This is a genomic window from Xanthomonas sontii (genome assembly GCF_040529055.1).
GTDB lineage: Bacteria > Pseudomonadota > Gammaproteobacteria > Xanthomonadales > Xanthomonadaceae > Xanthomonas_A > Xanthomonas_A sontii.
In genome coordinates this window covers 169603-281344 of record NZ_CP132342.1, presented here as the reverse complement: position 1 = coordinate 281344, position 111742 = coordinate 169603, and the positions used below count along the sequence as shown (strand labels likewise).

At 68.3% G+C, this 111742-nt stretch carries 105 protein-coding genes (2 of these 105 running past the window's edge); 55 read left to right on the top strand and 50 right to left on the bottom strand.

The features are described 5' to 3' along the window. From aceE to RAB70_RS01245, 4 genes are all read left to right on the top strand, one after another. Positions 1–2640, top strand: the 3' portion of a protein-coding gene (gene aceE, locus RAB70_RS01260; protein ID WP_148827941.1) for a pyruvate dehydrogenase (acetyl-transferring), homodimeric type. It extends 51 nt beyond the left edge of the window; only the last 2640 of its 2691 coding nucleotides appear in the window; the start codon falls outside the window, past its left edge; the stop codon is at positions 2638–2640. An 84-nt stretch (positions 2641–2724) separates the two neighbouring features. After that, positions 2725–4209 (top strand): phospholipase D-like domain-containing protein, encoded by a 1485-nt coding sequence (locus RAB70_RS01255; protein ID WP_170268102.1) that lies wholly within the window; start codon positions 2725–2727, stop codon positions 4207–4209. Between the two features lie 38 nt (positions 4210–4247). Then, positions 4248–5180, top strand: coding sequence for a site-specific DNA-methyltransferase (locus RAB70_RS01250; protein WP_211352193.1), 933 nt, complete (start codon positions 4248–4250; stop codon positions 5178–5180). 817 nt (positions 5181–5997) lie between these two features. Beyond that, positions 5998–6402, top strand: a complete 405-nt coding sequence (locus RAB70_RS01245; protein WP_211352194.1) for a hypothetical protein — start codon at positions 5998–6000, stop codon at positions 6400–6402. Positions 6403–6409: 7 nt separating this feature from the next. Here the strand turns inward: RAB70_RS01245 and RAB70_RS01240 are convergent, their stop codons facing one another. After that, entirely contained in the window at positions 6410–7135 is a 726-nt protein-coding gene (locus RAB70_RS01240) for a hypothetical protein (RefSeq protein ID WP_265530877.1), read from the bottom strand. Positions 7136–7508: 373 nt separating this feature from the next. On the opposite strand from RAB70_RS01240, the gene RAB70_RS01235 reads away from it, so the two are divergent. From RAB70_RS01235 to RAB70_RS01225, 3 genes are all read left to right on the top strand, one after another. Next, complete coding sequence (locus RAB70_RS01235; protein ID WP_148827944.1) at positions 7509–8108, top strand: XAC0095 family protein; 600 nt, start codon at positions 7509–7511, stop codon at positions 8106–8108. A gap of 103 nt (positions 8109–8211) precedes the next feature. Then, positions 8212–8694, top strand: coding sequence for a hypothetical protein (locus tag RAB70_RS01230; protein WP_225851552.1), 483 nt, complete (start codon positions 8212–8214; stop codon positions 8692–8694). Beyond that, entirely contained in the window at positions 8691–10334 is a 1644-nt protein-coding gene (locus RAB70_RS01225; protein ID WP_148827945.1) for an XVIPCD domain-containing protein, read from the top strand. The genes RAB70_RS01230 and RAB70_RS01225 overlap by 4 nt, the downstream gene beginning before the upstream one ends. Positions 10335–10413: 79 nt before the next feature. Here RAB70_RS01225 and RAB70_RS01220 read toward each other — a convergent pair whose 3' ends face one another. Further along, positions 10414–11205: a hypothetical protein gene (locus tag RAB70_RS01220; protein WP_225851553.1), complete on the bottom strand. Its 792-nt coding sequence runs from the start codon at positions 11203–11205 to the stop codon at positions 10414–10416. Positions 11206–11551: 346 nt separating this feature from the next. Between RAB70_RS01220 and RAB70_RS01215 the strand changes: the two genes are divergently transcribed. The 7 genes from RAB70_RS01215 (at position 11552) to RAB70_RS01185 (ending at position 18470) form a co-directional block, all read left to right on the top strand. Continuing rightward, complete coding sequence (locus RAB70_RS01215) at positions 11552–12094, top strand: hypothetical protein (protein WP_223875606.1); 543 nt, start codon at positions 11552–11554, stop codon at positions 12092–12094. A gap of 222 nt (positions 12095–12316) precedes the next feature. Then, positions 12317–14053: a S41 family peptidase gene (locus RAB70_RS01210; RefSeq protein ID WP_170268103.1), complete on the top strand. Its 1737-nt coding sequence runs from the start codon at positions 12317–12319 to the stop codon at positions 14051–14053. After that, on the top strand, positions 14032–14880 hold the full coding sequence (locus tag RAB70_RS01205) for a hypothetical protein (RefSeq protein WP_225851554.1): 849 nt from the start codon (positions 14032–14034) through the stop codon (positions 14878–14880). The genes RAB70_RS01210 and RAB70_RS01205 overlap by 22 nt, the downstream gene beginning before the upstream one ends. Positions 14881–15008: 128 nt before the next feature. Beyond that, complete coding sequence (locus RAB70_RS01200; RefSeq protein WP_225851555.1) at positions 15009–15494, top strand: hypothetical protein; 486 nt, start codon at positions 15009–15011, stop codon at positions 15492–15494. Positions 15495–15609: 115 nt separating this feature from the next. Continuing rightward, a complete protein-coding gene (locus tag RAB70_RS01195) occupies positions 15610–16434 on the top strand; it encodes a hypothetical protein (protein ID WP_148827947.1) in 825 nt (274 codons plus the stop codon). Positions 16435–16620: 186 nt separating this feature from the next. After that, entirely contained in the window at positions 16621–17400 is a 780-nt protein-coding gene (locus RAB70_RS01190; protein WP_017907998.1) for an SPFH domain-containing protein, read from the top strand. A gap of 149 nt (positions 17401–17549) precedes the next feature. Beyond that, complete coding sequence (locus RAB70_RS01185; RefSeq protein ID WP_148827948.1) at positions 17550–18470, top strand: hypothetical protein; 921 nt, start codon at positions 17550–17552, stop codon at positions 18468–18470. A gap of 174 nt (positions 18471–18644) precedes the next feature. On the opposite strand, the gene RAB70_RS01180 is transcribed toward RAB70_RS01185, so the two are convergent. Beyond that, complete coding sequence (locus tag RAB70_RS01180) at positions 18645–19613, bottom strand: alpha/beta hydrolase (protein ID WP_148827949.1); 969 nt, start codon at positions 19611–19613, stop codon at positions 18645–18647. Positions 19614–19726: 113 nt separating this feature from the next. Between RAB70_RS01180 and RAB70_RS01175 the strand changes: the two genes are divergently transcribed. Next, positions 19727–20695, top strand: coding sequence for a polysaccharide deacetylase family protein (locus tag RAB70_RS01175; protein ID WP_148827950.1), 969 nt, complete (start codon positions 19727–19729; stop codon positions 20693–20695). Positions 20696–20809: 114 nt separating this feature from the next. Here the strand turns inward: RAB70_RS01175 and RAB70_RS01170 are convergent, their stop codons facing one another. Then, positions 20810–21355, bottom strand: coding sequence for an RNA 2'-phosphotransferase (locus RAB70_RS01170; RefSeq protein ID WP_211352196.1), 546 nt, complete (start codon positions 21353–21355; stop codon positions 20810–20812). Between the two features lie 320 nt (positions 21356–21675). Between RAB70_RS01170 and RAB70_RS01165 the strand changes: the two genes are divergently transcribed. The 4 genes from RAB70_RS01165 (at position 21676) to RAB70_RS01150 (ending at position 25245) form a co-directional block, all read left to right on the top strand. After that, entirely contained in the window at positions 21676–21879 is a 204-nt protein-coding gene (locus tag RAB70_RS01165) for a hypothetical protein (protein ID WP_010340127.1), read from the top strand. Between the two features lie 214 nt (positions 21880–22093). Then, complete coding sequence (locus RAB70_RS01160; protein WP_148827951.1) at positions 22094–22729, top strand: DUF2076 family protein; 636 nt, start codon at positions 22094–22096, stop codon at positions 22727–22729. Between the two features lie 213 nt (positions 22730–22942). Continuing rightward, a complete protein-coding gene (gene yjjJ / locus RAB70_RS01155; RefSeq protein ID WP_148827952.1) occupies positions 22943–24319 on the top strand; it encodes a type II toxin-antitoxin system HipA family toxin YjjJ in 1377 nt (458 codons plus the stop codon). A 101-nt stretch (positions 24320–24420) separates the two neighbouring features. Continuing rightward, positions 24421–25245, top strand: coding sequence for an alpha/beta fold hydrolase (locus tag RAB70_RS01150; protein WP_148827953.1), 825 nt, complete (start codon positions 24421–24423; stop codon positions 25243–25245). 131 nt (positions 25246–25376) lie between these two features. On the opposite strand, the gene RAB70_RS01145 is transcribed toward RAB70_RS01150, so the two are convergent. After that, positions 25377–26594: a glycoside hydrolase family 30 beta sandwich domain-containing protein gene (locus RAB70_RS01145; RefSeq protein WP_192578910.1), complete on the bottom strand. Its 1218-nt coding sequence runs from the start codon at positions 26592–26594 to the stop codon at positions 25377–25379. A gap of 334 nt (positions 26595–26928) precedes the next feature. Here RAB70_RS01145 and RAB70_RS01140 point away from each other — a divergent pair, with 334 nt between their 5' ends. The 3 genes from RAB70_RS01140 to RAB70_RS01130 all read left to right on the top strand — a co-directional run bounded on the left by RAB70_RS01140 (position 26929) and on the right by RAB70_RS01130 (position 29999). After that, entirely contained in the window at positions 26929–29016 is a 2088-nt protein-coding gene (locus RAB70_RS01140) for a beta-galactosidase (RefSeq protein WP_148827954.1), read from the top strand. Between the two features lie 208 nt (positions 29017–29224). Continuing rightward, positions 29225–29545, top strand: a complete 321-nt coding sequence (locus RAB70_RS01135; RefSeq protein ID WP_148827972.1) for a DUF3817 domain-containing protein — start codon at positions 29225–29227, stop codon at positions 29543–29545. A gap of 121 nt (positions 29546–29666) precedes the next feature. Further along, positions 29667–29999 (top strand): hypothetical protein, encoded by a 333-nt coding sequence (locus RAB70_RS01130; protein WP_225851556.1) that lies wholly within the window; start codon positions 29667–29669, stop codon positions 29997–29999. Positions 30000–30026: 27 nt separating this feature from the next. Here the strand turns inward: RAB70_RS01130 and RAB70_RS01125 are convergent, their stop codons facing one another. Further along, a complete protein-coding gene (locus RAB70_RS01125) occupies positions 30027–31118 on the bottom strand; it encodes a DUF1615 domain-containing protein (RefSeq protein ID WP_148827955.1) in 1092 nt (363 codons plus the stop codon). Between the two features lie 65 nt (positions 31119–31183). After that, complete coding sequence (locus tag RAB70_RS01120) at positions 31184–32017, bottom strand: NAD(P)H-dependent oxidoreductase (protein WP_148827956.1); 834 nt, start codon at positions 32015–32017, stop codon at positions 31184–31186. 84 nt (positions 32018–32101) lie between these two features. On the opposite strand from RAB70_RS01120, the gene RAB70_RS01115 reads away from it, so the two are divergent. After that, positions 32102–32995: a LysR family transcriptional regulator gene (locus RAB70_RS01115; RefSeq protein WP_148827957.1), complete on the top strand. Its 894-nt coding sequence runs from the start codon at positions 32102–32104 to the stop codon at positions 32993–32995. Positions 32996–33014: 19 nt separating this feature from the next. On the opposite strand, the gene RAB70_RS01110 is transcribed toward RAB70_RS01115, so the two are convergent. The 3 genes from RAB70_RS01110 to RAB70_RS01100 form a co-directional block, all read right to left on the bottom strand. Continuing rightward, complete coding sequence (locus tag RAB70_RS01110) at positions 33015–33881, bottom strand: SAM-dependent methyltransferase (RefSeq protein WP_225851557.1); 867 nt, start codon at positions 33879–33881, stop codon at positions 33015–33017. A gap of 218 nt (positions 33882–34099) precedes the next feature. Beyond that, a complete protein-coding gene (locus RAB70_RS01105; RefSeq protein WP_148827959.1) occupies positions 34100–35392 on the bottom strand; it encodes a peptidoglycan-binding protein in 1293 nt (430 codons plus the stop codon). Next, complete coding sequence (locus tag RAB70_RS01100) at positions 35317–36015, bottom strand: hypothetical protein (RefSeq protein WP_225851558.1); 699 nt, start codon at positions 36013–36015, stop codon at positions 35317–35319. The genes RAB70_RS01105 and RAB70_RS01100 overlap by 76 nt, the downstream gene beginning before the upstream one ends. Before the next feature lie 292 nt (positions 36016–36307). On the opposite strand from RAB70_RS01100, the gene RAB70_RS01095 reads away from it, so the two are divergent. From RAB70_RS01095 to RAB70_RS01080, 4 genes are all read left to right on the top strand, one after another. Further along, positions 36308–37183 carry a DMT family transporter gene (locus RAB70_RS01095; RefSeq protein ID WP_026143535.1) on the top strand — a complete coding sequence of 292 codons (876 nt, stop codon included), beginning with the start codon at positions 36308–36310 and terminating at the stop codon, positions 37181–37183. 185 nt (positions 37184–37368) lie between these two features. Then, positions 37369–37725, top strand: a complete 357-nt coding sequence (locus RAB70_RS01090) for a hypothetical protein (protein ID WP_148827960.1) — start codon at positions 37369–37371, stop codon at positions 37723–37725. 137 nt (positions 37726–37862) lie between these two features. Then, the gene (gene cycA / locus RAB70_RS01085; RefSeq protein WP_010340292.1) at positions 37863–39233 is read left to right on the top strand and encodes a D-serine/D-alanine/glycine transporter; all 1371 of its coding nucleotides are present in this window, start codon (positions 37863–37865) and stop codon (positions 39231–39233) included. Positions 39234–39311: 78 nt separating this feature from the next. Continuing rightward, positions 39312–40232, top strand: coding sequence for a CorA family divalent cation transporter (locus RAB70_RS01080; protein WP_148827961.1), 921 nt, complete (start codon positions 39312–39314; stop codon positions 40230–40232). Positions 40233–40262: 30 nt separating this feature from the next. Here RAB70_RS01080 and RAB70_RS01075 read toward each other — a convergent pair whose 3' ends face one another. Next, the gene (locus RAB70_RS01075; protein ID WP_265530876.1) at positions 40263–40622 is read right to left on the bottom strand and encodes a hypothetical protein; all 360 of its coding nucleotides are present in this window, start codon (positions 40620–40622) and stop codon (positions 40263–40265) included. Positions 40623–40924: 302 nt separating this feature from the next. Here RAB70_RS01075 and RAB70_RS01070 point away from each other — a divergent pair, with 302 nt between their 5' ends. Beyond that, the gene (locus RAB70_RS01070) at positions 40925–41824 is read left to right on the top strand and encodes an AraC family transcriptional regulator (RefSeq protein WP_265530875.1); all 900 of its coding nucleotides are present in this window, start codon (positions 40925–40927) and stop codon (positions 41822–41824) included. 394 nt (positions 41825–42218) lie between these two features. Here RAB70_RS01070 and RAB70_RS01065 read toward each other — a convergent pair whose 3' ends face one another. Continuing rightward, positions 42219–42692 carry a DUF4410 domain-containing protein gene (locus RAB70_RS01065; RefSeq protein ID WP_017915737.1) on the bottom strand — a complete coding sequence of 158 codons (474 nt, stop codon included), beginning with the start codon at positions 42690–42692 and terminating at the stop codon, positions 42219–42221. Between the two features lie 83 nt (positions 42693–42775). After that, positions 42776–43561, bottom strand: coding sequence for a transporter substrate-binding domain-containing protein (locus tag RAB70_RS01060; protein ID WP_148829873.1), 786 nt, complete (start codon positions 43559–43561; stop codon positions 42776–42778). A gap of 330 nt (positions 43562–43891) precedes the next feature. Here RAB70_RS01060 and RAB70_RS01055 point away from each other — a divergent pair, with 330 nt between their 5' ends. Further along, positions 43892–44824 carry a hypothetical protein gene (locus RAB70_RS01055; protein ID WP_408068867.1) on the top strand — a complete coding sequence of 311 codons (933 nt, stop codon included), beginning with the start codon at positions 43892–43894 and terminating at the stop codon, positions 44822–44824. Positions 44825–45262: 438 nt separating this feature from the next. Continuing rightward, positions 45263–46036: a lytic transglycosylase domain-containing protein gene (locus RAB70_RS01050; protein ID WP_148829874.1), complete on the top strand. Its 774-nt coding sequence runs from the start codon at positions 45263–45265 to the stop codon at positions 46034–46036. Positions 46037–46109: 73 nt separating this feature from the next. Here the strand turns inward: RAB70_RS01050 and treA are convergent, their stop codons facing one another. The 6 genes from treA to RAB70_RS01020 form a co-directional block, all read right to left on the bottom strand. Beyond that, the gene (gene treA / locus RAB70_RS01045; RefSeq protein WP_148829875.1) at positions 46110–47804 is read right to left on the bottom strand and encodes an alpha,alpha-trehalase TreA; all 1695 of its coding nucleotides are present in this window, start codon (positions 47802–47804) and stop codon (positions 46110–46112) included. Positions 47805–48182: 378 nt separating this feature from the next. Next, positions 48183–49109, bottom strand: coding sequence for a GAF domain-containing protein (locus tag RAB70_RS01040; RefSeq protein WP_017910581.1), 927 nt, complete (start codon positions 49107–49109; stop codon positions 48183–48185). 128 nt (positions 49110–49237) lie between these two features. Next, a complete protein-coding gene (locus RAB70_RS01035) occupies positions 49238–50017 on the bottom strand; it encodes a DUF72 domain-containing protein (protein WP_148829876.1) in 780 nt (259 codons plus the stop codon). Between the two features lie 286 nt (positions 50018–50303). Then, a complete protein-coding gene (locus tag RAB70_RS01030) occupies positions 50304–53195 on the bottom strand; it encodes a pitrilysin family protein (protein ID WP_148829877.1) in 2892 nt (963 codons plus the stop codon). 164 nt (positions 53196–53359) lie between these two features. Continuing rightward, positions 53360–54844 (bottom strand): cellulase family glycosylhydrolase, encoded by a 1485-nt coding sequence (locus RAB70_RS01025; RefSeq protein WP_148829878.1) that lies wholly within the window; start codon positions 54842–54844, stop codon positions 53360–53362. A gap of 254 nt (positions 54845–55098) precedes the next feature. Next, the gene (locus RAB70_RS01020) at positions 55099–56556 is read right to left on the bottom strand and encodes a cellulase family glycosylhydrolase (RefSeq protein WP_153752384.1); all 1458 of its coding nucleotides are present in this window, start codon (positions 56554–56556) and stop codon (positions 55099–55101) included. 542 nt (positions 56557–57098) lie between these two features. Between RAB70_RS01020 and RAB70_RS01015 the strand changes: the two genes are divergently transcribed. From RAB70_RS01015 to RAB70_RS01005, 3 genes are all read left to right on the top strand, one after another. After that, complete coding sequence (locus tag RAB70_RS01015) at positions 57099–57506, top strand: hypothetical protein (protein ID WP_223875724.1); 408 nt, start codon at positions 57099–57101, stop codon at positions 57504–57506. A gap of 267 nt (positions 57507–57773) precedes the next feature. Then, complete coding sequence (locus RAB70_RS01010; RefSeq protein ID WP_148829344.1) at positions 57774–59447, top strand: M28 family metallopeptidase; 1674 nt, start codon at positions 57774–57776, stop codon at positions 59445–59447. Positions 59448–59524: 77 nt separating this feature from the next. Continuing rightward, positions 59525–59992 (top strand): hypothetical protein, encoded by a 468-nt coding sequence (locus tag RAB70_RS01005; RefSeq protein ID WP_148829343.1) that lies wholly within the window; start codon positions 59525–59527, stop codon positions 59990–59992. Positions 59993–60005: 13 nt separating this feature from the next. Here RAB70_RS01005 and RAB70_RS01000 read toward each other — a convergent pair whose 3' ends face one another. Further along, on the bottom strand, positions 60006–61598 hold the full coding sequence (locus RAB70_RS01000) for an APC family permease (protein WP_017908520.1): 1593 nt from the start codon (positions 61596–61598) through the stop codon (positions 60006–60008). A 269-nt stretch (positions 61599–61867) separates the two neighbouring features. On the opposite strand from RAB70_RS01000, the gene RAB70_RS00995 reads away from it, so the two are divergent. The 6 genes from RAB70_RS00995 (at position 61868) to RAB70_RS00970 (ending at position 65612) form a co-directional block, all read left to right on the top strand. Then, positions 61868–62290 (top strand): hypothetical protein, encoded by a 423-nt coding sequence (locus tag RAB70_RS00995; protein ID WP_148829342.1) that lies wholly within the window; start codon positions 61868–61870, stop codon positions 62288–62290. A 10-nt stretch (positions 62291–62300) separates the two neighbouring features. Next, positions 62301–62750, top strand: coding sequence for a type II 3-dehydroquinate dehydratase (locus RAB70_RS00990; RefSeq protein WP_017908518.1), 450 nt, complete (start codon positions 62301–62303; stop codon positions 62748–62750). Further along, on the top strand, positions 62731–62949 hold the full coding sequence (locus RAB70_RS00985) for a hypothetical protein (protein WP_017908517.1): 219 nt from the start codon (positions 62731–62733) through the stop codon (positions 62947–62949). The genes RAB70_RS00990 and RAB70_RS00985 overlap by 20 nt, the downstream gene beginning before the upstream one ends. A gap of 168 nt (positions 62950–63117) precedes the next feature. Next, complete coding sequence (locus RAB70_RS00980; RefSeq protein ID WP_148829341.1) at positions 63118–64413, top strand: sensor histidine kinase; 1296 nt, start codon at positions 63118–63120, stop codon at positions 64411–64413. Beyond that, entirely contained in the window at positions 64406–65173 is a 768-nt protein-coding gene (locus RAB70_RS00975) for a LytTR family DNA-binding domain-containing protein (protein ID WP_148829340.1), read from the top strand. The genes RAB70_RS00980 and RAB70_RS00975 overlap by 8 nt, the downstream gene beginning before the upstream one ends. A 43-nt stretch (positions 65174–65216) precedes the next feature. Next, entirely contained in the window at positions 65217–65612 is a 396-nt protein-coding gene (locus RAB70_RS00970) for a hypothetical protein (protein WP_148829339.1), read from the top strand. A gap of 590 nt (positions 65613–66202) precedes the next feature. Here RAB70_RS00970 and RAB70_RS00965 read toward each other — a convergent pair. The 3 genes from RAB70_RS00965 to RAB70_RS00955 form a co-directional block, all read right to left on the bottom strand. After that, complete coding sequence (locus tag RAB70_RS00965) at positions 66203–67225, bottom strand: IS5 family transposase (RefSeq protein WP_148829423.1); 1023 nt, start codon at positions 67223–67225, stop codon at positions 66203–66205. Between the two features lie 148 nt (positions 67226–67373). Continuing rightward, a complete protein-coding gene (locus tag RAB70_RS00960) occupies positions 67374–69491 on the bottom strand; it encodes a TonB-dependent siderophore receptor (protein ID WP_148828040.1) in 2118 nt (705 codons plus the stop codon). A gap of 309 nt (positions 69492–69800) precedes the next feature. Next, entirely contained in the window at positions 69801–70418 is a 618-nt protein-coding gene (locus tag RAB70_RS00955; protein WP_026143828.1) for a hypothetical protein, read from the bottom strand. Between the two features lie 174 nt (positions 70419–70592). On the opposite strand from RAB70_RS00955, the gene RAB70_RS00950 reads away from it, so the two are divergent. Continuing rightward, on the top strand, positions 70593–71522 hold the full coding sequence (locus RAB70_RS00950; protein WP_148828039.1) for an oxygenase MpaB family protein: 930 nt from the start codon (positions 70593–70595) through the stop codon (positions 71520–71522). A gap of 177 nt (positions 71523–71699) precedes the next feature. Beyond that, entirely contained in the window at positions 71700–74597 is a 2898-nt protein-coding gene (locus tag RAB70_RS00945) for an EAL domain-containing protein (RefSeq protein WP_148828038.1), read from the top strand. On the opposite strand, the gene RAB70_RS00940 is transcribed toward RAB70_RS00945, so the two are convergent. The 12 genes from RAB70_RS00940 to RAB70_RS00885 all read right to left on the bottom strand — a co-directional run bounded on the left by RAB70_RS00940 (position 74587) and on the right by RAB70_RS00885 (position 86084). Then, a complete protein-coding gene (locus tag RAB70_RS00940) occupies positions 74587–75600 on the bottom strand; it encodes a Rieske 2Fe-2S domain-containing protein (RefSeq protein WP_148828037.1) in 1014 nt (337 codons plus the stop codon). The genes RAB70_RS00945 and RAB70_RS00940 overlap by 11 nt on opposite strands. Before the next feature lie 43 nt (positions 75601–75643). Continuing rightward, on the bottom strand, positions 75644–76831 hold the full coding sequence (locus RAB70_RS00935) for a diguanylate cyclase (RefSeq protein ID WP_148828036.1): 1188 nt from the start codon (positions 76829–76831) through the stop codon (positions 75644–75646). A gap of 143 nt (positions 76832–76974) precedes the next feature. Further along, positions 76975–78090, bottom strand: coding sequence for a hypothetical protein (locus tag RAB70_RS00930; RefSeq protein ID WP_148828035.1), 1116 nt, complete (start codon positions 78088–78090; stop codon positions 76975–76977). Further along, the gene (locus RAB70_RS00925; protein ID WP_148828034.1) at positions 78087–79268 is read right to left on the bottom strand and encodes an ATP-grasp domain-containing protein; all 1182 of its coding nucleotides are present in this window, start codon (positions 79266–79268) and stop codon (positions 78087–78089) included. The genes RAB70_RS00930 and RAB70_RS00925 overlap by 4 nt, the downstream gene beginning before the upstream one ends. Continuing rightward, positions 79261–80109, bottom strand: coding sequence for an MBL fold metallo-hydrolase (locus tag RAB70_RS00920; RefSeq protein ID WP_148828033.1), 849 nt, complete (start codon positions 80107–80109; stop codon positions 79261–79263). Before RAB70_RS00920 ends, RAB70_RS00925 begins: the two co-directional genes overlap by 8 nt. Next, the gene (locus tag RAB70_RS00915) at positions 80106–81083 is read right to left on the bottom strand and encodes an NAD(P)-dependent oxidoreductase (protein ID WP_148828032.1); all 978 of its coding nucleotides are present in this window, start codon (positions 81081–81083) and stop codon (positions 80106–80108) included. Before RAB70_RS00915 ends, RAB70_RS00920 begins: the two co-directional genes overlap by 4 nt. A gap of 1 nt (position 81084) precedes the next feature. Further along, positions 81085–82101, bottom strand: coding sequence for a 3-oxoacyl-[acyl-carrier-protein] synthase III C-terminal domain-containing protein (locus RAB70_RS00910; protein WP_148828031.1), 1017 nt, complete (start codon positions 82099–82101; stop codon positions 81085–81087). 109 nt (positions 82102–82210) lie between these two features. Continuing rightward, on the bottom strand, positions 82211–82657 hold the full coding sequence (locus RAB70_RS00905) for a GNAT family N-acetyltransferase (RefSeq protein ID WP_211352246.1): 447 nt from the start codon (positions 82655–82657) through the stop codon (positions 82211–82213). A gap of 86 nt (positions 82658–82743) precedes the next feature. Then, the gene (locus RAB70_RS00900; protein ID WP_148828030.1) at positions 82744–83445 is read right to left on the bottom strand and encodes a glycosyltransferase; all 702 of its coding nucleotides are present in this window, start codon (positions 83443–83445) and stop codon (positions 82744–82746) included. A gap of 64 nt (positions 83446–83509) precedes the next feature. Beyond that, positions 83510–84505 carry an aldo/keto reductase gene (locus RAB70_RS00895; RefSeq protein WP_148828029.1) on the bottom strand — a complete coding sequence of 332 codons (996 nt, stop codon included), beginning with the start codon at positions 84503–84505 and terminating at the stop codon, positions 83510–83512. A 53-nt stretch (positions 84506–84558) separates the two neighbouring features. Further along, positions 84559–84978, bottom strand: coding sequence for a carboxymuconolactone decarboxylase family protein (locus RAB70_RS00890; RefSeq protein WP_148828028.1), 420 nt, complete (start codon positions 84976–84978; stop codon positions 84559–84561). A gap of 38 nt (positions 84979–85016) precedes the next feature. Next, positions 85017–86084 (bottom strand): aldo/keto reductase, encoded by a 1068-nt coding sequence (locus RAB70_RS00885; RefSeq protein ID WP_148828027.1) that lies wholly within the window; start codon positions 86082–86084, stop codon positions 85017–85019. 147 nt (positions 86085–86231) lie between these two features. On the opposite strand from RAB70_RS00885, the gene RAB70_RS00880 reads away from it, so the two are divergent. Then, on the top strand, positions 86232–87143 hold the full coding sequence (locus RAB70_RS00880) for a LysR family transcriptional regulator (RefSeq protein ID WP_148828026.1): 912 nt from the start codon (positions 86232–86234) through the stop codon (positions 87141–87143). A 200-nt stretch (positions 87144–87343) separates the two neighbouring features. Here RAB70_RS00880 and RAB70_RS00875 read toward each other — a convergent pair whose 3' ends face one another. Beyond that, a complete protein-coding gene (locus RAB70_RS00875; protein ID WP_010343649.1) occupies positions 87344–87913 on the bottom strand; it encodes a flavodoxin family protein in 570 nt (189 codons plus the stop codon). A 108-nt stretch (positions 87914–88021) separates the two neighbouring features. Beyond that, positions 88022–88927, bottom strand: a complete 906-nt coding sequence (locus tag RAB70_RS00870; protein WP_017909607.1) for a LysR family transcriptional regulator — start codon at positions 88925–88927, stop codon at positions 88022–88024. A 138-nt stretch (positions 88928–89065) separates the two neighbouring features. Between RAB70_RS00870 and RAB70_RS00865 the strand changes: the two genes are divergently transcribed. The 3 genes from RAB70_RS00865 (at position 89066) to RAB70_RS00855 (ending at position 93040) form a co-directional block, all read left to right on the top strand. Next, positions 89066–89872 (top strand): class III extradiol ring-cleavage dioxygenase, encoded by an 807-nt coding sequence (locus RAB70_RS00865; RefSeq protein ID WP_148828025.1) that lies wholly within the window; start codon positions 89066–89068, stop codon positions 89870–89872. Positions 89873–89966: 94 nt separating this feature from the next. Beyond that, positions 89967–91196, top strand: a complete 1230-nt coding sequence (locus tag RAB70_RS00860) for a putative DNA modification/repair radical SAM protein (RefSeq protein WP_148828024.1) — start codon at positions 89967–89969, stop codon at positions 91194–91196. Positions 91197–91597: 401 nt separating this feature from the next. After that, a complete protein-coding gene (locus RAB70_RS00855) occupies positions 91598–93040 on the top strand; it encodes a UdgX family uracil-DNA binding protein (protein WP_148828022.1) in 1443 nt (480 codons plus the stop codon). Positions 93041–93163: 123 nt separating this feature from the next. On the opposite strand, the gene RAB70_RS00850 is transcribed toward RAB70_RS00855, so the two are convergent. The 3 genes from RAB70_RS00850 to RAB70_RS00840 form a co-directional block, all read right to left on the bottom strand. Then, complete coding sequence (locus RAB70_RS00850) at positions 93164–93754, bottom strand: fasciclin domain-containing protein (RefSeq protein ID WP_017911977.1); 591 nt, start codon at positions 93752–93754, stop codon at positions 93164–93166. Positions 93755–94008: 254 nt separating this feature from the next. Beyond that, on the bottom strand, positions 94009–94626 hold the full coding sequence (locus RAB70_RS00845) for a pentapeptide repeat-containing protein (protein WP_211352249.1): 618 nt from the start codon (positions 94624–94626) through the stop codon (positions 94009–94011). Positions 94627–94874: 248 nt separating this feature from the next. Then, entirely contained in the window at positions 94875–95543 is a 669-nt protein-coding gene (locus RAB70_RS00840) for a class I SAM-dependent methyltransferase (protein WP_017914793.1), read from the bottom strand. Positions 95544–95987: 444 nt separating this feature from the next. Here RAB70_RS00840 and RAB70_RS00835 point away from each other — a divergent pair, with 444 nt between their 5' ends. Further along, entirely contained in the window at positions 95988–96461 is a 474-nt protein-coding gene (locus tag RAB70_RS00835; protein WP_017911980.1) for a hypothetical protein, read from the top strand. A gap of 420 nt (positions 96462–96881) precedes the next feature. Next, entirely contained in the window at positions 96882–98519 is a 1638-nt protein-coding gene (locus RAB70_RS00830; protein WP_148828021.1) for a Na+/H+ antiporter, read from the top strand. Between the two features lie 197 nt (positions 98520–98716). Here RAB70_RS00830 and RAB70_RS00825 read toward each other — a convergent pair whose 3' ends face one another. Further along, entirely contained in the window at positions 98717–99196 is a 480-nt protein-coding gene (locus tag RAB70_RS00825) for an Lrp/AsnC family transcriptional regulator (protein ID WP_148828020.1), read from the bottom strand. Positions 99197–99307: 111 nt separating this feature from the next. Between RAB70_RS00825 and RAB70_RS00820 the strand changes: the two genes are divergently transcribed. The 3 genes from RAB70_RS00820 (at position 99308) to RAB70_RS00810 (ending at position 102105) form a co-directional block, all read left to right on the top strand. Beyond that, the gene (locus RAB70_RS00820; RefSeq protein WP_148828019.1) at positions 99308–100237 is read left to right on the top strand and encodes a DMT family transporter; all 930 of its coding nucleotides are present in this window, start codon (positions 99308–99310) and stop codon (positions 100235–100237) included. 162 nt (positions 100238–100399) lie between these two features. Continuing rightward, on the top strand, positions 100400–101347 hold the full coding sequence (locus tag RAB70_RS00815) for an ABC transporter ATP-binding protein (RefSeq protein ID WP_017914796.1): 948 nt from the start codon (positions 100400–100402) through the stop codon (positions 101345–101347). Continuing rightward, positions 101344–102105 carry an ABC transporter permease gene (locus tag RAB70_RS00810; protein WP_017907655.1) on the top strand — a complete coding sequence of 254 codons (762 nt, stop codon included), beginning with the start codon at positions 101344–101346 and terminating at the stop codon, positions 102103–102105. Before RAB70_RS00815 ends, RAB70_RS00810 begins: the two co-directional genes overlap by 4 nt. A 57-nt stretch (positions 102106–102162) precedes the next feature. Here the strand turns inward: RAB70_RS00810 and RAB70_RS00805 are convergent, their stop codons facing one another. Then, positions 102163–102405, bottom strand: coding sequence for a DUF3297 family protein (locus tag RAB70_RS00805; RefSeq protein WP_010343635.1), 243 nt, complete (start codon positions 102403–102405; stop codon positions 102163–102165). A gap of 149 nt (positions 102406–102554) precedes the next feature. On the opposite strand from RAB70_RS00805, the gene RAB70_RS00800 reads away from it, so the two are divergent. After that, positions 102555–103100, top strand: coding sequence for a hypothetical protein (locus RAB70_RS00800; protein WP_017907656.1), 546 nt, complete (start codon positions 102555–102557; stop codon positions 103098–103100). Positions 103101–103119: 19 nt separating this feature from the next. Here the strand turns inward: RAB70_RS00800 and RAB70_RS00795 are convergent, their stop codons facing one another. The 6 genes from RAB70_RS00795 to msrB form a co-directional block, all read right to left on the bottom strand. Further along, a complete protein-coding gene (locus tag RAB70_RS00795) occupies positions 103120–103404 on the bottom strand; it encodes a DUF4031 domain-containing protein (RefSeq protein WP_017915239.1) in 285 nt (94 codons plus the stop codon). Positions 103405–103412: 8 nt separating this feature from the next. Beyond that, positions 103413–103937: a hypothetical protein gene (locus RAB70_RS00790; RefSeq protein WP_148828018.1), complete on the bottom strand. Its 525-nt coding sequence runs from the start codon at positions 103935–103937 to the stop codon at positions 103413–103415. 127 nt (positions 103938–104064) lie between these two features. Further along, a complete protein-coding gene (gene motB, locus RAB70_RS00785; protein ID WP_148828017.1) occupies positions 104065–105261 on the bottom strand; it encodes a flagellar motor protein MotB in 1197 nt (398 codons plus the stop codon). Positions 105262–105268: 7 nt separating this feature from the next. Then, entirely contained in the window at positions 105269–106123 is an 855-nt protein-coding gene (gene motA, locus RAB70_RS00780; protein ID WP_017908926.1) for a flagellar motor stator protein MotA, read from the bottom strand. A 114-nt stretch (positions 106124–106237) separates the two neighbouring features. Further along, positions 106238–106633: an MliC family protein gene (locus RAB70_RS00775; RefSeq protein ID WP_148828016.1), complete on the bottom strand. Its 396-nt coding sequence runs from the start codon at positions 106631–106633 to the stop codon at positions 106238–106240. Positions 106634–106671: 38 nt separating this feature from the next. Beyond that, a complete protein-coding gene (gene msrB / locus RAB70_RS00770; RefSeq protein WP_148828015.1) occupies positions 106672–107136 on the bottom strand; it encodes a peptide-methionine (R)-S-oxide reductase MsrB in 465 nt (154 codons plus the stop codon). A 138-nt stretch (positions 107137–107274) separates the two neighbouring features. On the opposite strand from msrB, the gene RAB70_RS00765 reads away from it, so the two are divergent. Both RAB70_RS00765 and RAB70_RS00760 read left to right on the top strand, forming a co-directional pair. Next, positions 107275–107721, top strand: coding sequence for a hypothetical protein (locus RAB70_RS00765; RefSeq protein ID WP_148828014.1), 447 nt, complete (start codon positions 107275–107277; stop codon positions 107719–107721). Between the two features lie 119 nt (positions 107722–107840). Then, a complete protein-coding gene (locus tag RAB70_RS00760) occupies positions 107841–108221 on the top strand; it encodes a host attachment protein (protein ID WP_017914941.1) in 381 nt (126 codons plus the stop codon). Positions 108222–108245: 24 nt separating this feature from the next. Here RAB70_RS00760 and RAB70_RS00755 read toward each other — a convergent pair whose 3' ends face one another. Next, the gene (locus tag RAB70_RS00755; RefSeq protein ID WP_017908762.1) at positions 108246–108725 is read right to left on the bottom strand and encodes an Lrp/AsnC ligand binding domain-containing protein; all 480 of its coding nucleotides are present in this window, start codon (positions 108723–108725) and stop codon (positions 108246–108248) included. Between the two features lie 136 nt (positions 108726–108861). Between RAB70_RS00755 and RAB70_RS00750 the strand changes: the two genes are divergently transcribed. Together RAB70_RS00750 and alr are read left to right on the top strand one after the other, a co-directional pair. After that, positions 108862–110169 (top strand): D-amino acid dehydrogenase, encoded by a 1308-nt coding sequence (locus RAB70_RS00750; RefSeq protein ID WP_017908763.1) that lies wholly within the window; start codon positions 108862–108864, stop codon positions 110167–110169. After that, positions 110148–111221 carry an alanine racemase gene (gene alr / locus RAB70_RS00745; RefSeq protein WP_148828013.1) on the top strand — a complete coding sequence of 358 codons (1074 nt, stop codon included), beginning with the start codon at positions 110148–110150 and terminating at the stop codon, positions 111219–111221. The genes RAB70_RS00750 and alr overlap by 22 nt, the downstream gene beginning before the upstream one ends. Positions 111222–111268: 47 nt before the next feature. On the opposite strand, the gene RAB70_RS00740 is transcribed toward alr, so the two are convergent. Further along, a protein-coding gene (locus tag RAB70_RS00740) for a DUF3016 domain-containing protein (protein ID WP_148828012.1) crosses the window boundary here: on the bottom strand, positions 111269–111742 show its 3' portion. 96 nt of this gene lie beyond the right edge of the window; the window shows 474 of its 570 coding nt (coding positions 97–570); the start codon falls outside the window, past its right edge; its stop codon occupies positions 111269–111271.

Sequence of the window (111742 nt, the reverse complement as noted above, 5' to 3'; positions counted from 1 at the left end):
CAGGAGTGGATCGAATCGCTCAAGGCCGTCATCGATGTCGCAGGCCCCGAGCGCGCGCATCAGCTGCTGGAGGACATGGTCGAGCTGACCCGTCGTTCCGGCGCCTACCTGCCGTTCTCGCCGACCACCGAGTACGTCAACACCATCGCCCCCGCCAACGAGGCCAAGAGCCCGGGCGACGCGGCCATCGAGTGGAAGATCCGCTCGATCATCCGCTGGAACGCCATGGCCACCGTGGTCCGCGCCAACCGCAAGCCGGGCGACCTGGGCGGCCACATCGCCTCCTTCGCCTCCAGCGCCACCCTGTACGACGTGGGCTTCAACCACTTCTGGCGCGCGCCCTCGGACAAGCACCCCGGCGACCTGCTGTACATCCAGGGCCACAGCTCCCCCGGCATCTACGCCCGCGCCTTCCTGGAAGGCCGCATCAGCGAAGACCAGCTCAACAACTTCCGCATGGAAGTGGACGGGCAGGGCATCTCCTCCTACCCGCACCCGTGGCTGATGCCGGACTTCTGGCAGACCCCCACCGTGTCGATGGGCCTGGGCCCGCTCAGCGCCATCTACCAGGCGCAGTTCATGAAGTACCTCGAGCACCGCGGCCTGATCGAGAAGTCCGACCGCAAGGTGTGGTGCTTCATCGGCGACGGCGAGAGCGACGAACCCGAGACCCTGGGCGCCATCGCCCTGGCCGGCCGCGAAGGCCTGGACAACCTCATCTTCGTGGTCAACTGCAACCTGCAGCGCCTGGACGGCCCGGTGCGCGGCAACGGCAAGATCATCCAGGAGCTGGAAGGCGTGTTCCGCGGCGGCGGCTGGAACGTCATCAAGCTGCTGTGGGGCGGCTACTGGGACGCCCTGCTGGCCAAGGACACCAACGGCGTCCTCAAGAAGCTGATGATGGAAACCGTCGACGGCGAGTACCAGAACTGCAAGGCCTTCGGCGGCGCCTATACCCGCGCCAACTTCTTCGGCAAGTACCCGGAGACCGCGGCCATGGTCGCCGGCCTGTCCGACGACGACATCTGGCGCCTGAATCGCGGCGGCCACGATCCGCACAAGGTCTACGCCGCCTACCACCAGGCGGTGAACACCAAGGGCATGCCCACCGTGATCCTGGCCAAGACCGTCAAGGGCTACGGCATGGGCTCGGCCGGCGAAGCGCTGAACCCCACCCACCAGACCAAGAAGCTGGACGACGACGCCGTGCGCGCGTTCCGCGACCGCTTCAACATCCCGCTCAGCGACAAGCAGCTGGCCGACGCCGAGCAGGTGCCGTTCTACCACCCCGGCCCGGACTCGCCGGAAGTGCAGTACCTGCAGGAGCGCCGCGCGTCTCTCGGCGGCTACCTGCCGCAGCGCCGCCGCAAGGCCGACCTGTCCATCCCGGCCCCGGGCCTGGACAAGTTCGAGCGCCTGCTCAAGGACAGCGGCGAGCGCACCTACTCCACCACCATGGCCTTCGTGCAGAGCCTCAACATCGCCCTGCGCGACAAGGAACTGGGCCCGCGCATCGTGCCGATCGTGGCCGACGAAGCCCGCACCTTCGGCATGGAAGGCATGTTCCGGCAGATCGGCATCTACGCCCCGTTCGGCCAGAAGTACAAGCCGGTGGACGCCGACCAGCTGATGTTCTACCGCGAGGACCAGTCCGGCCAGGTGCTGCAGCAGGGCATCAGCGAGCCGGGCGCCATCTCCTCGTGGCTGGCCGCCGGCACCAGCTACTCGGTCAGCAACGTGCCGATGCTGCCGTTCTACATCTACTACTCCATGTTCGGCTTCCAGCGCGTGGGCGACATCGCCTGGCAGGCAGCGGACATGCGCACCCGCGGCTTCCTGCTCGGCGGCACCGCCGGCCGCACCACGTTGAACGGTGAAGGCCTGCAGCACGAAGACGGCTTCAGCCAGGTCATCGCCGGCTCCATCCCCAACGTGCGCAGCTACGACCCCACCTTCGGCTACGAAGTCACCGTGGTCATGCAGTACGGCATCCAGCGGATGATGCAGGAGCAGGTGGACGAGTACTACTACATCACCCTGATGAACGAGAACTACGCCCACCCGGAAATGCCGGCGGGCGCGGAAGACGGCATCATCAAGGGCATGTACCTGCTCAAGGACGCCGGCAAGCCCAAGAAGGGCGAACTGCGCGTGCAGCTGCTGGGCTCGGGCACCATCCTGCGCGAAGCCATCGCCGCCGCCGAGCTGCTGGACAAGGACTTCGGCGTCACCGCCGACATCTGGTCCTGCCCCAGCTTCAACGAACTGCGCCGCGACGGCTTCGACGCCGAGCGCTGGAACCGCCTGCACCCGGAAGGCGAACAGCGCAAGCCGTTCGTCACCCAGCTGCTGGAAGGCCGCCAGGGCCCGGCCATCGCCGCAACGGACTACGTGCGCGCCTTCGCCGACCAGATCCGCGCCTTCGTGCCGATGCACTACACCGTGCTGGGCACCGATGGTTTCGGTCGCTCGGATACGCGTGCGAACCTGCGCCGGTTCTTCGAGGTCGATCGGTACTACATCGCGCATGCCGCCATCGCGGCGCTTGCGAAGGATGGGAAGATGACTGGCAAGGATGTGGCTCGGGCGATCAAGCAGTACAAGATTGATCCGGAGAAGGGGAATCCGAACGGAGCCTAATTTGCTGCGGTTGTTGGGCGCGCGATGCCGATTCTACAAGGCATCGCGAGCCCTACCAAAAATAGACTGACACAAGGTAAACGCATGCGTTACATCGACTCAAGTTCCAATCGGTTAGAAGAGTCGGTCGCCTTTTGGATGCAGAGCGCTCTGTCTGAAGGATTAAAGGAATTCCACTGTCAAGCGGGTTACTTTACTCTTGAGGGTGCAGCACTCCTAATTCCGGCACTAAGACAATGCTCGCAGAATGGAGGAAATACTCGGCTGCTTCTGGGGGCAAACCTCGGAGCAACGGTTGCAAGTCATGTCTCCTACCTAGTTGGTATGCTTGATTTGCCGCGGGAGCATGTGTCGCTCGGTGTCGTGACCTTCCATGGCTCACTTTTCCATCCCAAGGTCTACCACGTCACTCGTTTGGATGGAAGTAGAACAGCTTATGTCGGCTCCGCTAATTTAACGGGCCCCGGAATAAGTGGCAAAAATGTCGAGGCTGGTCTAATACTAGACTCGAGGGAGGGGGATGATGGTGGCGTGCTACAAAAAATTTCGAACGATATCGAACGCTGGTTCGTAGATGATTTGCCGGGGCTAAGTAAAATTTCATCTGTGCAAGACGTAGATCAACTTTTGGCATCTGACATCTTAACCCTGCATACGCCCCGGGGTTTTGAGGGTGAAGATCAATTTTCAGGAGCTGTTAGACGTGGGCCTTCACGCAGTTCGATATTTAGACTGCCGCCTGTTTCAGGAAGCTTTTCTATAAGCGCGGAGGCGGTTTCAGATAACAGCGACTCGTCAAAAATTAGATCATCAAGACAATTTTTGCGCGCAACAGAGGCGAGCTTTCATTTTCCACAAGGGGTGCATCTGGGTCATATTTTAATCATCCTTAGTGTATTTTCGAGTGACCGTAGAGAAACTGCATTCGATGATCATTACATTCGACTGAGCGGTTCATTGGGGTCCGGGCGGTTGGCGAGATTTAGACGGCAAATTAAGTACAAAATCCTTGCCGCTATAGAGTTGAAACTTTTGGAGGATATTCGCCAAAAGAGCGAAGAGGAAGAGTATGTCCCCCGGCTGACGGCAATAGGAAGTGAACTTTGGGTTGGCCTTGCACCTAATTTTGATTCTGCTTCTCTCGCTCTTGCTAAAGAGGCCGATGGAACTACTTTTTCCACCACTACCCCAAAGCCAGCATCCTTCTATAACGAGAGCATAAGAAAAGCGTGTGCTGAAAATCGTCGATTAGGGAACATTTGGTTGTCAATCGTTCTTGCCATGCCTGCGGTTCGGTTGATGCTCAAATTTTTAACGGTACATGCTAAAAAAGGTGTTATTGCCAAGTCCGAAATTTACAAAAAATTTTTCTCCTTCCCGCCGGTTGTTGCATTTTGCGATGATATGGGAATTGAGCCTCAGACTGTGGAATCTGCTGCACATCGCCTTCCATTTTTGCTTAACCTTTTGGATAGCTGTGGAATCGTAGTGCAGCAAGCCGCTACTATACGACTTGTAGAAGCTATTGATACTGCGCTGGCTTCTAAAATTAAGGGCGTCTTAAAATAATGGCAAACCGATCGCATTTCAATGGGGGGCACATTGGAATGAATATTTTAAAAAAAAATGGCGGACGTCACTCTTCACTTGATTGTTTATCAGAAGATGCAACTGGCCCTACCCAGCATTTGGCGATGACGGCCGATTGCATGGATACATTGCGTGATATTCCAAGCGCATCTATTCAGTTAATAATATGTGATCCGCCTTACAACATAAATCTGGCCTCCTGGGATAATTACGGTGACTACATGCACTGGGCCTCCCAATGGCTCGCGGAAGCCGAACGAGTACTTGCGCCTTCGGGAAACCTGGTTGTTTTCGGAGGTCTGCAGTACCAAGGTGAGGCGGGATCAGGGGATTTGCTAAATCTTCTGTACTGGATGCGTACGAATAGTCGTATGCAACTTGTGAATCTCATCGTGTGGAACTACTCGAATGGTATGGGTGCGCAGCGTTTCTTTGCTAACAGGCATGAGGAGATTGCGTGGTTTGGCAAAACGTCAAAATACTATTTTGACTTGGACGCTGTTCGTACTAAACTTGATGCGAAAACACTGGAGACCTATAAGCGTGACAAACGACTGAATCCGGACAACTTGGAGAAAGGAATAAATCCAACCAATGTTTGGCGCATTGGGCGCCTCAACGGAAATTCTAAGGAGCGCGTAGGGCATCCGACTCAGAAGCCTAAGGAAATCATTGAGCGTATTGTGCGTTCTTTATCCTATCCTGGATCTACTGTGCTGGATTTCTTTGCGGGTAGTGGTGTGACTGCGCGTGTTGCAATTCAAGAGGGCCGGCACTCGATAACATCAGATACAAGCAAAGAATTTACTAAGTATCTGAAGGCGCATTTAGCGCAAGCAGCCGCGGATGCGCCCCCGGTTCGACCATTTGTGTTGATAGATAAGAAGAACCGGGAGCAGCACCCAGTTTATAAGACAGATAAGCCTGGCGTCGTGGGCTCCAAGGTTTGAAATTAATAATTTGAAGGTTTAAAAGTGAACTCGTCATTGCGTTGCGATATGGTTGCATATGGTTGATCAAGCGTATTCTTGCATGCCGAAGCACGTTCTACTTAAGGTCCGTTCTGAGGACGGCAAGACGCTATCTGAGCACCAAAAGAAAATATATTCCGAAGGGAGTGCCATGTTTGGAAAGATGGGTACTCCTATAGGTCAAAAAATGCTTGGCGAGCTTCAAGCTCAGCTTCGCGCGGGCGTGCCTACATACCTATTTATTGCGCTTCGGAAAGGCTGGAGGGGGGGATTTAGATTTCATCGGGCACTATTGAAGTCGATTTGTGTTGATTTATTGCCCGAGAGGGTTGTGCTTGTTCCGCAGTACTACAGTGAGCAAATAAGTAAAATTAGCACGTGGTTCGAAATTTCCGAAATAGAGGCGATGTCTCATGCTGATTCGGTCAGGTTAATAGTTGCTAGCTCAGGTCGTGAAGCTTTAAGTGTATTGAATAGCACGGCCTCAACATTTTGCGTCTATTTTCGCAATGATGTTGACTAGCGAATCACCTCGGCTTCTGTAACGCTCACACTCGTAAATATGGGGTCAGATTCTGAGGTGTCCCCCGTTTTTCATGAAGGGGGAGCAACAGCAGCCAGAGTGTACTTTCCCATAGTGTACTTTCCTCTACTGTTACTGGCATTCACAGCTCAGTTAATTGCGTACCGGAAGAAGCAACGTGCTCAGTCTCGAAAGTCCGCGCTGCAGCACGCATATGGCGAGGCGGGCGACATCCCCGCGTTGTTGAGGCAACTACAAACGGCTCCCTCATCCGTGGATGGATCAGAGCCGTGGTTCACTTTGTGGAGCGCGCTTGCGCATCAGGGCGACGTCTATTCGGCGTCCTTCGCGGCCGTGCCGCATGTCTTCCATGCGTTGGCGCGGACACCCGACAAGGCGGATCACGGGTACTTCCAGTTTCCCGCCTGGGTCGAGATCTGCCGCGTGAAACGCCAGACCGAGATCCCCGAGGATCTTCGGGCCGCTTACCTGCATTCAATCGCTCAACTCCCCTCCTTGGTCGCGGCTGCGTCCTCTCGCGCCTGGGACCCGGAGTTTCTTGCTTGCGCTCTAGCCGCCGTCGCCGCGGCGAAGGGGCAGCACGCGGTCGCGGAGGCCGTCCTCGAGCTCACGCCTGACGTCGCCGAGGAGTTCATGGAGTGGTTCTTTAAGTGGTGAGGCGTGCTCAACCACTTGCGGCAGTGTCTTGCCGGTTCGCTTCACCAAGCAGTTGCTCGTATGTCTGCACGCGAACGCGCAATCGGATCAGATGCCAGGAAAGCGCGTAAGCGAACAGCAGTAGGAACGCGAGAACGCTCTGCATGATCGTGATCTTGCTCAGGACGCTCCAGTCACCCCAGTGCCAGTCCTTGAACTGCAGATAGAGGGCGAGCAGCACCGGCATGATCCCGAGCTTCTCCATCCCGCCGGTGAATAGGCCCAGGCGTTCATGCATGTTCGTCCGGCGGTCACGCATGAAGGTCTCGCGTTGACGGCGCTGCTCAAGCGGAAACGCGCGTAGCGCCGTGACGATGTTTTGGTACTGAGAGAACTCCTGCTCCATCTGCTCTGCATGCTTGGCATGCGGATGTCTAACGCCAGGCAGCTCACGTTTGATCTGCAAAATGGCGGCTATTGCAAAGCCAACGAGCTCGATGATGAGCCCCGTCGCCGCGCAGACGAGCGCTGCCTTGCCATCCAGCACAGTGCCACACAACATGCCAAACCCTGCGCCCAAGAAGCCAACGATGAAACTCCACCGCTCCATTGGGCCAGCGCGGTTTTGCTCGGTCACTTGCGAGTAGTGGCTCATCACCGCGGCGAGCCAAGGAAAGCTGAGCGCGTTGGCTGCCGCACCGTCTTCGGAATGCTTAGCTGGCGCTGCGGGCACTTCTTCCATTGCGTTAGCCATGTCTCTACCTTCGAGCGTCCAGCTGAGGCTGTCTGCAGCAAGTATTCCGTAGCCACTGACATCGCGCTAGAGCAATCCGATTGCACAATGCATGGTCTACAAATCGCTATTGACACGCCATGGCGCGCAGTAGCACTCTCCTCTTCAAGGAGCGTCGAAACTCCCCACAGAGCGGTACCCACCTCCGAAAAACCGGTGGGTTTTTTGTGCCCGAAGCTCGGGCGCAAGCCGACGCGATGCCTGCGTCGGGAGGGCGGCTAATACAACACCCTTCGGGGAAATACGCCCGCCGGCTCTGTGCGGTTTCGAACCTCCCGACTTCCCGTCCGCCATGCGTGGCGGCCGGACCCCTTCATGGAACGAGGAGGCAACGATGGCGCACGACCGTTTGGACGACGACGACATGCCCGGCTATTTCCTGCCGGAGGACAGCCAGTTCCGGCTGGCGAAGCTGCGCGATCACGTGCGCTTCCTGGTCCGGCTGGCGCAGCCGCGCACGCCGGCCGAGGAGCGCGCCGCCGAACCCAAGGTGGGCATGGGCGAACTGGCGCTCTGCCTGGAGCTGCTGGCCGAGCAAGTGGACCTGGTGCTGGGCGCGCTGTCTTATCCCGCTCAGCGGACCGACACCACGCGCGGCGCCTGGTCCGATGCCACTGCCCAGGCAGCGCCGGACGCCGGCAGCGGCCCATTCCGGGTGACGCAGGAGCAGGTGGACAGGCTCACTCAACTGGCCGAGACCGTCTCTGCCAATGCCCGGATGGTGGCGGCCGGCGATAAGTCCGAGCATACCGGTCAAGCGTCGCACGATGTGGGCAATACGCTCTGCGCTGTAGCGAGCGAAGTGCGCGAACTGCTTCTGCAAATCACGCGCCAGCCGCTGCGCGAACCGGCGCCGAATCGCGTGCGCGAGGCGCCAGCAGTCTATGCGGTGGCCTGGGGTGCGCCGTCTGCGTTAAGCAGACGGCTGAACTGATCGCGGTAGGCATCTATTGTTCCCTTTTTGGTGCGCGGGCCGTGTTGTTGATATCGTCGTACCATCCTTCAGAGTCACGAAGAGCGAATCAAAGGAGTTGCCGATGTTTTACCCGAAAAATTGTCGCCTCCGGTCGCTATGTGTGCTGCTGTTGGCGAGCATGGCGTTGGTCACTTCCTGCTCAAGCGCAGCACCCACGGCCAAAGCTCCCTCGTTTGCCGGCGCATGGGGATATGCAAAAAAATGCGACTCCGGGCACTTTTTGGCCATCACGCTGGAGCAGCGTGGTAACCATGTAACCGGTGATTGGAGCGAAGGTACAAACCTGCGCGGGGGAGGCGGAAAGCTCGAGGGCGAAGTGCGCGAGGCAAAGCTATACGTTCGCTACTGTAGCGACGATGGAGAGGCTGGCTACGCTGTTTGCCCTGCTTTTTCTGGGGTCGAAGACTATTTCGCCCTCGAAAAGGGGGCGCTCGTTCGTTACCAGAAGTCTGGACCCCGCTACGAGCGGGATGTCGCCCTGCATCCCAGTAGCAAAGGGCATCAGGTGCCATTTGATACAAAATGCATGGAGGAAGAGCCATGAGTAGGCTGACGGATCAGGAGCTGCGCGCAACACTCTATTTCGCCGTAGGGGTCACGTCTGAAGGCGGCTATGACGCATACCGACTTGAAGTAGCGGGAGATAATCCGAGAACGCCAAGGCTCGAGCCAGCCGGCAATAGTGGATACACCATCGGTACTATTCAGGTTGACCTGGGCCAACACTATCAACCTGGCGATCCTAATGGTGAGAACGTCCCAAGGGATTTGGTCAACGCTTATCAGGGGTGGGCGGCTATCAATCAGCCGCAGCGTGTACTCAGCGAAGATCAGGTGGCGCAGACCATCGCGGATCTAGGTCGCCAAGGCAGAGCGATCAAGAGGGAATTGGGGCGGCCTCTGGATGCGGAGGTCAAGTCGCGATTGGATGGTTTCCTTTCTTCTGATGAGGGTATCAGCTGGGTACATGAGCAGGATGTTACGCAGATCAACAAGATCATGAGCCGTGCGATTGCGCCCCTTGAGCGAAGCGAGCTCTATCAGAACGCTTCGTTGGACGACCAGGTGAAATTGGCAGCAATGGTTGGAAAAGCTTTCAACCAAAATGAAGCGCTCACCGCGCCTATGATCCGCAATATCGAAAGAAATCAGTACCACTCTGTGGCAGATGTCAGTGGTGCTATCGATGGCTTGAGCCCAAGGCTTTCCGGGCCTCAGGACTACCTTGAAACTGGTCGCGACGGTGCACTCAGAGGTGCCGCTGTCGTCAACGCGCTGCGCAACGCAAATCCAGAAAGTCCTCTCTCTACAGCGTGGGCAAGTGTTTTGTCCGATCCACTTGTCAATCCAACTACCCTCAATGCGGATAGGTTGCATCGGAACTTGCCGCATGAGTATCCGGTCATCAAGAACTTGTTCCTGCATGAAGACCGCGCAGGGCAGTTCATCGGTGCCTTGGATAGAGGCGGGGCGCATCAGTACGGCCCCACGGACCGCGCGCATCCGGAGCGCTTCAATGGGCCGGGCTTCTATGCTGCAGGCAATGATCTGGTCAATTGGAACAAGCATGGGCAGGGCCATGCGTTCTTGAACGGTGAGTGGAGTTCTGTCGCGCGCGAGAATCTGACGCGCGCCCGAAACCACGATGGCACCACCGATCTCAACCTGCAGCAGGGAGGCCAGACGCAACGGCTGCTGCATGTGGATCCTCATGCACCCGAACTCCGGCCTGCTCCGCAGCAACACGGTGGCCGAACTGGCCCCGACAATCCTGCGCACCCTGATCACGCAATGCTCCTGCAAATCAGAGAAGGAGTGCAGCGGCTCGGAAGCCAGGCTGGCGTGGCGTTTGATGAGAACAGCGAGCGCCTGTGCAGGAGCCTTCTCGCCGCATGCAAGGACAACGGAGATCAGTATCCGAGTGTTTCCAGTGCATCGCTCTCCGGCAATGCACTGACAAGGGTGGATCATGTTGTCGCCGGGCCTGAACGCCTTATCGCCGTTCAAGGAGAATTGAACGATCCTGCGCACCTGCGCGCGCATGTGCCAGTGCAGCAGGCGATGCAGACTCCGGTCGAGCAGTCAGATGCCAAGCTGATGGCGGCGAACCAGGCCATCGCTCAGGAGCAAGCGATGACACAGCAGCGCGAGGTGTCCAGAAGCCAGGGGCAGTCACTGGGGTGACCCTTCTAAGGGTAGCCCCGCATCCGTCGCTGTTGATGGCGGATGCGGGGCGACCTCCTTACACCACTCCTTTTGAGGCCTAGCGCTTCATTGCGCCTTTGCGGCACAAGCCGATGTTGGTTCTCGCTGCCCGCACGATGGCCAGGTAGCGGTCCGCCAGCATTGGCATCCATCCTTCCACGGCCGCGTCGTCGTCCTTGGCGGCGTCCTCGGCATAGGTGTCGAGTGTGGCCAGGCATTGCGCATACAGGCCATTCTTGTACTGGGTGATAGCCAGATCGTTGCGAATGGCACCTTCGTCTTCCCATTCCAGCGTCGGCAGGCAATTCGGCACGACTGGCGACAAGGTGGCGAGCGCTGCCTTGTAGTCTTTCGCATCGTAGAGGCGCTTGAAGGTCGTCCGTGTGCGGTCCAGTTCGTCCCGGCCACAGCCATCCTTGACCCGCAGGTAGGGCGCCTCGAAATCCCCGTTGTAGCCGCAGAACGTCTTGCATTCGGCGGGCGTGGCAGCCGCTACGTCAATGCCCTGCGGCGTACTGGCGAACTTCACCTGGCAGGTGGGTTGGCCCTTGTTCCCCTTGGCGACGCCGGTGTGTCCCTCTATCGCGCCATTCAGCTCGCACACGTCTTCCCCCGTGGTGCTTTCCAGGGAGAAGGTCAATGTGCCGTTCTGCTGCTCGATCAGCAGGCGACCCCATCCCTTACCTGTGATGTATTCGCCCGGCGGCAAGGGGCTATCGGCCGCGGTATGCGTGGTAGGGGCGATTGCGGGCTGCAAGCCAGGTTGCTGTGCCAAACAGGTGGCGGTGGCCAGCAGCGCGATTGCAACGCCAGCTAGCCACCCCCTCTTCCCAGGAAACGTCGTTGGCATGTCGGTTCGTCAGCTATGACTTCGATGAGCGCTCTTTAGCCGGCGACGCGATCTTGCGTCAAGCAGGAGCGTGGCGGCGCTGGTCCATCGCCACCGATGGCAGATCATCCCGGTGACGAGTGACATGCGCGGTACGATCGGGGCAGCCAGCAATGCAGCCGGAGGAGCGATTCACTGAGTTGGCGTGCGCTAGGTCGGATTACAAGAAATTTTTAGGAAAACTGCGTCAAGAAACGCCGGCTTCTGCCGCTATGCGTGGCTGTCTGAGAAACCATCGACCCAACAGGGGAATGCTTTGAAAGTACGTAATGGAATTTTGCTGGCACTGCTCGCCAGCGCATATGCGATGCCTGCCTTGTGCCAGGAGCCTGCGCCGCAAGCGGCCTCTGCCGGCGCGCGGATTCGCCTGTTTGGTCAGAATGGTGTTGGCATCGTGTTGTACAAGGATGCCGTGTGCACGGCCAAGTACGGCGAAAAGATCCGCGTATCCGGATCGCTTGGTACTGCGTTCGGTTCCCTGTTTGGCTCGGTGAAGAACGAGGGGATTGGCATCCCGGAGACGCAGAACACAAGGAACCTGCAGGACCGCAAGATGATCGGCTCCAAGCCGTTCTACAAAGAGCTTGCGCTGGACGCAGGGAAGCCCGTTGTCGTGGAAGCCGGCGCCGGTTCGCCTGCGCACTGGAGCCAGGCGACAGGCGTCCACATGGGATGGAACTGCGGCGCCTTGCTGACATCGACGTTCGTTCCGCAGGCGGGCGCCGACTACGAGGTTGCGTTGAACCTCGATTTCCGCAATTCGGTCTGTGTACTGGCGGTCAATCGCGTGAACCCGGATGGACAAGTGACCCCGGTCGAGGTGGCGCCGGCATCCAAGGAGTGCGATTAGGAATCACGCGCTCAATCGTCTGGCGCTGCATGCGCCAGGGGCGCGATGCCGGTAGTGGATCGCTGTTCACCCCCTGGCGAAGAACCAGGCAAAGGGGAGCGCGGCTCATGACAGACTCTTGCCGCGTGGTCGCCGCAGCGGCCCAGCGTCGTCCAGATGCTCGTGCGCGCCAGATGCCCGATACTGCGGCCTGCGATTCAAACACTCGAGCGCGAGGGTGCGATGCGAAGCTACGGATGGGGTGCGCTGTTGTGGTTGCTGCTGTTGCCGTCGGTGGGGGCGGCGGAAACGCCAGCCGATCAGGCCTATGCGCGGGCCACCGCTTTCCGCGACCGGGCCAGTCAGCTCAGCGAGCACGGCGCCAAGAGCACGCGTGATGACCTGCTGCAGGCACGCGATGCCCTGCAGCAGGGCTTGCAGTATCTCGACGATCCGACGGTTGCAGCGCTCGCCGAGGGCAGCAAGACGCTGCGCTTCCGCCGCCTGAACCTGCTAGGCGATCTGGTGCGGGTGCAGGTGTGGCTCGGCGACCGCGACGCGGCGGTGGCGGCGTGGCGCGCCCTGGACGCGATGTCCTGGCATGAGGGGCTGATCGACTTCGTGGTGGACAAGGATCCGGCGACGGCGGCGTTGCTGGACGACCCGCGCCTGGCCGAGGTCCGGCGCCACGAAGCGCTGGCGGTGCGCGATGCCACGGCGCCCTCGATCGCGGTGCCTTACGCCGTGCAGCTGACAGAAGCCCAGCGCGTGGCCGGGTTGTCGCAGGTGTGGATGGCCGCGCGCGAGCGCTTCGTCTGGTTCGACCACGTGCCCGACTTGGACTGGGACCGCCTGTACCTGGAGACGCTGCCACTGGTCCAGCGTGCGGCGGATACCGACGCTTACTACCGCGTGCTGGCGCGCTTCCTGGCGCAGTTGCACGACGGACACACCGGGATCCTGCCGCCCAAGGAGCTGGAGGACCATTGGTATGCCCGTCCCGGGCTGCGGACGGCCTGGCTGGACGGGGAGGTGGTGGTGACCTCGGTCAGTGATGCCGCGCTGCGCCGCCAAGGGGTGGCACGCGGCGACCGCATCCTCGCGATCGACGGCGAGCCGGTGGAGCAGTACGCGCAGCGGGTGGTGCGTCCGCAGCTCAGCAGCTCCACCCCGCAAGACCTGCAACTGCGCATGTATACCTATGCCTTGCTTACTGGCGATGCCGCCACCCCGGTGCGGCTGTCGGTGGAGCACGTCGACGGGCGCCGCAGCGAGGTGCGTGCCGCGCGCAGCGGCTATACCACGCTGAAGGTGCCGGAGGCGCCGCTGCTGCGCATTCGCCGCGATGGCGTGGCGGTGCTGCGTGTGCCGCAGTTGGAGAACGATGCCGGCCTGCAGGCGCTCAAGCAGGCACTGCCGCGCGTGCGTGCCGCGCGCGGACTGATCCTGGACCTGCGCGGCAATGGTGGCGGCAACACGTGGTTCGGCTTGCAGATCCTGCGCTACGTCGCCGCGGCGCCGCTGCCATCGCTGCGCTCTGTCGAGCGCGACAACGGCTCGTCGCTGGCGCAGGCACGCGGGGCCAGGCTGATCGAGTGGCGGCCGGTGCAACAAGAGCCGGTGGCACCCGAACCGAACGCCTATTCCGGCCCGGTGGTGATGCTGGTGGATGCGGGGACGTTCTCCGCCGGCGAGGACACAGCGGCGGTATTCCGGCTGATGCGGCGCGGCCCATTGGTGGGGCAGGCGACCGGCGGGAGCACCGGCCAGCCGTTGCTGCTGGCCCTGCCCGGCGGCGGTTCGGCGCGGATCTGCGTCAAACGCGACAGCTACCCCAACGGCACCGACTTCGTCGGCGTTGGCGTGCTGCCGGACATCGTGGCCGCATCGACCCGCACCGACCTACGCGACGGCAAGGACCCCGTACTCGAACGCGCGGTGGCGGCGCTGAGCCAGCAGTGGCCATCAACGTCGCGCTGATACGGCATGCGCCGCGTGCGGCGCGGTGGCACGTCTGCGCCATCGCACTGGCCACGGCGCTTTTGCTGTTGCCTGCCTGCACCTCGATCGAGGCGCCACCTGCCAACTTGATCGCCAAAGAGGGCGCGCACGCCACGGCGGTGACCAGGATCGGGCCGGTGTTCGTGGTCAGAACCGTGAGCGTGTTGCCTGGTAGCGCACGCGCGGCCGAAAAGTTCGCTGTCACTGACGAGTGTCGCAGCGGAACGCTGCACGTCGCCTTGCGACGACAGGAGAGTGCAGAGCCCTATGCTGCGCCTGCCTGTGTTGCAGTGCTGGCGGCACTTCAGTACGCCGTCGCTGCGTCCGACTTGCCCGACCTGGAATTGAAGCTGACGGTGGATCTGATCAGTCCCGGTCAACAACTCATTGCCCGGACGTCATCGCTGGCAACCACGGCTAGCGCGAGCGCGCGTTATGCATTCGCCCTGGACAAGGAACGCGATCTGGTTGTCGCGAATATCGTCTCCACGACGGCTCACGAAACATTCCACCTGCTGCGGGGCCTCAGTGGCACGACGTCCGAGATGCAGAAGGAAGAGCGCCTGGCTTACACGATGGGTGCATGCGCGCAACTGCAGGCACTGGGATGGGTGAGGAGCGAGGATCTGCCTTCCATTGCGTTTCCGCAGCATGCCGAAGGCATTTCTGACAGTGTCAATGCGTCGAACGCTGCGGGCATTTTGGCGACGAAAGACTTCATGCAATTCATGCGGGATGGGATGGTGACCAAAGACGCACCTGAAGGGCTAGCGATGGCGCACTTCTGCCAGTCGGCCCTGGAGTGAGCCAGAAGCGGCCCTTGGCAGGCCAGTTCAAGCTGACGGAGATGGACAGTGCTCCACGCGCTCGGCTACGTTTTGGTGGGAGGTCAACCAGACCTGCTATTTCACTGGCGCCGGAGCGGGAGGGGGCGATGGCGAAACTAAGCTGTTGGCTGGGGCTGACCGGCTTCTTTTTGGTCGGATGCGCCAACGTCTCTACCAGCGAAGCTGTGGCAGCAGTCTCTGGAGACGCAATCTGTAAGCAAGCCGCCGATTGGGGTAGTGGGGGATCGTTGTCCGCGCAGCAGATCACGCCAACGATCATAGGGAGCGAGGTGGGGGTGACCTATCATTTCGACCTGCGAGGAACAGGCGGCTCGCGATCGCTCGATGCCAGTTGTGGGTCGGGTAGCTACGCTGAGTGCAACTTCACTGCACATCGGCTGGACGACACGGCATACCAGTTCTCCGAGCTCTCTACGTTTGGTCTTTGGCAGGTGCAGGGCCGCCTGTATCTGCTGTATCGCATCGTGTCGCCGAAGAGCGACACAGCGGCCCGCAAGCGCCGGTTGGTGGAGTTGGCCGAGCCGCCTGTGGAGATCTGCAATCAGATCGGCGATTACTCGGACCTGATGTAGATGTCCTGCCGGATCGACAGGTTGCCTATGCGCTCTCTTCCCACTGGATCATCCGGGCCACAGGGTGCTGGGCACCTGCGGCCTCTAGACCACGCACCTCAGGGAATGGCTTTCGATGCGGGTTGACTCGGTCACGAGGTTGCAGCACAACGTGCGCAATTGCAGCCGGGCGCGTCTGCTGGCCCTCCAATGCATCTGGGTGGCACTCATCTGCACGCAAGCGCTGGCGGCGGATGCACCGCGCCTCTCCGTCGAGGGCATGAACAGGCACAGTGCCATCAATGGGATGGGCTTGTTCCTGACACGCTCTCAGGTCGCGACGCAGGGGCTCGCGCAGCCCGTGCACTTCGAAAAACGCATCGTCTGCAGCGATCGCCGCATCAAGGTGGCTTTTGCCAAGGGACTGGAGCGCGCGCCTGAGCGGATCTGCCACATAGCCTCCGAGGCGCTCGCGTTGGTCAGCGCCCAGTCGCACGTGCAGAACATCGCCATCACGTTGCTCGTCGTGCCCAGTCGGGTGGACTACAAGGCGACTTTCTACAGGGTGGGCAGAGGGCCGAAGCTCGTCCTCATCGTGCCGGTGCTGCAGAGCGAAGAGGCGACGCTGGCCAACGTCGCCGATCTGGTGGCGCATGAGGGCTTCCACGTGGGCATGTTCGCCGCTGGCGACGTGCCGTTGGCTGGGGACGAGTACGCCGCCTACCACTACGGGCTGTGCGGGCAACTGGTGGCATTGGGACATCTGGAGCCTGCTGCGCTGCCGGGCTTCGGCATGGCGTCGGACGATCGGCATCTTGTCGATTCATCCGAGAGCGCCGAGCGTGTGCGGACCGAGGTGCTCCAAGCCTTTGGCGATCTTCCCATGACGAGGGAAAGCCCCGCAGGTGAGGCGGTGCTTGCACAGTGCCGCGCGATTGCGCCTGCCAGTTCGAAGCACTGAGCCTGACGTCTTCTGGGCTTCAGCCTGCCGGCGTCAGCCTTGGGCGCAGGACGCGGCGCGAGAGGAGCGGCGCCTGGCTGGCGCCAGCAGACCAGCAGATGCCTTGCACCCCCTAGATACGCTAGCATCGCCCGCACACGACGGCGCGCGGCGCCGTCCTTCAGGGGGACATCGATGAAACATTCCATGCTGGCCGCCGCCGTGGCGGCCTTGCTGTGCGGCTGTACTGTGGTCTCGCCCGATCCGGGGCAGCAGGCGGTGTTGGTGGACAAGCCGCTGCTGTTCGGCAAGGGCGGCATCCGTCTGGACGATGTGCGCGATCCCGGCCGGACCTACACGTGGATGACAACGTCGGCGGTGTACGTGGACACCACGCCGCAGACGGTGCAGGTGGCGTTTGACGACTTTTCGTCCAGCGACAACATCCTGTTGGACTTCTCCACGCAGATCCAATACCGCATCACCGCGCCGGCGCGGCTGCTGTCCGGCTTCGGCCAGGATTGGTTCAAGAACAACGTCGCCAGCCAGTACGCGGCGATCGTGCGCGACCAGGTCAAGCGCTACGACATGACGCGGATGATGAGCGACCCGGACAGTGCACGGAAGATCGACGAGGCGGTGACCGAGAACGTGCGCGCCCTGGTCAAGGAGCAGGGCCTGCCGATCCAGATCCAGAACATCACCCTCGGCCGCGCCCGTCCCAATCCCGACGTGCTGCAGCAGATGAACCTGACCGCGGCGCAGCAGCAGCGGGTCAAGACCCTGGTGGAAGCCACCACCGCCGAGCGCCAGCGCGAGCAGGAGCAGGTGGCGAAGGCCGATGCGGACAACGCCTACCGCAACCGCATGGGCCTGACCCCGGAGCAGTACCTGGCCAGCCAGATCGCCGAGATCAACGCCGAGGCCTGTGCCAAGGCGCAGGCCTGCTACATGGTGCCGTCGGGGACGTCGGTGATCGCCAAGTAGCGCGACGCGGTAGAGGCGGGCCCGGGTGGCCCGCCGTTTGCGGACATCGGTGATGGCATGCGCGTCGCGAATGCGGCGCGCCGGCGGTGGTTGTCGCGGTGCCGCGGGTCTGCCACTGTGACAGCCGTGTCCTGCGAGGAGATCCGCAGATGGAGCCCGCACAATCCCCAGCGTTGCAGTGCCCGCCGTCAACCCGCCTGTTCGCCTTGCTGGCGCGCGAGGCGCGCATCGGGGTGATCTTCCGCCGCGGGCCGAGCAAGCAGGTGCAGCTGATCCACTGGGATCTGCGCGACGACACGTTCGTGCACGGCCAGTGGTTCAAGGGCCGCATCTACGAGCGGCGCTGCGATCTGTCGCCGTCGGGGCGGCTGCTGGTGTACTTCGCCTCCAAGCAGCGCGGCGACTTCGGCACCTGGACCGCGCTGTCGCGGCCGCCGTTCTTCACCGCACTGGCGCTGTGGCCGAAGGGCGACTGCTGGGGCGGCGGCGGGATGTTCGAGGACGAGCGGACCTTGTTGTTGAACCACCGGCCACGCGAGGGGCGGGATCCTTTTCCGATGCCGACCGGATTCCAGTTGCCGCACCATCTGCAGGTGCGGCCGTTCGGCTCGCATTCGGGCGGCGGCGAGGACGAGCTGATCGACGGCGTGTTGCGCGAGCGCGATGGCTGGCAGTTGCGCGATGACGGCGAGGGCGAACGTGGCGGGCTGCGCAGCGGCGCATTGTTCCGCTTCAGCCGCCCGCGCGTGCGCGAGAAGCTCGGCGCCAATGGCTGCCGCCTGCAGTCGCTGCTGTATGCGGTCGGCCAGGACAATCATGCGTGGTATGGCCTGGATCACCGGGTGCTGGACCGCGACGGCACCTTGCTGGTCGATCTGCCGGGCAGCGACTGGGCCGACTGGGATGGCGGCGACCTGGTGTTCGCGCGCGAGGGCAGGCTCTATCGTCTGCGCAAGAGCGACTTTCGCGAAGTGGCGCAGCGGGGTGCCCAGGTATTCCGGTTGCTGCACGATTTCAGCGGCGCGCGGTTCGCGCCACTGGCGCCGACGGCGGATGCGCTGAAGTACTGACCGGCTTTTGTGCGGTGCCTTATGTAAACCTCTGCGAACACGTGCCGGTAAATGGCGTTGCTTTAGAAGACCTTTAACGGCGGCCGGCCGGCACCTGTAGGAGCGGTTTCAGCCGCGACAACGCCATCCGTGGAGATGCAGCATCCGCCCGACCGGCGGCGTGCGCGCCGCGCCTCACTGCCGCGGAACACCCAGCAGAAACTTCAAGCCATGGGTAAGCCCGCGCGGCGCAACGCTCAGGTGATCCTCGTCGTCCAGCACGTCCATCTGCAGGCGCAGCGACCGATAGTGCCGTCCGCGCAAGCTCTGCACCATCTGCTGCGCATCGGTCACCATATCGTAACGCTTGCCGTAGCGACGCTGTTCGTACTCGCCGACATACATGTAGACCTGTGCCGGCAGATCGCGGTGACTGGAAGCGAAGCGGGCCTCCTCCGCGCGCATGGCATGCTCGCCGAACCAGTACGACGGACTGCCCAGGATGTAGCCGGAGAACAGCTCCGGGCAGCTCAGCAGGATCTGCGTACCGAGCAGGCCGCCGTAGGAATGGCCAAGGAACAGGCGCCGCGCTTCATCGGTGCGATAGTGCAGCGCAACGAAAGGGAGCACTTGGTCGCGCAAGTACGCAATGTAGGTGCTGGAACCCCCGTGAGTGGCACCGGCGGCCGCAACATCGCCGGCCTCGGTGGTGGGCGTGTAGTCGCGGCGCCGGCTCGGCATCGGCTCATCGCCGAGTGCATACGACAAGCCGACCAGGATGAAGTCCTCGATAGCCGGACCTTCGCCGTTCAGGCGCCGCGCAATCTGCCGCGTCACGGGAAACGCGTAGTCGGCATCGGTGGCGTACAGCACCGGGTAGCGCCGCTCGGGATGGTCGGCATAGCCGGCAGGCAACGCCACGAACACCTGGTAAGTGCGGCCGGACACGGGATCGGGGACATCCCACACCTGGCTTCCAGCCAGTTCGTACGGCGCACCGCTGCCGCGCTGACCACCGAACTGCGTCGCTACCGTGCGTGCGGGAGGTGGCACCGGTTGCGTGGTGGCCTCCTTCGTTGCAGACGCTGCCGCGGGCGCCTGCGCCGTGTTCGTGCACCCGGCGAGCAGCAGGCACGTCCAGACAAGCCAAAGCGCTTTCCTCATTCCGTCGTTTCCTGATGTTATGTCGCCGCGCGGGTGCGGATCTTGCACATGGTGCCATGTCGGCGGTGGCGACCATCCGTATAGACTGGCGTCCCAACTCTCAGGGACGTTCAATGAAACTGCTTCGCTGCCTGCTGCTGCCAGCCCTGCTGTGCTTCGCCGCATTCGCCCAGGCCCAGGACGACACCCGCCGCATTGCGGTGACCATCGACGACCTGCCGTGGCAGCGCATCGAGCAGACGCCGCCTGCCCAGTTGCCGGCGCTGCATGCGCAGTTGATGGCCTCGCTGCGGCAGGCGCAGGTACCCGTCGTTGGCTTCGTCAACGAAGACAAGCTGGAGCAGGACGGACAGGTGCAGCCGCAACGCGTGGCGATGCTGCGCGACTGGCTGGATGCCGGCTATGCGCTGGGCAACCACACTTACGGCCACGTGAACCTGCATCAGGTCGGCGTGCCGGCGTACGAAGACGCGATCGTGCGTGGCGAGCGCACGTTGCGGCCGTTGCTCGCCGAGCGCGGCCAGCCGCTGCAGTGGTTCCGTCATCCGTACCTCGCGACCGGCCGCAGCGTTGCCGACCGCGAGGCGGTCAACGCGTTCCTGGCAGCGCATGGCTACCGCATCGCGCCGGTCACCGTGGACAGCGGCGAGTGGGTCTGGGCGTTCGCCTACGCGCATGTGCTGGACGAGCCGGCAGGCCCGGCGCGCGACGCCATGCTGCTGCGCCTGCGCAAGGGCTACGTGCCATACATGCTCAACAAGCTGGATTTCTTCGAGTGCGAATCGCAGGCCCTGTTCGGCCGCCGCATCCCACAGGTCTGGCTGATGCACGCGAACGCGCTCAACGCCGCCGCTTTCCCCGAGCTGGTCGCGGCCACGCGCCGCCGCGGCTATGCCTTCATCGGCCTGGAGGAGGCATTGCGCGATCCCGCCTACACCCACGCCGAGGGGTACACCGGCCCTGGCGGGATCAGCTGGCTGCACCGCTGGGCGATGGCCGAGGACAAGCCGAAGGACTTCTATGCCGGCGAACCGGTGGTGCCGCGCTGGGTGTTCGCGCTAGCGGGGGTGGATTCGGAGTAATGCAGGGATCGTCTCGTAACGCCCGCCAAATCGGAGCAAAGGATTATGAGTCCCTGGATGTCGCTGCCCAGTCGCACACGCGGTATGGGTGCCCAAGCGAGATAGCCATAGGAACTAGATTTCCGAGAAAAAGCTGCTCGGAACTGCCTGGGTGAGCCAGACGCCATTGTCCGCCTGAAAGAAGGTAGAGCCCTGCTGGTGCATTCGCAGGGCTTCGACTTTCAGGACAGCCGGCTTGCCATGACGTTGCCCGACCGTGGTCGCGGTCGCGATGTCTTGCGACAGATGCACATGATGCCGTTGGCCCGCACGCAAGCCCTCGGCCAGGATCGCGTCCAGAAACCGTGTGGCGGTGCCGTGGTAGAGGAACTCCGGCGGCACTTTGGCGCCGTACTGGATGGCGACGCTCTCGGTCGAATGGCCCTGTACGGCACGGATGCGCCTGCCATCTTCCGACAGTGCAAAACGTTTTTTGTCGCTGTTGTCCACCACGGCACGAATGAGGTCTGCGTCGAGCGTCCTGCCGCTTTGCACAGCACCTGCGATCAACGCATCGACCTCCGCCCAGCCTTCGCTGTCGAGGGTAATGCCAGCGGCCTGTGGCTCGTGGCGAAGCACAAAGCTGAGGAACTTGCTGATGTCTGTGTGTTGCTTGCTCATACGCATTCCGGTGGGTAAATAATTCCAACCATCGCTCGGCGACGCCGACATTGGCTTCCGCTCAGTTGGCTGGCAATGGTGGAGGTGATGCAGTGTGGGCTCGAGTTGGCGCGGTGCAATCTTACGCGTCGTGGAGTGCGAGGATCGCCAAGCAAGCCGGTGTCTGGCGAGTTTGATGTAATGACGAAGGGGGGAGTACCGCACCTCCGCCGGCAAGATGTTGAACGGCTAAGTGTCGGCACAGCCGACCGCTGGCACCTTCACCCTGCACGCACGCATGGCCGGATCACGATGGCTCCTCTCCGCTCACCCTGACGCCCATGCCCTCGTCCAAGACGCCTCCGTGGAAGAAGCCGAATCCACGCGGTCAACGCAGCCAGCCGCTGTCGCCGTCGCAGAAGGAAGCGGCGAAGCAGCGCGCCGAAGAGAATGGCCGCCCGTATCCGAACCTGGTCGACAACATGTGGGCGGCGCGGCTGCCGCATGCGACGTCCTCCTCCAGTTCGGACATCGACGCGGAATAATCAGGGCGTCTGCGCTTGGAGTGGTGGCGTACCTGGCGCGCGTTGTCGGAAGAATGTCGGAGTTCGCCAGTGCGGCCGCCGGGCTGTTTTTCCCGGCGCGCGTGATTGATGAATGCCGATACACCGGAGCTCGGACGCACCCTTGGCCTGCGCCTGGCCATGCCCATACCGTGCCGTGCCGGCACTGGGCCGGTCATCGCATCCAGGTACGGGTATGACTCCGCAAGAACAGCAGCTTCTCGAAGACTTCCTGGCGCGCCTGCGCAGCGCCGGCGGGGTGGCCAAAGATCCGCAGGCCGACGCGCTGATCCACGCGCGCCTGGCCGATCAACCCGATGCCGCGTATCTGCTGGTGCAGCGCACCTTGCTGCTGGAGCACGCACTGGAGGCGGCCAAGGCGCAGATCGCGCAGTTGCAGCAGGCGGCCACGCCCCCGCCGCCGCCGGCCAGCTTCCTGGGCCAGGGCTTCAATGCGGCGGCGCCGCAGTTGCCGCCTGCGCCCGCCGCCACAGGCGTCGCCGGGGCTGGTGCGCCCGGCTGGCGCGAGCGCTGGTTCGGTGGTGGCGCTGCGGCCGCGGAGCCGACGCCGGCACCGGCCGCCGCGCGTGGCCCCAGCTTCCTCAGCACGGCGGCCACCACGGCGGCCGGCGTGGCCGGCGGCATGTTCCTGTTCGAGGGCGTGGAAAGCCTGCTGGGCAGCCACCACGGCGGCGGCCTGTTCGGCGGCGGTGCGCCGCAGGAGACGGTAGTCGAGAACATCACCAACAACTACTACGACGACACGCCGCAGCAGGACATGGGCCAGGACTTCCAGGACGACGGCGACTTCGGCAACGACAACTGGACGTAGCCTCGTCGCTTGCACTTCTGCCGGATCGGGCAGTCAGGCGAGCGCCTGCAGGGCGCTCGCCTTAGGTTCGGCAGGCTGGCCATCCGTCGCTTCAAGTATCTATTCAAAAAAGCAGTCACCAGTAGACCGATTTCGAGGTAATAGCCAAAGAATCCAGCTTCTTACAAGTCTAGTTATCTTGACTATCTATTCATAAATCTATTCAATCCGGGAATGAGCGAGGCCCGGCTACGCGATCTGATTGCTTTTCTGCGCCATGAGGGGGCAGCGACGGCGCCTGGTATCGCAGCGGCGTTCGGCATTAGCCAGCCGACGGTCTCGCGTCTGCTCAGCGCTGCCGGCGATCAGGTGCTGCGGATCGGCAAGGCGCGCGCCACGCGCTACGCGCTCAGCCGCACGTTGGGCCGGGCAGGCCGCCGCTGGCCCCTGTTCCGTCTGCGTCCTGACGGGCGCGCCGAGACGCTTGGCGATCTCCATGCCATGCACGGCGATGGATTTCTGTTCGTTCCGCAGAACGCGCGACCGGTTCTGGTGCATGGTGAATTCGCCGGTGGCGTGTTTCCAGGGCTGCCGTGGTTCCTGGACGATCAGCGCCCGCAAGGCTTTCTCGGCCGTGCCTTCGCACGGCGCGTCGCCGAAGACATCGGCGCGCCGCAGGATCTGCAGCGCTGGCAGCCTGACGATGTCGTCCTGTCGTTGCTGCGGCATGGCGAAGATCAGCCCGGCGACCTGGTCCTGGGCGAGTTCGCCTTGCAGCGTGCGCAACAGGCCGCCCTGCAGCCGGCTGATGCGCTGGAGAAGGCGCAGCGATCCCAGCATTATCCGCAGCGCGCCGATGCCGTCTTGCGTGGCGAGGCGGTGGGCTCGTCGGCAGGAGGCGAACAACCGAAGTTCACCGCAATCCTGCACACGGAAGGCGGCTACACGGCGGTCATCGTCAAGTTCAGCGAGCGTGCCGGCACGCCGGCCGCGCAGCGTTGGAGCGACCTGCTGCGGTGTGAGCACCTGGCCAGCGACGTCCTGCGTGCGCACGGTATCGCCGCCGCCGAGAGCGAACTCCTCGAGAGCGACGGTCGCGTGTTCCTGCAGTCCACGCGTTTCGACCGCACGCCTGTGCTGGGACGGCGCGGCTTCGTCTCGCTGGCCGCGGTGGATGCGGCCTACTTCGGCCATGGGCGCATCGACTGGTGGTCGTTCGCACCGCAACTGCAGCGCGAAGGCTGGCTGAGCGACGCAGATGCGCAGCGCCTGCGTGTGTGCGGCTGGTTCGGCGCACTGATCGGCAACAACGACATGCATCTGGGCAACGCGGGCCTGATGCTGGGCGATGTCTTGCCGCTTGCCTTGGCACCGATCTACGACATGTTGCCGATGGCGTTCCGACCCGCGGCCAGCGGCGAGGTGGTAGAGCGCGCCTATGTGGTGCCGTTGCCGACACCGGACCAGCGCGACGACTGGCGCGCAGCGGCCGGCATGGCGGTGACGTTCTGGGAGCGCGTCATCGATGACGCGCACATGTCTGCGGCATTTCACAGCATCGCGCGGGATGCGCTGGCGCAGTTGACCCGCGCCCTGCCGCGGATCGGTTGAGCGCCCTCGCGCCGCGTTAAACGCTCGGACACACGGCACTCACGCGGGCCGGACATGCGGCAGTGGAAGCTGCCGCGACTCCCCACCACGAGGTCCTGTCCATGGCTGCCACCAGCACACGTGTCCGTCTGCATGTCGAAGATACCGGCGGTGCCGGTCGTCCGGTGATCCTGATCCATGGCTGGCCGCTGTCGGCCGAGGCGTGGAAGGACCAGGTCGGGCCGCTGCAGCAGGCCGGCTACCGGGTCATCGCCTACGACCGTCGCGGCTTCGGCCGTTCCGAGAAGCCGGCCGACGGCTACGAGTACGACACCCTGGCCGACGACCTGGCCGGCATCATCGAAGACAAGCAACTGCGCGAGGCGGTGCTGGTCGGCTTCTCGATGGGCGGTGGCGAGGTGGCGCGCTACGTGGCGCGGCATGGCACCGAGAAGCTGGCAGCGGTAGTGTTCGCCTCCGCGGTGCCGCCGTACATGCTCAAGACCGACGACAACCCGGAAGGGCCGCTGAGCAAGGAGCAGGCGCAGGAGATGGAGCAGGGGCTGAAGGCCTCGCGCGAGACCTTCTTCGATGACTTCACCCGCGGCTTCTTCAGCGCCCACGGCACGCTGAAGGTCAGCGAGGCGCAGCGCCAGGAGGCGATCGCGCTGTGCCTGCAGAGCGATCAGACCGCGGCGCTGGGCTGCATGGAGGCGTTCGGCACCACCGATTTCCGCGAGGACCTCAAGAAGGTCGACGTGCCGACCCTGGTGCTGCACGGCGATGCCGACGCCACGGTGCCGTACGAAGGCTCGGGCCAGCGCACCCATCGCGCCATCGCCGGCAGCGACGTGGTGTTGCTGAGGGATGCGCCGCATGGCTGCAACACCAGTCATGCCGAGGAGTTCAATCAGGCGCTGCTGGGGTTCCTGGCCAAGCTGGGCTGATCGCTGGCGCGTGTCTCGGTGCCGACGCTCACGGCGTGGCACCGCGACGACGCGGACAGTACTTCCGAAAACGCCCGCGGCAGCGCCGGGCTGCCGCGGGTCGATCCAACAAATTCAAACCATCGCGACGATCACTCGCCGACCAGCGTCGCCACGCTCTGCGGGTCGACATAGACCACGGTCTGGCCCGAAGCGACGCTGTACTTGCCGCCGTAGCCGACGTTGAGGCTGGACGAGGTGCTGTACTTGGTGAACGCGGTGGCGCTGCCGGCGGGCACGTGCACGGTGATCTGCCGATGCTGGGTGCCGGTGTTGACCGCCACCAGGACCAGCTTGCCGTTCGGGGTCTTGTAGGCGCTGACCGCGACATCGCTATACGGCGCGGCGGTGGCGCCGATGCGCACCGAGCCCGGACGCACGAAGCGCGCGTATTGCGACATCACATAACCGCGCTTGCTCACCGTGCCGTTCTCGGCGATCAGCCCATAGCTGCGGCGGATGTACCACCAGAGGTAGCCGCTGTAGTTGGCCAGCATGCTGTTGTGCAGTTCGCTGCCCACGCCGAGCGCGGACGGCCAGGCGTTGCCGTCGGTGTTGTCGGTGTAGTGCTCGGTCATCCACAGCTGCTTGCCCTTGCTGCGCGCCAGCGGGTAGTCCTTGGGTTGCACGCCATACAGGTGCCCGCCGACGATGGACAGGTACTGGGCGGCGCTGCTGTTGAGCACCGGGTCAGTCAGCGCGGTGTTGAAGCCCAGCGACTCGGCGGCGAGCAGCTTGAACTTGCCGAACTTCGCACCCTGCGCGCCGATGAAGTTGAGGAAGTCGGTGCCGTTCCAGTCGCCCGACTCGTAGTCCGGATGCCAGTCCGGCTCGTTCTGCAGCGACAGGGCGTAGATCGGCGCGCCCTTGCTGTCCATGTAGGCGGTGAAATCCAGCAGGTGCTTGGCGTACGCGTCGTAGTACTGCGGCAGCAGCTTGCCGCCGTTGTTGAGGTTGTTGTTGGACTTCATGTAGGCCGGCGCCGACCACGGCGTGGCCAGCAGCACCGGGCCGTGCGCGCGGGCCCGCACCGCCGACGGCACCTGCTGGCTCCAGCCGGAGCTGGATGGATCGATGCGCATGCGCATGATCGACAGGCCGATCTGCCCCGTGTCGCTGCCGAAGGCCAGGTCGACCTGGGCCGGGGTGAGGTCGGCGATCCAGCCGGCGCCGTTCATGCCGCCGAAGCCCTGGATGGTCTGGTGGACCTCGCTCGGGGTCACGGTGACGGTCTGCGCCAGGGCGGTGCCGGCCGAGAGCAGCGTGGCGGCCGCGGCGAGCAAGGTGCCGAGCAAGCGAGGGGTCTTCATGGCGTGTCCAGCGGTTGGGGGAGGCGTGACGCTAGCCAGCGCAGATGACCATTTCAATGTCGCGGTCGTCCAAAGCGTTCAAGTGAGACCGGTGGCGCAACGCGAGCACAACGGTGTCCTCAGTCCACATCGGTGCACGGGTCGCGCTGGATGGCGCGATGCAGCGTTGGCGCATCATGCGTTACGCGGTGAGGTACGGCGCGCGGATTGTGCGCAGTTGCGCGCGCAAACGCCGCAAGATGCACAAGTGCGCGCATGGCAAAACTGCGCACAATGCAGGCGCTGGCACAGCGCAGGGGGCGTGCCGGCGTTTCCTCTTGCGAAGGTCTTGCGCATGCCACTGTTCCGTGTTCCGCAACGCTGCGGCGTTGTCCTGTTCGCTGCGATGCTGTCGATCCTGCTCTGCCTGCCGATGCTGGCGCAGGCGCAGGCCACCCGTTATCGCGACGTTGCGCCGCTGTTGCTGGGCGTGGCCTGGTATCCGGAGCAATGGCCGGAGGCACAGTGGGAGCACGACCTGGCGCTGATGCAGGCGGCGCACGTGCGCGTGGTGCGGATCGGCGAGTTCGCCTGGAGCCGGATGGAGCCGCGCGAGGGGCAGTACGACTTCGACTGGATGGACCGCGCCATCGCCGCGGCCGCGCGGCACGGCATGGTGGTGGTGCTGGGCACGCCGACCGCGGCGCCGCCGGCGTGGTTGACCCAGGCCTACCCGGATACCTTGCGGGTCAGCCAGGACGGCGTGCGCGACGAACACGGCAACCGTCAGCAATTCTCCTTCGCCAGCACCCGCTACCGGCGCTTCGCGCATGCCATCGCCGAGCAGATGGCGCAGCGCTACGGGCACAACCCGCACGTGGTCGGCTGGCAACTGGACAACGAGTACGCGCAGTCCTCGTTCGATCCCGAGGCCAAGGCGCAGTTCCACGCCTGGCTGCAGCGCAAGTACGGCAGCATCGAGGCGCTCAACCAGCGCTGGGCCACCGCCTACTGGAGCCAGACCTACAACGACTTCGCGCAGATCCCGGTGCGCGAGGACGAGGAAAATCCGGCGCTGTTGCTGGAGTGGAAGCGCTTCGTCAGCGACACCTGGGCCGACTATTCGCGCAACCAGATCGACGCGATTCGCCCGCATGCCGATCCGCGCCAGTTCATCACCACCAACACCATGGGCTGGTTCGCCGGTTTCGACGCCTACACCGTGCACGACGTGCTCGACATCGCCGCCTGGGACGACTACGTCGCCGGCGAGCGCTACGACTGGGTGGACAATGCGGCACGCCACGATCTGACCCGCGGCTACAAGCAGCGCAACTACTGGGTGATGGAAACCCAGCCGGGCTTCGTCAACTGGCGCGCGACCAACGTGGCGCTGCGCAAGGGCCAGGTACGCGCGATGGCGTGGCAGGCGGTGGCGCATGGCGCCGATGCAGTCTCGTACTGGCAGTGGCGCGCCGCGCCCAACGGGCAGGAGGAATACCATGGCACCCTGGTCGGTGCCGATGGCACGCCGGTGCCGGTGTATGCGGAGATCCAGCAGGTCGGTGCGGAGTTCGCCAAGGCCGGTCCGGCGCTGGCCGGCACCACGCCGCAGGCGCAGGTGGCGCTGATCAACGACTTCGACAGCCGCTGGGCGATCGGCTTCCAGAAGCACGCGGCCGACTTCGATCCGGTCGTGCAGATGAAGAGCTTCTACCGGCCGCTGCGGCAGCAGGCGCAGGTGGTCGACGTGATCTCGGCGATGGCGCCGTTGGAGCGCTACAAGCTGGTGGTGACGCCGGCGCTGAACGTGCTGACCGAGGCGCAGGCGCAGCGGCTGAAGGCCTATGTCGAACACGGCGGGCATCTGGTGCTGGGGCCGCGCAGCGGCATGAAGAACATCGACAACGGCCTGCATCCGCAGCGCCAGCCCGGTCCGCTGGCGGCGTTGCTCGGTGGGCGCGTGGAGCAGTTCTATGCGCTGGACAAGCCGATCCCGCTGGTCGGTGCGGGCGCCGACGGCAGCGCCAAAATCTGGGCCGAACAGTTGCAGGCTACTGCCGCCGACACCACCGTGCCGCTGCGCTACGGCGCGACCAACGGCTGGCTGGATGGCGCACCGGCGCTGCTGACCCGGCGCGTCGGCAAGGGCCGAATCAGCTATGTCGGTGGCTGGTTCGACGACGCCACGCTGGATCGCCTCACCGGTGACTGGTTGCGCGACGCCGGGGTGCAGGCGCCGCTGGCCGACGTGCCGGAAGATGTGGAAGTGGGCGTGCGCAGCGATGGCGCGCGGCGCATCGTGGTGTTGATCAACCATGGCGCCACCGCGCACACCGTGCGGCTGCCGGCGTCGATGCGCGCGCTGCTGGGGCCGACGCCGAGCGGCGACACAGTGCAGCTGGCGCCCGACGACGTGGCGGTGCTGGAACAGCGTCGCTGACGACTGCGGCGGTGCGCTGCCGCGCATTGCCGGCCGCGCAATGACGGATCGGTGCGGGCTGTGCGCCTGACTGGCGCTTGCGCTGGTGCGGGCCAAGCGCGAACACACGCTCTACAATGCACCTGCCAGCGGGCGTCGCCGCCGCCATCGCGTCGCGGCCTCGTCCCCGTCACTGGAGTTGCGTGTGTCTTTGTCTTCTTCCCGTCCGTTGTCGCCGGTGGGCCGGCTGTTCGCCGCTGCCGCCGTGTTCGAAGGCCTGACCTGGGCCGGCCTGTTGCTCGGCATGCTGCTCAAGTACGGCACCCAGACCACCGAGCTGGGCGTGTGGCTGTTCGGCCGTCTGCATGGCGTGGCGTTCCTGCTGTACGTGGTCGCCAGTTTGCTCGCGGCGCTGCGGTTGCGTTGGCCCTGGTGGGCGTGGGCGTTGAGCCTGCTGGCGGCGCTGCCGCCGCTGGTCACGGTGCCGCTGGAACTGTGGTTCCGCCGGATCGGCCTGCTCGGCGCGCCAGGGCAGCGTGCCGTGGAATAGTGCAGGCGCTGCGGCGCAGGCGAGACATCTTGCCCGTGTGGTGCGCTGCATCGGTGGTGCGTTGTGACTGCATTCTCCGGCAGCGCTCTAGAATGCTGTCCCCAGTGCAGGCGAGGATGCCATGGGAAAACGCAAACGACGACCGCCCCCGCCAATGCCGACACCCACGCGCCTGCAACGGCTGGTCGCGCGTCTGGAACGGCCGGTGTTGATGTTGATGGCGGCGGTCATGGTGGCGGTCGCCGCGATGAAGCTGTACCTGCTGGCTAAAGCGCTGCAGAGCGGCGTGTACATCGGCGTACCGAGAGCCGGGCCGAAACGGATCTATCAGCTGGCGACCGATCCAGGCCACTACTGGTTCTCGATCGCGTGGGACAGCGTGGTCTGCCTCGTGTTGCTGGCGCTGGCCATCGCAATGGGCTGGGCGCTGATGGCGTTACGCAAACCGAAGTAGTGCGCTGCCATCGGCGTGTCGCGGCGATCACCTTGCCAGGCAACGCTGCCAACGCTCGGCCACGCGCTGCGCGAACCAGGCGGTGGTGAGCTTGCGGGTGATCTTCGGGCTTTCCAGGGCGATGCCCGGCAGTACCGCGCGTGGCAGCGGCTTGCCGGCATCGCGGTCTGCCAGGGCGAACACCTGGCGATACAGCGCGCCGTCGGCGAAATCCGCCTCGCTGCCGCGCTGCAGTTCGCGGCGGATCGTGCGCGCGTCCATGCCCAGTTGCGTGCCCAGGCTGCGTGCGGCGCGCTCGGTGGCGCCGGGGGCGTCGAGCTCGGCGCCGGGCGTCAGCAGATCGCCATCGAGGGCGAGCGAGATGCCGCTGGCGCGCGCCAGCGCGGCCTGGAATGCGGCATTGCGGCTGGCGTACCAGCCCGCATTGAAGTCGGCGAAGCGGTACAGCATCGCCGCTTCGTTCGGGTAGCCGAGCAGGTGGCGGGTGCCGAACCAGATGCCACCGCGGCGGCTGAACACCGCGTGGCGCACGCCGTCGCTCAGCGGATACGGATAGCCGTCGGTATGCGCCTGCGCGAAGGCGATGCTCACCTGCATCGGCCCGGCGGTGTGCACCGGGTTGAGATCGCCGAACAGGCGCTGGCCCAGCGGCACGCTGCCGGCGATGTCCTCGAAGATGCTGCTGAGGTCCTGCTCGGTGCGCGCGGCCGCCAGACGTTCGGCATAGCTGCGCCCATCCGGCCCACGCAGTTTGAGCGCCGCATCCAGCGCGAACGCCGGCACATGCACCGCCGCCGCGCGCCGCTGCAGTTCCGCTCGGGCGATCTTGCCCAGCCCCGGCACCGGCGGATTGGTCTGGTAGGTCGATTCCTGTTCGATCACCGCCAGGACCGCACAGATGTTCTCGGCATTGGTGCCCAGACTCTGCGAGGCCAGGGCCACGTAGACGTCGTCGGCCCAGCCGCGGCGATCGGGTACCGTGGCCGGGATACGCCGGGCGATGTCGGCCTTGACCTCGCTGGGCGTGCGCTCGGGCAGGCGTGGCGCCTGCGTGGCGCAGGCGCCGAGCAAGGCGGCGCTGCACACGGCGAGCAGGCGGACGAAGACGGCGGTGGGCATCGGCGCGGCGGCTCCAACGGAGTGGTGGTCGCCTGCATCCTACAGGTGCGATGTCGGCATCGCGCCTACGTCGTCGGCTTCGACGCTGTGCGGTCGGAGGTCGCCGCCGCTTGCGTGTCCGCGTCGAGCACATGGATGCCGAAGCCGCTGCGGCCGGGTGCGAACCCCTCCCGCAGCGTCAGTGCCGGGATCGCGTAGTCGCCTGCGTTCTGCTTGCGGAACGCGATCGGCGTGGTGCTGAACAGTGTGTCCAGCCGTTCGCCCAGCGCCGCGCTGGTCTGCGCGAAACGCGCCGCATCCATGCGTCCGCTGCGGTACACCACGAACGGCGGCAGCACGTCGAACCCGGGGTAATGCAGGATGCCGTGCTGGATGGGGAACAGCAGGTCGTCGATCGGCCCGTTGATGCCGCGCGGTGCGTAGTGCGATTCCCAGCCGCCGGCGGTGACGATCAGCATCGCGCGCTTGCCGGCCAGCGTGCCTTCGCCGTAGCGGTCGCCCCAGTGCGTGTCGGAGTGTTCGCCGACGCCGTAGGCGAAGCCGCAGGCATACACCCGGTCCACCCAGCCCTTGAGGATGGCCGGCATCGAGAACCACCACAGCGGGAACTGCAGCAGCAGCGCATCGGCCCAGCGCAGCTTGTCCTGCTCGGCGGCGATGTCCGCGCACTGACGGCCGCTGGCGAAGGCGCGCTGCGAGTCGCGCGAAGGATCGAAGCGCGCGTCCGCGGCGCCGTCCAGGCTGTCCTGCGCGTCGACGGTGGTTTTCCAGTCCATCGCATACAGGTCCGACACCTGTACGCGATGGCCGGCGGCCTGCAGGCGGTGTACCGCGACCTGCTTGAGGGCGCCATTGAGCGAGGCGGGTTCGGGATGGGCATAGACCAGCAGCACGTTCATGCGGGTTCTCGATGAGGGAAGGTCTCCACGCTAGGCCGCGCTTCGCTATAGTGGAAATGAATTGCCTTGATAGTCGCTATTGCCATGGTTGATTTGCGGCGCCTGGACCTCAATCTGCTGCTGACCCTGGACACGTTGCTCGACACGCACAACGTGACCCGCGCCGCGGCGCGCCTGCATCTGTCGCAGCCCTCGGTCAGCGTGCACCTGGCCAAGTTGCGCGAAGCGCTGGGCGATCCGTTGCTGCTGCCGGGGCCGCGCGGCATGCGCCCCACCGCACGCGCCGACGCGCTGCGCGTCCCGTTGCGCGAGGCCTTGCAGGCACTGCAGCAGGCGGTGGCGCCGGACGCGCCGTTCGATCCGTCGCGCGCGCAGACGCTGTGGCGGGTGGCGGCCAGCGACTACGGCGCCTCCACCGTGCTGCTGCCGGCGATCGCCGCTTTGCGCCGGGTGGCGCCGGGTACAGCGTTGGCGGTGCTGCAGCTGTCGCCGCCGTCGATCGCGCAGCAGGCCGAACAGGGCCAGATCGACCTGGCCCTGCACACCGTCGCCGACGCACCGCCCGGCCTGCGCCGGCGCACGCTGTTCGCCGAACACTACGTGCTGGTCGGTCGGGCCGGCCATCCGCGGTTGCGACGACGGCCGAGTCTGGCGCAGTTCTGCGCGCTCGAACACGTCATCGTCTCGCCCGATGGTGGCGGTTTCAGCGGCGTCACCGATGCCGCGCTGCGCGCGCATGGCCTGCAGCGCCGGGTGGTGCTGTCGGTGCCGCACTTCCAGTTCGTGGTCTCCGCGCTCCAGCGCAGCGACCTGGTGGCGATGCTGCCCGAGCGCCTGGTGCGCGATCAGCCCGGCCTGCGGGTGTGCGCGCCACCGCTGGAACTACCCGGCTACGAGATGGCCATGCTCTGGCACGAGCGCGTGCACCGCGATCCGGCGCACCGCTGGTTGCGCGAGCACATTCTCGCGTCGATCTGATGCGGCGGAGGCGATCGCCTCAGCGGCGCGTGCCCAGGACGCCGTCCAGGGCCAGTTGCGCGGCGAAGCCGGCCTTCTCCAGGCGCCTGGCCACCTCGCGCGGCACGTCGCGCCCGCTGGTGAGTTTGTTCGGGCTGCCGGTGTAGTGGAACAGCCGGCCGCCGCGGCGCAGCACCCGCGCGAGTTGGTCGTAGAAGGTTTGCGCGTAGAGTTCGCCGGCGATGCCGAAGCGTGGCGGGTCGTGCAGGATCGCGTCCATCGACGCGTCGGCGATGCCGCCGATGGCAGCGCCGACATCGCCATGGGTCAGTTGCAGGCGACCATCGCTGGTGGCCGGATCCGGCGACCACGGATTGAGCGTGCGCAGCCACAGCACGTCGGCGTTCTTTTCGAACGAGTGCAGGCGTGCCACGCCGGCCTCCAGCGCGCAGGCGGCGAAATAGCCGAGGCCGCCGCAGGTATCGAGCACCTGCTTGCCGCGCGGTTCCACCAGCGCCACCTTGCGCCGCGCGTCCTCGAACGGCGACAGCTGCGCGCTGGGCAGCATCTTGATGCCATCGATCTCGAAGGTCGGCGCGCCCCACTCGGTCGGCACCAGCTTGATCAGCGCACCGCCGAAGCGCGACACCGCGGCGAAGTCCTCGCCGTCCCAGTAGTACAGCGTGCGGTCCTTGAGCTTGCCCGGATAGGGATAGTCGTGTCCCTGCCACTGCCAGCTTTCAGCGCCAAGCAACGCCTGGCCTTGGCTGCGCTCCAGGTCGAGCGAGCCGGACCAGGTGGCGGCGCCGGCATCGCGCGCGGCGAGCAGCGCGGCGGCGAGCGGACGGGTGAGCAGGGGGCCGGAATAGCGGGTCACGGGGGATCTGCCGGCGGCAGGGCGCGGCATGGGGCTCGGATGCGGGAGCGCATCGTAACCGACGCGGCGCCGAGAGGGGATGACTGCGACGGGCAAGCGCCGCAGTTGCCGTCGCTAAATGCGAAACGCATCGGCAGCATTGCGGCGCCGGACCAAAGCGCTACTCCGGCAGAAGCGCTTTGCTCTCCGGTGCACATCCCACCGGGACCGACGTGCCGCGCGCTGCGCGAGCAACGCGGCAGCTTCGCTCAATGCGCCATGCCACCGCGTGCCTGCGCAGGTTCCTGCTGCGGGGCTGGCTGCTGCAATGCTTGATCGCGCTGTTGATTCTGCGCATCCACCTGGCGGGTGCTTTCCTGCAGCGTCGGCGCCTGGTCCAGATCGACACGCGTACGAAATCCTGGTGTGTTGCCGGCGACGAACGCAACCTTGTCCTGCACCGTGACCGCCTGCAGTTGCTGCGGGCCCTGGATGCCCTCGGCCTTGGCCGCTTGCAAGGTGTGCGCGACTTGCGCGTCGGTGGCGCGGGGCATGCGTTCGCGCAACGCGTTGAAGAACGGATGGTCGGCGTGTGTGGCTTCGGAGACCAGCGGCGAACGCTTGGCCTCGGCCAGGGCCGTCCGTGTGTCGCGTCCGACCACGGCATCGTCATCCAGGCCATGCGCGCGCTGAAACTCTTTCAGGGCATGGCGCGTATTGCGTCCGAAGTCGCCATCCGGCTTCAACGGCTTGCCGTCGGCGCCATGGTAGCCCAGCTCAGCCAACTGTTCCTGCAGTGCCCGGGTTTGCTGGTTGCGCTCATCCCCACCCATGCTGGCCAACTGCTGCAGCGAGACCTTGCCGCTCTGGATGTCGGCGACCAGTTCGGGCGTGATGGTCTGGGCCCATTGGTTCGCGGCCTGCACGCGTTCGTTGGCACCGTTGTCGCCACCATTGATGATGCGGCCCGCTGCACGGGCGTTGTCGCGCAGGTTCTCCGGCACGCGATCCCGCCAATACGCCACCGCGAGATTGGCCGCCGTCTGCGGTTCGGCCGCCAGGTCCGGGTTCTTGGCGAGATCGACATTGAAGCGCTGGCCGTAGCGCTCGTAGTTGTCGCGGCCGGTGTACTGCAGATAGCCGCGGCCATGAAACCGCCAGCCGTCGCCGGGTTCGGTATTGCCGAGATCGGCGCGGTTTTCGTACATCACGGTGGCAATGCGCTGCGGATCGCGGCTGGCGACGGCGTCCTCCACCTGCTTGCGGGTGAAGCGGTCATCGGCCGAGGAGACCGCGGCGATCACGCTGTCGGCCGAGGTATAGCCCAGGTTCTCGTGCATGCGCCGAAAGTGGCCGGTTTCGACGGCGGCGTTTCCCATCAGGTTGGCCAGTTCCGTCGGCGAGGTGATGCCGGAATCGACCGCAGTCTTGAGCAGCAGTGCCGAGCTTTCGTTGAAACGGGGCATGGTTCTCTCCTTGGAATCAATTACTGGACGACGGCGCGGTGCTTGTCCATGGCGTCCTGCAGTTTTTCTGGATCGATCTGCGAGATCGGGGTCCATGCGAAGTCCGCCGGATAGCTGGCGGTTCCGCGGAAGACGTCCATCGCGCCGCTCTGCGGATTCTCTGCCGGTGCCGTGCTGCTCGCTTCCGCCAGATACCAGGCTTTCTTGGCCGGGTCGTACTTCAACGTGTAGGTGACATTGCTGCGCGTCTGCTGGTTGACGTAGACGATTTCCTGCGGCTTCAGGCTCAGGTTGTCGTCCAGGCGCTTCGCGTTGCGCGCCACATCGTTGTAGAGGCAGTCGACCGCTTGCGGGCTACGGTCGGCCACGTTCCATGCCGCATTCGCCTGTTGCAGGACCAGCAGCTCGCAGGTATTGCCTGATGCATCGGCATTGGCGTGGCGGACGATGGCGACGGCATCGGTCCCGCCGTTGCCGGTCAGGTCGTGCTGTTTGAAGGCGAGTATCTGGTCTCCCGGCTTGAGCAAGGGTTGCAGGGATGCCTCCCCTGAAAGCGACGCCGCCGGCGAAGCGGGCGCCTTGGTGGTCGCTGCAGCAGGGGAGGGCGAGTCCGTGCCGCCGTTGGCGGCGTGGTCGGCCGGCGTGGTTTGCGCGGACGGTTGGCAGCCGATCAGGCTTGCCGCAAGGAGGAAAGGCAGACAACGTGACAGTGATGGCATCGGGCGGTCTCTGGCTGCATGCAACGGACGCGTTGCGATCGGGTTCAAGGCAGCAGGGAGGCCGACGAGGCGGTCTTGGGTTCGCGTCGTCCTGACACGGAGGCAACTCCCGCTCCCTGGATGCAACCGCGAGCGCACCCTTGGTTGCGCTGAGGCTTATAGCAACGCATTGCTTAAGAATTTGTTGTGTCTTGGACGGTTCGCGCGGTCGCTGCTTCCGTTCCCCCCGCATAATGGGCGCCAGTTCCCGTGTGCCCGGTATGGGCCGTCGTTCGATCGCAAGAGGCTCATGATGCTCAAGGGTGTGCTGCTCGGTTTCGCCTGTTACGCCGCCTACTCGATAAGCGACGCCTTCGTGAAGGGGCTGGAGGGGTCGCTGCCGGCCTACGAGGTGGTGTTCTTCGGGGCGCTGCTGATGCTCGCCGCGCTGCCGTTCCTGAAGAAGCCGGGCGATCGCTGGCGCGAAGTGGTGGTGGCGCAGCGGCCCAGCATCTGGCTGCTGCGCGCGTTCACCGGCGCGGCCGGCAATCTGTCCGCGGTCACTGCGTTCACCTTGCTGCCGATGGCCGAGGCGTTCGCGCTGATCTTCCTGATGCCGATCTTCGTCACCGTGCTGTCGGTGCTGCTGCTCAAGGAGGAGGTGCGCTGGCGGCGCTGGCTTGCGGTGATCGTCGGCTTCATCGGGGTGCTGGTGGTGCTGCGGCCGGGCTTCCGGCACCTGGGCCAGGGCCATGTCGCGGCGATCGTCTGCGGCTTGGTCGGGGCGGTTTCGGTGATCAGCCTGCGCATGGCCGGGCCCGGCGAGAAGCGCCTGACCCTGTACGGCGCCGGCGTGCTCGGCCCGCTGCTGATGGGCGGCCTGCTGATGCTGCCGACCTTCGTCTGGCCGACCTGGCAGCAATGGATCCTGCTGGCCGGCTACGGCCTGCTCGCCGGCCTGGCCGCGATCTTCATGATGTACGCCTCGCGGTCGGCGCCGATCAGCGCGGTGGCGCCGACCCAGTACAGCCAGATGCTGTGGGCGATCGGCTTCGGCTACTGGCTGTTCCACGATCACTTGGACTGGCCGATGGCGGTGGGTATCGCGCTGATCCTGGGCGCCGGGCTATTCACCCTGGTGCGCGAGGAGAAGGTCACGCGGTGGTGGCGGCGCACCAAATTGGTGTGAGCGCGGCCGCCTGAGCCGATCTCGGTCGCCGCACCGGCGCCGATCAGGAAATCGCCGACACGGCCGCCCACGCAGCGCGGCGATGCTGCCGGCTCACGGACGAGGCAGGGCAGCGGCGCGTGGCCGCGAGGGAGCGCAGCGGTTGCCGCGCCATCGGACTTTCCTTATCAAGATCGGAGAACGGCATGACGAACAATGCGATGGGGCAGTTGCTCGACGCCGCCGCCCATACGGGCGCGGCGGGTGTGCGGGTGGTGGCAGGCGTGGTCGGCGCGGACGGTGCGGTCCGCAACGGCGCGGGGTACACGGTGGCGCATGTGAGCACCGGCCACTACCTGGTGAGCTTCCAGCCGCCGTTCCAGGCGCTGGACGGCGTCTCGGTCACCCAGATCTACCCGGGTGACGGCAGCACCTGCGACAACGCGGTGATCATCCGCCTGGACGCGGGCCAGGTGCTGCTGAAGACAGGCGATGGCGGCGGCAACCAGTCCGATCGCGATTTCAGCTTCGTCGCGATCGGCCAGGGCGGCGCGCTGGCCTGAGTCGGCGGCGCTCGGCGTCCCGGCGGCCTGCGGCGTCGTCCGCGCCGCCGCGGGCGCCACCCGGCGCACGCCTGGCTGGCGCGCGCTGCCGCCATCTTCTATGTTTGCAGGCTAATCCCTCGCGATGGCCTGCGCCCATGACCGATCCGTCCGCCCAGCCCGACCACCTGCAGCGCAGCCTGTCCAACCGCCACCTGCAGTTGATCGCGATCGGCGGAGCGATCGGCACCGGCCTGTTCATGGGCTCGGGCAAGACCATCAGCCTGGCTGGGCCGTCGATCCTGTTCGTGTACCTGATCATCGGCGTGATGCTGTTCTTCGTGATGCGCGCGATGGGCGAGCTGCTGCTGTCTAACCTGGAGTACAAGTCGTTCATCGACTTCTCCACCGATCTGCTGGGGCCCTGGGCCGGGTTCTTCTGCGGCTGGACCTACTGGTTCTGCTGGATCATCACCGCCATCGCCGACGTGATCGCGATCGCCGCCTACGCGCAGTTCTGGTTCCCGACGCTGGCGCCGTGGATCCCGGCGATGCTGTGCGTGCTGTTGCTGCTGGGGCTGAACCTGGTGACGGTGAAGTTGTTCGGCGAAATGGAATTCTGGTTCGCGCTGATCAAGATCGTGGCGATCTGCGCGCTGATCCTCACCGGCGCCGGGCTGGTCGCCTGGGGCTTCCAGTCGCCGTCCGGGCACGTGGCCTCGCTGGCCAACCTGTGGAACGACGGCGGCATGTTCCCGATGGGGCTGGGCGGGTTCTTCGCCGGGTTCCAGATCGCGGTGTTCGCCTTCGTCGGCATCGAACTGGTCGGCACCACCGCCGCCGAGACCGCCGACCCGCGCCGCAACCTGCCCAAGGCGATCAACTCGATCCCGGTGCGCATCCTGGTGTTCTACGTGCTGGCGCTGGTCGCGATCATGGCGGTGACGCCGTGGCGCGAGGTGGTGCCGGGCAAGAGCCCGTTCGTGGAGCTGTTCGTGCTGGCCGGCGTGCCGGCCGCGGCCAGCCTGATCAACTTCGTGGTGTTGACCTCGGCCACGTCCTCGGCCAACAGCGGCATCTTCTCCACCAGCCGCATGCTCTACGGCCTGGCCGAGGAGCGCCACGCGCCGCGCGGCTTCGCCCGGCTCTCGCGCGCGGCGGTGCCGGCGCGCGGGCTGCTGTTCTCCTGCGCATGCCTGCTCGGCGGCACCGTGCTGATGTACCTGATCCCGAACCTGGTCACCGCCTTCACCCTGGTCACCACCCTGGCCGCGGTGCTGTTCATGTTCGTCTGGTCGCTGATCCTGTGCGCCTACATCGCCTACCGGCGCAAGCGCCCGCAGCTGCATGCGGCCTCCGCGTTCAAGATGCCTGGCGGGGTGGTCATGTGCTACGTGTGCCTGGCGTTCTTCGCCTTCGTGCTGGCGCTGCTGACCCTGCAGGCCGACACCCGCCAGGCGCTGTTCGCCAGCCCGGTGTGGTTCCTGCTGCTGGGCGTGGGCTACGCGTTGAAGCGCCGCAGCGCCTGAACCGGTGCGCGCGGCCGGCGTTGACGCTCCGCGCGCGCTGACGGATGCTCGCGGCCTTTCCTGCGCGAGCCTGTCCCGATGATCACCATCCATCGCCTCGGCGGTACCTCCGATACGCCGGTGTGCTGGGTGGACCTGTGCCGGCCGAGCGAGGCGGAGCTGGCCGAGGTCGACGAGAAGGTCGGTTTCGCGGTGCCGACGCGCGCGGCCATCGGCGAGATCGAGTTCAGCAGCCGGGTGCGGATGGAAGGCGAGGTGCTGTTCCTCAACGTGCCGCGCTTCCAGGACGAGGACGGGCCGACCGCGCCGCTCGGTTTCGCGGTGTCGCCGCGGGTGCTGGTGACCCAGCGCGAGCAGCCGATGGCCTCGCTGGACGCGGTGGCCGCGCAGTTGCAGCACAGCCCCTGTCGTAGCAGCGACGACCTGCTGCTGCGTCTGCTCGATCAATTGGTCGGGCGCCTGGCCGATCGCCTGGAGGCGCTGGAGGCGCAGATCACTGAGACCACGCGGGTGGCGTTCGACCGGCCGCATGCGCGGCACAAGTCGCGGCACCTGGAGCGGATGCTGCACGACGTCGGCGACATGGGCCGGCGCCTGGGCGGCATGCACAACGCCGGCCACGGCCTGCTGCGCCTGGCCACCTATCTGGACGATGCGGCGCCGGACTGGTTCGGCGAGGACGCGGCCAAGCGCATCGGCCTGCTGCACAAGGACCTGGTCACGCTGAGCGAGTTCGAGCAGCAGTTGAACGACCGCATCGAGTTCCTGCTCGACAGCGTGCTGGGCATGATCAACGTCGACCAGAACAACGTGATGAAGGTGATGGCGGTGGCCTCGGTGGTGGGCATCCCGCCGACGGTGCTGGTCGGCATCTGGGGCATGAACTTCGCGCACATGCCCGAGCTGAAATGGCACGACGCCTACTACTGGGCGCTGGGTGTGATCGCGCTGAGCATGCTGCTGCCGCTGGCCTGGTTCCGCCGGCGCGGCTGGGTCTGAGCCAGCCGCGCGCGGCGCCGGCCGCGCAGGTCACGCCGCGAGGCTGTCGGCCTCGGCGGCGTCTTCCGCGGTGTCGCCTTCCTCGCCGCTGACGTGCTGGACCGCGGCGATGTCCCACGACACCGTGTCCGGATCGATCAGGGCGTGGATCGCCGCGCCCTGCAGTTCGCGCATCAGCCGTCGTGCCGAGGCGGTGCCGTGCGCGACGCTGTCCCACAGCACCATGTCGACCACGCTGCCATCGCGGCGGCGGGCGATGCGCCGCGAGCGGAAGCCGGGCTGGCACTGCAGCCAGGCATCGACCTCGGCATTGGCGCGCAGGAAGGTGCGCCAGGTGCAGTCGAGCAGGCGGAACGTGGCGATTTCCAGGGCTTCGGTATGGGGATGCATCGGTCTCTCCTGCGGTCTGCGTCGCCCGCATGGCACGCTGGCGGCGACGCGGCAGCGCGACGAGGGGCATGGGGGAAGGGACAGGGCCGAACGGCCGGAACAGGCGGGCGGGGGCGGGCGTTCCGGGACGGCGCCGGTGCGGGAACCGGCCGACACAGGATGCTGGCCCGCGCCGCGGGCGCGTTAGCGCGATCCAACGGAATTCTTGTACGATCCTGCAAGCCGCGTCGCGCCGTGGTCCGCGCCGGCGCAGCATCGTGCAAGCTTGCCTTCCCCCTCCGCACGCTACGGCGCCCTTGCCGATGACCGCGCTCGCCCACCGTTACCAGGAAATGGCCGCCCTGGTTGCCCGATTGGCCGTCCCCGATGGCGACCACGACACCGCCATCGACGGCTTCTTCTGTTCCTACCGCTCCGCGCCGTCGCCGAAGACGCATACCGCGCAATGGCCGGTCTTCGCGCTGGTGCTGCAGGGCGAGAAATCCCTGACCCTGGGCAACGAGGAGTACCACTACGGCGTGGGCACCTTTCTGCTGGTGACGCTGGATCTTCCGGTGGTCTCGCGCATCACCCAGGCCAGCCCGGAACAGCCGCTGCTGGGCGTGGGCATGTCGATCCGGCCGGACCGGCTGCGCGAACTGCTCGAGCGCATTCCGTTGCCGCCGCAGGTGGGCGCCGAGCGCCCGCGCGGGGTCTCGGTCAACACCGCCTGCCCGGACCTGCTGGACGCGACGCTGCGCATGCTGCGGTTGCTGGAACGCCCGGCGGACATCGCGGCGATGGCGCCGCTGATCGAGCAGGAGATCCTGTATCGCCTGCTGGTCGGGCCGTGCGGGCCGAACCTGCTGCGCATCGCCCAGGAGGACAGCCCCAGCAACCGCATCGCCAAGGCCATCGCCTGGCTGCGCCAGCACTATGCCGAGCCGCTGCGGATCGAGGACCTGGCGCGCCAGGTCAACATGAGCGTGTCCTCGCTGCACCACCATTTCAGCGCGGTCGCGGCGATGACGCCGCTGCAGTACCAGAAGCAGTTGCGCCTGCGCGAGGCGCGGCGGCTGATGGTGGTCGAACGCATGGACGTGGGTGCGGCCGGCTACCGCGTCGGCTACCAGAGCCCGTCGCAGTTCAGTCGCGAGTACAGCCGGCTGTACGGGCGGTCGCCGCGCAGCGACCTGGCCGAACAGCTGGGCCTGGCCGGCTGAGCGGTACCGGCACTGCGCGCGCCGCCTTGTGCATCTGACGTGCTGCTTGATCGACCAAGGGCCTCTCTCATCACTCCGAGGCACGTCCCGTAGGGGCGGCGTCAGCCGCTACGCGCGTTACCGGGAAAGCTTCGTCCCGACCGAAGTCGCTCCCACAGGGGCTTGCGGCGAGCCCGCCGGGTGCACCGTGGGAGGGACTTCAGTCCCGACGCATTGCGCCATCGGAACGCACACCACATCGCGCGTCGCGGCTGCATGACACTTGACTCCTACAGAGCAAGCCGCATCCGGCTTGCGTGTCGCCGGATCAAGCGATTCGAGGTGCTGCAGGCAGCGCGTTGGTGCGCTTCGGCGCCCGTGCAGGACCGGTGCCGTCCTGCACGGGCGGCACGTACTACTGCAGTTGCTTGAGCCGCGCGACGATCTCCTGCGCGTGGCGCTCGATCAGGCCTTCGGAGGTGCCCCAGGCGGTGCTGTTGGTCGATTCCACGTCGAACTGCGCGGCGGTCTTGCCGTTGGCATCGGCGACGGTGACGCGGCTCTTGATCTTGTCGCGCCCGGCCATGATGCCGGCCCAGAAGCGCGCACCGTTGCTGCGCATGTAGTAGTGATCGATGACGATGGTCATCTTGCGCGCATTGGCCTGGCCCTGCGTGCCGTGCAGGTGCGCCGCGTCCAGTTGCGCGTCGAGCTGACGGCGGAACATGGCCAGGCTCTCGGCATCGGTGTCGTCGTTGCCGGTGAGCTGGTACCAGTAGGTTTCGGCGGTGGTCGCCTTGTAGCTCTGGTGCACCACGCTGTTGGTCGCGCAGCCGGTGGCCAGCAACATCACGCTCACCAGCGCGAGCGTTTTCCATTGCAGTCTCATGCTCTCTCCTTATTGGTCCCCATGCCGGGGCGAACGCCGCCGGCCGCGGCAGCATAGCGGCTGCGCGCGGGCAGGCGGGAGGCCTAGCGCGTTGTCTCCGGATCGCCCAACCACGCGGCCACGATCCGCGCATAGGCGCCGCTGGCCTTGCTCAGGTGCAGCCACTGGTCGACGTAGGCCTTCCAGGCCATGTCGTCGCGCGGCAGCAGGAACGCCTTCTCGCTGTACTGCAGCGGCCGCTCCGGCGCCACCGCGCACAGGCCGGGCACCTGGCGCTGCTGGAAGCGCGCTTCGGAGGCGTCGGTGATCATGACGTCGGCGCGGCCCTCGCGCAGGTCGCGGAAGATGGTGGGGTTGTCGTCGGACAGGATCAGTTGCGCATGCGGCAGTTCGCGGCGGGCGAACGCCTCGTTGGTGCCGCCGCGCGGTTCGATCACCCGCACTTCGGGCCGGTCGATCTGGGCGATGGTGCGGTAGCGCGTGCGGTCGGCGCAGCGCACCAGCGGGATCTTGCCGTCGACCTCCAGCACGGCACTGAACCAGGCCTGGCGCTGCCGCGACAGCGACGCCGAGATACCGCCGACGGCGATGTCGCAGCGGTCGGCGAGCAGGTCCGGCAGCAGGGTCGGCCAGCGCGTGGGCACCCACTGCAGCTTGACCTCCAGGCTCTCGGCCAGCGATTGCGCCAGGGCGATGTCGATGCCGTCGTAGGTGCCGTCGCGGCGCAGGCGGCTATAGGGCGCGTAGTCGCCGGTGGTGCACACGCGCAGCACGCCATCGCGAAGGACGCTGTCCAGGTGCGAGGGCGCGGCGTGTGCGGGCAGCGCCAGCGCGGCGCCGAGCAGGCAGGCGGCCAGGCGTCGGATCATGCGGTTCTCCTGCAGCAGGGTGGGCGTCGGTGCCCGTTGGCTGTACGCCGGCTGTCGCGCCGACGGTGCGCGTCACCTTAACCGTTTTGCGCATGCACCGACGCAATCCCTGACGCGACAAGGCCTTGCGTGCACCGGGCGGGCGCCGGTGACGCCATGTTGCCGCTTGCCGCGCGCGGCGGCACGCGCCGGCAACGGAACTCGCGGCACGCTGTACCGGTCCGTCCCCCACATTCGTCCTCGCCGCTTGCCCATGGATCCTCGACCGTCGTGACCCCCCTTCCTGCGCAAGACCGATGGCTGCAGCTGTGGGCGGCACTGGCGACGGCGATGATTCTGGCCTTGCTGGGACGCCTGCTGTGGGGCACGCCGTCGGCGCCGCCGCGTGCCGTGGCCGAGGATGCGCTGCGCCTGGTGTTCCTGCCGCGGCAGACCGCGCAGCGTGTTCCGGCCCCGTCGCCGGCGTCCGCGCGCGCGCCGGCCGTGGACGCGCGCATGCCGGCCGGGGCACGGCCGCCGCGCGGCGCCGCCGCGCCGCCGTCTTCGCCCTCGCAGACGCCGAGCACGCCCGCCGCGGCCGCGACCGGCATGGCGGCGACGCTGTACACCGGCGATGGCCATCCGCGCCTGCCGGATGGGGTGGCGGTGGATCCGTTCGCGCAGGCGCAGGGCACGCCGCCGGGCACGCTCAATCCGCGCGACGTGGCCAAGTCCAAGCGCCTGCTCGAACGGCCCAACCCGATCGACTACCGGTCCACCCGCTTCGACAAGGATTGGGCCAGCGACGGCACCCTCGGCGACGTCGCCGTGCAGGGCATCGACCGGGCGATCAAGCAGCTGTTGCCCAAGAACACCCATCAGTCGGCGGTGGCGCGGCCGCCGCCGGACGTGCGGTTCAATCCGGCGCTGCACGAGCGCGCCAGCGACCTCGGCAGCGAGGCCACCGGCGATGCCTACAAGGCCGCGCCGATCGCCTTCGAAAAGGCGCCCGGGTTGGATGGCGAAGCCAGCCGGCGGATTCGCCAGGCCCTGGCCGACCTGCAGCAACGCCGCGGCGCCTGCCCGGCGGCGCAGCGCGCGCGCCTGCTGGCGCCGGTGCAGCAGCACCTGGATGCGCTGCTGCAGGTGGAAACCGCCATGGCCAAGGGCGCCGACCCGATCCGCGCGCAGCAACTGCTGCCGCGCGAGGCCGACAGCGCCTACGATCTGGCGCGGCGCGCGCTGTGGTACGCCGATCAGAAGCTGGCGGCGTGTGCGCCGTAGGCGGGCGTGCAGGTCGGAGGACGCATGCAATGGTCGTCGCTGCTTGAATCGCGAAGAGCGGAGGCCGCGAGCGATTCGACCTTGGCAGCAGTCGGGACTGAAGTCCCTCCCACAGTGCGCCCAGACCGTGTGCTGCACGTTCTTGTAGGAACGGCTTCAGGCGCGACGAGCGAAGGCGGTGCGCTATCCGGCCGCTGAAGCAATCGGGACCAACGACCCGCCCACGATGTTCCAGCCAGCGTGCCGCATGCCCCTGTGGGAGGGACTTCAGTCCCGACGCGTGGAGTCTGGTGCCATCGTGGTGTGCAGGAGCCTGGTCGCGGCTGAAGCCGCTCCTACCCAGACCCGTGTCGGAAACAGCGCCGGGCGACAGGCCGTCACCTGCGTCCACGCGCGCTGCGCGATGATGCGCGCCCATCCCATCCGAGCGTGTCGCCGATGCCGCTTGCCCGTGCCGTGCTGTGCCTGCTGCTGTGTTGTGGCGTCGTCGCCGACGCGGCAGCGCGCACGGTGTACCGCTGCGTGCGCGACGGCACGGTCAGCCTGGCTACCGCGCCGGAACCGGGTTCGCGCTGCACCCCCAGGGAACTGGACGATGCGGCGATCGCTACGCCCAATCTGTGGGGCAACCTGGGCGTGTTCAGCGGCACCCTGTACGAGCGCGAGCAGGACGGGCAACTGGTCTACTCCACGCGCAATCTGCCGGGCTCGCGGCCGTATCTGCGCTTCACTGCGGTCACGCCGCCGGGAGAGGTGGCGCATCCCGGGCTGGGCAAGCTCGGGGCGCCGCAACTGCAGGCGCATGCCAAACAGTTCCGCGCCGCGGCGCGCGCCACCGGGGTCGACGAGCCGTGGCTGCGCGCGATCGCGCATGCCGAGAGCGGCTTCGATGCCGCCGCGGTCTCGCCCAAGGGCGCGCAGGGGGTGATGCAACTGTTGCCCGAGGTCGCCAGGGAGTACGGCGTGCGCGATCCGTTCGCGGCCGACCAGTCCATCGACGGCGGCGCCCGCTACATGCGTGCGTTGCTGCGCCGCTACGCCGGCGATCGGGTGCTGGCCGCGGCGGCCTACAACGCCGGCATCGGCACGGTGGCGCGCTACGGCGGCGTGCCGCCGTACGCGGAGACCCGCGCGTACATCGACAAGGTGATGGCGCTGTACCAGCGCTACCGCATCGCGATGGGGAGGGCCGTGGAGACGCCCGCGCAATAGCGGCGGCGCCCACCGCCGGCGTCGACGGGGGCGCAGGCGGACGCGGCGTGGCCGCGGTGCCGCCCGCGGCGGCTCAGAGCGCGACGGCCTCCGCCTCGGCTTCGGTCGTCGCTTGCGCGTGCGGCGCTGTCGGCGCCGCGGCCGGCGCCGCGTACAGATCCAGCAGCAACAGGGTCACGCCATTGGTCCAGCCGAAGCCGTCCTGCAGCGCGTACTCGCCGCCGCCGCCGCCCTTGGCCTGCGCGTCCACGCCGTACTTCTCCACCAGCTTGTGCTGCTGCGCGAACAGCGCCTGCACCCGCGCCAGGAAGCGGCTGCCGATGCGCTGCGCCAGCGCGTCCTGGCCGTAGCGGCGCAGGCCGTCCACGGCGATCCACTGCAGCGGCGCCCAGCCGTTGGGTTCGTCCCACTGCTGGCCGGTGTGCAGGCGCGTGGTCGCCACGCCGCCGGGGCGCAGCAACTGCGCCTGCACGGTGTCGGCGCTGCGCTTGGCCCGTGCCGGCGAGGCGACCCCGACGAACAGCGGGTAAAGCGCCGCGGCGGTGACCTGGTCGCGCAGCCGGCGCTGCTGCCAGTCGTAGTCGGCGTAGTAGCCGGCATCGCTCCACAGGTGCTTGTCGATCGCGGTCTTGCGCGCGCTGGCCAGGGCCGCGTAGTCGGTATCGCAGCCGGCCGCGCCGGGGTTCTTGGCGCAGGCCAGGGCCAGGGTGCTCTCCAGGTGGTAGAGCAGGCTGTTCAGGTCGACCGGGACGATGGCGGTGGTGCGGATGCTGGCCAGGGTCTTGCGGTCGCCGAGCCAGCGGCTGGAATAGTCCCAGCCGCTCTCGGCGCCGGCGCGCAGGTCGCGGTAGACCTCGGCGGCGGGGCGGTCCTTGGCCTCGGCGGCGGTGCGCACGTCGTGCAGCCAGGCTTCCGGGCGCGGCGTGTCGCGGGCGTCCCAATAGCGGTTGAGCAGGCTGCCGTCGGCCAGCCGCACCACGTGCGCATGCGCGCTGCCCGGGGCCAGGGTCTGCGCGCCTTCCATCCAGTACGCGTATTCCTTCTGCAACTGCGGCAGGTAGCGCGCGTAGGCGGCATCGCCCTCCACCTTGGCCTGCAACTGCACCATGTGCGAGAAGAACGGCGGTTGCGAGCGGCTCAGGTAGTAGGTGCGGTTGCCGTTGGGGATGTGCCCGTAGGTGTCGATCAGGTAGGCGAAGTTGTCCAGCATCTGCCGGCTGCGTTCGTGCTCGCCGCTCTCCACCAGGCCGAGCATGGTGAAGTAGGAATCCCAGTAGTAGACCTCGCGGAAGCGCCCGCCCGGCACCACGTAGGGGTGCGGCAGCGACAGCAGGCTGCTGTAGGGCGGCACGTCGACCTGGCGGCGCACCAGCAGCGGCCACAGCGCGTCGATGTGCTCGCGCAGGCCGGTGTCCTGACGGATCGCCTCGGTCTGCACCGGGCCGGATTCCTCGAAGTTGGCGGCGACGAAACGGCGCAGGTCGAAACCGGGCTGTTGGCGCTGCGCCAGATAGTCGGCGTTGATCAGCGCCGGGTCGCGCAGCGGCAGCGCGTCGACGAAGTGCTTCTGGTCGTCGAACAGTTCCTGCTGCTGCACCGCCTGGAACAGTTCCGGGTAGGCCAGGTCGGGCGTCTGCGGCGGCGGTGCCGGCGCGGTCAGCGTGGTCGCGGGCGCGGCCTCCGCCATGGCGGTGTCGGCGGTGCCCAGCAACAGGCCGAGCGACAGGCTCAGCAGCGGGGTGCAACAGGGAGGAGCGGCATGGCTCATGTCGGGTCCAGAGCAGGATGCGTGCGGCATGGTAAACGACCGAAGCGGAGACGGGGGCGCGCGGCCGGATCCGGTGCGTGGCCCACCCGATCCTGCCCTGGCGGCCGCGCGCCGCCCGGCTCGTACCGGTGAGGGACCGCGACGCCTGGGGGCATGCAAGAACGGGGCCGCTGGGGTGGCGTGGCTGCTCGTCGCCGGGTCAGCCGGAGCACGTCATCTGCAGAATGGTTGGCGCCGCTCGCCCAGAGTGGGGCGGCTGGGCGTTCAGCGCGCCGCCAAGGCCGGTGCGCGTAGGTGCTTGCCCGCTGCGGATCAGGGAGCTGGGGCGGCAGCGCGCCACGTGCGCCGGCGGTCGCCGGTCGGCGATCCGCCCGCAGGTCAGGCCGACTGCTGCGGTCGCTGGCGGTCCTTCTCCGCGCTGAGCGCGGCCTCGGCGCGCAGGAACACCTGCCCGATCGGCTCGTCCGCCCGTGTGGCCTGGGCGTCGCCGACCAGCACGGTCAGCCCAAGCGCCTGCTGCCGCGCGGCGATCTCGCGCAGGCCGCGCAGCTTCTGCTCGGCGTCGGCGCCGTGCAGCATGACGATGAATTCCGCGCTGTCGGTCGCCCGGTCCACACTGTCGGCGGCGCCGTCGTCCTGCACGTAGCTGGCCAGGGTGCGGTCGAGTTGCTGCAGGCTGCTGCCCAGCAGGCGTTCGCTCTGCCGCTCGGCCAGCGCGGCCAGTTCCTGCACTTCCAGGATCACCACCCGGTAGCGGCCGCCGGTGCCGGAGTCCGTGTTGTCGCCAACCGGGTGCGCTTGCAGGAGCGCCTCGCGTTGACGCTGCAGCGCATCCCGGCGCGCGTCGAGCAGGCGCATGGCTGTGCGCGCCAGCGCGCGCAGGCCGTCGCGCTGGGCGTCCTTGAGTTCGCGCGGCGTGGTGTCCAGTACGCACACGGTGCCCAAGGCGATGCCCTCGTCGGTCACCAGCGGCATGCCGGCATAGAAGCGCGCGCCGATGTCGCCGCGGACCACGGAGATGTCGGCGAACCGCGGGTCGTCGGCGAGGTCGGGCACTTCCATCAGTTGCTTGGGCTCACGGATCGCGTGGTCGCACACCGCCTGGCTGCGCTCGGTCTGCGGCACCTCCAGGCCCATCCGCGCCTTGAACCATTGCCGGTCGCGATCCACCAGCGACAGCAGCGCGATCGGGGTGTCGCACAGGGCGGCGGCGATCTGCACGATGTCCTGGTAGGCGTCCTCGGGCAGGCTGTCGACGATGTGGTAGCTGTCGAGGACACGCTGGCGCTGGGCTTCATCGGTCATGGGCGGCGTCGGGTCTGGCGCGGATCGCGAGGCGCAGCACCATACCGCAGGGCGTGGCGACGTCGCGTGGACAAGCGCACAAGCGTGACGTGGTGCACGCCAAGTGCCCGATTGCCGTACGTTGGCGATCAACCCGCGGCGCCGACGTCGAGCGCGCGCAGCTGCGTCTGCAGCGTGGCGGCGTTGTCGAGGGCGTGGCCGAGCGCGGTGTTGTCGAAGATCACCCAGGTTTCGCCCGTGTGTGGCGTGGCGGCGACGACGCGCTCGGCCAGGCCGCGCAGCGTGTCGTCGGCGTAGGCGCTGTAGTAGAGGCGCGGCGCGCCGTGCCAGCGCCAGTAGGCCGGCGCCGCCGCACCTGCTGGCTGCGCGGCGTTGGCGTTGAGGGCCGGGTCGGTGGCCACGCGCGCGATGTGGTGGCGCTGCCACAGCGCCTCGGCGCGTGCGTCGAACCAGCTGACGTGGCGCGGTTCGCAGGCGATGCCGCGGTGCCAGCGGCGCCGCAGCATCGCGAAGAACGTGGTGGCGATGCGTGCATCGAAGGCCAGGCTTGGCGGCAGTTGCACCAGCAGGCAGCCGAGCTTGTCGCCGAGATGGCCGACCTCGCCGAGGAAGGTCTGCAGCAGTGGCGCCACGCGGGACAGGCGCGCGTCGTGGGTGATGGTGCGTGGCAGTTTGGCCGAGAAGCGGAACCCCGCCGGCACGCTGTCGGCCCACCGCTGGTAGGTGCTGGCGCGGTGGGCGCGGTAGAACGTGGAGTTGATCTCGACCGCGTCGAAGCGGTTGGCATAGCGCGCCAACTGGCTGGCGCCGTCGCCGACCAGGGCGCGTTGCGTGCTGGCGATCGACCAGCCGGCGCAGCCGACGCGGATGCGGGGAGCGACGACGCAGCGGGGAGAAGCGGTCGGCATCGGCGGTGGCAGGCCAGGACAGGCCTTGCGGATACCAAGCGTTGCGGCCAGGCGCTGTGAAGGACAGGCGCGGCGCGCCGCCTTGGCGACCCATCCGCGACCCACGCATGCGAGGGAAGATCGATGCCTGCAGGCTGCGCCGCAGCGCAAACTGCGCGTTCACTCACTGTCGTCGCGTGTCGCATCGCGCGACGGCGATGCGTTGCGATGGCGCCGACGCCCCATGCTGGCGTCGGCGCGTGGCGCGTGGCGCATGGCGGGGCAGCCCCGCCATGCGTGTGCGGCGTTACTGCTTGGCCGCGGCCTTCGCCTTGACCGGCTGGCCGTCGCTGTCCAGCACCTGCACCTCGCCCAGCTTCAGCGCACGCACCGGCGCTTCGATCTGCTTGAGGTCGCCGACGATGACCCAGGTCATCGCCTGCGGCGCCACGATCTCCTTGATCGCCGCTTCCGCCGCCGGCTGGTCGACCGCTTCCAGGCGCGTCTTCAGCGTCTGCACGTAGTCGTCCGGGCGGCCGTACTGGACGATGCCTTCCATCGCGCCGAGCACCGCACCCGTGGTCTCGAAGCTGCCCGGCAGGGCGCGCACGCGCTGTTCCTTGATCTTGGCGATCTCGGCGGCGGTCAGCGGCTTGTCGCCGACCACGGCCTTGGCTTCCTTGAGGATCTCGGCGGCCGATTCGGCGGTCTTGTCGGTCTGCACCGGGGCGAAGAACAGGAACGGGCGCTGGCCGATCGCGTCGATCATGAAACTGTTGGCGCCGTAGGCCCAGCGCTTGTCCTCGCGCAGGTTCATGTTCAGTCGCGAGGTGAAGGTGCCGCCGAAGGCGCCGTTGGCCACGCCGATCGCCAGGTTGTTCGGCGCCTTGGTCGAGGGCGCCAGCAGGCCGGCCAGGATCAGCGACTGCGGGGCGTCGTCGCGGTTGATCAGGAACACGCGCGGCTTGGGCTGCGCGGCCACCTGCGGCAGGCTCTTGGTCGGGCGCTTGCCGGCCGGGGCCTGCCAGTCGCCGAACGCGGCATCCAGCTGCGGGATGATCTTGGCCAGGGTGGTGTCGCCGGCGACCAGGATGCGCACGTTGTCCGGACGCAGCCAGTTGTTCTGGAACGCGCTCAGGTCGCCCGCGGTCAGGCTCTTGATCGCTGCCTCGGTGCCGGTGCCGGTGAGCGGCACGCCGTACGGATGGGTGGGGCCGTACAGCAGCGGCGGCAGGGTGCGCAGCGCCAGGCCCTGCGGCTGGGTCTTCTCCTGCGCGATCGAGGCCAGCCACTGGCCGCGGATGCGCTCGATGTCGTCGGCCTTGAACGCCGGGTTGCGCACGATGTCGGCGAACAGCTCCAGCGACGGCGCCAACTGGTCGTTGAGCGCGTTGAGCGAGGCGTCGCAGCTGTCCAGTTCGCAGGACACGCTGGTCATCGCGCCCAGGCGCTGGCGGCGCTGCGCCACGTCCACCGAATCCAGGTTGCGGGTGCTCTCGTTCATCAGCGCCGCGGTGAAGTTGGCGGTGCCGAGCTTGCTGCCGCGGTCGGTCGCGTAACCGGCATCGAACAGCAGCTGGATCTGCGTGACCGGGATGGTGTGGCGCTCGGCCAGCACCACCTCGATGCCGTTCTTGAGCTTGCCGCGCTGCAGCTGGGGGAAGCTCAGGCTCGGGAACTGGCTGGTCTCCGGCACGCCGGCCGCGCGGTCCACCTGCGACTTGCCGACGCTGTAGTTGCCCTTGGCCGGCACCTTCGGCGCGGGCTTGCCCGGTGCCGCCGGCAGCGGCTTGACCGCCTTGTCCTCGGCCGCCGGATCGAAGCCTTCCGGCGCCGGCAGCACGGTCAGCAGGTAGTCGCCCTTGCCGAACCAGGTGTCGGCGGCCTTGCGCACGCTGGCGACGGTGGCGTCCTGCGCGCGCTGCAGGTCCTTCTTGTAGGCGCCCGGATCGTTGCGGTAGACCTGGCCCTCGGCCAGCACCGTGGCCTTGCCGCCGAAGCCGCCGACCTTCTCCAGGCCGCGCACGAAGCCGGCGCGGTAGCCCACCTGCGCGCGCTGCAGTTCGTCGGCGGTGGGGCCTTCGGCGAGGAACTTCTGCAGTTCGTCGGCGATGGCGGCCTCGACCTTGGCCGGGTCCACGCCTTCCTTCACGTCGGCGGTGATCTGCAGCTGGCTGGCCAGCGCGAACGACTGCAGGCCGGCGGAGACGTCGTCGGCCAGCTTGTCGCGGTAGACCAGGCGCTGGTACAGGCGGCTGGTCTTGCCGCCGCCGAGCACGGTGGTGGCCAGGTCCAGCAGCACCGCGTCGTCGGTGCCCAGTTGCGGCGCCACCCAGGTGCGGTAGATGCGCGGCTGCGCGACGTGGTCGTGCTGCACGCCGCGGGTCTGCTTGGCCAGCGGGGTGATCCACGGCTGCTGGCGCGGCACCGGGCGGCCGGCGGGGATGTCGCCGAAGTACTGCTCGGCCTTGGCCTTGGCCTGCGCCACGGTGATGTCGCCGGCCAGCACCAGGGTGGTGTTGGCGGCGCCGTAGTTGTCGTGGAACCACTGCTTGACGTCGTCCAGCGAGGCCGCGTCGAGGTCGGCCATCGAGCCGATGGTGTCGTGCTGGTACGGGTGGTTGGCCGGGAAGATGTTGGCCAGGATGTTTTCGTCGACGCGGCCGTAGGGGCGGTTCTGGCCCTGGCGCTTCTCGTTCTGGACCACGCCGCGCTGGGTGTCCAGTTCCTTCTGGCCGATCGCGCCGAGCAGATGGCCCATGCGGTCCGATTCCATCCACAGCGCGGTGTCCAGCGCGGTGGTCGGCACGGTCTCGAAGTAGTTGGTGCGGTCGAACCAGGTGGTACCGTTCATGTCGGTGGCGCCGACCTTCTCGAACGGCTGGAAGTAGGTGCCCTTGTGGTTCTCCGAGCCGGAGAACATCAGGTGCTCGAACAGGTGCGCGAAGCCGGTCTTGCCCGCCGGCTCGTCGCCCGAGCCGATGTGGTACCAGATGCTCACCGCCACCACCGGCGCCTTGTGATCCTCGTGCACCACCACGGTCAGGCCGTTGGGCAGGGTGAAGCGGGTGTAGGCGATCTCCGGCGCGGTCGCCTGGCCCGGCGTGGCCGCGGCCAGGGCCGACGGCGCGGCGACCAGGGCGGCGCCGGTGCCGAGGGTGAGGATGCTGGAGATCAACAGCGACAAGGGACGGAGCATGGGCCGGGCCTGAGTGTGGACAGTGCGGCAGCATAGAGGGGCGGCGGCGGCCGCGGGAACGTGACTGATGGCACACCGCGCGGCGCCGCGTGGGCGGTCCGCCTCGCGCACGGCCCGCGCGGGGGAAGGGTCGTGCGGGTGGCGTCAGGGACGCAGCGGCGCGCTCAGCGTGCGGCGCAGAACCCGAACTCGGCGGTGGCGCCGGGGGCCAGGGTCTTGTTCCAGTCGACGCCGCTGGCGCTGAGCGTGGTCCCCGACTGGGTCCAGGTGGCGTTCCACAGGTTGTTGACGGTGCCGCTGATCGACAGGGTGACGCTCCAGTCGCCGCTGCTGCCGCCGGTGTTGGTCACCTGCACGCGGTTGCAGTAGCCGGCGTTCCAGTCGCTGTCGACCAGCACCTTGGTGCTGAAGCTGCTGCCGGACGGCGGCAGCGTGGGCGTTCCGCCGCCGCCGTTGCCACCACCACCGCCTCCACCATTGCCACCGCCGTTACCACCGCCGTTGCCACCGCCACCGCCCGTGCTGCTGCCGTCGCCGTCCCACAACTTCTTCAGCAGGGTCACCTTGTCGGTGCGCACCGTGCTCCAGTCGTCGTTGAGGATGCCGCCGGTGTCGCCGCTGTTCGGATTCCACGACCAGTAGAAGCCGCTGTGGATGCCCTTGCCGATCAGGTAGTCGACCAGCGCGTTCTGCCACTGCACGTCCAGCGGGTTGCCCTGGCCGTACTTGCCGCCGAACTCGCCCAGCAGCAGCGCGTGGCCGGCCTGGGCGAACTGGCCGAAGTGCTGCTCCCAGATCGCCGGCATGTTGGCCGGGAAGTTGGACGCGCTGAAGTACGGCTGCATGTAGACGTCCGGTCCGTACACGTGCGGGGCGAGCAGCAGGCGGTTGGCCGGGATGGCCAGCGGGGTGCAGGCCAGCGGTTCCAGGTTCTCGCCCCAGAAGTGGGCGGTGTCGCTGGAGCAGGTGGACGTGTTGGAAATGCCTTCGACCACGATCAGCCAGTTCGGCGCCGCGTTCAGCACCACCGCCGACGCGCGTTCGGCGGCCTTGTTCCAGTCGGTGGCGGCATTGCCGCTGCCCCAGGTGGCGGCGCCGTGCGGCTCGTTCTTCAGATCCAGGCCGATCACCCCCGGCACCGACGCGTAGCGCTTGGCCACGAAGCTCAGATCATTCAGCCATTGCTGCTCGCTGTAGCTGCCGGTGTACCAGAGTTCGGAGATCGCGTTGCAGTCCGGGGTGTGGTGGTCGAGCAGCACGTACATGCCGCGGCTGCTGAGTTCGTTGATCACCTTGTCGAGCAGCTGCAGCGAGTTCAGGCCCTGCAGGTCGGGATTGCGGCTGTAGTCGATGCTGCCGGGCGACACCGCCTGCAGCGTCTGCGGGCAGAACGGCAGGCGCACGGCGTTGAAGCCCAGGCCCTGCATCTGCGTGATCATGTCCTTCCAGTTGCGCGCCCACAGGCCGTGCACGGTGTGCTGCGAGGTCTCGAAACCGAACCAGTTCACGCCGCGCAATTGCACGGCGTTGCCGGCGTCGTCCACCACCTTGCCCTGGTCGATGGCATAGCTCCAGGCCGAGCCGCTGGCGACCACGAGCGCCGCGGCCAGCAGGCAGCGGGTAATGCGGGAATGCAGGGATCGGTTCATCGCGATGCTCCGAGGGTGGCCGGTGCGGAGTGCGCCGGCCAAGGGGGCGGATACCTGGCGGCGATGATCGGCAGTGTCCGCCATGGCGGCCGTGACTGCCGTTGCAGAAGACGGGCTTGTCCACGGATTGCGCGCGGCAGCTGTGGTGATGTCCACGGGCGCGCCGTCGCCTGCTGAAAACGCCAACGGCAGCGTCGTGGGACGCTGCCGTTGAGGTTGGGCCCCGCGCGCTGCGCGGGGCGATGGCGCCGTCTTCAGCGGGCGGCGCAGAACCCGAACTCGGCGGTGGCGCCGGGGGCCAGGGTCTTGTTCCAGTCCACGCCGCTGGCGCTGAGGGTGGTGCCCGACTGCTTCCAGGTGGCGTTCCACAGGTTGTTGACGGTGCCGCTGATGGACAGGGTGACCGCCCAGTTGCCGGTGGCGCTGCCGCTGTTGGTCACCTGCACGCGTTCGCAGTAGCCGGCGTTCCAGTCGCTGTCGACGATGACCTTGGTGCTGAAGCTGGCGCTGCCCGGGGCCGGGGTCGGCGTGGGGGTCGGGGTCGGCTCCGGGGTGGGCGTCGGGGTCGGAGTGGGCGTCGGCGTCGGCGTGGTGCCGCTGGTGTCGCCCCACAGCCGCTTGAGCCCGGTCATCTTCTCGGTGCGCACGGTGGTCCAGTCGTCGTCGAGCACGCCGCCGGTGTCGCGGCTGTTCGGGTTCCATGCCCAGTAGAAGCCGCTGCGGATGTTCTTCTTGATCAGGTAGTCGATCAGCGCCTTCTGCAGGATCGGGTCCTGCGCCTGGTTGCGGCCTTCGTTGCCGCCGAACTCACCGATCATCATGGTGTAACCGAGCTGGGTCAGCTGGCCGAACTGGCGCTCCCAGATCGCCGGCATGTTGGCCGGGAAGCTGCTGTCGCCGAAGTAGGGCTGCCAGTTCACGTCCGGGCCGTACACGTGCGGCGACAGCAGCAGGCGGTTGGCCGGCACGTTGAGCTTGGTGCAGGTCAGCGGTTCCAGGTTGCCGCCCCACCAGTAGCCGTAGCTGCTGGAGCAGGTCGGGTTGTCGGTGATGCCCTCGACCACGATCAGCCACTTCGGCGCCACCTTCAGCACCGCCGCCGAGGCGCGCTCGACCGCCTTGTTCCAGTCGGTCTTGAGGTTGCCGGTGCCCCAGGTGTTGCGGCCGTTCGGCTCGTTCTTCAGGTCGATGCCGATCACGCCCGGCACCGACGCGTAGCGCTTGGCCACGAACGTCAGATCGCTGAGCCACTGCTGCTCGCTGTAGGAGTCGGTGTACCAGAGCTCCGAGATGCCCTGGCAATCGGGCGAGTGGTGGTCCAGCAGCACGTACATGCCGCGGCTGCTCAACTCGTTGACCACCTTGTCCAGCACCTGCAGCGAATTCAGGCCCTGCAGGTCCGGGTTGCGGCCGTAGTCGATGCTGGTCGGCGCGACGCCGCGCAGGGTCTGCGGGCAGAACGGCAGGCGCACGGCGTTGAAGCCCAGGCCCTGCATCTGCGTGATCATGTCCTTCCAGTTGCGCGCCCACAGGCCATGCACGGTGTGCGCGCTGCCTTCGAAGCCGAACCAGTTGACGCCACGCAGCTGCACCGCGTTGCCGCGGTCGTCCACCACCGTGCCTTTGCTGACGGCGTAACTCCAGGCCGAACCGCTGGCGGCCAGCAGCGCGGCGGCCAGCACGCAACGGGTGATGCGGGTGAGAGGGGACATCGACATCTCTGCAGGTCTCCGGAAGCGGGCCGGCCCCGCAGTCGGAGCGGCCCAGGTGAGGGTAGGGGCAACGGACGCCGCGCCCGGCTCGGGTGGAAGCCGGGAGGGGCACGCGGATCGGCGTGGCCACCGGATCGGCGCGGCCCCGTGATGCGCGAGCGCGGCATTAGAGCATGTTCAGGTTCGTATTTGAGCGGTTTATCACAATAAATTTTTGCGACAGCGCACGTCTGGCGGGTGCCCGGCCCTCGCCGGTCCCGCGGCCGCCTCGCTACACTCGGCCGCTCATGCCTGCCGAGAGGGATCTTCGTGCAACGTCCAAACCTGTCCTTCGCGGTGCAGTGGCCCCATTGGCGCCCCGATTCCGCCTTCCGTCCGAGCCGCGGCGCCGGCGCAGCGCGGCGCGCGTGAGTCGGGAACCGCTACCGCCGTCGGCAGCGCCGGCGCCTGCCCCGGCGGTTGCCGCCGCGGCCGCTGCGCGCGCGCAGCCCGATGGCGTGCCCCCGGGCAATGGGGCGCCGCGCTGGCTGGTCCGCAGCGGCGTGGTGCTGGCGTTCGCGATCGTCGGGCCGCTCCTGGGCACGCTGGTCGTCGGTCTGCCGTTGGCGTTTTCCTGGACGTGGGGGCAGCCCGGCGGCTTCGGCGATGCGCTGCCGCTTCTCCTGCTCATGGCGTTGGTGTCCTGCATCTTCGGCGCGTTGCCGGGGCTGTTGACCGGCCTGTTCGCCGCCTATGCCTGGCCCCGCCTGCGTGGCTGGCGCGCGCATCTGCTGGTGGGGGTGATCGGTGCCGCCATGTCGGCCGTCTGCGTCGGTGCGCTCATCGCCTGGATCAACAGCCATCGCGACGCGTTCCGCGAGCCCGGCAGCTGGCTGGGATCTTGCGTGCTTGCCGGGGGCGTCGGCGCCATGCTGCTCTCGCTGGCGCTGGACCGGCTGCGCGGACGCTGAGCGCTGCCGCGGCCCGGCCGGTGCTGGCCTGCGGCCGCAGGGCGCCAGCCGGCCCGCGGGCTCCAGCCACGGAAGTCCCGGGCGAGCGTGTCCATTTCCCCGCGCGTCCCTGCCGCACGCGCAGCCGCAGGCGGCGTGCGCGCGGATGATGGTGCGTCCCAGGACATCAGTGCTCGAAGGACTGCGCGCCCGAAGGACCCCGGCCCCTGCCGATCGCCTGGCCGCGCCGCTACACTCAAGGTTCTTTGTGTCTGCCGAGGGAACTCCGTGAAACGACCGATCGTGAGCCTGCTGGCGCTTGCGCTGTCCGGCGCCAGCCTGGCGGCACCGCCGCCCGCACCGACCTTCGACACCAAGCGCTTGTCCGCCGACGTCAAGACACTGGCCTCCGATGCCTACGAGGGCCGCGCCCCGGGCTCGGCGGGCGAGGAGAAGACCGTGGCCTATCTGAGCGCGCAGTTCCAGGCGGCCGGCCTGCAGCCCGGCGGCGACCTGCGCGACGGCAAGCGCCTGTGGACCCAGGCGGTGCCGCTGCGCCGCGCCGACATCGTCGGTACGCCGCAGCTGGCCATCGCCAGCGGCGACCAGCGGCAGGCCCTGACCCAGGGCCAGCAGATCGCCGTGCGCGCCGCGCTCGACGGCAGCAGCCAGGTGACCCTGGACGGCGCGCCGCTGGTGTTCGTCGGCTACGGCGTCAAGGCGCCCGAGCGCGGCTGGGACGACTTCAAGGGCGTGGACCTGAAGGGCAAGATCGCGGTGGTGCTGATCAACGACCCCGATTTCGAGACCGGCAAGGGTGCGTTCGACGGCAAGGGCATGACCTACTACGGCCGCTGGACCTACAAGTTCGAGGAAGGCGCGCGGCAGGGCGCGGCCGGCGTGCTGATCGTGCACGAGACCGCACCGGCGTCCTACGGCTGGGCCACCGTCGCCAACTCCAATACCAACAGCATGTTCGATGTGGTCCGCGACGATCCCAAGTCGGTGCACCCGGAGCTGGAGGGCTGGATCCAGCGCGACCTGGCGGTGGACCTGTTCAAGCGCGCCGGGCTGGATTTCGATGCGCTGAAGAAGCAGGCGCAATCGCGCGACTTCAAGCCGGTGGAGCTGAAGGGCGAGCGCCTGTACGCCGACTACGCGGTGAAGTCGGAGGTGATCACCTCGCACAACGTGGTCGCGCGCCTGCCCGGCAAGACCCGGCCGGACGACACCCTCATCTACACCGCGCACTGGGATCACCTGGGCGTGGGCGCGCCCGACTCCAAGGGCGACCACATCTTCAACGGCGCGCTGGACAACGCCAGCGGCGTCGCCGCGCTGCTGGAACTGGCCCGCGCCTTCGCCAAGGGCCCGGCGCCGCAGCGCTCGGTGGTGTTCATGGCGGTCACGGCCGAGGAAAAGGGCCTGCTCGGCTCGGAGTACTACGCCTCCAAGCCGCTGTATCCGCTGGCGCGCACGGTGGCGGTGATCAACATGGACGGCATGAGCCCGTTCGGGCCCTCGCGCGATTTCGGCATCTACGGCACCGCCAAGCTGGAACTGCTCGACGACCTCAAGCGCGTGGCCAAGGGTTGGGACCTGCGCTACACGCCCGATCCGAAGCCGGAAGCCGGCTACTTCTTCCGCTCGGATCACTTCTCCTTCGCCAAGCGCGGCGTGCCGGCGCTGTCCTTTGCCGCCGGCCAGGACTGGGTGGACGGCGGCGTGGCGGCCGGCAAGGCCGCCTCGGACGACTACACCGCCAAGCGCTACCACCAGCCCGGCGACGAATGGCAGCCGAACTGGACCTTCGCCGGCGCCGCGCGCGACATGCAGGTGCTGTACACGCTGGGCGAGGAACTGGCCAATTCGACGCAGTGGCCGAACTGGAGCCGCGACTCCGAGTTCCGCGCCACCCGCGACGCCAGCGCCGCACAGCGCCAAGCCGCGCCCGCCAAGTGAGTCACGCTCCAGTGCCGCCTGCGCCGCAGGCGGCTGCGGATCCGCCGCCGGGTGCGCGCGCGGAAGGCGCCGATCCGATGGGCGCCGACGCGGGGAGCGATCCGCTGCCGCGCTGGCTGGTCTACCTCGGCGTGGCCATGGCGTTCCCGCTGGTCGGGCCGCCGCTCGGGACCGTGGCGGTCGGCCTGCCGGTGATGGCGGTCGCGTGGCTCTGGGGCGGCGCTCACCTCGGTGACATCGGCGGCGGGCTGCTGATGCTGCTGGGGATCGCGCTGTATTCCTACCTGTTCGGCGTCTTGCCGGCCTTGCTGACCGGCCTGGTCGCAGTACGCGCCTGGCCGCATCTGCGCGGCTGGCGCGCGCATCTGCGCATCGGTCTGGTCGGCGCCGGGTTCTCGGCAGCGTGCATCGGCTCGGCGATCGCGCTGTTCGGCGATCACGCCGAGATCGGTGCGCTGGCCGCCGCGGCAGGGCTGTGCGCGCTGGCCGGCTTCAGCGGCGCCACGTTGCTGTCGCGCGCGCTGCAAACTTTGCGCGGCGGCTGAGCGCCGCCGCGGCTCAGCCGCCGCTGGCCTGCTGCAGCGACGGCGTGCGCCAGCCGGCGCGCACGCCCCAGAAGTAGAAGCCCAGCGCGACCACGCCGACCACCACCAGGTCCGGCCCGTAGGACAGGTAACCGTGGCCGCCGAAGGTGGTGCTGCCGGCCCACGACAGCAGGGCGATGGTCGGCAGGTAGGCGATCAGCCAGCTGGCGCCGCGCAGGTGCCGACGGAAATCCTTCCAGCCGTCGCGCTGCTGGTAGTAGGCGTACACCGGCAGGGCGACCAGCATCAGCAGGATGATCTCGCCGGTCAGCGGCCAGCGCGCCCAGTACAGCAGTTCGGTGGCCAGCACGAAGGCGGCGGCGGCCAGCACCGGCAGGCCGGCGATGCGCAGCGGGCGGTGCATCTCCGGCGCGTGCTTGCGCAGCGCCATGGCGCTGATCGGGCCGGTCAGGTAGGAAATGATCGTCGCCACCGAGATCACCGCCGCCAGCGTGCCCCAGCCGCGGAAGAAGAACAGGAACAGGTAGGACACCAGCAGGTTGAAGAACATCGCCGGGCGCGGCACTCCCCAGGTCGGATGGATCCGGCCCAGCACCTTGGGCATGGTGCCGTTGCGCTCCATGCCGTAGATCATCCGCGCGGTGGTGGCGGTGTAGGTGATGCCGGTGCCGCTGGGGCTGACGAAGGCGTCCACGTACAGCAGCATCGCCAGCCAGTGCAGGTTGACGATGATCGCCAGCTGCGCGAAGGGCGAGCGGAAGTCGATGCCGTGCCAGCCGGCCTTGGCCAGCAGGTCCGGCGGCACCGCGCCCAGGTAGGCGACCTGCAGCAGCACGTAGACCACCGTGGCCAGCGCGATCGAGCCGAGCACCGCGAACGGGATGCTGCGCCCGGGATTGCGCGCCTCGCCGGCCAGGTTCACCGGACTCTGGAAGCCGTTGAAGCTGAACACGATGCCGGCGGTGGCCACCGCGGTGAGCACCGCGGCGAAGTCGATGGTGTGGCTGCCGCCGTGCAGGCCGACGCTGAAGTTCTCGCTGTGGAAGCCGCTGGCGATCAACGCCACGCCGGTCAGCGCCGGCACCACCAGCTTGAACACGGTGATCAGGCTGTTGGAGCGCGCGAACAGCTTGACGCTCCAGAAGTTCAGCAGGAAATACACCAGCACCAGCACCGCGGCGATGCACAGGCCGGGCACCGACAGCTCGCCGGCGCCGCCGGGCTGCTGCACGTACAGGTCCTGCGCCCACTGCCAGGGCCAGGACGCCATGTACTGCACCGAGGCCTCGGCCTCCACCGGGATCACCGACACGATCGCGATCCAGTTGGCCCAGCCGGCGATGAAGCCGACCAGCGAACCGTGCGAGTAGTGGCTGTAGCGGACCATGCCGCCGGACTCGGGGAACATCGCGCCCAGTTCGGCATAGGCCAGGGCGATGGTGGTGACGATCGCCGCGCCCAGCACCCAGGCCCAGATCGCACCGGGGCCGGCCAGCCCGGCGGCGCGCCAGGCGCCGAACAGCCAACCGGAACCGATGATCGAACCGAGGCCGGTCAGCATCAGGGCGAACGGGCCGACATCGCGGCGCAGGGCGGTTTGGGTCATGGCGGGTCCGGCGGCGGGAAGCGGGGGATGATCGCATAAAGCTGGGATTGGGGATTCGGGATTGGGGATTCGCAAAAGCGGATGGCGGCGCTGCGCTTCCACCAATCCCGAATCCCCAATCCCGAATCCCGCCTTTTCAGCGAATCCCCAATCCCGAATCCCGAATCCCGGCCTTACAAAGACTTTACGCCCCAGGCCCTCTTCCGCCATGGAACGCTTACGCGGCGCGCGCGCAGACTGCGCCACGTCCTTTCCGTTGGATGTGTTCCATGTCGATTCTGCTGATCCAGGGCCCGCATCGCGATGCGTCGGCCATCGCCGCGGCGCAGTGTCTGGCCGCTTCCCATGTCGCGCAGGTGGTGCCGGTGGCCTGTGCCGATGCTGCGCAGATCGTGGCGCGGCTGCAGCAAGGCGCGTGCGACGACACCGAGCTGGTGCTGCTGGATTCCGGCGAGTTGCCGGCGTCGGAGCTGGCCGACCATGGCGCGCAGCTGTGCGCGGCGCTGGATGCGCTGGGCCATCCGTACATCGAGGTGCACGATGCCAGCGCGCAGGCGCTGGAACCGCTGCTGCATCCGCGGCACATGCCGTTGCTGACGGTGATCGCCAACGGTGCGCTCGCCGACAGCTACGCGATCGCCCTGGGCGTGGCGCAGCGCCGGCTCGGCGCGCGCGCGGCGCTGGCCAACTGAGGGCGCCGCCATGTCGATCCTGTTGCTCCGTGGCCCGGACTGCGTGGCCGGCCATCGCGGCCGCCCGGCCCGCATCGCCCCACCGGTGATGCGGCAATTGCTCGCCCATGCCGGCCGCGCCGGCAAGACCCTGGCCGTGCGCGGCTGCGCCAGCGAGCGCGAACTGCTGCAGGCGCTGGCCCAGGCCGACCAGGCCGGGGTGGAGATGCTGCTGCTGGATCCGGGCGCGTGCTCGGACAGCGCCGTCACCGCGGACGCGGTCGCGCACCTGCGCCGGCCCTACGTGGAAGTGCACGACGATGCCAGCGATCGCCGCGAAGCCTGCCTGTGCGCGGCGTCGGGGCAGCGCCTGGGCCAGGTCGGCGGCTACTGCGCGCAGGGCTACGCGCTGGCGCTGTCGATCGCGCTCGAACATCTTGGCTGCAACGGCTACGAAGGCGATGTCCACGTCGGCACCTGAGCACGCGCGCCACTATCTGGCCGACTACGAGGCCTACAGCTTCGGCCAGCGCGTGGCCTGGGGCACCCTGGCGCACACCTGGGCCGAGCCGGCGCCGCTGGACCCGGAGCGGCTGCTGTGTCACATGCGGGCGCAGGCGGCGCAACGCCACGGCGTGGACAGCAGCGAGATCCGCATCCGCAGCGTGAGCCGGCTGTAGGGCGCGCTGTCGCCTGGAATGGCGCCGCCGCCTCGGCGTGCGGCTGGGCTGCGGTTTCGTCCTGCCAAGGCCCGGTCCCATCCTCGCCAGCGGCGGTTTCGTCGCACGCCGCTGGCGCCGTGCGACGCCGCGGCTATCCTCGCCGGAACTTCCCAGTCCCCGGCCGCCATGCTCGCCAGCCTGTTCTTCCTCGTTCGCCTGTTGTGCGCCTGGGCCGGGGCGGTGATCGTGGCCGCCTTCGTCTGGGCCGGGTTGTTCTACGGCATGAATTCCGGGCCGGGCTGGCTGTTCGGCCTGTTGGCGATGCTGTTGATGCTGTCGGCGCTGATCGCCGGCATCACCCACCTGCGCAAGGTCTGGCTGATCGCCGGACGCCTGGATTGGGGCACCCTGGCCAGCCGCCAGCGGCGCCAGATCGAGATTCCGCTGGACACCCATGAGGCGTTCGCACTGCTGGATGCCGCGGTGCGCGAGCTGCCGCGGGTGGAGGAGGTGGAAAGCACGCTGGACAGCCTGCAGGTGCGCGCCAAGGTGCGTCGCATCGATCCCTACAACGGCCGTCCGCCGTCGCGCTGGAACCTGGCCGCGCGCTTCGCGGTCAAGCGCAACCAGGTGCTGGCGACGGTGACCCCGGGCACCGGCACCAGCAGCCTGACCCTGCTGCTGGAGCCGGATGCCAGCGCCTGGATCGACCTGTTCGCGGTCGACGAGGGCAGCAACTACGAGAACGCCGAAGCCCTGGGCCGCGCGCTGGCCCGGCGCGTGGCCGAGCTGCGCCGCGACGAGCAGGCCGCCGCCGCGCAGGCCGCCACCGAGCAGGAGCTGACCGTGGCGCGGCTGAACCTGCTGCACGCGCAGGTCGAGCCGCACTTCCTCTACAACACGCTGGCCAGCGCACAGGTGCTGGCGCGGACCGATCCGCCGCGCGCCGACCTGATGCTGGGCTATCTGATCCAGTACCTGCGGCGTTCGCTGCCCAGCACCGAGGACGCGATGAGCTCGCTCGGCGACGAACTCGAGCGGACCCAGGCCTACCTGGAGATCCTGTGCATCCGCATGGGCGCACGTCTGCAACTGCAGGTGCAGGTGCCGGAGACGATGAAGACGCTGCCGCTGCCGTCGATGATGCTGCAGACGCTGGTGGAGAACGCGATCAAGCACGGTCTGGAACCCAAGCCCGGCGGCGGCACCATCTGGATCCTGGCGCGCGCGGTCGACGACCACGTCACCCTGACCGTGGCCGACGACGGCCTGGGCTTCAACACCCAGTCCAGCGGCACCGGCATCGGTCTGAAGAATCTGCGCGAGCGCTTGCGCCTCACCTATGCCGGCGCGGCGAGCTTCGCCATCGTCTCCAACTTCCCCAGCGGCGTGGCCGCCACCATCACCCTGCCGTGGCCGGCGGGGACGACGCCGCCACCGCCGGCGCCGGTGGCGATGCACACGGGAGCGCACCATGACTGACGCGATCGTCGCCGAGGACGAAACCCTGCTGCGCGATGCGCTGGTCGTGCTGCTGGGCGAGGTGTGGCCGGAGTTGCGCATCGTCGCCGAGTGCGAGGACGGCGCCAGCGCGCTGGAGCGGCTGGCCGAGTTGCGCCCGCAGGTGGCGTTCCTGGACATCCGCATGCCCGGGCTGAGCGGCATCGAGGTGGCGCGTGCGCTGGGCGAACTGAGCCCGCACACGCAGGTGGTGTTCGTCACTGCCTACGACCAGTACGCCATCGACGCGTTCGAGCACGGCGCGGTGGACTACCTGCTCAAGCCGATCGTGCGCGAGCGCCTGCAGGCCACGGTGCAGCGGCTGCAGGCACGGGCGGCGCAGGGGCCGGATCCGGCGGTGCTCGACGCGCTGCTGCAGCGTCTGCAGCAGCGCCCGGCCGCGCCGTCGGCACCGCCGCCGCTGGCCTGGGTCACCGCCAGCAGCGGCCGCGAGACGCGGCTGATCCTGCTCGACGACGTGCTGTATTTCCAGGCCGACAGCAAGTACACCACGGTGTTCACCCGCGACGGCGAGGCGGTACTGCGCACCTCCTTGCGGGAGCTGCTGGATGTGCTCGATCCGGCGGCGTTCCGGCAGATCCACCGCTCCACCATCGTCAACCTCAAGGCGGTGGCCTCGGTGGTACGCGACGACACCGGCAAGGGCCGGCTGAAGCTGCGCCACCGCGACGAGGTCCTGACCGTCAGCCAGCCGTACATGAGCCTGTTCCGCGGCATGTAGCCGCGCATTCCCCCGCTTCGCACTGGAACAAGGAATCTCCGCCATGCGTCTGCTCTCCGTGCTGTGGTCGTGCCTGCTCGGCCTGTTTGGCTGCCAGGGACATGCCGATCTCGACCTGTCCATGGGCGCCCGCCGCGAGACGGTGGTGCAGGCCAGCGAACGTGGCGTGCCGCTGCTCTTCAGCCGCACCACGTATCGCGGTGGCCTGGCCACGTTCCGTTGCATCGACAGCCGCAGCGGGCGCTGCCACTACCAGGTCTACGCCGCCTGCACGGCATCGCCGCAGGCCAGCGGCGGCGATGGCGCTGCCTGCAATCCGCGCGTGCTGCAGGCCTTCGATCTGGCGGTCGGTCAGCGCCGCGAGATCGCCGGGCTGCCACGCGACTTCCGCCAGTGCGTGGTGTCGGATGCACCGGTCTCGGCCTGCGGGCGCGAGTGAGAGGCGATAGCGAACGGCTGGTCGATACGATCTTCCGACACATCCAGCGATGTCACGATGGCCGCGGCTGTTGTGGGAGGGACTGCAGTCCCGACGCGTCTGCAATGGAACTGCCGGATGGCGTCTTGCGTCGCGACCGAAGTCGCCCCCACGCGGGCATTGCCGCGGAGCTGTCGGACGTCGCGCGTCGCGGCTGAAGCCGTTGAGAGGCATTGCCGCAGAGCCGTCGGACGACGTCATGCGTCGCGGCTGACGCCGCTCCTGCGCGATGCCTCGTTGCGGTCCGAAGATCGGCACCGTCGGAGCGGCTTCAGCCGCGACCCGGATGCGAGGTCGACCGACGCATCGCGTCGCCGTATCCGCCTTGCATCCGACTGTCGCAATCGGATCGCTGCCGTTGTGGGAGGGACTTCAGTCCCGACGCATCGGCAACGGAACTGCCGGATGACGTCTCGCGTCGCGACTGAAGGGCACCTCGAACAACCTGCCACGACCTGGAGCCAGGGGTAGCATCTGTCGCAACGGCACCAGAGCGGCGCCTGATCGTGGTGGTTGGGAGGCTGAGGTGGCCGCTGGGCTACCTCAGCCGATCACGCTGGCGCCATGGCCCGCTCCTGTAGCCGTGCCAGCCGCATCACGTTATGGCTGGCGACCTTCAGCCCGATCACCACCTTTGCCCGCGCCAAGCCGATGCAGCGTACGAACTTGCCGCCTTGTTGGGCCAAGCGCGCAAACGGGTGCTCGCCGAACACCCGATCCTTGGCAATTCGACGGTTCCGGCGCTTTGCTGCCTCGCTCAAGGGCTTGCGCGCATGCCCTTGATGTTGGATCGCGGGGCGGTAACCACGCCTTTTCAGGTCTGCTTCCCGCGCTGCATCGGCATACCCGCTATCGGCCCATACCGTGCGGCCGGTGTTGTCCGGGTCCAGCACCTGCTCGAAGTGACGGCTGTCGTGCACGTTGGCCGCGCTCACGTCGTAGCGGCGGATGAAGCCCCAGCGACGGTCCGTGCTGGCGTGCAGCTTGTAGCCGTAGAACGCCACCCCATGCTTCCTGGTCCAACGTGCCTGCATATCCTTCTGCGCACGCTTGGCATCGCTCCAGTCCTGGCCGACGTCATCGCCCTGCTTGATCTGCGCGTTCTCTTCGCGCGTGTTGCGCTGGATCGGAGCGCTGACGATGCTGGCGTCGATGATCTGACCGCCGCGGGCAATGAACCCGGCACGTTGCAATTGCTCACCGATCGCCGCGCTGATGTCGCCCATCAGATCCTTGGTCTTGAGCCGTTCGCGCCACACCCAGATCGTCTTGGCGTCGGGCACCTTGCCGCTGTGTTCCAGTCCGAGGAATTGCTGGAAGCTGCGCCGATCCAGCACCTGGTACTCCAGCGCATCGTCGGAGAGGTTGTACAACTGCTGCAACAGCAGCAGCTTGATCATCACCTGCGTCGGCCAAGCCGGACGGCCACCGCGCTTGCCAGTACCCAAGGACAGCTTCGCGTCTACGACGTGAGCAATCCCGGCAAAGTCGATATGCCGTGACAGCAGAGCCAGAGGATCGCCGATCTGCTGCCGCTTGGCTTCGCGTTCGTGGCCGGCAAACAGGCTGATCATCGTGGCGTCCTCGGCGTGTTCTCCAGACCAATGATGCCAAAGGCGGGGTTTTTAGAGGTGCCCTGAAGTCGCTCCCACAGGTGTTCCCCGCGATCCGGCATCCGCGCTTTCAGCTACGGCGTCCGTCGTGGCAGCGACGCGCACCCACTCAGTAATCCACGCCCACCGAGAACAGCAGCGTGCGTGGATCGCCCAGGGCCACGGCGCGCTGCAGGCCGCCGGTGAAGTAGTCGCGGTCGAAGGCGTTCTTCAGGTTCAGCGCGTAGCGCCAATGGCCCTGGCGGTAGCCCAGGCCGGCATCGAACACCAGGTAGCCGGGAATGCGATGGCCGTAAGCGGTCTTCTCGCCTTCGGCGCGGGCGCCGCCGCTGACGCTCCAGCCGTCGGCCGCGCCGTGGGCGGTGTACTGCAGCCACACAGAACCGCTATGCCGCGGCACGTTGTTCAGGCGGCTGCCGACGCTGCTGACACGCTGGCCACCGTCGTCGGTGACCACCGCATCGGTGTAGGCGTAGCCGCCGAACAGGCTCAACCCGTTGCCCAGGTCGGCGGCGGCGTTGAGCTCCAGGCCGCGGCTGCGCTGTTCGCCCACGGCGATGCTGTAGCCGTCGTTGAACGGATCGGTCTGCAGCACGTTGCGCCGGCGCAGGTCGTACAGCGCCATGCTCAGGCTGGTGCCGCTGCCGACTTCCATCTTGACGCCCAGTTCCACCTGGCGCCCGCGCTCGGGATCGAACTGCGCGCCCTGCGCATCGACGCCGACATTGGGATAGAAGGAGGTGGCGACGCTGACATACGGGCGCAGCCCGCCACCGGCGTCGAACATCAGCGCTGCCGAACCCGTCGTGGCACTGTTGTCGGTGCGCGTGTCGCTGCCGGCCAGCCGGTCCTCGCTCTGGTTGCGGCTGCGATCGTGGCGCAGGCCCAGCAGCAGTTGCCAGTCCGGTGCGAACTGGATGCGGTCGCGCAGGTACAGGCCGCCCGAGGTCACCACGCTGAGGTTGTCGCGGGTCGGGCGGGCCGGGCAGGTCACGGCGCTGCCGTAGACCGGCGCGTACACGTCGAGATTGCCGACGCGGCAGGTCGACTGCACGTTCCATTCCCAGGTCTTGAACGCGTCCAGGCCGGCGGTGACGGTGTGCTGCCAGGTGCCGGTGGCGAAGCCGCCCTGCAGGTAGGTGTCCTGCACCCAGGTGCGTCCGTCGAACTGTTGCTGGGTGGCGGTACGGCGCAGGGTGCGCAGGTTGGCGGCCAGGCCGTTGTTGGCGATCAGGAAACCGTCCAGGCCGAAGCTCTGCCAGCGCGCGGCGTGGTGCAGGCTCCAGCCGTTGTCGAAGCGGTGATCGAGCACGTAGCCGATCCGGCTCTGATGGCTGTGGTACGGCCGCTGCCCGGGTTCGCCGGTGAACAGCGCGCGGTCGATCCTGCCGTTGCGGTTGGGTTCGGCGCTGCCTTCCCAGGGCAGGCCCTGCTGGCGGATGTAGTCGCGTTCCTGGTAGCTGGTCAGCAGCACGAAATCGGTGCGCGGGCCCAGGTCCAGCGACAGCGAGGGGGCGATCCAGCGGCTGCGGAAGTACACGTGGTCGGTCGGGTCGTCGCTGTTCATCGCCAGCGCATTGAGGCGCAGTGCGACCTTGCCATCGGCCGACAGCGGCTGGTTGAGATCCACGCTTCCCTGGCGCAGGCCGTCGCTGCCCACGCCCAGGTCGACCCGCCGCATCGGCTCGGCGCCGGGATGCTTGCTGATCAGGTTGACCAGGCCGCCCGGCAGCACCTGTCCGTACAGCAGCGAGGCCGGGCCCTTCAGCACCTCCACCTGCTGCACGCCGAACAGTTGCTCGGCCACGCGGTTGCTGTCGGCGGTGCGCAGGCCGTCGACGAACAGCGCGTCGGAGGCGGTCTGGCCGCGGATGATCAGGTCGTCCCAGCCGCGCCGGCCGTAGGTGTTGGCGACCACCCCGGAGACGTTGTGCAGGGCATCGGACAGGGTGCGCGCCTGCTGGCTGTCCAGCAGCGCGCGCGGCACCACGGTGATCGAGAACGGCGTCTGCGCCAGCGGCGCATCCGACTTGTCGGCCTGCACCGGTCCGGTGGCGCGGAAGCCGCTCTGCGCATCGGCGCGCACCTGCACCGTGGGCAGGGCGATCGCCTGTGCGGCATCGGCGCCGCTGTCGGCGTCCGAGGCGGTGTCGGCACTGGCGGCGTGCGCAGGCAGGGACAGCGCCATGCCCAGCAGGCAGGCGCGCGAAAGGGGATGCAGTGTCATCGAGACCGTGGGGTGAAAGTTCTAATCGAGAATGATTATATTTCGCGAAACGGGCGTTGGGAATGCCCTGTGTCGCCGCGGTCGGCTGACGCCGGCTGCGTCGGGTCGGTGCGGTTTGACTGGGGCTGGCATCGCCGCGGCGTTGCGCCCTTGCGGCGATCGCGGGGACTTGAGCGAACACGCTATCGGGCGCGCGGATCACGACCGACTGCGCGCGTGTTGCGCCCGAGTCGCGCCCGCGCGTGATGTCGGATCGGCGGGCGCGCCGTCTATCGCAGACGGCGCGCGTGAGATGCGTGTGCGGCGGCCTCAGCCGGCGACGCGGAACACGCCGGGCTGGCCGCCGGGCGGCGTGCCTTCGAATTGGATCAGCGAGGCGACCAGTTCGGCATGCAGGCGGATGCGGCCCATCTCGCGCATGATCCGGATGTCCTCGTGGCGCAGTTCGCGGTTGGCCACCACCTCGCGCTTGTAGGCGAGGATCTCCGGGTACTTGCGCGCCATGTTCAGCGCGTCGGCCACGCACTCCACGGTGTCGGCATCGGCCGACAGCGGTTCGCGGCTGTTGAACGCGGTGAGCCAGCGCTCGAAGCCGGCGGTGCGGTCGAACATGTTGGCGATGAACCAGATCACGAACAGGATCGCCACCCACGAGGTGACCACGATGACGATGCGCGAGAACGTCAGGTGGTAGTCGTGCTGCCACAACTGCGCGGTGATCACGCCGAGCAGGATCAGCGAGATCGCCTGCCAGCCGATGATCGACGCCACCAGCCACTGCTGCTTGGCCTTGGCCAGCAACGCGACCTCTTCGCGGATCTGCGCCTCGCTCTTGTGCTGCCAGTGCGCGACCTGTTCGGGAAACGAGCGCTGGTGCAGCGCGTTGTCCTCGAGCAGCAATCCCAAGCCTTTGAACAGAGCGAGCATGACGGGCTCCTTGCAGATGCGGTGACGGACGCGGAACGTCGGTTGGCGATCTTGAGGCAGCTTCTTTCTAGCACAGCGGCCGCAAAGTGCATGCTGCGGTCGCACATGCGGCGCGGCCGCGGCGCGCCATACGCCATCGCACGGCGCTCGCGCCGCTTTCGCTACCATCGGCGCATGCCCCCGCTGCTACGCACCCTCGCCGCTCCGGCCACCGCGCAGATCCGCCGCTGGGTGCTGGGCGCGTTCCCGCGCGAGCGCGACGCCATCGACTACGACCAGCCGCTCGGCGATGTGGGCCTGTTCGGTCCGGACAGCGTCACCTGGCGCATCCATGCCGAGTTTCCCGGGATGCTGGCCGGCGGGCTGTGTGCGCTGCTGCTGCAGACCCTGCATCCGCTGGCGCTGGCCGGGGTCTACGACCATTCCAACTTTCGCGAGGATCTGGTCGGGCGCCTGCGCCGCACCACCCAGTTCGTCGCCGCCACCAGCTACGCGCCCACCGACGCGGCGCAGCGCCAGATCGCCCGTGTGCGTGCGATCCACACGCGGGTGCGCGGCCACACGCCCGACGGGCGCGCTTACGCCGCCGACGATCCGGCGCTGCTGACCTGGGTCCACGTGACCGAGGCCTACGGCTTCCTGCAGGGCTACCGCCGCTACTGCCGCGCGGTGCCGGCGGCGATCGCCGACCGCTATTACGACGAAGGCCGGCGCGTCGCCGAAGCGCTGGGCGCACGCGACGTCCCGGCCAGCGAGGCGGCGGTGCTGGACTATTTCGCGCGGCAGCGGCCGCTGCTGCGGGTGGATGCGCGCTCGCGCGAGGTGCTGGCGGTGCTGTCCGGCCTGCGCCTGCCGGTGCCGGCGCCGGGACTGTCGCGCGAACTGTTCCTGGGCGCCGGCGCGGCCTTGCTGCCGCCATGGGCCAGCGCCCTGCTGCGGCAGGCACGGCTGCAGCGCACCGGCCCGACGGTGCCGGCCTGGTTGCTGCAGCAGGTGGCGCCGCTGTTCCGGGTGGCACTGCACGATGGCATCGCCGCGCGTGCGTGCCGACGGGTGGGACTGACGACGCAGGCACTGGCGCAGTGGCCGCAGCGGACTGAATGATTTATCCGCATCGCTGAACGCAGCATCGCGTCACGGGCGGTCAAGATCGCCGATCCCAGGCCGCTGTATCCAGCATCCACGCCGCACTCCCGACCCTCGATGCCGCCGAACCCGCTCGCCGACAGGAAGCGTGACCGTCGCTTTCGGCACAGCCTGCGGCGCGTCACGCGCGCGCCGTTGCGGGCGATCGCGACCTGGGGCGTGGCGCTGGCGGTGCTGCTGGCCGCCGGCCTGGTGCTGGTGCTGGCGCAGGACCGCCACAACCGCCTGGCCGCAGCGCAGCGGCAGAGCCTGGCCCTGGCCACCGGCAGCGACCGCCTGCTGCAGTTGCAATTGGACAATCTCGGCCAGGCCCTGCATGGCGAGGGCCTGAGCGCGCAGGCGCTGCTGGCGGAGACGCCGGTGCGGGCGCCCGAGCTGATCGCCGCCTCGCTGCACGGCCTGCAGGCGCGGCACCCGGAACTGCGCGACGTGGCCCTGCTGGATGTGCAGGGCCAACGCCGCTTCGGCGGCGCGAGCGATCCGCAACTGCGCGCATGGATGCCGCGCGCGCGCTGCGGCGACCGGGTCTGCGTGAGTCCGCCAGTGCGCCTGGCCGATGGCGAGGCGGTGGTGCGCGTGGCGGTCCCGTGGGGGACCGATGGCTGGGTCGAGGCGCAATGGCGGGTGGCCGCGTTGCAACGCATCGTGCAGGGCACCGATAGCGGGCGCGACGGCATCGTCGCCCTGACCGACGCGCAGGGCGTGCTGCTGGCCGCCAGCCGCCCGCTCGCGGCCGGCCAGCCACGCCTGCCGATCGCGCTGGCGCAGCCGATGCCGCACGGCGGCGCCCTGGGCGTACGCCGCGATGTCTTCGACGGGACACCGCGTATCCTGGCGCTGAGCGGCGGCGGTGCGTATCCGTTGCTGGCAGTCGCCGGGGTGGGGCTGCGCGAGACGCTGTCCGGCTGGTGGTGGTTCGCCGCGGCGGCGGCGCTGGTGTACGTGCTGTACCTGCTCGGCCTGGCCTATCTGCTGGTCAGCCTGCGCCGTGCCGAGCGTCGCCAGCGCCACCTGCTGCAGCGCCTGCGGCGTGGCGACGAGGATCTGCGCCTGGCGCACGGGATGGGCGGCATCGGCACCTGGCGCGTCGACATCGCGCAGCGTGTGCTGCGCCTGTCCGAACCGACCGGCGCGATGTTCGGCCTGCAGCGCATGCAACTGCCCATCGAGGCGTTCCTGGCGCGGATCCACGACGAGGATCGCGCACGGGTGACGCAGCTGTACGAGGACGCTGCGCAAGGGCGCGCGGACTACAACACCGTCTATCGCATGCACCTGCCCGATGGACGCCTGCGCTGGCTGGCCGCGCGCGGCGCGCTGGTGCACACCCGTGAGGGCGTGTGCATGACCGGCGCGGTGCAGGATGTCAGCGACCGGGTGGCGGCGCACGCGCGCCTGCTCGATGCCGAGCGCCAGTTCCGCCTGGTGTTCGATCGCAATCCGTTGCCGTACTGGGTGTTCTCCGTGGACAGTCTGCGCTTCCTCGAAGTGAACCAGGCCGCGGTGCGCCAGTACGGCTACAGCCGCGAGGAATTCCTGGCGATGGACCTGCGCGATCTGCGTCCGTCGGAGGATGCCGAGCGCTTGCTGCAGGACGTGCGCAAACCGCGCGAGGGCTTCGACGCGCCGAGCGTGTGGACGCATCGGCGCAAGGACGGCAGCCTGCTGTCGGTGTGCATCCACAGCGCCGACCTGGAGTTCGGCGGCGTGCCGGCGCGGCTGATCCTGGCCGAGGACGTCACCGAGCGCCTGGCCCACGAACGCGAACTGGCCTATCTCGCACGCCACGAATTCAGCACCGGCCTGCTCAAGCCGCGGGCGCTGGCCGAAGCCCTGCGCGCGCAGCGCGGCGGCTACGCCATCGCCTACGTGCAGGTACGTGGCCTGGCCCTGATCGGCGACACCCTCGGCCGCGCCGTCGGCGATGCAGTGCGTTGCGCAGTGGCCGAGCGCATCCGCGCGCTCGGCGAGCGCTTCGGGCTGAGCGCGCATCAGCCGGCGCAGGACTTCGTGCTGGCGATCCTGGACCCGCAGGCCCTGCCGCTGGCCTTGCAGGCGCTGCAGGAGGCGCTGTACGCACCCGTGCAGGGCGGCGAATTCGCTCAGCAGTTGCAGGCGCACATCGGCGTGGCGCTGTGTCCGGACGATGCCGCCGATGCCGACGAGGCGATCGGCAGCGCCGCGCAGGCCGCGCATGCGGCGCAGGCCGAGGGCCGCAGCCTGGTGCGCTTCGACCGCGCCATGGCCGCGCGCACCGGCGAACGCCTGCGCCTGGCCGGGCGCATCCAGCAGGCGATCGAGCGCCAGGAGTTCGAGCTGTATTTCCAGCCGATCATGGATGCCGTCAGCGGCGCGCCGCGCGAACTGGAAGCCCTGATCCGCTGGCCGCAGGCCGATGGCGGTTTCATCGCGCCGGATGCGTTCATCCAGTTGTGCGAGGACACCGGGCTGATCCTGCCGCTGGGGCGCTGGGTGACGCGCGCGGCGGCGCGGGCGCGTCGCGCCCTGGTCGAGCACGGATGGCCGGACCTGCCGGTGGCGGTGAACGTGTCGGCGTTGCAGTTCTTCGATGGCGATCTGGTCGCCGACCTGGTGCAGGCCTGCGCCGAGGCCGGGCTGGCCGCCAACGGCCTGCAATTGGAGCTGACCGAGAGCAGCCTGATGCGGCAGCCGCAGCAGGCCGGCGACGTGCTGCGGCAACTGCGCGCGCTGGGCGTGCGCGTGGCCCTGGACGATGTCGGCACCGGCTTCTCCAGCATGGCGTATCTCCGCGACCTGCCGCTGGACACGCTGAAGATCGACCGCAGCTTCGTCGCCGAGGTCGACCGCGATCCGCGCAACGCCTCGATCTGCCAGGCGCTGCTGACCCTGGGCCATTGCCTGGGGCTGGACGTGGTCGCCGAGGGCGTGGAGACCGAGGCGCAGCTGCGCTGGTTGCGCGCGCACGGCTGCGGCGGCGTGCAGGGCTATCTGCTCGGGCGTCCGGCCCCATTGGCGGATGTGCTGCAGCGGCTCGGCGCGGTCACAGCATGAGTTCCACGTCGTGGCCGCTGCCCGGTGCCGGCAGCGGCTCGCCGTCCCAGTAACGCCGCAGCGGTTCGCGCACCAGGTCCAGCGCGGTGGAGGCACCGCGCGCGCCCGGATAGCGCTGCAGGTTGCGCGACTGCAGCGCGAGCATGCGTCGGTCCTGTTCGCCGACCCGGCGCAGCAGCGGCCACACCAGCAGCCGCACCGCCCACGCCGGCGCCCAGCGCCCCTCCACGTGCAGGCTGGCGAAGACGTCGGTGCTGCGCGCGTCGAGCGGGGTGAAGTGGAGGCTGATCCGCACGCGGCCGCCGCGCGCGTAGCGGTACTCGATCTGCGCGCTGCCGGGGCCGGCGAAATGCGCGCGTTCCAGGATGCGCGGCGATTCGAACAACCGGTACAGCCAGCCGCTCTGCGCCGCGGCGCCGCGGTAGTCGACGTGGAAGCCTTCGTCGGTGTGGCGCAGCTCGGCGCGCATGGCGGTGCGCGCGCCGCCGCGCCGCACCAGCCCCGGATGCAGCAGATGGGTGTGCAGCGGATCCAGGAAGTTCTCCAGCGCATCGACCACGTGCGCATCCCAGCGCGTGCGCCACAGGAAGCGCCGCGCCGACGGCTGCAGCGCCTGCACCAGTTGCGAGGGCGCGTCCGCGCCTTCCGGATCGGGACGCAGCCAGATCAGGCCATCGTGTTCGCGCGCGGCGAAGGCGCGCACCCGCACCGCCGGCGGCGCCTGCCCCGGCGGCAGGCCGGGGATCTCGCGCAGGGCGCCGGCGCGGTCGAAGCGCCAGCCGTGATAGGGGCAGGACAGGCCGTCGCCGGTGGCGCAGCCGGCCGACAGCGGCGCGTGCCGGTGCGGGCAGCGATCCTCCAGCGCCAGCAGGCCGCCGTCGGCGCAACGCGCGATCGCCGCATGCCGATCCATCACCGATACCGCCAGCGGCCGGCGCCGCAACGCCGTGGCGGGCGCGACGGCGAACCACTGCCGGTACTGGGACGGATGCCAGGCGCTCATGCCGCCGGCGCCACGCGCGTGGTGTGCCGCGCGCCGCGCGCGTTCATGTGATGGTGGTGCCGGCGACCCGGTTGCGGCCGGCGCGCTTGGCCGCGTACAGCGCCTGGTCGGCGGCCAGCACCAGGGTCTGCCAGGACGCCTGCGCCCCGGGCGACAGGCAGTAGCCGATGCTCACCGTGCACACCAGCGGCGCCTCCGGCGCGGCATCGATCTGTTGCTGCTCGATGCGCCGCCGCAGGCGTTCGGCGAGATCGCGCACCGACGCCTCGTCGCCCTGCGGAATCAGCACCATGAACTCCTCGCCGCCGATGCGCGCCAGCAGGTCCGGCATGCGGATGTGCTGCGTCAGGGTCTGCGCGATGGCGACCAGCACCTGGTCGCCGACCGCATGGCCGAAGCGGTCGTTGATCGCCTTGAAATGGTCCACGTCGATCATCAGCACCGCGATCGACGCCCGCTTGCGTGCGGCATCGAGGGTCGCCGCCTCGCCGCGCTCCCACATCACCCGGCGATTGGTGACCCCGGTGAGCGGATCCTGCGAGGCGTGCCGCCGCAGTTCCGCGTTCATTTCGCGGGTCAGCATCCACAGGAAGCCGGGGGTGATGCTGGCGGTCAGCACGATGCGCGAGAGCAGGCCGAAGTTGGTGGTCGGGTCGTAGCTGGTATCGACGTCGGGATGGAAGGCCCACCAGACCACCCGCAGCCCGACCATGCCGGCCCACAGGAAATGGAAGACGGCCGTGAAGCGCGCCGGCGTGCGCACGGTGCTGTCGGCGTGGCGCCACAGCGCCACCGCGGTGGCCAGGGTCAGCATGCCGCGTACCAGGCCGCCGAAGATCACCATGATGCGGTGATCGAGGCCTGTGTAGTGCAGGCTGTAGAGTTCCAGCACGCAGAGCAGCGCGACCGGGACCAGCAATGTCCACTGCAGCAGCGGGCGTCGCAGGTAGGCGTTTACCGCCAACAGCGTCAGTGCGGTGGCCACGTCGAGGGTGACGTTGCCGGCGGGCGCGACCCAGACGTCCATGTAGTGCCAGGCCGGCGCCAGCAGGGTGCCGAAGCCCAGGGTGAACACGCCGTAGCTCAGCGTCAGCAGCAACAGACTGCGGGCGTGCCGTTCCTTGCGGCCGGTGACGTACAGCGCCAGGAACATCGCCGAGGACACCGCCGCGAGCAATGCGTTGACGATCAGCAAGGTGCCGGCATGGGCCAGATGCGCAATCCATTCCACAGATGTTCCGGGCCGCAGCGGCGATGAGGTGTTGCAGATGCAGCAAAGTATATGCCAGTGCCAGTGTCGGGCAGCCGACGCGGCATGCGCGATCGACGCTGAAAACGATTACGGCCCGCCTTCGGGCTTGGCGCTGCCTGGCCTCACAGCCGGTACTGGCGCATCAGCGGGACACCGATGCGCCGGGTCAGGGCGCCGAGCGCGGCGATCGGCTGGCGTCGCCGCAGCGGCAGGTGGCGCGCATCGACCGCGCTGTACTCGATGACCGGCATGCCGCCGCGCTGGCGCTTGAAACTGGCCGCGCCGGCGCTCTGGTTGAGGCGCTGGCCATACCGTCGCGCATGGTCGATGCCGCAGGCGGTGAGGGTGCGGTACAGCGCCAGCCGCTGCGGCAGCTGCAGGTCGTAGCCGACGATCGGGGCGGTGACGGTGCCGCCGACGCCGAACAGGCCGGTGATGCAGACCAGTTGCCCGTCGCCATCGCGGAAGCCGTCGAAGCGCAGCAGCCCGGCGCGGTGCCAGGCGCGCAGGAAGCCGGCGTGGTAGGCAGGATTGCAGTGTGAATATTTCTCCAGATACAGCTGCGCATACAGCGCGGCGATGCGCGCATAGTCGGCCTCGCCGATGGCGTCGTTGCCGCAGCGCTGCAGGTCGCGGCGGTCGACCAGTTTGAGGTCGCGGGCCAGGTCGCGATGGCGCAGCAGTCGCGGCCAGTCTTCGTACAGGTAGACCTGGCGGCTGGCGATCAGGGTGAAGCCTTCGGCCTGCAGCGCGTGCAGCCATTGCGGCGTATCCACCGCGTTGAGCGAGCGGAACCACAGCGCGTGGTCGGGCCAGCACGCGCGTGCGGCATCCAGCAACGCGCGCAAGCCGCTCGGCGGCAGCGGCGGGTACAGGTTGGTGGACAGCAGCCAGTTGTTGAGGGTGACCGCACGGTCGATCCGTGCCCAGTCCAGCCACGCGCCGATGCCGCCGCACAGGCCGCGTACCGGCGCGGCCAGCGCGCCCGGCAACAGCCGCGCGGCTTCCTCGGCGGCGTAGTCGGCATAGGTGGTGCGCGGCGAGCACACCCAGGCGTTGCCCGGGTGGCGTTCGCCGACCGTCACCGGCAGCGCGAGCGCGCCGGCCTGCAGCACCTCGATGCGCGCATGCGCGTTGTCGGCCAGCTGCTGCGCCTCGCCGCCGGCATGCAGCGCGGCGAAACGCTGCAGCTGCGCGGCGTAATCGGCGGCCGCAGCGTCGGCGCTGTCGGTACTCATGGCGGCGGCAGTGCCTCGCCGTCCCACTCGGTATCGCGGGTGGCGGCCTCGCGCACGCTGCAGCGTTGTGCCAGCGCCAGGCGCGCGTGGCTGCCCAGGTCGCACAGCGTGCCGGCCAGCGGCCAGCGGTCGCCGCGCGGCGCCAGCACGTCCTCGGCGCGCGCGTAGTCGCGGCGCCACTGCCGCAGCCGGCCCTGGCCCAGCGCCGCCGGCAACGCCACGCCCAGCATCAGCATGCCCAGCATCGCTGCGCGGTCGTCGGCCGGGCGCAACGGCGCCGGCGCCGCGCCCGCGTCGCCGCACAGCAAGGCCACCAGCGGATCGGTCGCGGCGAACAGGTGCAGGCCGCTGGTCGCACGCGGATTGCATTCGATCACGCTGCAGCGCCCTTGCGCGGAGACCATCCAGTCGAAGGAAATCTGCCCAGTGAAGCGCAGCGCCTGCACCAGTTGCGCGGTGAAGCGCTCGATCTGCGGGTTCGGTGCGGCGTCGAAGTAGTAGCTGGAACTGCGCCGCAGGCGGTAGCGCGGGCGGTACACCGCATGCGCCAGCAGCACGCCGTCGCGCGCCAGCGCATACGAGCAGCGCTCCTCGCCGGCGCAGTAGCGCTGCGCGACCCAGTCGCCCTGCGCGGGCAGCGGTGTGGCATCGGCGGTCACACCGTCCGGATAGAGCCGCACATGCACGCCGAAGCGCGAGAATTCCGGTTTCAATACCAGCGGCGCGTCGCCGGCCCATTCGCGCGCCTGCGCCAGGCTGCGCACGCGCACGCTGGCGGGTACGTCGATGGCGCTGTCCAGGCTGCGCGCCAGTTCCATGAAGGCGTACTTGCTGTGCAGCGTGCGCAGCGTGTCGAAGTCGTGCAACGGCAGCTGCAACTGCGTCGGCAGCGCACTGCGATAGCGGGCCAGGTAGAACACTTCCTCGCAGGTCGGCACCAGCACGTCGATGCGCTGGCGCGCGAGCAGGGCGTTGAGATCGGACAGCCAGGCGCGTGGCGCATCGCGTGCCGGTGCGATGCGGTGATGCCCGGCGACCGCGCGCGACCAGCCGGAGATGCGGCTGGCGACGCTGTCGGCCAGGTGCACCCGCCAGCCCTGCGCGGCGAAGCGGCGCGCCAGGTCCAGCGCGACCGGCGCGCGTGCGCCGGTGATCAGCACGCCGGGGGCCTCAGCCATGCGTGTGCTCCGCCGGTGCCGGCCGCCATTGCCGACAATGCGAGGGCACCAGGCGCAAGCCCGGCTCGGCCTGGCGCAGCGCATGCAGCCGCGCCAGGGTGTCGCGATACACGCGATGCTCGCCGAGCAGGCGGGTGACCAGGGCCGGCGGCGGCGTGCCGTCGGCGAGCGCGGCGCTGGACCAGGCCGCGTCGGCGATCAGGAACACCGGGCCGTGCGCGTCCTCGAACCACAGGCCGTAGTGGCCGGGCGCATGCCCGGGCAGCGGCACCAGCAGCACGCTGCCGTCGCCGAACAGATCGCGCGGCGTGTCGAAGTCGCGCAGTGCGGCGGGCGACAGCGTCGCGGGCAGCGCCTCGATCCAGTGCATGCGCGGACGCGCGCCGCGCAGCAGCGCGGGCAGGAAGCCTTCGCGCAGCGCGGCCAGCCGGCCGCGGCGCTGCAGATCGTCCCAGGCCTGTTGCGCGCAGGCCAGGCGCGCCTGCGGGAAATCGGCGACGCCGCCGACGTGGTCGCCATGGAAATGCGACAGCACGATCCAGCCGATGCGGTCCGCATCCACGCCGTCGCGGGCGAGTTGTTCGCGCAGCGATTGCCCGGGTGCCAATTGCACGGGAGTCAGCCAGCGGTACAGGCGTTCGGGAAAGCGCGCGGTGGCATCGAAGAAATGACGGGCGTAGCCGGTGTCGAACAACAGGTCGCCCTGCTGTGGATGCTGCAGCAGGGCCGCCAGCGCCGGGAACGGGCACGGCGCCAGCGGCGCGCCGCGGCGCGTGGCGCGTTCGGGGTGCGTGCAGTGGCCGGCCTCGTACAGCCGCCAGCGCAGCCGGGGCGCGCTCATGCCCGCCCCAGCGCGGCCAGCCCGGCCTCGGTCGACAGCACCGGCGCATAGCCGAGTTCGCGGCGGGCGCGGCCGATGTCCAGCGTCTGCGAATAGCCGAGCACGCCGATACCGTAGCGGCTGAGCCGCGGCTCCGGCTGCCCGCGACGGCGCAGCGCGATCTGCTCGCCGAGCGTGGCCAGTGCCAGTGCCGGTCCGCGCGGCAGCGGCAACAGCTGCACGCGCAGGCGCAGCACCGCGAACAGTTCGGTCAGCAGGTCGCGCACCGCGATCGGCACACCGTTGCTGATGTTGTAGGCGCGGCCATCGCCGATGTGCTCGGCGCGCAGCGCAGCCAGCGCCGCGGCCACCGCGTTCTCCACGCAGCACACGTCGATCATCGCGCGGCCGCCGTTGACCAGCGGGAACCAGCCGCGCTGCGCCACCGCCAGCAAGCGCGGCACGATCGCGTTGTCGCCATGGCCGAACACCGCGCGCGGGCGCAGCACCACCGCCGGCAGTCCGGCCGCGGCGGCGGCGCGCACCTTTTCCTCGGCTTCCCACTTGGTCTGCGGATAGCCGCCGATCCAGCGCGCCGGCGGGGTGAAGTCTTCGGTGATCTGGTATTGATCGGCGAAGCGGAAGTAGATGCTGGGCGAACTGAAGTGCACGAAGCGACGCACGCGCGCGGCGAGCGCGGCGGCGAGCAGGCGTTCGGTGGCGACCACGTTGGCCAGGCGGAAGGTCTCGGCGCTGGCCCACGTTGCAGACAACGCCGCGCAGTGGATCACCGCATCGCAGCCGCGCAGCAACGGCGCCAGGTCATCGCGACACAGCTCGGCGGGCACGACCTCGATCCGCGGATCGCCGGCGAAGGCCGCCAGCTTGGTGGTGTCGCGGCCGCTGGCACGCACCGGTACGCCGGCCGCGGCCAGGGCGCGCACGATGTAGGCGCCGATGAAGCCGGACGCGCCGGTGACCAGGACGCGGGCCATGTCAGTAGCGCAACACCGCGCCGCCGAACGCCAGCCCGGCGCCGGAGCCGACCAGGCCGATCAGGTCGCCGCGCACGATCTGGCCGCTGTGGATCGCCTGGTGCAGCGCACTGGGAATCGACGCGGCCATCTGGTTGCCGCGGTGGCCGATCACCTCGATCAGCGCATCCGGCGCCAGCCCCAGCGCCACGCGCAGATGGCGCAGCGCCTTGGCGCTGGCCTGGTGCGGCACGATCCGCCGCAACTGCGCCAGCTCGACCCCGGCCTGCGCCAGCAGCCGCTGCAGGAAACCGGGCAGCTTCGCCGCGGCCAACCGGTAGGTGGCGCGCCCGTTCATTTCGAACTGCGAGCCGGCGCGCAGCGCGTCGACGCCGTGATCGAGGCGCAGGCGAGTGCCGCCGGCGCGCACGCGGCAATGGTCGATGCCTTCGGAATAGGTTTCCAGCCGCGCCGCCAGCAATTGCGAACCGCTGTCGCCGCTGTCGGCGCCGAGCACCACCGCGGCGGCACCGTCGCCGAACAGCGGCGCGGTATCCGCATCGTCCGGATTGAGGCCGACGCTGGCGATCTCGCTGGCGACGATCAGCACGCGGCGATGGCGGCCGGCGGCGATCGCGCAGGCGGCCAGGTCGAGCGCGGCGATGAAGCTCAGGCAGGTGGCGTTGATGTCGAAGGCCGGGATGCCGCTGCCCTGCAGGCCCAGCCGCGCGTGCAGCAGCGCTGCGCTGCACGGGATCGCCTGTTCCATCAGGCTGCAGGCGCTGATCACGCAATCGATCTCGTGCGCCTGCAGCTGCGCCGCGTCCAGCGCCGCGCGCGCGGCGCGTTCGCCCATGAAGGTGGCCGGCTCGTCGGCGCCCGCATAGTGGCGCGTGGCGACCCCGGTATGCCGCAGGGTCCAGCCGGCGGGCTTGCCCCAGCGCCGGTCGAAGGCCTCCGCCGGCACCTGCTGCGCGGGCAGATACTCGCCCGTGCCGAGGATGCGCAGCGCGATGGGCCTGCTGGTGTGGACGCTCATCCGTAAAGCTCGCACAAGGGGCGCGCAGCGTACTGCCAGCGGCTCGGCGCCGGCAACCGCCCTTATGAAGATCGCGCCGCTGTCTGCGGCTGGCGACCTCAGACAATCCTCAATCGCGCAGCGACTTGGCGAAATACTTGGGCGCTTCCACAAAGCCTTCCCGCCGATAGAAGGCGTGCGCCCGTTCCCGCCGGCTGTGGCAGTGCACCTCCAGGCGGTCGCAGCCGCGCTGCCGCGCCAGCGCCTCGCCCTCTGCCAGCAAACGCTGTCCCACCCCGGCGCCGCGCGCACGATCGTCGACGCAGAAATAGCTGATGCGGCAGATGTCGCCGGCCAATGCCAACTGCGGCAGAAAGTGCAGCGACAACACCCCCAGGACGTCGTCCCCTGCGGCGGCCACCAGCAAGGCCGCGTCCGGATGTCCCAGGAGCTGCGCCAGGCGCGCCTCGATGAAGTCCTCGGTTCCGGCATAGTCCAGCGCCGCCATCAGCGTCACGATCGCCTGCCGGTCCGCCATCGCCGCGTTTCTGATGTCCAGGGTGCCGTTCTCGCGCATTTGCAGAGAGTAGGAAGTCGCCCGCGTCGGGCGCAACTGCTTTGCCTCCCGGACGCAACCTGCTGTGCGGAAATGGGCGGAGCGCCCTAGCGTCCGCGGCGCTGCCCGTACCAGAAGCCGAGCGCATCGCGCGAGCGCAGCATGCCGCGGCCGCGGCGCAGCAACTGCAGCAGCAGCCCCAGGTGCTCGCGCTTGCTGAAGCTGCGCAGCTTGCGGTCGGAGGTGTGCACCGGCTCGCGCAGGATCACGAAGCGTCCCTGCCGCGCCAGCGCGCGGCTCAGCGCCACGTCCTCGCCGGCGTAGTAGCGCTCGTCGAAGCCGCCGGCGGCGGCGAAGGCGCTGCGCGTGCAGAACAGGAAGCAGCCGGGGGCGATGCCGGTGCAGCGGAACAGCCAGCCGAACAGCGTCTGCGCCAGGCGCTCGTACCAGGCGATGTCGCCGAGCAGGCGCACCTGCGCGCCGCCGCCGACCGCGCCGGTGCCCAGCGCGCGCAGCGCCGCAGCCAGCAGCGGCGTGTTGACCCGGGTGTCGGCATCGACGAACAGCAGGTGGCGGCCACGGCTGGCGGCGGCGCCGGCATTGCGCACGGCGGCGATGTGCCGCAACTCCACCTCCAGCACCTGCGCGCCGTGGCGGCGCGCGATCTCGGCGGTGCCGTCGCGGCAGGCATCGGCGACCACCAGCGTCTCGCAGTCCAGCCGCAGCGCCTGAGCGGCGACATGCAGCGAGGCCAGCGTGTCGCCGATCAGGGCGGCTTCGTCGTGCGCGGGGACGATGAAGGAGATCACCCCCGCATCATGCGGGGCCGGCGCGGCGCGGGCAATCGACCCGCGCCGCGGCCGGGGGCGCGGTTCAGCCCTGCAGGGCGCCGCGCGAGGCGGCCGGGTAGCGATGGCCGGCGGCGGCGTCGGCGGGGAAGATCGCCTCGATCTGCGCCAGCTCCTCGGCGCTCAGCTTCACCTGCAGCGCGCCCAGGTTTTCTTCCAGGTAGGCCAGGCGCTTGGTGCCCGGGATCGGCACCAGGTCCTCGCCCTGCGCCAGCACCCAGGCCAGCGCCAGCTGGCCCGGGGTCACGCCCTTGGCCTGGGCCAGTTCGCGTACCCGCTCCACCAGTTGCAGGTTGCGGTCGAAGTTCTCGCCCTGGAAGCGCGGCGAATGGCGCCGGTAGTCGTCGGCCTCGAAATCCTCCGGCGAGCGGATCGCGCCGGTCAGGAAGCCGCGGCCCAGCGGCGAGTACGGCACGAAGCCGATGCCCAGTTCGCGCACCGTGTCCAGCACGCCGTCGTGTTCCGGGTCGCGCGACCACAGCGAGTACTCGCTCTGCAGCGCGGTAATCGGGTGCACCGCGTGCGCGCGGCGGATGGTGGCCGCGGCGGCTTCGGACAGGCCGAGGAAACGCACCTTGCCCTGTTCCACCAGCCGCGCCATCGCCCCGACCGTGTCCTCGATCGGCACGTTCGGATCCACCCGGTGCTGGTAGTACAGGTCGATGTGGTCCCCGCCGAGCCGGCGCAGGCTGGCCTCGCAGGCGGATTGCACGTATTCCGGGCGGCCATCGATACCGCGTGCGGCCGGGTCGTTGGGGTCGAGCTTGATGCCGAACTTGGTCGCCAGCACGACCTGGTCGCGGCGCCCGGCCAGCGCCTTGCCGACCAGCACTTCGTTGGTATGCGGGCCGTACATGTCGGCGGTGTCGATGAGGCTGACGCCGTGCTCGATCGCGGCATGGATGACTGCGATCGAGGCGGCGTCGTCGCTGCGGCCGCCGTAGAACGCGCTCATGCCCATGCAGCCGAGGCCGAGGGCAGAGACGCGGGGGCCGTTGCGGCCGAGGGTGCGGGTTTGCATGGAAATGCTCCTGAGGGGGAGGGGAGGGAGAGCGTGGCCGCCGGGCGGTTCGCTCAGGGTGAGGACGTGCCCAGCGCGTCGCGGGCGACGGCCAGGGCGTTGAGCGCGGTGGGAAAACCCACGTAGGCGTACAACTGGTCGAGCACCGCGAAGATCTCTGCACGGCTGGCGCCTGCCGCCTGCGCGGCACGCAGATGCAGGCGCAACTGCGGTTCCGCGTGGCCGAGGCTGGCCAGCACCGCCACTGTGACCAGTTCGCGGGTCCGCAGGTCCAGCGCGCTGTCGGCGCGGTAGATCTCGGCGAAGGCGATGGCGGCGCCGCGGCCGCTCAGCGCGGTGTCCGCGTCGTCGGCCAGGGCGCGGATCGCCGCGCCCTGCTGCGGGCCCATCAGCGCGGCGATCTGCGCGATGCCGGCCGCTTCGGCCTCGGCCAGGGTCATGTTGCTCGGCAACGCGTTCGCGATGGATGCCATGGAATGGTGCTCGTGTGCGAAGGGGCAGGACGCCGCGCTCAGCGCGGCTGGATGCGGGTGCCGCCGCTCAGCAGCGCCTGCGGGTTGGGCGAGGCCAGGAAGTCGTGCGGGAAGCCCAGTTCGATCGCGCTGGCGGCATCCAGCCGCTGCAGCGCCTCGGCATCCAGGTGCAGGGTGAGTGCGCCCAGGTTGTCCTGCAGTTGCGCCACGCTGCGCGCGCCGACGATCGGCATCGCCCCGCGCGCCAGCAGCCAGGCCAGCGCCACCTGCGCCGGCGAGCGCTGCAGCTCGGCGGCCAGCGCCACCACCGTCTCGGCGACCGCCAGCGCGTGTTCGTTGAAGGTGCGTTGCGAATGCGCGACCTCGGCGCGGCCCACGCCATCGACCTGCGCGCCGCCCGAGGCCGCCGCGCGCACACGCGCCAGATCGGCGGCGCCGTACTTGCCGGTCAGCACGCCCATCGCCAGCGGCGACCAGGCCAGCACCGACATGCCCAGCGCCTCGGCCATCGGCACCAGTTCGCGCTCGACGGTGCGCTGCGCCAGCGAGTACTCGATCTGCAGGGCGACGAACGGCGTCCAGCCGCGCAGGTCGGCCAGAGTCTGCATGCGCGCCACCTGCCAGGCGGGGGTGTCGGAGATGCCGGCGTAGAGGATCTTGCCGGCACGCACCAGATCGTCGAAGCCGCGCATCACCTCGTCGATGCCGGTGGTGCCGTCCCAGGCATGCAGGTACAGCAGGTCCAGGTAATCGGTGCCCAGCCGCGCCAGGCTGGCGTCGACCGAGCGCAGCAGCGCCTTGCGGTGGTTGCCGCCGCCGTTGGGGTCGCCGGGGAAGGGATTGAGCGCGAACTTGCTGGCGATCACCAGGCGGTCGCGGCGGCCGGCGACGAATCGGCCGAGCAGGGTCTCGGCGCTGCCGTTGGTGTAGATGTTGGCGGTATCGAGGAAGTTGCCGCCGGCATCGACGTACAGGTCGAACAGGCGGCGCGCCTCGGCTTCGTCCGCGCCCCAGCCCCAGTCGGCGCCGAAGGTCATGGTGCCCAGGCACAGCGGGCTGACGCGCAGGCCGGAACGGCCGAGCAGGCGGTAATGATCGAGGGCCATCGCGGCGGTCTCCGGAGTGAGGGTGCGGGCACTGTAGGCGCCATGTCGCAACGGATAAATCCAGGTAATCCACATGTGCTTTGAAGGTGTGCTAAACAATGGCGGGCGCGCCTGCCGCGTCCGTCCTTCCATTGCCGCCCGCTCCCCATGCATCGTCCACCGCCGCTGTCCGCCGTCGTCGCCTTCGTCCGCGTCGCCCACCATGGCAGCTTCACCCGCGCCGCCGCCGAGCTGGGCGTCTCGCCGTCGGCGCTGTCGCAGACGCTGCGCGCGCTGGAGGCGCAGCTGGGCGCACGCCTGCTCAACCGCACCACCCGCCGGGTCGGCCTGAGCGAGCATGGCGAGCGCTTCCTGCAGCGGGTGGCGCCGGGCCTGGCGCAGATCGACGCGGCCTTCGCCGACCTGGATTTCCTGCGCGACCGCCCGGCCGGCACGCTGCGCATCAACCTGCCGCTGGTGGCCGCCGAGCAACTGGTGTGCCCGCACCTGCCGGCGTTCCTGGCGCGCTACCCGGAAGTCAGCGTGGAGCTGTATTCGGACCGGACCCTGGCCGACATCGTCGCCGGCGGCTTCGACGCCGGCATCCGCCTGGGCGAGAGCCTGGCGCGCGACATGATCGCGGTGCCGCTGGGACCGCCGCAGCGGCAGACGGTGGTGGCCGCGCCGGCGTATTTCGCTGCGCATGAAGTGCCGCGCACGCCGGCCGAACTGGCTGCGCACGACTGCATCCGCTGGCGCCGCACCGATGGCCGCCTGCAGGCCTGGGAGTTCACCCGCGACGGCCATGATTTCCTGGTCGAAGTCAGCGGGCGGCTGGTGGTCAACGACACCGCGGTCGGCCTGGACGCCGCGCGCCGTGGGCTGGGCCTGGGCCAGGCGTTCGAGTGGCAGGTGGCCGCCGACGTCGCCGCCGGCCGCCTGCAGCAGGTGCTGGACGACTGGCACGCGCCGTTCGCCGGCTGGCACATCTACTACCCGGCGCGCGAACACCTGCCGCCGAAGCTGCGCGTGTTCATCGATCATCTGCGTGCGGCGCATCCAGTGGGTGGCACGGTTTAGCGCGATGGCGCTGGCCGAGGGCCGGTGCATGGCGAGACCAGAATGCAGAGAACACGCGGCAGCGCCGCAGCGCGAGGGCATTGTTGCCTTGAGGAAGCGCCCGACCGGCAAAGGCCGGGCGCCGAAGGGGCATCGCCTCGCCCGGAGACCGCTGCGATCGCGATGCAGGGTGCCGCCCTTTGCGGGCGGCACCGTCGGACTCAGCCCTTGAGCTTGGCCGCGAACTCGGCCACACGCTTGCCGAGCAGGCGCGCGGTCTCCAGGTCGCCGCTGCGCGGCGCCTCGTCCGGCGAGGCGTCGGACGGCGAGATCGCCAGCGCGCCGCCGGAGCCGGCGGTCCAGTTCACGTCGTTCGGGCCGTGCGCCTTGGTGTTGGACGGCAGCAGGCCGGTGCCGACCCAGATCTGGCCGTGCTGCTGGGCCAGGGTCCAGAAGTATTCGATGGTGGCGAACTTGTCGCCGTTGACCGAGGCCGAGTTGGTGAAGCCGGCGGCGATCTTGTCCTTCCAGGCCTGCGCGAACCACGGCTTGGAGCTGGCGTCGGCGAATTTCTTGAACTGCCAGGCCGGGCCGCCCATGTAGGTCGGGCTGCCGTAGACGATGGCGTCGGCCTGGCCGATGGCTTCCCAGGCGCCGTCGGGCAAGTTGCCGTCCTGGTCGATGCGGTACAGCGTGGCTTCGCCGACGCTGGCGGCGCCGGCGTGCACGGCCTCGGCCTGCTTGACGGTGTGGCCGTAGCCGCTGAAGTAGACGATCGCGATCTTGCTCATACGCGGACTCCTGAAGGTGAGGGGGAAAAGCGCGGGCATTGTGCGCATGCGCGGCCGCCGCGATCAGCGTCATCGGCGGGATGTTGTGTCCGGTCCGCGCGCCGCGGTTCAGCTCTCGGCCGGGGAGCGCATCGTGCGATCGATGCCCACTTCGACCAGGTAGTCGATGAAGCTGCGCACCTTCGGCGCGAGGTGGCTGCGGCTGGCGTACACCGCGTAGACGCCGATCGGCCCGATCTCGTGGTCGGGCAGCACCCGCACCAGGCGGCCGTCCTCCAGCGCCGCTTCGGCCATGAAGTCCGGTTGCACGGTGACGCCCATGCCGGCGATGGCCGCCTCGCGCAGCACGTCGCCGCAGTTGGCGCGCAGGGTGCCGGCCACCCGCACCTGGGTCGCGCCGTCGGGGCCGTGCAGGGTCAGGTCGTCCTGCACGTAGCTGTAACTGAGGAAGGCGTGGCCGGCGAGGTCGGCGGCCAGCTGCGGGGTGCCGGCACGCGCCAGGTAGTCCGGCGACGCGCACAGGAACGCCTGCACTTCGCCGAGCTTGCGCGCGATCAAGGTGGGCGCCACCTGGCGGGTGATGCGGATCGCCAGGTCGTAGCCTTCCTCGACGATGTCCACCAGGCGGTCCGACAGCGACAGATCGAGGGCGACCTGCGGATAGCGCGCGCTGTAGCCGGCCAGGCGCGGGCCCAGCCGGGCAACGCTGAAACTGAACGGTGCGTTGATCCGCAGCGTGCCGGAGGGCGTCAGCGCCTGCTCGCCGACCGCCGCCTCCATGTCGTCGAACTCGGCCAGCAGCAACTGGCAGCGCTGGTAATACGCCGCGCCGACACTGCTCGGGCTGACCCGGCGGGTGGTGCGGTTGAGCAGGCGCGAGCCCAGGCGCTGTTCCAGCCACGCCACCTGGCGGGTGACGCTGGCGGTGGAAATGCCCAGCGCGTCGGCGGCGGCGTTGAAGCCGTTGCGGTCGACCACGGCGACAAAGACCCGCATCGCCTCCAGCGTGTCCATTGTTTCGGTTCCTGAAATGGATCGTCGGCGGCAGGGTAATTTATTCCCGCAGATGGCGGAAATACCCTGGTCGCCTGCACGAACGCCCGGCGCTGGCCGCGCGCGCCACCGTGCCGCCCCCCACTGTGGAGACCTGCCATGGCGCGTTTGCCTTCCCTGTACATCTCGCACGGTTCGCCGATGACCGCGCTGCAGCCCGGCCTGGTCGGCACGCGGCTGGCCGAACTGGCGGCGACGCTGCCGCGGCCGCGCGCCATCGTGCTGGCCTCGGCGCACTGGCTGGGCCGGCGACCGCTGGTCGGCGCCGCGGCGCAGCCGCAGACCATCCACGACTTCGGCGGATTCCCGCAGGCGCTGTACGCGATGCAGTACCCGGCGCCGGGTGCGCCGGCCGTGGCCCAGCAGGTCGCCGAGCTGTTGGCGCAGGCCGGGCTGGCGCCGGTGCTGGACGAGCGTCGCGGGCTGGACCACGGCGTGTGGGTGCCGCTGTCGCTGCTGTACCCGCAGGCCGACATCCCGGTGGTGCCGCTGTCGATCCAGCCGGAACTCGGGCCGGAGCACCACCTGGCGCTTGGCCGCGCACTGGCGCCGCTGCGCGAGGACGGCGTGCTGGTGATCGGCTCGGGCAGCATCACCCACAACCTGCACGACTTCGGCCGCTACGCCGAGGGCAAGGAAGTGCCCTACGTGCGTCCGTTCATCGAATGGACCGAGCAGGCGTTGCGCCGCGACGACGTGCCGGCGATGCTCGACTACCGCCGGCAGGCGCCGTTCGCCGAGCGCGCGCATCCCACCGACGAGCACTGGCTGCCGATCTACGTGGCGATGGGTGCGGCCGGCGCGGACGGGCTGGGCGCGCAGCGCATCGATGCGGGGATCGACGCCGGCCTGCTGGCGATGGACATCTACCGCTTCGACGGCGCCGCGGCGCGCGTGGCGGCCTGAACGCCAGGAGATCGACCTGAGCGATTCATCGCGGTGAAGGCCGCACCGCATCCGCGTCTCACCGTTTGAGACGCGGACCCGGCATCGTCGGCCGGTGAATACCCTCGAGAAACTCGCCGTGCTCGCCGACGCGTCCTGCGCCTCCAGCGGCGCCGACAAGCGCCATTCGCTGCGCAGCGGCGGCATCGGCAGCACCGAGGGCATGGGCATCTGCCATTCGTACACGCCCGACGGGCGCTGCGTGTCGCTGCTGAAGATCCTGCTGACCAACTTCTGCGTGTTCGACTGCGCGTACTGCGTCAACCGCGTGTCCAGCAACGTGCGCCGCGCGCGCTTCACCCCGGCCGAAGTGGTCAAGCTGACCCTGGATTTCTACAAGCGCAACTACATCGAAGGCCTGTTCCTCTCCAGCGGCATCATCCGCAACAGCGACTACACCATGGAGCAACTGGTGGAAGTGGCGCGGCAGCTGCGCGAGGAGCACCGCTTCGCTGGCTACATCCATCTCAAGACCATTCCCGACGCGGCGCCGGAGCTGCTCGCCGCCGCCGGCCGCTACGCCGACCGGCTCAGCATCAACGTGGAGCTGCCGACCGAGCGCGGCCTGGCGCAATTGGCGCCGGAGAAGAACGTCGGCGGCATCCGTGCGGCGATGGGCGAGCTGCGCTGGCGCATCGAGGAGAGCAAGGAGGCGCGCAAGGCCGAGGCGCGGGTGCGCGCCAAGCCGCCGCGCTTCGCCCCGGCCGGGCAGAGCACGCAGATGATCGTCGGCGCCGACGGCGCGGACGACCGCGCGATCCTGCACACCAGCCACAATCTCTACGGCAACTATCGCCTGCGCCGGGTCTACTACTCCGCGTTCAGCCCGATTCCCGACGCCTCGGCCAAGCTGCCGCTGCTGGCGCCGCCGCTGCAGCGCGAGCACCGCCTGTACCAGGCCGACTGGCTGCTGCGGTTCTACGATTTCTCGGTGGAGGAGATCGCCCCGCCTGCGGCCAGCGGCATGCTCGATCTGGACGTGGACCCCAAGCTGGCGTGGGCGCTGCGCAACCCGGAGCGATTCCCGGTGGATCTCAACACCGCCGCGCGCGAACTGTTGTTGCGCGTGCCGGGGCTGGGCACCCGCAACGTCGAGCGCTTGCTGCTGGCGCGGCGGCATGCGCGGCTGCGGGTCGAGGATCTGGCGCGGCTGCGGGTGCCGCTGAAGAAGTTGCTGCCGTTCGTCAGTGTGCTCGATCACCATCCGCGGCAGCGGCTGGACGATCCGCAGCGGCTGCGTGCGCAGTTGGCGCCGGCACCGCGGCAGGGTGGCTTGTTTGATTGACGCGGTAGGGTGGGGCGTTGCCATGCCTGCTGCAACGGCAGCAGCAACAGCAACATCAAAGGCTTTCGCGCCTACGGGCGCGAGTGACTTTTGTCTTGGCAAAAGTCACCAAAACCGCTCCCGCCTGACACGAGCCGGTGCGATACGGCCGCACCGGTCCCCTGCGCTCCTCGCGGCGAGCGGCACGGCGCCCAAACTCGCTTCGCTCAAACAAGGGCGCCTCTTCGGCCGCTCGCCACTCCGGTGCTCGGCTCGCTTTAAGACGGGAAGTTTTAAAAGCAACATCACGAGCAAAAGCAAAAGCAAAATCTGCAGGCGCGGCGATGGTTGCGGATGCTGTGTTGGCGGTTGTGTTGCTGTGTTCTGCATGCGTTTCGGTGAGTTGATGCGTGGAGCGGGGCATGTTCCAGGCTGAGGTGGTGCCGCCGTGGAGCCTGGAGGCGTGGCGGGCGGTGGCGCGGGCGGCGTGGTGTGCGCAGGTGGCGCCGGAGACGCTGGCGTGGGACGGCGATGCGCAGGGCGGCTTGCTGGTCGGGACCGACGTCGCCACGCTGCCGGCGCAGGTGCCGCCGCCGCGGGTGTCGGCCGAGTTCCTGGCGCTGGCCGGTGCGGTGCTGTGCCATCGCGATCCGCAGCGGCACGCGCTGCTGTACCGCCTCCTGTGGCGCATCGCCGGCGGCGAGCGCGCGCTGCTGCAGCGGGTCACCGATGCCGACGTGCACCGCGCCCAGCAATGGGCGCAGGCGGTGCGCCGCGACAGCCACAAGATGAAGGCGTTCGTGCGCTTCCGCGAGGTGCCGGGCGAGCAGGAGGCCTACATCGCCTGGTTCGAGCCGGAACATCACATCGTCGATCGGGTGGCGCCGTTCTTCGCGCGGCGCTTCGCCGGCATGCGCTGGGCGATCCTCACCCCGTACCGCAGCGTGCGCTGGGATGGCGGGACGCTGCAGTTCGGCGCCGGCGCGCAGCGTGCCGATGCGCCTGCCGACGATGCGCAGGACACGCTGTGGCGCACCTACTACGCCAACATCTTCAATCCGGCGCGGCTCAACCCGACGATGATGCGCCAGGAGATGCCGCAGAAATACTGGAAGCACCTGCCGGAAGCGCAACTGCTGCCCACGCTGATCCGCGACGCCGGGCAGCGCGTGCGCGAGATGGCCGAGCGCGCGCCCGAACCGGTACGGCGGCGCATTCCCGCGCCGGCACCGGCGCCGGTGATGGCCGCCGACGACAGCCTCGAGGCGCTGCGCGCGGCGGCGCGCGACTGCCGCCGCTGTCCGCTGTGGCAGCCGGCCACCCAGACCGTGTTCGGCGAAGGTCCGCAGGACGCCGCGGTGATGGTGGTCGGCGAGCAGCCCGGCGACGAGGAGGACCTGAGCGGGCGCCCCTTCGTCGGCCCGGCCGGGCGCCTGTTCGATCGCGCGCTGCAGGAGCTAGGGGTCGAACGCGCAGGCATGTACGTGACCAACGCGGTCAAGCACTTTCGCTTCGAGCAGCGCGGCAAGGCGCGGCTGCACCGCAATCCCGAGCGTGCGCATGTCGAGGCCTGCCGGATATGGCTGGCCGGCGAACTGGCGCGGGTGCGCCCGCGCATCGTGCTGTGCCTGGGCGCGACCGCGGCGCGCGCGGTGCTGGGGAGCGGCTTCAAGCTGATGGCCCAGCGCGGGCAATGGCAGGCGCTGGACGACGGCACCCGCGCGCTGGCCACCGTGCATCCGTCGTGGGTGCTGCGCCAGCGCGGCGGCGAGGCGGGCGAGGCCGCCTATCAAGGCTTCGTGGATGACTTGCGTGTGCTGGCAGCGCAGGTGCCGACGCCGCACGCAGGCGGTGCCGGCGACTGACGGTTCGTGCGCGTGGTCCGGGCGTTGTCGGCGTGGCGCGCGGTCGCTGTTGGCTGCATGGGCGTGCAAAACGGGGACGGCCGTAGCCGCCCCCGCGATGCCAATGCACCCCCCGACGCGTGCTTACGGCATCAAAACCTTGTCCACCACATGGATCACGCCGTTGCTCTGCATCACGTCGGCGGTGGTGACGTGCGCGGTATTGCCCTTGCTGTCGGTGAGCGTGACCTTGCCGCCGCGGGTCTTGGCGATCAGCGTTTCGCCCTGCACGGTGGTCAGCTTGGCGCTGCCGCCGCCGGCCTTGATCTGCGCCAGCAGCGCCGCCGCATCGAGCTTGCCGGGGACCACGTGGTAGGTCAGCACCTGGGTCAGCTTTTCCTTGTTCTCCGGCTTGAGCAACGTGTCCACCGTGCCGGCCGGCAACGCGGCGAAGGCGGCGTTGGTCGGTGCGAACACGGTGAACGGGCCGGCGCCCTTCAACGTGTCCACCAGGCCGGCGGCCTTGACCGCGGCGACCAGGGTGGTGTGATCCTTGGAGTTGACCGCGTTGTCGATGATGTCCTTGGTGGCGTACATCGGCGCGCCGCCGACCATCGGATTCGGCTTGGCTTCGCTCATCGCGGCGTGGTCGTGCATCGCGGCCTGGCTGGGGGCGGCCATGGCGGGCAGGGAGACGAGGCCGGCGAGGGCCAGGGACAGCAAGTGGATCTTCATGGGCTTGCTCCTTGAAAGGGATGCGCGGCCAGTCGGCCGTGCACCTGTCTTTACGCGGCCTGCGCCGGCGCGGTTGCATCACGCCATCCAGATAATGATGAACAGGGGGGGCTGGCGGGTACCGTCGCTCGCATCCAGGGCGGCTCAGGCGAGCGCACTGTCGCGCTGTGGTACAGCCGCAAGGCCGGGCAGCGCTCCGGCGAACGGTCTATACGAGTGCAGGCAGGCCTCATCGTCGGCCTGCGCCGATGAGGTCACCGACACTGAGAAGGGATGTCCATGTCCTCAAACTGGGCTGCCAATGGCAGAACGCCAGCCTCAAACCTGGCGCCACGCAAGTCGCATTTCTTGAATTTCGCATCGGCAAAGATGCAGTTGATGAATGTCGATGCTCTGAATTCGACTCTGTCAAAGACAGCGCCGGTAAAATCGCAGTCCATGAATTTTACCCGGCGGCCGCCGTACTCCACTCCGCAAGATCCACCGGAAAACCTGGCTTTGACGAAATCGGTTTTTTCGCAGATCGCATCATCCATGTTGATCGCAAGCTTGCTTTTTGAAAAGTTGCAGTTTTTTATTTCCGATCTGCACAAAAGGGCTCCGTTCAAGCTGGCACTTTCGAAGCTGACATTCATGAAGAAACTATCGTTCGCACTTCCGGATATTTTCGAGTAAGACAGATCGGTGTTGCTGATCCTCGATTCGAAGAGATTTGCGGCTTTTAACTGCTCCAGGATGGCAGATGGGCCGATGCTGATGCCGGAAAGATCAGCGTCGCGAATGATCGGCCGTCCAGCCGCGATCGAATCGATGCTGTCGATGATGCTCGCCAGATAGTCATGGTTTCGCCATTTGGCGGTTGTGTTTTTCATGGGTGGCCGCCTCGGCGATGAATTGGCGGCATGCTATCTGCCATGCCGTTATGGTTGAGCGCGGCTGCAGCTTCGGACGCGCCGCGACGTTCGCACCCTGAGTGGCTGTCGGGCTCAGGGTCCAGGATCGATGATCGGTGTGTCGGAAATGTTTGTCCTGTTGGTTGGCCGGGATCATCCCGGCGATGACGTTCTCGGAACGCCGCTTTGCGCTGCCGGCACGCGCTGGAGGGTCAAGGCGCGTCGGCTCAGCGGCGCTGCAGCACATAGCTGTTCTCGAAGCCGTGGGCGCAGCCGAGCACATGGAAGTCGCCGAAGTAGCCGGCGGCGCGCAGCAGGTCCACCGCGGGACCGACCTCCGGCGAGTATTCCCAGTCGCCGTAGTCGTCGAACACCACGAACCCGCCGGAGACCACGCTCGGCCCGTACAGCAGGAAATCCAGCAACACGTTGCGCCCGGTGTGGCCGCCGTCGATGTGCAACAGCGCCACCTTCGGCTCCATGGCGTAGAAATGTTCGGCGCAGAATTCGGAATAGCCGCGGATGAAGCGCGCATTGGGCAGCAACTGCTGCCGATAGTGGTTGAATTCCTCGAACTGATTCGGCAGCGCGAACGGATCCATGCCGATCACCCGGCGCTGGCGGCCAGACACCTCGTTCATCAGCACCAGCGACTTGCCCTTCCACACCCCGATCTCCACCAGATCGCCCGGCACGCCCTCCAGCAGCAGGCACAGGTAGCCCAGCAGCCGCACGTGATCGTGGAAGGACAGCTCGCGCCGCTCCATCGCATGCTCGGCCGGCAGGCCGGCCTGGGCCTGCACGAAGTGGTCGCCGATCAAGTCCCAGATCCGCGGAATGCTGCCTTCCGCCGCGTGTTCGTCGATGAAACGGTTGAGTTCCTGGATGGTGAGCATGCGGTCTCCGGCCGAATGCGCCGGTCCGTCACCGGCGCTGCAGTCGGATAGTAGCTCCAGCGCTGCCCCGGACGCCGCCATTTTGCATATGTCATGCCGGCGAGTGCGCCAAGTGCTGCCGGAGCATCCTGTAGGCGACGCACGCTCATGCCCGGCAGGGCCGTCGCGAGCCGTCGCCGTTCACACTGACTGGCAGCGCGCTCCCCTACGCCGGAAGGGATCAATAGGGTGGGTATTGGCCACAAATCAGGTTTTGCCCGGCATCCCTTGCCTTGGCCACGGCCGATTCTGTGGGTGCATGGCCTTCGCCAACCGCGATCCGGTCCTGGTCGATCAACTGGAAGCCGCTGGTTTCGCCAGTGCAACGCGATCGGCATCTGCCGTCGACCGGGATGCAAGGACATGCCACATCAACCGCACGATCACATGTAAAGAGAGGATGGCATGAAGTACTACCACTACGGTCCGGTGTCGATTCTGAGCAAGGTGAAGCGACTGGGCGGCAGCAAGGGATGGGAGTTCATCGAAAGCGCGCAGGATCAGTCGGAAGGAAAGCCGAAAGCGTGCTATGTCACACGCCTTTCGCCGGCGCAACTTGCCGACAACAGTAACCCGGTGGCGCGGGTGCTGGGCCTGAAGGCGACGCCGGGCGATCGCTGGCTGTGCTTTGAGATGGACTTGCCCGATGCCTGGGAAGAAAAAGGGGCTGCCGTGCTGGTCACGCCCATCAAGGGGGACAGAGGCAAGCAGGGAATCGCCCTGTTTCTTACCAAGCAAAACGGCTACGACGCGAGTATCGATGAAGGCGTGGACCCACGTAGCGACTACATCTATATCAATCGTGCGTACTGCACGCAAATATGGACCATCAGTACTGGCACGGGGAAAGGCAAGGCATTCGAACCCTACAAGCCGTAGTCGATCCGGTTCTGCGCCTGCTCGCTGCGCACGTTTTCGGCACGATGCGTGCGTGCGCGCATTTTGCGGACGCAGGGAGCGATGTGCCGTCGTTCCGCACCAGTGTTGCGTCAGGGAGCATGGACGGATCGTGCGCCGCTGGGCGCGATGCAGCCAGCGAGACAATGCGGCCGTGCGGTCACCATCGGTCGGTGACACACCGGGGGCGTCCATATCCGGACGGGATGGACGCTGCTTGGTCTGGGGCGAGCGCTGCTTACCTGGCGCGCCAGGTGGCGGCCACCCGTCCGGGCTGCAACATTGCGACATCAGCGTCCGGCTGCGCCGCCCCACTGGACATCGCCGCCGCGGTGCGCTTTGCTTGCAGGCTCCCCCATTCATGGGCGGCGCCGCCGGCGTGGCGCCGCCGTCCGGACGAGCATGCATTCGATCGAAGTGGTCTTGGCGATGTTGCTGGCCGTGGTGGCCAGCGGCTACCTGGTGCGCGTACTGCCGTTTTCGCTGCCGTTGCCGCTGGTGCAGATCGGCCTGGGCGCGATCATCGCCGGCGTGTTCAAGAAGGGTTATGCGCTGGAGCCGGAGCTGTTCTTCCTGCTGTTCCTGCCGCCGCTGCTGTTCCTGGACGGCTGGCGCATCCCCAAGCAGGGCCTGTTCCGCGACAAGGGCGTGATCCTGGAGCTGGCGCTGGGCCTGGTGGTGTTCACCGTGATCGGCGCCGGCTTCCTGATCCACTGGATGATCCCGACCATGCCGCTGGCGGTGGCGTTCGCGCTGGCCGCGGTGGTGTCGCCGACCGATCCGATCGCGGTGTCCTCGATCGCCGCGCGCGCGCCGATCCCCAAACGGCTGATGCACATCCTGGAAGGCGAGTCGTTGCTCAACGACGCCTCCGGCCTGGTCTGCTTCCAGTTCGCGGTGGCCGCGGCGATCACCGGCACGTTCTCGCTGGCCGATGCCTCGCTGACCTTCCTGTGGGTGGCGCTGGTCGGCGTGGCCGCCGGCATCGCGGTGGTGGTCGGCACCAGCCTGGCGCAGCGCTGGGTGTGGCGCCAGGTCGGCGAGGAGCCGGGCGCGGCGATCCTGGTCAACCTGCTGCTGCCGTTCGCCGCCTACCTGCTGGCCGAGGCGATCAACGCCTCGGGCATCCTCGCCGCGGTCGCCGCCGGCATCGCCATGAGCTACGTGGAGCTGAGCGGCCGCGCGCCGGGCAGCATGCGCGTGCAGCGCTCGGCGGTGTGGGACATGGTGCAGTTCACCCTCAACGGCATCATGTTCGTGCTGCTCGGCGAGCAGTTGCCGGGCATCGTGCAGGGCGCCATGCACAACATGGACGAAGCCGGACACCTGAACCCGTGGTGGCTGCCCGCCTATGCGCTGGCGATCTACGTCGGCCTGCTGTTGCTGCGCTTCCTGTGGGTGTGGCTGTCGCTGCGCTGGACCCTGCTCAAGGCGCGCCGTCGCGGCGAGGACCGGCAGAGCCCACCGTGGCGGATCGTGGTGGCGACCTCGCTGGCCGGCGTGCGCGGCGCGATCACCCTGGCCGGCGTGCTGACCCTGCCGCTGGCCCTGCCCGGCGGCGCCGCGTTCCCGGCGCGCGACCTGGCGATCTTCCTGGCCAGCGCGGTGATCGTCACCTCGCTGCTGGTCGCCAGCATCGGCCTGCCGCGGTTGCTGCGCGGCCTGGAGTTGCCGGAAGAGCCGACCGATCGCCTGGAGGAAGACCTGGCCCGCCGCGAGTCCTCGCGTGCGGCGCTGGCGGCGGTGGAGAAGCTGCGCCAGCGGCTGGTGCAGGACAGCGAGCACGCCGACCTCTACAACGAGGCGGCCAACCGGGTCAGCGCGCTGTACCAGCGCCATCTCGACCATGGCGAGGCGATGGAGAGCGATCCGGAGGAGGCGCGGCGCCTGGACGCGGTGCTGCGCCAGCTGCGGCACGCCGGCCTGCAGGCCGAACGCCAGGAACTGTTCAAGCTGACCCGCCAGCGCAAGATCTCCGACGAGATCGCCCGGCGGCTGATCCGCAACCTGGATCTGCTGGAGGCGCGGCGCAAGAGTTGATCGACGGCCGGGAATGGGGAGTCGGGAATGGGGATTCGTGAAAGCGGCTTCCTGGCGCCCTTTTTGGGCTCGCCGCGATGCCACTTTCGGCGCGCGCCGGTTCACTGCTCGTCGCTTTCTGCCCGCCAGGGGCGCACGCCGGCCTGCGCCCCTGGCGCTGTGTGGTCTGTTGCAAGCCGCGCGACTAGCGCATCGCGCTAGTCGTCCTCGGCCAGCGGCGGCAGCCGTCGCGGCACCGGGGTCGACTTCACGATGGCGGAGTTGGTTTCGGCGCGATCGGTGACTTTTGCCAGGATGCTGTCCAGGTGCGCGATGTTGCGCAGGTACAGCCGGCAGATGAAGCAGTCCTCGCCGGTCACCTTGTCGCACTCGACGAATTCCGGGATGCGCTGCAGCAGTTCCTCCACCAGGTGCAACTGCCCGGGCAGCGGCTTGACCCGCACGATCGCCTGCAAGGTGTAGCCCAGCGCGCGCGGATCGAGCTCGACCGTGAATCCGGCGATCACGCCCTGGTGCTGCAGCCGGCGCACGCGGTCGGCGGTCGCCGGGGCCGACAGGCCGATCTGCCGGGCCAGTTCGCTGGTCGCCATGCGCGCGTCTTGCGCCAATGCAGCCAGGATGGCGCGGTCGATCGCGTCGAGTGGGGCGATGGCGGGAGGGGAAAGGCGGGTTTGCATGGTGACCTTCCTTTTTTTGGTGAATTCCGCAATTGGCCTAATTTTAAGCATGTTCTGGCGGAATTGCGGTTTCTACAATGACGGCTGTTCGCAGCATTGAAAGGAACCGGGATGGCCTCGAACGAGATTCGCCGTGGTGCGGCCGAGATGGTCGTGGCCATGCTCATGTCCGGCACGATCGGCTGGCTGGTGGTGTCGTCGGGACAGTCGCCGTTCAACGTGGTGTTCTTCCGCTGCCTGTTCGGCGCGGCCACGCTGCTCATCGTCTGCGCGGCGCTGGGCCTGTTGCGGCGCAAGGCGTTCTCGCCGCGGATGCTGGCGCTGGTGCTGCTCGGCGGGATCGCGATCGTGGGCAACTGGCTGCTGCTGTTCGCCGCCTACGGCCGCGCGTCGATTTCGATGGCCACCGCCGTCTACAACACGCAGCCGTTCATGCTGGTCGGGCTCGGCGCGCTCGTGTTCCGCGAGCGCATCAGTGCCTCGACCGTGGGGTGGCTGGCGGTGGCGTTCGTCGGTCTGGTGGGCGTGGTGCGCATCGCGCCTGCGGTGCTCGCGGTGCCGGGCGAGTACCTGCAGGGCGTCGCCCTGGCGCTCGGTGCCGCGTTTCTGTACGCGGTGTCGTCGATCGTCACCAAGCACCTGAAAGGCACGCCGCCGCATCTGCTCGCGCTGCTGCAACTGGGCATCGGCATCGTGTTGCTGGCGCCGTTCGTGCATTTCGATGCCTTGCCTGCCCGTCCCGGCCAGTGGCTGGATCTGGTCGTGCTCGGCGTGGTCAATACCGGGGTGATGTACGTGCTGCTGTACGGCGCCATCCAGGCGCTGCCCACCGCGATGATCGGGGCGCTGTCGTTCATCTATCCGGTGGTGGCGATCGCGGTCGATCGCATCGCCTTCGGGCAGTCGCTGGCGTGGACGCAGGTACTCGGGGCGCTGCTGATCCTGCTGGCGGCGGCCGGGGTCAACTTCGGCTGGCGCGTGTGGCCGTGGCCGCGCGCAGCGCGGGCGCCTGCCAGCCGGCTCAAGCCCGGCGAGCGCTAGTCCACGGCGCGACGACGGCGTCGCCCGGCGTTTGCGGATACCTCGCTGGTGCACTGTCCCGCATCCGGGAGAGTGCTTCCGCCGGATCGGGATTTATCCATCACGAGCCGGCTTCTACCCTGGGGGCCGTTTCCGCAGCCGCCGCGCGCCCAGGGAGTTCCCGTGTCGCCGATCATTTCCGTACAACACCTGACCAAGACCTACGCAGGGGGTTTCCAGGCACTGAAGGGCATCGACCTGGAGATCCATCGCGGCGAGATCTTCGCCCTGCTCGGCCCCAACGGTGCCGGCAAGACCACGCTGATCAGCATCATCTGCGGGCTGGTCAATCCCAGCAGCGGCCGGGTGCTGGCCGATGGCCACGACATCGTGCGCGACTACCGCGCCGCGCGCGGCAAGATCGGCCTGGTGCCGCAGGAACTGGCCACCGATGCGTTCGAGACGGTGTGGGCGACGGTGCGCTTCAGCCGCGGCCTGTTCGGCAAGCCGCGCGACGACGCCCATCTGGAGCGGGTGCTGCGCGAGCTGTCGCTGTGGGACAAGCGCGGCAGCCGCATCTCCACCCTGTCCGGCGGCATGAAGCGGCGCGTGCTGATCGCCAAGGCGCTGGCGCACGAGCCGTCCATCCTGTTCCTGGACGAACCCACCGCCGGGGTCGACGTGGAGCTGCGCCACGACATGTGGCAGATGGTGCGGCGCCTGCGCGAGCAGGGCACCACCATCATCCTGACCACGCACTACATCGAGGAAGCCGAGGACATGGCCGACCGCGTGGGCGTGGTCAATCGCGGCGAACTGGTGCTGGTTGAGGACAAGCGCACGCTGATGCGCAAGCTCGGCAAGAAGCAACTGGCGCTGACCCTGCAGGCACCGCTGCACGCGTTGCCGCCGGCGCTGGCGGCGCAGCCATTGGAGCTGTCCGCCGACGGCACGACACTGACCTACACCTACGACGCGCAGGCCGCGCAGACCGGCATCGGCCCGCTGCTGCGGCAACTGGAGGCGCAGGGCGTGGAGATCAAGGATCTGCAGTCCAGCGAGAGTTCGCTGGAGGAGATCTTCGTCAACCTGGTGCGGCCGGCGTCGGCCGCGGCGGAGGTGCGCGCATGAACCTGCACGCGATCGCCGCGATCTACCGCTTCGAGATGGCGCGCACCTTCCGCACGCTGACCCAGTCCATCGCCTCGCCGGTGCTGTCGACCTCGCTGTACTTCGTGGTGTTCGGCGCGGCGATCGGTTCGCGCATGGGCGCCATCGACGGCATCAGCTACGGCGCCTACATCATCCCCGGACTGGTGATGCTGTCGCTGCTCAGCGAAAGCATCTCCAACGCCTCCTTCGGCATCTACATGCCGCGCTGGGCCGGCACCATCTACGAGGTGCTGTCGGCGCCGGTGGCGTGGTGGGAGGTGGTGATCGGCTATGTCGGCGCGGCGGCCAGCAAGTCGGTGCTGCTGGGCCTGCTGATCCTGCTCACCGCACGCGCCTTCGTGCCGTACGAGATCGCGCATCCGCTGTGGATGTTCGGCTTCCTGGTGCTGACCGCGCTGACCTTCAGCCTGTTCGGCTTCATCATCGGCGTGTGGGCCGACGGCTTCGAGAAGCTGCAGGTGATCCCGCTGATGGTGATCACGCCGCTGACCTTCCTCGGCGGCAGCTTCTACTCGATCAACATGCTGCCGCCGCTGTGGCAGAAGATCAGCCTGTTCAACCCGGTGGTGTACCTGGTCAGCGGCTTCCGCTGGGCGTTCTACGGCAAGGCCGACGTGCACATCGCGGTCAGCCTGGGCATGACCCTGGCGTTCCTGGCGCTGTGCCTGGGCGTGGTGTGGGCGATCTTCCGCAGCGGCTATCGGCTCAAGCCCTGAGGTGCGGCGCCGGGGCCGCAGCATGCCGGCAGGCGCGGCGCCTGCCGGTGGTCGAGCTTACTTGGCGTCGAGCCAGAAGGCTTCGACCGTGCCCTTGACCTTCATGGTCATCGGATTGCCGCGGCGGTCGCGCGCCTTGCCGACCTGGACGCGGATCCAGCCTTCGCTGATCGAGTACTCCTCGACGTTGTCGCGCTCCACGCCGTTGAAGCGGATGCCGACGCCGCGCGACAGCGTCTCGGCATCGTGGAAGGGGCTCTGCGGGCTGACCGCCAGGCGGTCGGGGGGCGTGTCGGACATCGTGGTGGCTTCGCGTGGCGGCGGACAGCGCCGTCTTCCGGGCTGCGAAGGATAAACGCCTGCGGCGCCGTTGCCGAGTTCCGTGCGCTTCCGTCGCCGCGGCGGGCACGGCACACTTGCACCTTCCCTTCCATCCGCCGGCTCGCGCCATGCCCGACAACAGCACCGACTACGACGATCCCGACGATCTGCACGACGAACTCGACGACGATCCGGACACCCAGCAAGGGCTGATCTGGAACCTGCTGCTGCTGATCAATCCCGGCGACGAGGAAAGTGCGCTGCGTCAGTTCAACGCGTTCCGCGAAGCGCGCGCCGAGCACGAGGGCGAAGAGGACGACGGCTGGTTGTGGACGCTGAAGGATGCCATCGACTGGAGTGCCGGCTTCTACGTGGACTGGAAGGACACCGAGTCGCTGATCGGCGCGATCGACGAACTGGCGACGCGCTGGAACCTGCGCATCGATTGGGGCGGCGACGTGGACGACGAGGACTTCCTCGACAGCCATGACGTGCCGGCGCTGCTGAACGTGGCCTACGACCGCCTGCGCGAACACGGCTACACCCTCTGGTGCTGGGACACCGAGGGCGATGCGTACGCCGGGTGGATGGCGCTCAGCCGCGACGACGAGGACATGCGGCGCCTGGCGGCGCTGCTGGACATCGAACTGCGCCCGGGCAGCGATCCGTTCTAGGCGGACGTGGCGCCACCGTTCACGGCGCCTCGCCGCGCGCCTGCGCACGTGCATTGCGGATCAATGCTTTCAGCAGCTCGCGGTCGCTGTGTCGCGAGACCGGCACCGCGCCCAGACGGATCGCGTCGTCGCGCAGGGCGGCGGGCACGTCGTAGTGCGCGCCGCTGAGCTTGTTCTGGAAGGCGCGGCGGGGGATGCCCAGCCGCGCCGCCATGGCGTGCAGTTCGTCCAGCGTGTCGGCGAGCAGGTGGCCCCAGCGCTGGCCGCGCCAGGGATGCACCGCATCGTCGATGTAGACCGCCACGCGCCAGGTCAGGCCGGCTTGTGCGTGCCGTCGGCGTCCGCCGCGGGTTCCGCGGTGGCGCTGCCGTCGGCCTCGGCCGGAGCGGCACCGCCCGTCTCCGCCGCGGCGTCCGCGTCGGCCCCGTCCTCGTCCGCATCCTCTGCCGCGCCGTCGCCCGCGGCGAACTCGGCAACCAGCGCGTCCAGGTACTCGGTCGGGGTCTGGCCGGCCTCGGCCGCCAGCGCGTCGATCATCTGCTGCAACTGCGCGGAGTAGTCCAGGGTGATGGTGTTGCCTTCCTGCTCCTGCAGGTTGGCCAGGTGCTTGAGCATCGCCAGCATCGGCACCGGATTGTCGGCATTGCCCATGGTCTGGCCACCGACCGACAGCAACCACTGGCGACCCTGCAGGCCGATCGCGGCCAGCACGCGGCCGCTCTCGTTCTGCAGCACGGCGTGGTTGGCGATGGGCTGCTCGCGGCCCAGGCGGGCGAAGGGACGCGGCGACTGCTGCTTCTTGCGCTTGTCGCGCTTGGCTTTGGATTGCTTGGACACGGCGGTCTCGTTGGCGAAGTGGCGGCCATTGTAAGCGCCGCGCCGTGTGCGGTCCCGCCAGGCCGGTGCGGCGCGGTCGTCGCCCGCGCCTGCGCGGCCGCTGGCGGCGCGCGCGGTGGCGCCGCGGTCAGCGCGTGTTGGTCGCTGCCGGGGTCCCGCCGGGGGCGGCGGTGCTCGCCACCGGTGCGCTGCCGTTGATGCTGCGCAAGGCATCGCGCGCGGCGGCGGCCGCGGCCTCCGGCGAGGTCGTGCGCGGTTCGACGATCTGCACCGAGGCCTTGCCCGGCGTCGCGGCCGGCGCCGTCGGGGCAGCGCCGTTGCTGGCGGCAGGCGCCGCCGCGGGCGCGCCCTTGCCGGCGGCCGGCGCGGCGGCCGCGTCCCCCGCCGCGGCGCTCAGGTCGGGCACCTTGGTGTCGGCGTCGGGCTGCACCGTGCCCAGGGCGACGCTGTGGTCGCCGTCGGCGATGGCGGCGTCCTCGGCATCCTTGGTCATCACCACGATGCTGATGCGGCGGTTGATCGGATTGTTCGGCACCTGCTTGTCGAACAGCACCGAGGAGGACAGCCCGACCACGCGCGAGACCTTGTCCTCGCCCATGCCGCCGGCGACCAGCTCGCGGCGCGCGGCGTTGGCGCGGTCCGCGCTCAGCTCCCAGTTGCTGTAGCCGTTCTTGCCGCTGTATTGGGTGACATCGGTGTGGCCGGTGATGCTGATGTGGTTGGGCACCTGGTTGATGAAACCGGACAGCTCGTGGAGGATGCCGCGGGTATAGGGCTTGAGCACCGCGCTGCCGAGGTCGAACATCGGCCGGTTTTCCTTGTCCACGATCTGGATGCGCAGGCCGTCCGGGGTCAGGTCCAGCAGCAGCTGGTCCTTGAACGGTTCCAGCGCCTGGCTCTTGTCGATGGCTTCCTTCAGCTCCTGCATCAGCGTTTCCAGGCGCTGCTTCTCCTTCTCGCGCTGCGTGGTCTTGCTGTCGTCGCCCTTCAGGCTCTTGCTGCCGAACGGATCCTTGTTGTTGCCGCGCTGCATCTCGCCGGCGCCGCCGAGCTTGATCATCGAGGTGCTGGCGCCGCCGGGGCCGGCCATGCCGGGGCTCGGCGCCGGGCTCTTGCCGGCCAGCGGGCTGGGGTTGCGGAAGTATTCGGCGATCGCCGCGCGCTGTTCCTTGGTGGTGGCCGCCACCAGCCACAGCACCAGGAAGAACGCCATCATCGCGGTCACGAAGTCGGCATAGGCCACCTTCCACGCGCCGCCGTGGTGGCCGCCGCCCTGGACCTTCTTGACCCGGCGGATGACGACGGTGGATTTGGTCTCGGCCATGACCGCGTTACTTGATCGTCTTCAGATGCGATTCGAAGTCGGCGAAGCTCGGCCGCACGTCGGTCGGCAGGGTCTTGCGCGCGAATTCGAGGGCGATCTTCGGGTTGTAGCCGCGCAGGCAGGCCAGCAGCGCGGTCTTCACCGATTCGAAGATGCGGCTGTCCTGCTCGGCGCGCGCTTCCATCGCCGCCGACAGCGGCGCGACGAAGCCGTAGGCCAGCAGGATGCCAAGGAAGGTGCCGACCAGCGCCGCGCCGACGTGGTGGCCGATCTCTTCGATCGGGCCGCCGATCGAGCCCATGGTGATGACGATGCCCAGCACCGCGGCGACGATGCCGAAACCGGGCAGGCCGTCGGACACCTTGCTCAGCGCATGCGCCGGCGCCATCGCCTCGTGGTGGTGCTTCTCCAGCTCCAGCTCCAGCAGCGGTTCCAGTTCGTGCGGCTCGATGTTGCTGCCGATCATCAGGCGCAGGCAGTCGGTGATGAAGTCGAGCAGGTGGTGGTCGGCCAGCACCTTCGGGTAGTTGCCGAAGATCGCGCTGTCGGCCGGGCGCTCGACGTGGTCTTCCAGCGCCATGAAGCCGTCGCGGCGCGCCTTGTTCAGCAGTTCGTAGATCAGGGTCAGGGTGCTGCGGTAGTCGTCGGCCTTGTACTGCGGGCCCTTGAACACGCCCAGCACGCCGGAGAGCGTCGCCTTGACGATCTTGCCCGGGGTGCTGACCAGGAACGCGCCCAGCGCCGCGCCACCGATGATCATCAGCTCGTAGGGCTGCCACAGCGCGCCGAGTTTGCCGTGCGACAGCACGTAGCCGCCGACCACGCTGATGATGACGACGATGAAGCCAACGATGATGAGCATGGCGGGGCAGCCTGCGGGCCGGAGCGGGGACGCTCTAGATGTCGGCCCCGCCGCGCCATTCTGAAGGTGTGAACTGTGCCGGGTTTTTGGCGGCGGCCGCGCCCGCGCCGGTCTTCAGCCGGTCATGCCGCTGTCGTGGCGGACGCATTTGAGGGTCTCGCCCAGGCCGGCCAGGGTCAGCGTGGCCTGGTCCGGCTGCGACTGCCAGAAGGTATTGCCCAGGGCGTCGGTGTAGCGCGCGCCGGTGGCGCCGCCGGCATCGGTGCGCTGCATGTCCAGGTGGGTGCCGCGCACCTGCAGGGCCAGGCGCTCGCGGGCCGGGTCGGCGGCCGCCTGCACCAGCTCTTCGCCGCAGCGCCACTGCATGGGCAGGGCATCGGCCTGCAGGCCGGGCGCGGCGGCCGGGGAGGCCGCCGCTGCGGGGGCGGCCTGCATGGGCGGGGTGGGGCTGCGCTGGCAGGCGGCCAGGGCCAGCGGCAGGAACAAAAGGGGAAGCGACGAGGTACGCATGCCGGTGGTCTCCCTGTGGCGGCGCGGCTGCGCCGGAATCAGGACGGTTCGGTCTCGCCGCCGCTGCGGTGCAGCGGGTTGGGCAGCGCCTGGCCCTGTTCGGTGAACTGCAGCGACACCGAATTCAGGCAGTGGCGCTCGCCGCTCGGCGGCGGGCCGTCCGGAAACACATGGCCGAGATGGCTGTCGCAGCGGGCGCAGACGATCTCGGTGCGGATCATGCCGTGGCTGGTGTCGCGTAGTTCGCGCACGTGGTCGGGGTGGTAGGGCGCGAAGAAGCTCGGCCAGCCGGTCCCGGAATCGAACTTGGCGCTGGAGCGGAACAGCGGCAGCCCGCACATCCGGCAGGTGTAGACGCCCTCCAGCTTGTTGTCCAGGAATACGCCGCAGAACGGCGCTTCGGTGCCGTGCTGCAGCAGCACCCGGCGTTCCTCCGCGTTCAGTCCGCCGATCAACTGCTCGCGCTCGGCAGCGGTAGGAGGCGTGAGGTCGAATCGGCTCATGGCGGGGCCCGTGGCTGGAGGAGGGGAAAACAACATGAGGGCTGTACGGGGTGGATCAAGCGCGCCGCGCCGCGTCGACGCCGAGTCGGCGATGCGCTAGCGTGGAACGCTCTCTTGCGGCCCGTCGATGGAGCCACCGTGAAGCGCCTGCTGCCCTGCGTTGCCATCGCCCTGCTCGTGCCGGCGCTCGCCGCCGCGCAGAGTCTCCAGCCGGTCCCCGGCGCACCGGCCGGCAATCGCGACGCCAACACCCTGCAGTCCGCGCCGCCGCCGGCGCCCTCGGTGGCCAGCCGTCTCGACGAGCGTCCGCCGGCCTCGACGACCGCTCCCAAGGCCACGCCGGTGCCCTCCAGCCTGGACGACCGGCCGCAAGGAAAGACCCGGCACACGCGCCCGGCCAGTCCGGCGGTACCGGCCGCCGCGCTCGCCGACCCGTCCGCCCGCCGCCCGGTCCGCCTCTACGACCGCCGCGGCCAGCTGGTGCCCGGGGCGATGCAGGTGGGGCCGAACCGCGCGCTGGATACCCGCACCGGTCGTTACTACGACACCGTGCCCAGCGGCGACGGGGTGCGCATCCAGGACTGAGCGCCTGCGCCCCGGCGAACGCGCGGCGAACGCCGCGTGGCCGCCATCCTCACAAATCGGTTCCTAGACTGGCGAACCGGCCGCGATTGCCGCGGCGCCATGTTTTCGCAGGAGAACCGATGAGCAAGCTTCCCGACAACACCCTGATCGTCGTCGCCGACCGCACCAGCGCGCGCCTGTTCCGGGTCAACCTGGCCGGCGAGACCGCGCTGCTGGAGCAGACCGAAGTGCTGAACCCGACGCCGATCGAGGGCGTGGAGGACGGCGACCGGCCGATGACCATGGATGAAGCCGGGTTCGTGCGTCAGATCGCCGAGCGCCTGTACCAGGACGCGTTGCGCGGCGATGTCGAGCACCTGATGCTGGTCGCCGACCCGCACACGCTGGGCCAGTTGCGGCCGCTGCTGCACAAGGAGGTCCAGAAGCGGGTGGTGGCCGAACTGGCCAAGAACCACGCCAATTCCTCGCGCGACGACCTCGAGAAGCTGCTGGTCTCCTGACCCGCATGCATCCGCAAGGAACGCTCAGTCGGCGATCGGCAGGCTGAGCGTTTCCTTCACTTCCTCCATCACGATGTAGCTCTTGGACTCGCGCACATGCGGCAGGGTCAGCAGGGTGCTGCCCAGCAGCTTGCGGTAGGACGCCATCTCGCTGATGCGGGCCTTGAGCAGGTAGTCGAAGTCGCCCGAGACCAGGTGGCACTCGAGCACGTTGGGCAGCTTCAGCGCGGCGCGGCGGAACTCCTCGAAGATGTCGCCGGACTTGTAGGCCAGGCTGATCTCCACGAACACCAGCAGGCTGGCCTTGAGGTAATGCGGGTCCAGCCGCGCGTAGTAGCCGGTGATGGCGCCGTCGCGTTCCAGTCGGCGCACCCGCTCGGTGCACGGGGTGGTGGACAGGCCCACCCGCTCGCCCAGTTCGGTGAAGGAGATGCGCCCTTCCTGCTGCAGGATGCGCAGGATCTTGCGGTCGATCTTGTCCAGTTCGCGAAGGCGTGCGGCCATGCGGGGCGGTCTCAGGGGTTTGGCCTGCCAGGCCGGCAGAAGTCAGGGGAAAATCCTGGGTTGTGCTGCCTATACTGCACCGAACTTCTGCCCTGGCGCCATCCAGCCAGGGAATTGATCCGAACGGAGTAGGCGCATGCGGGTTCTGGTTCTCGGCAGCGGTGTGATCGGCACGGCCACGGCGTGGTATCTGGCCCGCAGCGGCTGCGAGGTGACGGTGGTCGACCGCCAGCCTGCGGCTGGGCTGGAGACCAGTTATGCCAATGCCGGCCAGGTCTCGCCCGGCTACGCCTCGCCGTGGGCGGCGCCCGGGGTGCCGCTGAAGGCGCTGAAATGGCTGTTCCAGCGCCATGCGCCGCTGGCGATCACGCCGACCGCCGACCTGCAGCAGTACCTGTGGCTGGCGCAGATGCTGCGCAACTGCACCGCCGAGCGCTATGCGATCAACAAGGCGCGGATGGTGCGCCTGTCCGAATACAGCCGTGACTGTCTGGACCAACTGCGCGCCGAGACCGGCATCGCCTACGAAGGCCGCCAGCTCGGGACCACCCAGTTGTTCCGCACCCAGCAGCAACTGGACGGTGCGGCCAAGGACATCGAGGTGCTGCGCGAGTACGGCGTGCCCTACGAGCTGCTGGACCGCGCCGGCATCGCCCGGGTCGAGCCGGCCCTGGCCAGCGCACCGGCGACCCTGGTCGGCGCGCTGCGCCTGCCCAACGACCAGACCGGCGACTGCCGCCTGTTCACCCAGCGCCTGGCGGCGATGGCCGCCGCGGCCGGCGTGCAGTTCCGCCAGGGCGAGACCATCGAGGCGCTGCAGGCCGATGGCGACCGCATCGACGGCGTGCGCATCGGCGGGCGGGTGGAGCGGGCCGACCGCTACGTGGTCGCGCTGGGCAGCTACTCGCCCGGCCTGCTGGCGCCGCTGGGCATCCGCCTGCCGGTGTACCCGCTGAAGGGTTATTCGCTGACCCTGCCGATCCGCGACGCGGCGCTGGCGCCCACCTCCACCATCCTCGACGAGAGCTACAAGGTGGCGATCACCCGCTTCGACGCACGCATCCGCGTCGGCGGCATGGCCGAACTGGCGGGCTTTGACCTGTCGCGTCCGGCGCGCCGCCGCGCCACCCTGGAGAAGGTGGTCAACGACCTGTACCCGCGCGGCGGCGACCTGGCCGCGGCCGAGTTCTGGACCGGGCTGCGCCCGGCCACCCCGGACGGCACGCCGGTGGTCGGCGCCACCGGCTACCGCAACCTGTTCCTCAACACCGGCCACGGCACGCTGGGCTGGACCATGGCCTGCGGCTCCGGTCGCTACCTGGCCGACCTGATGGTCTCGCGGCAGCCGCAGATCAGCGGCGAGGGCCTGGACATCTTCCGTTATTCCCGCGGTTCCGCCGCGTCCGTTGCCGAGGCCGTCGCGTGCGCCCAGCCCGTGCATTGATCGATCTCGACGCGCTGCGCCACAACTACCGCCTGGCCCGCCGGCTGAGCGGCGGCAAGGCGCTGGCGGTGGTCAAGGCCGATGCCTACGGGCACGGCGCGGTGGCCTGCGCGCGCGCGCTGGACGGCGAGGCCGACGGCTTCGCGGTGGCCTGCATCGAGGAGGCGCTGGAATTGCGCCAGGCCGGCATCGCCGCGCCGATCCTGCTGCTGGAAGGCATCTTCGACGCCGACGAACTGCCGCTGGTCGCCGAACACCGGCTGTGGTGCGCGGTGGCCTCGCCCTGGCAGGTGGAGGCGATCGCCGCCTTCGCCGCACCGCAGCCGCTGTGCCTGTGGCTGAAGCTGGACAGCGGCATGCACCGGCTGGGCCTGGCGCCGGAGGAATTCCGCGCCGCGCACGCGCGCCTGAGCGCGCTGCCGCAGGTCGAGCGGCTGGTGCTGATGAGCCACTTCGCCCGCGCCGACGAACTCGATAGCGCGCGCACCCGCGAGCAGGTGGAGGTGTTCCGTCAGGCCACCGCCGGCCTGGCCCGCGAGACCAGCCTGTGCAACTCGCCGGCCCTGCTTGGCTGGCCGGAGCTGCGCAACGACTGGGGGCGTCCGGGACTGATGCTGTACGGCGCCGACCCGTTCGCCGCCGCGGCCGCGCTGCCCGGCGAGCTGCGCCCGGTGATGACCCTGCAGTCCAGGATCATCTCCGTGCGCACTATCGCGCCGGGCGAGCCGGTCGGCTACGGCGCGCGCTTCGTCGCGTCACGGCCGACCCGGGTCGGCGTGGTGGCGATCGGCTATGCCGACGGCTATCCGCAGTTCGCGCCCAACGGTACGCCGGTGCTGATCGATGGCGCGCCCGGCGAGCTGATCGGGCGCGTGTCGATGGACATGCTGACCGTGGACCTGACCGACCACCCGCAGGCCGGGCTCGGCAGCGAGGTGCAGTTGTGGGGCGAACAGCCGCGCATCGACGCGCTGGCCGGGCGCTGCAGTTCCAGCGCCTACCGCTTGCTGTGCGGCCTCAAGCGCGCGCCGCGCACCTATCTCGGCGGTTGATCCATGCCTGACGGCGCCGGCGCGATGCCGGCGCCGCGCGTGCGGCCTCAGCGCTCGGCGACCGTGCTGTCCTTGCGCAACTGCCGGCGCAGCCAGTCGTCGAGCATGCGCTTTTCGTAGCGCAGCGGATCGGTGCTCAGGCCGACCGAGCTGTTGTACAGATAGCTGGGGTCCATCAGTTTCGGCTGGCCCTGCGCGATCACTTGGCCGTCGGCGCCGTACAGGGTGAAGTCTAGGCTGATCCGCGGCGGGTACAGGTCGCGCATCACCCGCACGTCGTTCCAGTTCGGGCCGTGCCACGGCTCGAAGTCGCCGGCGCGCTTGATGTCGGTCAGCTTGATGTCCAGGCGCTGCCCGGGCTGCAGTTGCTTGGCGGCCTGCTTCTGCAGGTAGGCGGCCAGGTCCTGTACCCAGTCGCCGCGTTCGGCTTCCCAGCGATTGCGGCTCTGCCGCAGTTCGCTGAAGGTGGACGGGTCGGCCCAGCTCACCTGCACCGGGCCGTCGCTGACGAGGCTGCGCGG

What these genes read in the sequence shown, in the direction of transcription:
- RAB70_RS00910 (WP_148828031.1), bottom strand. Translation starts at nt 82,101, where the DNA reads ATGAGCGTCCACACCAGCAGGCCCATCGCGCTGCGCATCCTCGGCACG.
- RAB70_RS00965 (WP_148829423.1), bottom strand. Translation starts at nt 67,225, where the DNA reads ATGATCAGCCTGTTTGCCGGCCACGAACGCGAAGCCAAGCGGCAGCAG.
- RAB70_RS00940 (WP_148828037.1), bottom strand. Translation starts at nt 75,600, where the DNA reads ATGAGCGCCTGGCATCCGTCCCAGTACCGGCAGTGGTTCGCCGTCGCG.
- msrB (WP_148828015.1), bottom strand. Translation starts at nt 107,136, where the DNA reads ATGAGCCGATTCGACCTCACGCCTCCTACCGCTGCCGAGCGCGAGCAG.
- RAB70_RS01095 (WP_026143535.1), top strand. Translation starts at nt 36,308, where the DNA reads ATGCTCAAGGGTGTGCTGCTCGGTTTCGCCTGTTACGCCGCCTACTCG.
- RAB70_RS01170 (WP_211352196.1), bottom strand. Translation starts at nt 21,355, where the DNA reads ATGAGCAAGCAACACACAGACATCAGCAAGTTCCTCAGCTTTGTGCTT.
- RAB70_RS00905 (WP_211352246.1), bottom strand. Translation starts at nt 82,657, where the DNA reads ATGCGCGAGAACGGCACCCTGGACATCAGAAACGCGGCGATGGCGGAC.
- RAB70_RS00850 (WP_017911977.1), bottom strand. Translation starts at nt 93,754, where the DNA reads ATGAAGATCCACTTGCTGTCCCTGGCCCTCGCCGGCCTCGTCTCCCTG.
- RAB70_RS00925 (WP_148828034.1), bottom strand. Translation starts at nt 79,268, where the DNA reads ATGGCTGAGGCCCCCGGCGTGCTGATCACCGGCGCACGCGCGCCGGTC.
- RAB70_RS00865 (WP_148828025.1), top strand. Translation starts at nt 89,066, where the DNA reads ATGGCGCGTTTGCCTTCCCTGTACATCTCGCACGGTTCGCCGATGACC.
- RAB70_RS00880 (WP_148828026.1), top strand. Translation starts at nt 86,232, where the DNA reads ATGCATCGTCCACCGCCGCTGTCCGCCGTCGTCGCCTTCGTCCGCGTC.
- RAB70_RS00750 (WP_017908763.1), top strand. Translation starts at nt 108,862, where the DNA reads ATGCGGGTTCTGGTTCTCGGCAGCGGTGTGATCGGCACGGCCACGGCG.
- RAB70_RS00975 (WP_148829340.1), top strand. Translation starts at nt 64,406, where the DNA reads ATGACTGACGCGATCGTCGCCGAGGACGAAACCCTGCTGCGCGATGCG.
- RAB70_RS01145 (WP_192578910.1), bottom strand. Translation starts at nt 26,594, where the DNA reads ATGAAGACCCCTCGCTTGCTCGGCACCTTGCTCGCCGCGGCCGCCACG.
- RAB70_RS00825 (WP_148828020.1), bottom strand. Translation starts at nt 99,196, where the DNA reads ATGCAAACCCGCCTTTCCCCTCCCGCCATCGCCCCACTCGACGCGATC.
- RAB70_RS01240 (WP_265530877.1), bottom strand. Translation starts at nt 7,135, where the DNA reads ATGGCTAACGCAATGGAAGAAGTGCCCGCAGCGCCAGCTAAGCATTCC.
- motB (WP_148828017.1), bottom strand. Translation starts at nt 105,261, where the DNA reads ATGGCCGAGACCAAATCCACCGTCGTCATCCGCCGGGTCAAGAAGGTC.
- RAB70_RS01210 (WP_170268103.1), top strand. Translation starts at nt 12,317, where the DNA reads ATGCGAAGCTACGGATGGGGTGCGCTGTTGTGGTTGCTGCTGTTGCCG.
- yjjJ (WP_148827952.1), top strand. Translation starts at nt 22,943, where the DNA reads ATGAGCGAGGCCCGGCTACGCGATCTGATTGCTTTTCTGCGCCATGAG.
- RAB70_RS01100 (WP_225851558.1), bottom strand. Translation starts at nt 36,015, where the DNA reads ATGCCATCACTGTCACGTTGTCTGCCTTTCCTCCTTGCGGCAAGCCTG.
- RAB70_RS00960 (WP_148828040.1), bottom strand. Translation starts at nt 69,491, where the DNA reads ATGACACTGCATCCCCTTTCGCGCGCCTGCCTGCTGGGCATGGCGCTG.
- RAB70_RS00800 (WP_017907656.1), top strand. Translation starts at nt 102,555, where the DNA reads ATGCCCGACAACAGCACCGACTACGACGATCCCGACGATCTGCACGAC.
- RAB70_RS01200 (WP_225851555.1), top strand. Translation starts at nt 15,009, where the DNA reads ATGGCGAAACTAAGCTGTTGGCTGGGGCTGACCGGCTTCTTTTTGGTC.
- RAB70_RS00890 (WP_148828028.1), bottom strand. Translation starts at nt 84,978, where the DNA reads ATGGCATCCATCGCGAACGCGTTGCCGAGCAACATGACCCTGGCCGAG.
- RAB70_RS01075 (WP_265530876.1), bottom strand. Translation starts at nt 40,622, where the DNA reads ATGCATCCCCATACCGAAGCCCTGGAAATCGCCACGTTCCGCCTGCTC.
- RAB70_RS00995 (WP_148829342.1), top strand. Translation starts at nt 61,868, where the DNA reads ATGTCGATTCTGCTGATCCAGGGCCCGCATCGCGATGCGTCGGCCATC.
- RAB70_RS00870 (WP_017909607.1), bottom strand. Translation starts at nt 88,927, where the DNA reads ATGGACACGCTGGAGGCGATGCGGGTCTTTGTCGCCGTGGTCGACCGC.
- RAB70_RS00920 (WP_148828033.1), bottom strand. Translation starts at nt 80,109, where the DNA reads ATGAGCGCGCCCCGGCTGCGCTGGCGGCTGTACGAGGCCGGCCACTGC.
- RAB70_RS01230 (WP_225851552.1), top strand. Translation starts at nt 8,212, where the DNA reads ATGTTTTACCCGAAAAATTGTCGCCTCCGGTCGCTATGTGTGCTGCTG.
- RAB70_RS00895 (WP_148828029.1), bottom strand. Translation starts at nt 84,505, where the DNA reads ATGCAAACCCGCACCCTCGGCCGCAACGGCCCCCGCGTCTCTGCCCTC.
- RAB70_RS01130 (WP_225851556.1), top strand. Translation starts at nt 29,667, where the DNA reads ATGGGAAAACGCAAACGACGACCGCCCCCGCCAATGCCGACACCCACG.
- RAB70_RS00760 (WP_017914941.1), top strand. Translation starts at nt 107,841, where the DNA reads ATGAGCAAGCTTCCCGACAACACCCTGATCGTCGTCGCCGACCGCACC.
- RAB70_RS01080 (WP_148827961.1), top strand. Translation starts at nt 39,312, where the DNA reads ATGATCACCATCCATCGCCTCGGCGGTACCTCCGATACGCCGGTGTGC.
- RAB70_RS01060 (WP_148829873.1), bottom strand. Translation starts at nt 43,561, where the DNA reads ATGATCCGACGCCTGGCCGCCTGCCTGCTCGGCGCCGCGCTGGCGCTG.
- RAB70_RS00915 (WP_148828032.1), bottom strand. Translation starts at nt 81,083, where the DNA reads ATGGCCCGCGTCCTGGTCACCGGCGCGTCCGGCTTCATCGGCGCCTAC.
- RAB70_RS01040 (WP_017910581.1), bottom strand. Translation starts at nt 49,109, where the DNA reads ATGACCGATGAAGCCCAGCGCCAGCGTGTCCTCGACAGCTACCACATC.
- RAB70_RS00845 (WP_211352249.1), bottom strand. Translation starts at nt 94,626, where the DNA reads ATGAAAAACACAACCGCCAAATGGCGAAACCATGACTATCTGGCGAGC.
- RAB70_RS01180 (WP_148827949.1), bottom strand. Translation starts at nt 19,613, where the DNA reads ATGAGGAAAGCGCTTTGGCTTGTCTGGACGTGCCTGCTGCTCGCCGGG.
- RAB70_RS01125 (WP_148827955.1), bottom strand. Translation starts at nt 31,118, where the DNA reads ATGCCCACCGCCGTCTTCGTCCGCCTGCTCGCCGTGTGCAGCGCCGCC.
- RAB70_RS00875 (WP_010343649.1), bottom strand. Translation starts at nt 87,913, where the DNA reads ATGAGCAAGATCGCGATCGTCTACTTCAGCGGCTACGGCCACACCGTC.
- RAB70_RS01185 (WP_148827948.1), top strand. Translation starts at nt 17,550, where the DNA reads ATGGAGCCCGCACAATCCCCAGCGTTGCAGTGCCCGCCGTCAACCCGC.
- RAB70_RS00830 (WP_148828021.1), top strand. Translation starts at nt 96,882, where the DNA reads ATGCATTCGATCGAAGTGGTCTTGGCGATGTTGCTGGCCGTGGTGGCC.
- RAB70_RS00855 (WP_148828022.1), top strand. Translation starts at nt 91,598, where the DNA reads ATGTTCCAGGCTGAGGTGGTGCCGCCGTGGAGCCTGGAGGCGTGGCGG.
- RAB70_RS00775 (WP_148828016.1), bottom strand. Translation starts at nt 106,633, where the DNA reads ATGCGTACCTCGTCGCTTCCCCTTTTGTTCCTGCCGCTGGCCCTGGCC.
- RAB70_RS00990 (WP_017908518.1), top strand. Translation starts at nt 62,301, where the DNA reads ATGTCGATCCTGTTGCTCCGTGGCCCGGACTGCGTGGCCGGCCATCGC.
- cycA (WP_010340292.1), top strand. Translation starts at nt 37,863, where the DNA reads ATGACCGATCCGTCCGCCCAGCCCGACCACCTGCAGCGCAGCCTGTCC.
- RAB70_RS00950 (WP_148828039.1), top strand. Translation starts at nt 70,593, where the DNA reads ATGCCCCCGCTGCTACGCACCCTCGCCGCTCCGGCCACCGCGCAGATC.
- RAB70_RS00810 (WP_017907655.1), top strand. Translation starts at nt 101,344, where the DNA reads ATGAACCTGCACGCGATCGCCGCGATCTACCGCTTCGAGATGGCGCGC.
- RAB70_RS01225 (WP_148827945.1), top strand. Translation starts at nt 8,691, where the DNA reads ATGAGTAGGCTGACGGATCAGGAGCTGCGCGCAACACTCTATTTCGCC.
- RAB70_RS01215 (WP_223875606.1), top strand. Translation starts at nt 11,552, where the DNA reads ATGCCTGCCTTGTGCCAGGAGCCTGCGCCGCAAGCGGCCTCTGCCGGC.
- RAB70_RS01110 (WP_225851557.1), bottom strand. Translation starts at nt 33,881, where the DNA reads ATGCCGCGCCCTGCCGCCGGCAGATCCCCCGTGACCCGCTATTCCGGC.
- RAB70_RS01105 (WP_148827959.1), bottom strand. Translation starts at nt 35,392, where the DNA reads ATGGACCCCGATCTCGCAGATCGATCCAGAAAAACTGCAGGACGCCAT.
- RAB70_RS00805 (WP_010343635.1), bottom strand. Translation starts at nt 102,405, where the DNA reads ATGTCCGACACGCCCCCCGACCGCCTGGCGGTCAGCCCGCAGAGCCCC.
- RAB70_RS01250 (WP_211352193.1), top strand. Translation starts at nt 4,248, where the DNA reads ATGAATATTTTAAAAAAAAATGGCGGACGTCACTCTTCACTTGATTGT.
- RAB70_RS01035 (WP_148829876.1), bottom strand. Translation starts at nt 50,017, where the DNA reads ATGCCGACCGCTTCTCCCCGCTGCGTCGTCGCTCCCCGCATCCGCGTC.
- RAB70_RS00835 (WP_017911980.1), top strand. Translation starts at nt 95,988, where the DNA reads ATGAAGTACTACCACTACGGTCCGGTGTCGATTCTGAGCAAGGTGAAG.
- RAB70_RS00755 (WP_017908762.1), bottom strand. Translation starts at nt 108,725, where the DNA reads ATGGCCGCACGCCTTCGCGAACTGGACAAGATCGACCGCAAGATCCTG.
- RAB70_RS01115 (WP_148827957.1), top strand. Translation starts at nt 32,102, where the DNA reads ATGGTTGATTTGCGGCGCCTGGACCTCAATCTGCTGCTGACCCTGGAC.
- RAB70_RS01050 (WP_148829874.1), top strand. Translation starts at nt 45,263, where the DNA reads ATGCCGCTTGCCCGTGCCGTGCTGTGCCTGCTGCTGTGTTGTGGCGTC.
- RAB70_RS01020 (WP_153752384.1), bottom strand. Translation starts at nt 56,556, where the DNA reads ATGTCCCCTCTCACCCGCATCACCCGTTGCGTGCTGGCCGCCGCGCTG.
- RAB70_RS01165 (WP_010340127.1), top strand. Translation starts at nt 21,676, where the DNA reads ATGCCCTCGTCCAAGACGCCTCCGTGGAAGAAGCCGAATCCACGCGGT.
- RAB70_RS01175 (WP_148827950.1), top strand. Translation starts at nt 19,727, where the DNA reads ATGAAACTGCTTCGCTGCCTGCTGCTGCCAGCCCTGCTGTGCTTCGCC.
- RAB70_RS01190 (WP_017907998.1), top strand. Translation starts at nt 16,621, where the DNA reads ATGCTGGCCGCCGCCGTGGCGGCCTTGCTGTGCGGCTGTACTGTGGTC.
- RAB70_RS00930 (WP_148828035.1), bottom strand. Translation starts at nt 78,090, where the DNA reads ATGAGTACCGACAGCGCCGACGCTGCGGCCGCCGATTACGCCGCGCAG.
- RAB70_RS00980 (WP_148829341.1), top strand. Translation starts at nt 63,118, where the DNA reads ATGCTCGCCAGCCTGTTCTTCCTCGTTCGCCTGTTGTGCGCCTGGGCC.
- RAB70_RS01235 (WP_148827944.1), top strand. Translation starts at nt 7,509, where the DNA reads ATGGCGCACGACCGTTTGGACGACGACGACATGCCCGGCTATTTCCTG.
- RAB70_RS00840 (WP_017914793.1), bottom strand. Translation starts at nt 95,543, where the DNA reads ATGCTCACCATCCAGGAACTCAACCGTTTCATCGACGAACACGCGGCG.
- RAB70_RS00970 (WP_148829339.1), top strand. Translation starts at nt 65,217, where the DNA reads ATGCGTCTGCTCTCCGTGCTGTGGTCGTGCCTGCTCGGCCTGTTTGGC.
- RAB70_RS01005 (WP_148829343.1), top strand. Translation starts at nt 59,525, where the DNA reads ATGGGCGCCGACGCGGGGAGCGATCCGCTGCCGCGCTGGCTGGTCTAC.
- RAB70_RS01160 (WP_148827951.1), top strand. Translation starts at nt 22,094, where the DNA reads ATGACTCCGCAAGAACAGCAGCTTCTCGAAGACTTCCTGGCGCGCCTG.
- RAB70_RS01140 (WP_148827954.1), top strand. Translation starts at nt 26,929, where the DNA reads ATGCCACTGTTCCGTGTTCCGCAACGCTGCGGCGTTGTCCTGTTCGCT.
- RAB70_RS01220 (WP_225851553.1), bottom strand. Translation starts at nt 11,205, where the DNA reads ATGCCAACGACGTTTCCTGGGAAGAGGGGGTGGCTAGCTGGCGTTGCA.
- RAB70_RS01055 (WP_408068867.1), top strand. Translation starts at nt 43,892, where the DNA reads ATGATTCTGGCCTTGCTGGGACGCCTGCTGTGGGGCACGCCGTCGGCG.
- RAB70_RS01255 (WP_170268102.1), top strand. Translation starts at nt 2,725, where the DNA reads ATGCGTTACATCGACTCAAGTTCCAATCGGTTAGAAGAGTCGGTCGCC.
- RAB70_RS01000 (WP_017908520.1), bottom strand. Translation starts at nt 61,598, where the DNA reads ATGACCCAAACCGCCCTGCGCCGCGATGTCGGCCCGTTCGCCCTGATG.
- RAB70_RS01195 (WP_148827947.1), top strand. Translation starts at nt 15,610, where the DNA reads ATGCGGGTTGACTCGGTCACGAGGTTGCAGCACAACGTGCGCAATTGC.
- RAB70_RS01065 (WP_017915737.1), bottom strand. Translation starts at nt 42,692, where the DNA reads ATGAGACTGCAATGGAAAACGCTCGCGCTGGTGAGCGTGATGTTGCTG.
- RAB70_RS01030 (WP_148829877.1), bottom strand. Translation starts at nt 53,195, where the DNA reads ATGCTCCGTCCCTTGTCGCTGTTGATCTCCAGCATCCTCACCCTCGGC.
- RAB70_RS01090 (WP_148827960.1), top strand. Translation starts at nt 37,369, where the DNA reads ATGACGAACAATGCGATGGGGCAGTTGCTCGACGCCGCCGCCCATACG.
- RAB70_RS01120 (WP_148827956.1), bottom strand. Translation starts at nt 32,017, where the DNA reads ATGAACGTGCTGCTGGTCTATGCCCATCCCGAACCCGCCTCGCTCAAT.
- RAB70_RS01070 (WP_265530875.1), top strand. Translation starts at nt 40,925, where the DNA reads ATGACCGCGCTCGCCCACCGTTACCAGGAAATGGCCGCCCTGGTTGCC.
- RAB70_RS01150 (WP_148827953.1), top strand. Translation starts at nt 24,421, where the DNA reads ATGGCTGCCACCAGCACACGTGTCCGTCTGCATGTCGAAGATACCGGC.
- motA (WP_017908926.1), bottom strand. Translation starts at nt 106,123, where the DNA reads ATGCTCATCATCGTTGGCTTCATCGTCGTCATCATCAGCGTGGTCGGC.
- RAB70_RS01025 (WP_148829878.1), bottom strand. Translation starts at nt 54,844, where the DNA reads ATGAACCGATCCCTGCATTCCCGCATTACCCGCTGCCTGCTGGCCGCG.
- RAB70_RS00820 (WP_148828019.1), top strand. Translation starts at nt 99,308, where the DNA reads ATGGCCTCGAACGAGATTCGCCGTGGTGCGGCCGAGATGGTCGTGGCC.
- RAB70_RS00985 (WP_017908517.1), top strand. Translation starts at nt 62,731, where the DNA reads ATGTCCACGTCGGCACCTGAGCACGCGCGCCACTATCTGGCCGACTAC.
- RAB70_RS00885 (WP_148828027.1), bottom strand. Translation starts at nt 86,084, where the DNA reads ATGGCCCTCGATCATTACCGCCTGCTCGGCCGTTCCGGCCTGCGCGTC.
- treA (WP_148829875.1), bottom strand. Translation starts at nt 47,804, where the DNA reads ATGAGCCATGCCGCTCCTCCCTGTTGCACCCCGCTGCTGAGCCTGTCG.
- RAB70_RS00955 (WP_026143828.1), bottom strand. Translation starts at nt 70,418, where the DNA reads ATGCTCGCTCTGTTCAAAGGCTTGGGATTGCTGCTCGAGGACAACGCG.